Annotated in this window: 107 protein-coding genes, 1 pseudogene and 1 riboswitch (2 of these 109 only partly in view); of the genes and pseudogenes, 70 read left to right on the top strand and 38 right to left on the bottom strand. The window is 72.5% G+C overall.

Annotation, left to right across the window (positions count from 1 at the left end; all coding sequences use genetic code 11):
* Together ACFYU0_RS30100 and ACFYU0_RS30105 are read right to left on the bottom strand one after the other, a co-directional pair.
* Nucleotides 1-1522 carry the 5' portion of a glycoside hydrolase family 15 protein gene (locus ACFYU0_RS30100; protein ID WP_389305230.1) on the bottom strand. The gene continues 317 nt to the left of window position 1, outside the view, so 1522 of the gene's 1839 nt are visible here — the first part of the coding sequence; the start codon lies at nt 1520-1522; its stop codon lies beyond the left edge, outside the window.
* Between the two features lie 113 nt (nt 1523-1635).
* Nucleotides 1636-2160 (bottom strand): gluconokinase, encoded by a 525-nt coding sequence (locus ACFYU0_RS30105; protein ID WP_351667588.1) that lies wholly within the window; start codon nt 2158-2160, stop codon nt 1636-1638.
* 218 nt (nt 2161-2378) lie between these two features.
* Between ACFYU0_RS30105 and ACFYU0_RS30110 the strand changes: the two genes are divergently transcribed.
* Nucleotides 2379-2714 (top strand): hypothetical protein, encoded by a 336-nt coding sequence (locus tag ACFYU0_RS30110; protein WP_351667590.1) that lies wholly within the window; start codon nt 2379-2381, stop codon nt 2712-2714.
* 26 nt (nt 2715-2740) lie between these two features.
* On the opposite strand, the gene ACFYU0_RS30115 is transcribed toward ACFYU0_RS30110, so the two are convergent.
* From ACFYU0_RS30115 to ACFYU0_RS30150, 8 genes are all read right to left on the bottom strand, one after another.
* Nucleotides 2741-3730, bottom strand: coding sequence for a CorA family divalent cation transporter (locus tag ACFYU0_RS30115; RefSeq protein ID WP_351667592.1), 990 nt, complete (start codon nt 3728-3730; stop codon nt 2741-2743).
* Between the two features lie 139 nt (nt 3731-3869).
* A complete protein-coding gene (locus tag ACFYU0_RS30120) occupies nt 3870-4538 on the bottom strand; it encodes a response regulator transcription factor (protein ID WP_351667594.1) in 669 nt (222 codons plus the stop codon).
* Nucleotides 4535-5830 (bottom strand): histidine kinase, encoded by a 1296-nt coding sequence (locus ACFYU0_RS30125; protein ID WP_389305234.1) that lies wholly within the window; start codon nt 5828-5830, stop codon nt 4535-4537. The genes ACFYU0_RS30120 and ACFYU0_RS30125 overlap by 4 nt, the downstream gene beginning before the upstream one ends.
* A 26-nt stretch (nt 5831-5856) precedes the next feature.
* Nucleotides 5857-6726: an ABC transporter permease gene (locus ACFYU0_RS30130; protein ID WP_389305236.1), complete on the bottom strand. Its 870-nt coding sequence runs from the start codon at nt 6724-6726 to the stop codon at nt 5857-5859.
* On the bottom strand, nt 6723-7661 hold the full coding sequence (locus ACFYU0_RS30135; protein WP_389305238.1) for an ATP-binding cassette domain-containing protein: 939 nt from the start codon (nt 7659-7661) through the stop codon (nt 6723-6725). The genes ACFYU0_RS30130 and ACFYU0_RS30135 overlap by 4 nt, the downstream gene beginning before the upstream one ends.
* A 288-nt stretch (nt 7662-7949) precedes the next feature.
* The gene (locus tag ACFYU0_RS30140) at nt 7950-8651 is read right to left on the bottom strand and encodes a phosphatase PAP2 family protein (RefSeq protein ID WP_389305241.1); all 702 of its coding nucleotides are present in this window, start codon (nt 8649-8651) and stop codon (nt 7950-7952) included.
* The gene (locus ACFYU0_RS30145; protein ID WP_351667604.1) at nt 8648-9256 is read right to left on the bottom strand and encodes a phosphatase PAP2 family protein; all 609 of its coding nucleotides are present in this window, start codon (nt 9254-9256) and stop codon (nt 8648-8650) included. The genes ACFYU0_RS30140 and ACFYU0_RS30145 overlap by 4 nt, the downstream gene beginning before the upstream one ends.
* Nucleotides 9253-9924 (bottom strand): DedA family protein, encoded by a 672-nt coding sequence (locus tag ACFYU0_RS30150; RefSeq protein WP_389305244.1) that lies wholly within the window; start codon nt 9922-9924, stop codon nt 9253-9255. Before ACFYU0_RS30150 ends, ACFYU0_RS30145 begins: the two co-directional genes overlap by 4 nt.
* Before the next feature lie 148 nt (nt 9925-10072).
* On the opposite strand from ACFYU0_RS30150, the gene ACFYU0_RS30155 reads away from it, so the two are divergent.
* Together ACFYU0_RS30155 and ACFYU0_RS30160 are read left to right on the top strand one after the other, a co-directional pair.
* Nucleotides 10073-10912, top strand: coding sequence for a hypothetical protein (locus tag ACFYU0_RS30155; RefSeq protein WP_389305246.1), 840 nt, complete (start codon nt 10073-10075; stop codon nt 10910-10912).
* 157 nt (nt 10913-11069) lie between these two features.
* Complete coding sequence (locus tag ACFYU0_RS30160) at nt 11070-11978, top strand: hypothetical protein (protein WP_389305248.1); 909 nt, start codon at nt 11070-11072, stop codon at nt 11976-11978.
* Here the strand turns inward: ACFYU0_RS30160 and ACFYU0_RS30165 are convergent.
* The 3 genes from ACFYU0_RS30165 to ACFYU0_RS30175 all read right to left on the bottom strand — a co-directional run bounded on the left by ACFYU0_RS30165 (nt 11959) and on the right by ACFYU0_RS30175 (nt 14736).
* Nucleotides 11959-13344, bottom strand: a complete 1386-nt coding sequence (locus ACFYU0_RS30165) for a sensor histidine kinase (protein WP_389305251.1) — start codon at nt 13342-13344, stop codon at nt 11959-11961. The two genes, ACFYU0_RS30160 and ACFYU0_RS30165, sit on opposite strands and share 20 nt — an antisense overlap.
* Nucleotides 13341-14003, bottom strand: a complete 663-nt coding sequence (locus tag ACFYU0_RS30170; RefSeq protein ID WP_389305253.1) for a response regulator transcription factor — start codon at nt 14001-14003, stop codon at nt 13341-13343. The genes ACFYU0_RS30165 and ACFYU0_RS30170 overlap by 4 nt, the downstream gene beginning before the upstream one ends.
* A gap of 277 nt (nt 14004-14280) precedes the next feature.
* On the bottom strand, nt 14281-14736 hold the full coding sequence (locus ACFYU0_RS30175) for a MarR family transcriptional regulator (RefSeq protein WP_389305255.1): 456 nt from the start codon (nt 14734-14736) through the stop codon (nt 14281-14283).
* A 61-nt stretch (nt 14737-14797) separates the two neighbouring features.
* Here ACFYU0_RS30175 and ACFYU0_RS30180 point away from each other — a divergent pair, with 61 nt between their 5' ends.
* Nucleotides 14798-15631: an alpha/beta fold hydrolase gene (locus ACFYU0_RS30180; protein ID WP_389305257.1), complete on the top strand. Its 834-nt coding sequence runs from the start codon at nt 14798-14800 to the stop codon at nt 15629-15631.
* A 104-nt stretch (nt 15632-15735) separates the two neighbouring features.
* Here the strand turns inward: ACFYU0_RS30180 and sigJ are convergent, their stop codons facing one another.
* Nucleotides 15736-16686, bottom strand: coding sequence for an RNA polymerase sigma factor SigJ (gene sigJ, locus ACFYU0_RS30185; RefSeq protein WP_389305259.1), 951 nt, complete (start codon nt 16684-16686; stop codon nt 15736-15738).
* 98 nt (nt 16687-16784) lie between these two features.
* Here sigJ and ACFYU0_RS30190 point away from each other — a divergent pair, with 98 nt between their 5' ends.
* Nucleotides 16785-17153, top strand: coding sequence for a hypothetical protein (locus tag ACFYU0_RS30190; RefSeq protein WP_389305261.1), 369 nt, complete (start codon nt 16785-16787; stop codon nt 17151-17153).
* Between the two features lie 91 nt (nt 17154-17244).
* On the opposite strand, the pseudogene ACFYU0_RS30195 reads toward ACFYU0_RS30190, so the two are convergent.
* Both ACFYU0_RS30195 and ACFYU0_RS30200 read right to left on the bottom strand, forming a co-directional pair.
* A pseudogene (locus tag ACFYU0_RS30195) lies at nt 17245-17626 on the bottom strand (nucleotide disphospho-sugar-binding domain-containing protein); the annotation flags it as partial.
* 43 nt (nt 17627-17669) lie between these two features.
* The gene (locus tag ACFYU0_RS30200; RefSeq protein WP_351667622.1) at nt 17670-18311 is read right to left on the bottom strand and encodes a hypothetical protein; all 642 of its coding nucleotides are present in this window, start codon (nt 18309-18311) and stop codon (nt 17670-17672) included.
* Nucleotides 18312-18611: 300 nt separating this feature from the next.
* On the opposite strand from ACFYU0_RS30200, the gene hemL reads away from it, so the two are divergent.
* The 9 genes from hemL (at nt 18612) to ACFYU0_RS30245 (ending at nt 27897) form a co-directional block, all read left to right on the top strand.
* Nucleotides 18612-19931, top strand: coding sequence for a glutamate-1-semialdehyde 2,1-aminomutase (gene hemL, locus ACFYU0_RS30205; protein WP_389305408.1), 1320 nt, complete (start codon nt 18612-18614; stop codon nt 19929-19931).
* Nucleotides 19928-20632, top strand: coding sequence for a histidine phosphatase family protein (locus tag ACFYU0_RS30210; RefSeq protein WP_351667624.1), 705 nt, complete (start codon nt 19928-19930; stop codon nt 20630-20632). Before hemL ends, ACFYU0_RS30210 begins: the two co-directional genes overlap by 4 nt.
* Nucleotides 20633-20746: 114 nt before the next feature.
* On the top strand, nt 20747-22060 hold the full coding sequence (locus tag ACFYU0_RS30215; protein WP_389305264.1) for a hypothetical protein: 1314 nt from the start codon (nt 20747-20749) through the stop codon (nt 22058-22060).
* Between the two features lie 103 nt (nt 22061-22163).
* On the top strand, nt 22164-22754 hold the full coding sequence (locus tag ACFYU0_RS30220) for a TlpA disulfide reductase family protein (protein WP_351667628.1): 591 nt from the start codon (nt 22164-22166) through the stop codon (nt 22752-22754).
* Nucleotide 22755: 1 nt separating this feature from the next.
* Entirely contained in the window at nt 22756-23529 is a 774-nt protein-coding gene (locus ACFYU0_RS30225; RefSeq protein ID WP_174266129.1) for a cytochrome c biogenesis CcdA family protein, read from the top strand.
* A gap of 3 nt (nt 23530-23532) precedes the next feature.
* A complete protein-coding gene (locus ACFYU0_RS30230) occupies nt 23533-25230 on the top strand; it encodes a cytochrome c biogenesis protein ResB (protein WP_389305266.1) in 1698 nt (565 codons plus the stop codon).
* Entirely contained in the window at nt 25227-26324 is a 1098-nt protein-coding gene (ccsB, locus tag ACFYU0_RS30235) for a c-type cytochrome biogenesis protein CcsB (protein ID WP_351667633.1), read from the top strand. The genes ACFYU0_RS30230 and ccsB overlap by 4 nt, the downstream gene beginning before the upstream one ends.
* A gap of 25 nt (nt 26325-26349) precedes the next feature.
* Nucleotides 26350-26805 (top strand): hypothetical protein, encoded by a 456-nt coding sequence (locus ACFYU0_RS30240; protein ID WP_389305269.1) that lies wholly within the window; start codon nt 26350-26352, stop codon nt 26803-26805.
* A 144-nt stretch (nt 26806-26949) separates the two neighbouring features.
* Nucleotides 26950-27897 (top strand): DMT family transporter, encoded by a 948-nt coding sequence (locus ACFYU0_RS30245; protein ID WP_389305271.1) that lies wholly within the window; start codon nt 26950-26952, stop codon nt 27895-27897.
* Here the strand turns inward: ACFYU0_RS30245 and ACFYU0_RS30250 are convergent.
* On the bottom strand, nt 27794-28675 hold the full coding sequence (locus ACFYU0_RS30250; protein WP_351667639.1) for a LysR family transcriptional regulator: 882 nt from the start codon (nt 28673-28675) through the stop codon (nt 27794-27796). The genes ACFYU0_RS30245 and ACFYU0_RS30250 overlap by 104 nt on opposite strands.
* Nucleotides 28676-28679: 4 nt before the next feature.
* A complete protein-coding gene (locus ACFYU0_RS30255) occupies nt 28680-28985 on the bottom strand; it encodes a PLD nuclease N-terminal domain-containing protein (RefSeq protein ID WP_351667641.1) in 306 nt (101 codons plus the stop codon).
* A gap of 75 nt (nt 28986-29060) precedes the next feature.
* Here ACFYU0_RS30255 and ACFYU0_RS30260 point away from each other — a divergent pair, with 75 nt between their 5' ends.
* The 9 genes from ACFYU0_RS30260 to ACFYU0_RS30300 all read left to right on the top strand — a co-directional run bounded on the left by ACFYU0_RS30260 (nt 29061) and on the right by ACFYU0_RS30300 (nt 36230).
* The gene (locus ACFYU0_RS30260) at nt 29061-30518 is read left to right on the top strand and encodes a menaquinone biosynthesis decarboxylase (protein WP_389305274.1); all 1458 of its coding nucleotides are present in this window, start codon (nt 29061-29063) and stop codon (nt 30516-30518) included.
* The gene (gene mqnP / locus ACFYU0_RS30265) at nt 30515-31417 is read left to right on the top strand and encodes a menaquinone biosynthesis prenyltransferase MqnP (RefSeq protein ID WP_351667645.1); all 903 of its coding nucleotides are present in this window, start codon (nt 30515-30517) and stop codon (nt 31415-31417) included. The genes ACFYU0_RS30260 and mqnP overlap by 4 nt, the downstream gene beginning before the upstream one ends.
* 68 nt (nt 31418-31485) lie before the next feature.
* The gene (locus ACFYU0_RS30270) at nt 31486-32160 is read left to right on the top strand and encodes a UbiX family flavin prenyltransferase (RefSeq protein WP_351667647.1); all 675 of its coding nucleotides are present in this window, start codon (nt 31486-31488) and stop codon (nt 32158-32160) included.
* A gap of 61 nt (nt 32161-32221) precedes the next feature.
* Entirely contained in the window at nt 32222-32677 is a 456-nt protein-coding gene (locus ACFYU0_RS30275) for an Lrp/AsnC family transcriptional regulator (RefSeq protein WP_250401914.1), read from the top strand.
* A 38-nt stretch (nt 32678-32715) separates the two neighbouring features.
* Complete coding sequence (gene mqnE, locus ACFYU0_RS30280; protein ID WP_351667649.1) at nt 32716-33879, top strand: aminofutalosine synthase MqnE; 1164 nt, start codon at nt 32716-32718, stop codon at nt 33877-33879.
* A gap of 40 nt (nt 33880-33919) precedes the next feature.
* Entirely contained in the window at nt 33920-34579 is a 660-nt protein-coding gene (locus ACFYU0_RS30285; RefSeq protein ID WP_389305278.1) for a UdgX family uracil-DNA binding protein, read from the top strand.
* A 16-nt stretch (nt 34580-34595) separates the two neighbouring features.
* The gene (locus ACFYU0_RS30290; protein WP_351667653.1) at nt 34596-35120 is read left to right on the top strand and encodes a GNAT family N-acetyltransferase; all 525 of its coding nucleotides are present in this window, start codon (nt 34596-34598) and stop codon (nt 35118-35120) included.
* Between the two features lie 99 nt (nt 35121-35219).
* The gene (locus tag ACFYU0_RS30295) at nt 35220-35522 is read left to right on the top strand and encodes a DUF4229 domain-containing protein (RefSeq protein WP_351667655.1); all 303 of its coding nucleotides are present in this window, start codon (nt 35220-35222) and stop codon (nt 35520-35522) included.
* Between the two features lie 57 nt (nt 35523-35579).
* A complete protein-coding gene (locus ACFYU0_RS30300; protein WP_351667657.1) occupies nt 35580-36230 on the top strand; it encodes a TetR/AcrR family transcriptional regulator in 651 nt (216 codons plus the stop codon).
* Nucleotides 36231-36253: 23 nt separating this feature from the next.
* On the opposite strand, the gene ACFYU0_RS30305 is transcribed toward ACFYU0_RS30300, so the two are convergent.
* Together ACFYU0_RS30305 and ACFYU0_RS30310 are read right to left on the bottom strand one after the other, a co-directional pair.
* Nucleotides 36254-37120, bottom strand: coding sequence for a MaoC family dehydratase (locus ACFYU0_RS30305; RefSeq protein WP_389305281.1), 867 nt, complete (start codon nt 37118-37120; stop codon nt 36254-36256).
* A 1-nt stretch (nt 37121) separates the two neighbouring features.
* Nucleotides 37122-38423 (bottom strand): 3-oxoacyl-ACP reductase, encoded by a 1302-nt coding sequence (locus tag ACFYU0_RS30310; protein WP_389305283.1) that lies wholly within the window; start codon nt 38421-38423, stop codon nt 37122-37124.
* Nucleotides 38424-38515: 92 nt separating this feature from the next.
* On the opposite strand from ACFYU0_RS30310, the gene ACFYU0_RS30315 reads away from it, so the two are divergent.
* The 5 genes from ACFYU0_RS30315 to ACFYU0_RS30335 all read left to right on the top strand — a co-directional run bounded on the left by ACFYU0_RS30315 (nt 38516) and on the right by ACFYU0_RS30335 (nt 47190).
* Nucleotides 38516-39814, top strand: a complete 1299-nt coding sequence (locus tag ACFYU0_RS30315; RefSeq protein WP_351667663.1) for an acetyl-CoA C-acetyltransferase — start codon at nt 38516-38518, stop codon at nt 39812-39814.
* A 258-nt stretch (nt 39815-40072) separates the two neighbouring features.
* A complete protein-coding gene (locus ACFYU0_RS30320) occupies nt 40073-42016 on the top strand; it encodes an AMP-dependent synthetase/ligase (RefSeq protein WP_389305285.1) in 1944 nt (647 codons plus the stop codon).
* Nucleotides 42017-42280: 264 nt separating this feature from the next.
* Nucleotides 42281-43117, top strand: coding sequence for a hypothetical protein (locus ACFYU0_RS30325; RefSeq protein WP_389305287.1), 837 nt, complete (start codon nt 42281-42283; stop codon nt 43115-43117).
* Between the two features lie 87 nt (nt 43118-43204).
* Complete coding sequence (locus tag ACFYU0_RS30330; protein ID WP_351667669.1) at nt 43205-43999, top strand: AfsR/SARP family transcriptional regulator; 795 nt, start codon at nt 43205-43207, stop codon at nt 43997-43999.
* A 143-nt stretch (nt 44000-44142) separates the two neighbouring features.
* Nucleotides 44143-47190 carry a BTAD domain-containing putative transcriptional regulator gene (locus ACFYU0_RS30335; RefSeq protein ID WP_389305289.1) on the top strand — a complete coding sequence of 1016 codons (3048 nt, stop codon included), beginning with the start codon at nt 44143-44145 and terminating at the stop codon, nt 47188-47190.
* Nucleotides 47191-47490: 300 nt separating this feature from the next.
* On the opposite strand, the gene ACFYU0_RS30340 is transcribed toward ACFYU0_RS30335, so the two are convergent.
* Both ACFYU0_RS30340 and ACFYU0_RS30345 read right to left on the bottom strand, forming a co-directional pair.
* The gene (locus tag ACFYU0_RS30340) at nt 47491-47691 is read right to left on the bottom strand and encodes a hypothetical protein (protein WP_351667673.1); all 201 of its coding nucleotides are present in this window, start codon (nt 47689-47691) and stop codon (nt 47491-47493) included.
* Between the two features lie 554 nt (nt 47692-48245).
* Entirely contained in the window at nt 48246-48449 is a 204-nt protein-coding gene (locus tag ACFYU0_RS30345; RefSeq protein ID WP_003974443.1) for a cold-shock protein, read from the bottom strand.
* Nucleotides 48450-48736: 287 nt separating this feature from the next.
* Between ACFYU0_RS30345 and ACFYU0_RS30350 the strand changes: the two genes are divergently transcribed.
* From ACFYU0_RS30350 to ACFYU0_RS30380, 7 genes are all read left to right on the top strand, one after another.
* The gene (locus ACFYU0_RS30350) at nt 48737-49585 is read left to right on the top strand and encodes a menaquinone biosynthesis protein (protein ID WP_351667675.1); all 849 of its coding nucleotides are present in this window, start codon (nt 48737-48739) and stop codon (nt 49583-49585) included.
* A 55-nt stretch (nt 49586-49640) separates the two neighbouring features.
* Nucleotides 49641-51392, top strand: coding sequence for a serine/threonine-protein kinase (locus ACFYU0_RS30355; RefSeq protein ID WP_389305292.1), 1752 nt, complete (start codon nt 49641-49643; stop codon nt 51390-51392).
* A 33-nt stretch (nt 51393-51425) separates the two neighbouring features.
* Nucleotides 51426-52277: a prepilin peptidase gene (locus ACFYU0_RS30360; RefSeq protein ID WP_389305294.1), complete on the top strand. Its 852-nt coding sequence runs from the start codon at nt 51426-51428 to the stop codon at nt 52275-52277.
* 71 nt (nt 52278-52348) lie between these two features.
* The gene (gene mqnC, locus ACFYU0_RS30365) at nt 52349-53548 is read left to right on the top strand and encodes a cyclic dehypoxanthinyl futalosine synthase (RefSeq protein ID WP_389305296.1); all 1200 of its coding nucleotides are present in this window, start codon (nt 52349-52351) and stop codon (nt 53546-53548) included.
* Between the two features lie 7 nt (nt 53549-53555).
* On the top strand, nt 53556-54155 hold the full coding sequence (locus ACFYU0_RS30370; protein WP_389305298.1) for a hypothetical protein: 600 nt from the start codon (nt 53556-53558) through the stop codon (nt 54153-54155).
* A gap of 55 nt (nt 54156-54210) precedes the next feature.
* Entirely contained in the window at nt 54211-54402 is a 192-nt protein-coding gene (locus tag ACFYU0_RS30375; RefSeq protein WP_389305300.1) for a hypothetical protein, read from the top strand.
* Entirely contained in the window at nt 54399-55094 is a 696-nt protein-coding gene (locus ACFYU0_RS30380; protein ID WP_389305302.1) for a demethylmenaquinone methyltransferase, read from the top strand. The genes ACFYU0_RS30375 and ACFYU0_RS30380 overlap by 4 nt, the downstream gene beginning before the upstream one ends.
* Before the next feature lie 27 nt (nt 55095-55121).
* Here ACFYU0_RS30380 and ACFYU0_RS30385 read toward each other — a convergent pair whose 3' ends face one another.
* The gene (locus tag ACFYU0_RS30385) at nt 55122-55457 is read right to left on the bottom strand and encodes a PASTA domain-containing protein (protein WP_351667687.1); all 336 of its coding nucleotides are present in this window, start codon (nt 55455-55457) and stop codon (nt 55122-55124) included.
* Between the two features lie 92 nt (nt 55458-55549).
* Nucleotides 55550-56056, bottom strand: a complete 507-nt coding sequence (locus tag ACFYU0_RS30390) for a GNAT family N-acetyltransferase (RefSeq protein ID WP_351667689.1) — start codon at nt 56054-56056, stop codon at nt 55550-55552.
* A 97-nt stretch (nt 56057-56153) separates the two neighbouring features.
* Between ACFYU0_RS30390 and ACFYU0_RS30395 the strand changes: the two genes are divergently transcribed.
* Nucleotides 56154-57446 (top strand): geranylgeranyl reductase family protein, encoded by a 1293-nt coding sequence (locus ACFYU0_RS30395; protein ID WP_351667691.1) that lies wholly within the window; start codon nt 56154-56156, stop codon nt 57444-57446.
* Nucleotides 57447-57628: 182 nt separating this feature from the next.
* On the opposite strand, the gene ACFYU0_RS30400 is transcribed toward ACFYU0_RS30395, so the two are convergent.
* Nucleotides 57629-58450, bottom strand: coding sequence for a C40 family peptidase (locus ACFYU0_RS30400; RefSeq protein WP_389305305.1), 822 nt, complete (start codon nt 58448-58450; stop codon nt 57629-57631).
* 777 nt (nt 58451-59227) lie between these two features.
* On the opposite strand from ACFYU0_RS30400, the gene ACFYU0_RS30405 reads away from it, so the two are divergent.
* From ACFYU0_RS30405 to recQ, 15 genes are all read left to right on the top strand, one after another.
* Entirely contained in the window at nt 59228-59587 is a 360-nt protein-coding gene (locus tag ACFYU0_RS30405) for an NADH-quinone oxidoreductase subunit A (protein WP_003992243.1), read from the top strand.
* Nucleotides 59588-59602: 15 nt separating this feature from the next.
* Nucleotides 59603-60157: an NADH-quinone oxidoreductase subunit B family protein gene (locus ACFYU0_RS30410; RefSeq protein ID WP_365665674.1), complete on the top strand. Its 555-nt coding sequence runs from the start codon at nt 59603-59605 to the stop codon at nt 60155-60157.
* The gene (locus ACFYU0_RS30415; RefSeq protein WP_389305307.1) at nt 60154-60918 is read left to right on the top strand and encodes an NADH-quinone oxidoreductase subunit C; all 765 of its coding nucleotides are present in this window, start codon (nt 60154-60156) and stop codon (nt 60916-60918) included. The genes ACFYU0_RS30410 and ACFYU0_RS30415 overlap by 4 nt, the downstream gene beginning before the upstream one ends.
* A 35-nt stretch (nt 60919-60953) precedes the next feature.
* A complete protein-coding gene (locus ACFYU0_RS30420; RefSeq protein ID WP_351667850.1) occupies nt 60954-62264 on the top strand; it encodes an NADH-quinone oxidoreductase subunit D in 1311 nt (436 codons plus the stop codon).
* Complete coding sequence (nuoE, locus tag ACFYU0_RS30425; RefSeq protein ID WP_351667697.1) at nt 62261-63130, top strand: NADH-quinone oxidoreductase subunit NuoE; 870 nt, start codon at nt 62261-62263, stop codon at nt 63128-63130. Before ACFYU0_RS30420 ends, nuoE begins: the two co-directional genes overlap by 4 nt.
* Entirely contained in the window at nt 63130-64476 is a 1347-nt protein-coding gene (gene nuoF, locus ACFYU0_RS30430; protein ID WP_389305310.1) for an NADH-quinone oxidoreductase subunit NuoF, read from the top strand. The genes nuoE and nuoF overlap by 1 nt, the downstream gene beginning before the upstream one ends.
* Complete coding sequence (locus ACFYU0_RS30435; RefSeq protein WP_389305312.1) at nt 64473-66977, top strand: NADH-quinone oxidoreductase subunit G; 2505 nt, start codon at nt 64473-64475, stop codon at nt 66975-66977. Before nuoF ends, ACFYU0_RS30435 begins: the two co-directional genes overlap by 4 nt.
* Nucleotides 66974-68338: an NADH-quinone oxidoreductase subunit NuoH gene (gene nuoH / locus ACFYU0_RS30440; RefSeq protein WP_389305314.1), complete on the top strand. Its 1365-nt coding sequence runs from the start codon at nt 66974-66976 to the stop codon at nt 68336-68338. Before ACFYU0_RS30435 ends, nuoH begins: the two co-directional genes overlap by 4 nt.
* Nucleotides 68331-68981 carry an NADH-quinone oxidoreductase subunit NuoI gene (gene nuoI, locus ACFYU0_RS30445; RefSeq protein ID WP_351667705.1) on the top strand — a complete coding sequence of 217 codons (651 nt, stop codon included), beginning with the start codon at nt 68331-68333 and terminating at the stop codon, nt 68979-68981. Before nuoH ends, nuoI begins: the two co-directional genes overlap by 8 nt.
* On the top strand, nt 68978-69823 hold the full coding sequence (locus ACFYU0_RS30450; RefSeq protein ID WP_351667707.1) for an NADH-quinone oxidoreductase subunit J: 846 nt from the start codon (nt 68978-68980) through the stop codon (nt 69821-69823). The genes nuoI and ACFYU0_RS30450 overlap by 4 nt, the downstream gene beginning before the upstream one ends.
* A complete protein-coding gene (gene nuoK, locus ACFYU0_RS30455) occupies nt 69820-70119 on the top strand; it encodes an NADH-quinone oxidoreductase subunit NuoK (RefSeq protein ID WP_121787439.1) in 300 nt (99 codons plus the stop codon). Before ACFYU0_RS30450 ends, nuoK (ACFYU0_RS30455) begins: the two co-directional genes overlap by 4 nt.
* 15 nt (nt 70120-70134) lie before the next feature.
* Nucleotides 70135-72081, top strand: a complete 1947-nt coding sequence (nuoL, locus tag ACFYU0_RS30460) for an NADH-quinone oxidoreductase subunit L (RefSeq protein WP_389305318.1) — start codon at nt 70135-70137, stop codon at nt 72079-72081.
* Nucleotides 72082-72086: 5 nt separating this feature from the next.
* A complete protein-coding gene (locus ACFYU0_RS30465; RefSeq protein ID WP_351667712.1) occupies nt 72087-73658 on the top strand; it encodes an NADH-quinone oxidoreductase subunit M in 1572 nt (523 codons plus the stop codon).
* Nucleotides 73655-75304, top strand: coding sequence for an NADH-quinone oxidoreductase subunit NuoN (gene nuoN, locus ACFYU0_RS30470; RefSeq protein ID WP_351667714.1), 1650 nt, complete (start codon nt 73655-73657; stop codon nt 75302-75304). The genes ACFYU0_RS30465 and nuoN overlap by 4 nt, the downstream gene beginning before the upstream one ends.
* Nucleotides 75305-75486: 182 nt before the next feature.
* Complete coding sequence (gene recQ, locus ACFYU0_RS30475; protein ID WP_351667716.1) at nt 75487-77511, top strand: DNA helicase RecQ; 2025 nt, start codon at nt 75487-75489, stop codon at nt 77509-77511.
* Between the two features lie 34 nt (nt 77512-77545).
* Here recQ and ACFYU0_RS30480 read toward each other — a convergent pair whose 3' ends face one another.
* Complete coding sequence (locus ACFYU0_RS30480) at nt 77546-78484, bottom strand: M56 family metallopeptidase (RefSeq protein WP_351667718.1); 939 nt, start codon at nt 78482-78484, stop codon at nt 77546-77548.
* A 208-nt stretch (nt 78485-78692) separates the two neighbouring features.
* Complete coding sequence (gene fahA / locus ACFYU0_RS30485; RefSeq protein WP_351667720.1) at nt 78693-79910, bottom strand: fumarylacetoacetase; 1218 nt, start codon at nt 79908-79910, stop codon at nt 78693-78695.
* Between the two features lie 251 nt (nt 79911-80161).
* Between fahA and ACFYU0_RS30490 the strand changes: the two genes are divergently transcribed.
* Entirely contained in the window at nt 80162-80974 is an 813-nt protein-coding gene (locus ACFYU0_RS30490) for a Cof-type HAD-IIB family hydrolase (protein WP_351667722.1), read from the top strand.
* 62 nt (nt 80975-81036) lie between these two features.
* Here ACFYU0_RS30490 and ACFYU0_RS30495 read toward each other — a convergent pair whose 3' ends face one another.
* Complete coding sequence (locus ACFYU0_RS30495; RefSeq protein WP_351667724.1) at nt 81037-81522, bottom strand: transglycosylase SLT domain-containing protein; 486 nt, start codon at nt 81520-81522, stop codon at nt 81037-81039.
* 3 nt (nt 81523-81525) lie between these two features.
* A riboswitch (cyclic di-AMP (ydaO/yuaA leader) is annotated at nt 81526-81710 on the bottom strand.
* Between the two features lie 533 nt (nt 81711-82243).
* Between ACFYU0_RS30495 and ACFYU0_RS30500 the strand changes: the two genes are divergently transcribed.
* The 4 genes from ACFYU0_RS30500 (at nt 82244) to ACFYU0_RS30515 (ending at nt 86598) form a co-directional block, all read left to right on the top strand.
* The gene (locus ACFYU0_RS30500; RefSeq protein WP_389305323.1) at nt 82244-83254 is read left to right on the top strand and encodes a polyprenyl synthetase family protein; all 1011 of its coding nucleotides are present in this window, start codon (nt 82244-82246) and stop codon (nt 83252-83254) included.
* 244 nt (nt 83255-83498) lie between these two features.
* Nucleotides 83499-84704, top strand: coding sequence for an outer membrane lipoprotein carrier protein LolA (locus ACFYU0_RS30505; RefSeq protein ID WP_389305325.1), 1206 nt, complete (start codon nt 83499-83501; stop codon nt 84702-84704).
* Nucleotides 84705-84755: 51 nt separating this feature from the next.
* Nucleotides 84756-85730, top strand: a complete 975-nt coding sequence (locus ACFYU0_RS30510; protein ID WP_389305329.1) for an ABC transporter ATP-binding protein — start codon at nt 84756-84758, stop codon at nt 85728-85730.
* On the top strand, nt 85717-86598 hold the full coding sequence (locus tag ACFYU0_RS30515; protein WP_351667730.1) for an ABC transporter permease: 882 nt from the start codon (nt 85717-85719) through the stop codon (nt 86596-86598). Before ACFYU0_RS30510 ends, ACFYU0_RS30515 begins: the two co-directional genes overlap by 14 nt.
* A 6-nt stretch (nt 86599-86604) precedes the next feature.
* On the opposite strand, the gene ACFYU0_RS30520 is transcribed toward ACFYU0_RS30515, so the two are convergent.
* Nucleotides 86605-87192 carry a flavodoxin family protein gene (locus tag ACFYU0_RS30520; RefSeq protein ID WP_389305332.1) on the bottom strand — a complete coding sequence of 196 codons (588 nt, stop codon included), beginning with the start codon at nt 87190-87192 and terminating at the stop codon, nt 86605-86607.
* A 226-nt stretch (nt 87193-87418) separates the two neighbouring features.
* Between ACFYU0_RS30520 and ACFYU0_RS30525 the strand changes: the two genes are divergently transcribed.
* Nucleotides 87419-88654 carry a hypothetical protein gene (locus tag ACFYU0_RS30525; protein WP_389305334.1) on the top strand — a complete coding sequence of 412 codons (1236 nt, stop codon included), beginning with the start codon at nt 87419-87421 and terminating at the stop codon, nt 88652-88654.
* A 28-nt stretch (nt 88655-88682) separates the two neighbouring features.
* Here ACFYU0_RS30525 and ACFYU0_RS30530 read toward each other — a convergent pair whose 3' ends face one another.
* The 3 genes from ACFYU0_RS30530 to ACFYU0_RS30540 all read right to left on the bottom strand — a co-directional run bounded on the left by ACFYU0_RS30530 (nt 88683) and on the right by ACFYU0_RS30540 (nt 91168).
* Entirely contained in the window at nt 88683-89168 is a 486-nt protein-coding gene (locus tag ACFYU0_RS30530) for a VOC family protein (RefSeq protein WP_351667736.1), read from the bottom strand.
* Between the two features lie 47 nt (nt 89169-89215).
* Nucleotides 89216-90178 (bottom strand): EamA family transporter RarD, encoded by a 963-nt coding sequence (rarD, locus tag ACFYU0_RS30535; protein WP_389305336.1) that lies wholly within the window; start codon nt 90176-90178, stop codon nt 89216-89218.
* Nucleotides 90179-90313: 135 nt separating this feature from the next.
* Nucleotides 90314-91168, bottom strand: a complete 855-nt coding sequence (locus ACFYU0_RS30540; protein WP_389305338.1) for an SDR family oxidoreductase — start codon at nt 91166-91168, stop codon at nt 90314-90316.
* A gap of 111 nt (nt 91169-91279) precedes the next feature.
* Here ACFYU0_RS30540 and ACFYU0_RS30545 point away from each other — a divergent pair, with 111 nt between their 5' ends.
* Nucleotides 91280-91690: a helix-turn-helix domain-containing protein gene (locus tag ACFYU0_RS30545; protein ID WP_351667742.1), complete on the top strand. Its 411-nt coding sequence runs from the start codon at nt 91280-91282 to the stop codon at nt 91688-91690.
* A 14-nt stretch (nt 91691-91704) separates the two neighbouring features.
* Here the strand turns inward: ACFYU0_RS30545 and ACFYU0_RS30550 are convergent, their stop codons facing one another.
* From ACFYU0_RS30550 to ACFYU0_RS30570, 5 genes are all read right to left on the bottom strand, one after another.
* Nucleotides 91705-92766, bottom strand: coding sequence for a 2-oxoacid:ferredoxin oxidoreductase subunit beta (locus tag ACFYU0_RS30550; protein WP_389305341.1), 1062 nt, complete (start codon nt 92764-92766; stop codon nt 91705-91707).
* Nucleotides 92759-94687: a 2-oxoacid:acceptor oxidoreductase subunit alpha gene (locus tag ACFYU0_RS30555; protein WP_351667745.1), complete on the bottom strand. Its 1929-nt coding sequence runs from the start codon at nt 94685-94687 to the stop codon at nt 92759-92761. Before ACFYU0_RS30555 ends, ACFYU0_RS30550 begins: the two co-directional genes overlap by 8 nt.
* Before the next feature lie 293 nt (nt 94688-94980).
* Nucleotides 94981-95640, bottom strand: coding sequence for a response regulator transcription factor (locus ACFYU0_RS30560; protein WP_351667852.1), 660 nt, complete (start codon nt 95638-95640; stop codon nt 94981-94983).
* Between the two features lie 220 nt (nt 95641-95860).
* Nucleotides 95861-97225 carry a sensor domain-containing protein gene (locus ACFYU0_RS30565; RefSeq protein ID WP_351667747.1) on the bottom strand — a complete coding sequence of 455 codons (1365 nt, stop codon included), beginning with the start codon at nt 97223-97225 and terminating at the stop codon, nt 95861-95863.
* Between the two features lie 225 nt (nt 97226-97450).
* The gene (locus tag ACFYU0_RS30570; RefSeq protein WP_389305343.1) at nt 97451-98647 is read right to left on the bottom strand and encodes a sensor histidine kinase; all 1197 of its coding nucleotides are present in this window, start codon (nt 98645-98647) and stop codon (nt 97451-97453) included.
* A 236-nt stretch (nt 98648-98883) separates the two neighbouring features.
* Here ACFYU0_RS30570 and ACFYU0_RS30575 point away from each other — a divergent pair, with 236 nt between their 5' ends.
* The 12 genes from ACFYU0_RS30575 to ACFYU0_RS30630 all read left to right on the top strand — a co-directional run bounded on the left by ACFYU0_RS30575 (nt 98884) and on the right by ACFYU0_RS30630 (nt 110550).
* A complete protein-coding gene (locus ACFYU0_RS30575) occupies nt 98884-99300 on the top strand; it encodes an NADH-quinone oxidoreductase subunit A (RefSeq protein WP_351667751.1) in 417 nt (138 codons plus the stop codon).
* A complete protein-coding gene (locus tag ACFYU0_RS30580) occupies nt 99291-99929 on the top strand; it encodes an NADH-quinone oxidoreductase subunit B (RefSeq protein ID WP_389305345.1) in 639 nt (212 codons plus the stop codon). The genes ACFYU0_RS30575 and ACFYU0_RS30580 overlap by 10 nt, the downstream gene beginning before the upstream one ends.
* Nucleotides 99929-101506: an NADH-quinone oxidoreductase subunit C gene (locus ACFYU0_RS30585; RefSeq protein ID WP_389305347.1), complete on the top strand. Its 1578-nt coding sequence runs from the start codon at nt 99929-99931 to the stop codon at nt 101504-101506. The genes ACFYU0_RS30580 and ACFYU0_RS30585 overlap by 1 nt, the downstream gene beginning before the upstream one ends.
* On the top strand, nt 101503-102471 hold the full coding sequence (locus tag ACFYU0_RS30590; protein ID WP_389305349.1) for an NADH-quinone oxidoreductase subunit H: 969 nt from the start codon (nt 101503-101505) through the stop codon (nt 102469-102471). Before ACFYU0_RS30585 ends, ACFYU0_RS30590 begins: the two co-directional genes overlap by 4 nt.
* Nucleotides 102472-102473: 2 nt before the next feature.
* Complete coding sequence (locus ACFYU0_RS30595) at nt 102474-103028, top strand: NADH-quinone oxidoreductase subunit I (RefSeq protein WP_351667759.1); 555 nt, start codon at nt 102474-102476, stop codon at nt 103026-103028.
* Nucleotides 103025-103627: an NADH-quinone oxidoreductase subunit J gene (locus ACFYU0_RS30600; protein ID WP_389305352.1), complete on the top strand. Its 603-nt coding sequence runs from the start codon at nt 103025-103027 to the stop codon at nt 103625-103627. The genes ACFYU0_RS30595 and ACFYU0_RS30600 overlap by 4 nt, the downstream gene beginning before the upstream one ends.
* Nucleotides 103627-104013, top strand: a complete 387-nt coding sequence (nuoK, locus tag ACFYU0_RS30605) for an NADH-quinone oxidoreductase subunit NuoK (RefSeq protein WP_389305354.1) — start codon at nt 103627-103629, stop codon at nt 104011-104013. The genes ACFYU0_RS30600 and nuoK (ACFYU0_RS30605) overlap by 1 nt, the downstream gene beginning before the upstream one ends.
* Complete coding sequence (locus ACFYU0_RS30610; protein WP_389305356.1) at nt 104010-106004, top strand: NADH-quinone oxidoreductase subunit L; 1995 nt, start codon at nt 104010-104012, stop codon at nt 106002-106004. Before nuoK (ACFYU0_RS30605) ends, ACFYU0_RS30610 begins: the two co-directional genes overlap by 4 nt.
* A gap of 6 nt (nt 106005-106010) precedes the next feature.
* Nucleotides 106011-107588: an NADH-quinone oxidoreductase subunit M gene (locus ACFYU0_RS30615; protein ID WP_389305358.1), complete on the top strand. Its 1578-nt coding sequence runs from the start codon at nt 106011-106013 to the stop codon at nt 107586-107588.
* Complete coding sequence (locus ACFYU0_RS30620; protein ID WP_389305360.1) at nt 107585-109108, top strand: NADH-quinone oxidoreductase subunit N; 1524 nt, start codon at nt 107585-107587, stop codon at nt 109106-109108. Before ACFYU0_RS30615 ends, ACFYU0_RS30620 begins: the two co-directional genes overlap by 4 nt.
* A 189-nt stretch (nt 109109-109297) precedes the next feature.
* Entirely contained in the window at nt 109298-110161 is an 864-nt protein-coding gene (htpX, locus tag ACFYU0_RS30625) for a zinc metalloprotease HtpX (RefSeq protein WP_365129521.1), read from the top strand.
* Nucleotides 110158-110550 (top strand): YccF domain-containing protein, encoded by a 393-nt coding sequence (locus ACFYU0_RS30630; RefSeq protein WP_351667773.1) that lies wholly within the window; start codon nt 110158-110160, stop codon nt 110548-110550. Before htpX ends, ACFYU0_RS30630 begins: the two co-directional genes overlap by 4 nt.
* A 65-nt stretch (nt 110551-110615) precedes the next feature.
* On the opposite strand, the gene ACFYU0_RS30635 is transcribed toward ACFYU0_RS30630, so the two are convergent.
* Nucleotides 110616-111509, bottom strand: the 3' portion of a protein-coding gene (locus ACFYU0_RS30635) for an APC family permease (RefSeq protein WP_389305363.1). It continues 390 nt past the right edge of the window; only the last 894 of its 1284 coding nucleotides appear in the window; its start codon lies beyond the right edge, outside the window; the stop codon is at nt 110616-110618.

Consider the following 111509-nt stretch of genomic DNA (forward strand, 5'->3'; position numbering starts at 1 on the left):
CGTCGAGCGCCGACGTCCACAGCGGGTCCTCGGGGGTGATGAACCCGACCGTGGACATGCGCAGCAGTGAGGAGTCGAGCACGTCGCTGCCGTAGTGCTGCACGAAGGCCCGGCGCTTCCCGCTCCACCCCCGGCTCATGACCTGCTCGTAGATCGCGTCGCGTTCGCTGCTCCAGCGGGCGGTCGGGCCCGGCCGGCCGTGCGACTGGGCGAGCCGCAGCGCGCGGTCGAACGCCACCCACGACATGACCCGGCCGTAGGTGAAGTTCTGGCGTCCGCCCCGGGTCTCCCACAGGCCCTCTCCGGCCTGGTCCCAGTGGTCGACCAGCCACTCGAGGTTGGTCAGCAGCGAGGTCCAGCCCTGGTGCCCCAGCCTGATCCCGTGCCGGTGCGCGAAATAGATGCTGTCCAGCGCCTCGCCGTAGATGTCGAGCTGGAGCTGGGTCGCGGCGCCGTTGCCGATCCGCACCGGGGCGGAGCCGGCGTAGCCCTCCCAGTGCTCCAGCAGTTCCTCCTTCAGGTCGGAGGACCCGTCGACCCGGTACATGATGTTGAGCGGACCCGAGTCCCCGTCGCTGCCCGCCCGTTCCCGCACCCGGTCGCCCAGCCAGTTGATGAACGCCCTCGCCTCCTCGGTGAACCCCAGCCCCAGCAGGGCGTACACGGAGAAGGAGGCGTCACGGATCCAGGTGAACCGGTAGTCCCAGTTGCGCTCGCCGCCCAGTTGCTCGGGGAGCGCCGTGGTCGGGGCGGCCACCAGGGCGCCGCTCGGGGCGTACGTCATGAGCTTCAGGGTGATCGCCGAGCGTTCCACCGTCTCCCGCCAGCGCCCCGAGTACTGGGACTGGCCGAGCCAGGTGCGCCAGTACCTGATGGTCTCGTCGAACAGCTCCTGGTACTGCGCGAGCCGGAGCTGCCGGGGCGGTCCGTCTGCGGCCGACTCCAGCATCAGACCGCGCTGCTGGCCCGCCGCCAGGCTGAGCGTGAAGTGCAGGTCGTTCCCCCGGTCCGTGAGGACGTCCACGAGCCGCTCGTCCTCCGGCTCGCGGATGGGGTGCACGGTGAGCACCGCGCCGTTCTCCGCCGCGAACAGGGCGCCGTGCTCGGTGATGTGCAGCCGGTGCGCCGTCCGGCCGTAGTCGAACCGGGGCGCGATCTCGACGTCGAACGTCATGGCGCCGCGTACGCAGCGCACCAGGCGGACCAGCCGGTGGCAGTCGGTGGCCGCCCTTCCGGTCACCGGCATGAAGTCCAGGACCTCGCCCGCGCCCGCCTCGGTCATGAAGCGGGTCACCAGGACCGCCGTGTCGGGGAGGTAGAGCTGCTTGGTCGCGTACATCGCGTGCGTCGGCCGCACCGTGCAGTGGCCGCCCCTGTCCTTGTCCAGCAGGGCGCCGAAGACGCTGGGCGAGTCGAACCGGGGGAGGCAGAGCCAGTCGACCGTTCCGTCCGTGGTGACCAGGGCCGCCGTCTGCAGATCGCCGAGCAGGCCGTGGTTCTCGATCAGGGGGTAGTCGTCCATCGGGGCACCCCTTCCGGCAAGCGATTCACCCGAACGGCCCCCCTCGGTCAGCCTAGGACGGACCGTCCGCGCCCGCGCTCCGGCCGGCGGGCCGCGCGGTGCGGAGGCGCGCGTCAGCGGTCCGGCCCGCACACGGAACGCAGCGCGGCCCGCACGACCTGGTCCGTGTCCCGGGACGCGTCGATGGTGACGCCCTGCTCGTCGGGGTGCAGCGGATCGAGGGTGGCGTACTGGCTGTCGAGCAGCGCCGGCGGCATGAAGTGCCCCTTGCGGTGCGCGATGCGGTCCGCGGCGACCGCTCGGTCGAGCGCCAGGTACACGAACCACAGGTCCGCTCCGGTGCGGCGGAACTGGTCGCGGTACGCGCGCTTGAGCGCGGAACAGGAGGCGACGCCCCCCTGCCCGCCGGACGCGGCGCGGATCCACTCCGTGAGCGCCGCCAGCCAGGGCCGCCGGTCGGCGTCGTCGAGGGGGTGTCCCGACGCCATCTTGGCGCGGTTGGCGGCCGGGTGGAGGTCGTCGCCCTCCAGGAACGGAACGCCGAGCCGCTGCGCGAGCCGTGCTCCGACGGTGGACTTGCCGGACGCGGACACGCCCATCACGACCACCACCCGCGATCCCCGGTCCGGTCCGGCCAACGGGGCCTCCTCGGGGGCGCGGTGCGGAACTGCCGGTACGTCACCACTATCGCCCGGCGCAGGACGGACTGCCCGCGTGCGGGGCCCTGCACGGCCGCCCAGCGGCCGGGGCCGCCGCACTCGCCAGGCGGGTCCGCCCGCTGCGGCGGATAGTGGTGGGGCGGGACCACCTTCCAGCCGGCTCTCCGTACACGCTCTCCGTACACACAGGAGGACCGATGCGTGTTTCACGTCCGCTGGCCGCGCTCGCCTGCGTCGCGACGGCCGGGGTGGGACTGGCCGCCTGCCAGGACCAGGCGTCCGGCACGATCACCGGGCACAACGGCGTCAGACCGGTGCAGTCCTTCACCAACCCGTCGATCGAGGGGTGCCACCGCTTCAGGGCGGACGTCACCCGCGTCGACAACTTCACCCAGAACAGCATCCTGCTGTTCAAGACGCCCGACTGCACCGCGCCGAAGGGCAAGGAGAGCATCTACCTGAACATGCAGGGCTCGGACGTGGTGGTGAGGGCCACCGGTCCGTGGCGCAGCTTCTCCTTCGCCCCCGAGTGACCCCGGGCGGCCCCGGGGCGCCGCGCTCACACGTCCCGTATCCCCTCGTCGTCCCGGAGCCTGCGCCAGATGTGGGTGCGGTGCAGCACGTACAGGGCGCCGCCCAGGACCGCCGCCTGCAGGGCCACGGCGAGCAGCCAGAACACGGCCCGGCTCTCCATCTCGTCCGTGAGGTAGCTGAAGTTCATCCCGAAGTAGCCGGTCAGGAACGTCAGCGGCAGGAAGATCGTGGAGACGATGGCCAGCCGGTTGATCACCCCGTTCTGCTCGCCCGAGACCAGCGAGGAGTAGCTGGCGAAGGCGCGGCGGGTGGCCTCCTGCAGGGACTGGATGTCGGTGAGCACCAGCCGGCCGGTGTGCTGGAACTCCCGGGCGAGGCGCTGGCGCTCCTCGGGGAAGTCCCGGTTGAGCATCCTGCGCATGATCAGCTCGTCCGTCGCCTGGAGGTAGGGCAGCAGGTAGTGGTGCAGGAGCGCGGCGCGCCGCCGCAGCCGCGCCAGGCGGTAGACCTGGTCGGGACGCCGGCGGTCGAACATCTCGTCCTCGAGGTCCTCCACCACCAGCAGGTCCGCCACCGCGGCCCGCCGGAACGTGTCCAGGGCCTCCTGCAGCAGCAGGAACAGCAGGGCCACGGTGTCGGGCGGGTTCTCCTCGGCGAGCCGGGAGAGGAGGGCCTCCAGCGTCCGGGCAGGCCCCCGGTGCAGGGTGACCAGGTGCCGCTCCGTCGCCATGACGTGGACGTGGATGACCCGGCCGCCCTGGACGACGGGGACCACGAAGCCGGCCCGGTCGCCGAGGAACTGGGCCCGCACCGGCTCCTCCGCCCTGCCGAACCAGGGCGGGCACTCGGACTCCAGGCCGAGCGCGCCGACGATCCCGGCCTCGTCGGGCTCCGGCTCGCCCGCGAGCTGGACGTCGACCAGCAGGAAGGAGGAGGCGGCCAGCAGTTCCCGTGCCTCCGCCGGGCCCGTACGCGTGGTGGCCCCTCCGGGCATCGACACCACCGATACGATCATCTGTCCTCACCGTGATCCCGGTTCCGTAGGTCCCACGGTGCGCACACTCGCCCGCCGCCGGCCGCGGACACACGCGGGTGCGGCGGCGGATACCCCGTACGGATGAGCGGGAAGGGCCCTCCGTCCGGCCGGACCGGGGCTAGCCGGCCTGCGGCCGGGCCAGGCCGTGGTCGTAGGCGAAGATCACCGCCTGGACGCGGTCCCGGGCGCCGATCTTGGACAGGACGCGGCCGACGTGCGTCTTCACTGTGGACTCCGAGAGCACGAACCGCGTGGCGATCTCGCTGTTGGTCCAGCCCTTGCCGATGGCGACCAGGATCTCGCGTTCGCGGTCGGTGAGGGCGCTCAGGCGCGGGTCCCCGCCGGAGCCCTCGCCGCCGGCCGGCACGAGACGGGCGAACTCGTGCAGCAGGCGGCGGGTGAGCGCGGGCGCGATCACCGCGTCTCCGGCGGCCACGGCGCGGATGCCCGAGAGGAGTTCCTCGGGACGGGCGTCCTTGAGCAGGAAGCCGCTGGCCCCGGCGCGCAGGGCCGCGTGGACGTACTCGTCGAGGTCGAAGGTGGTCAGGACGAGGACCCGGGAACGGCCGCCCGCGGCGACGATACGGCGGGTGGCCTCGATGCCGTCCATGCCCGGCATCCGCACGTCCATCAGGACGACGTCGGGGCGCAGTTCGGCGGCCTTGCGCACGGCCTCGGTCCCGTGCGCGGCCTCGCCGACCACCTCCGTCCCGGGCACGGAGTCCAGCAGCATACGGAAGCCGTACCGCTGGAGCGGCTGGTCGTCCACGACGAGCACGGTGGTCACCCGGCGGCACCGCCCTGGGGAGCGAGGTCGAGGGCGGCGCGCACCGTCCACCCCGGGCCGAGGGGGCCGGCGCTGACGTGTCCGCCGTAGAGAGCGGCTCGTTCCCGCATGCCCACCAGTCCGTGTCCCTCCTCGTTCGCCGTGCCGGGACGGCCGGCCGGGACGGGCGGGCCGGAGTCCTGGACGGCGATCGTCAGCCGCGCGTCCTCCACGACGATCGCCAGGTTCGCGCGGGCGCCGGCCCCGGCGTGCTTCAGGGTGTTCGTGAGGGCCTCCTGCACGATGCGGTAGACCGTGAGCTGCACCCCGCTGTCCAGGGCGTCGACGTCACCGGCCGTACGGTAGACGACCTCCAGGCCCGCGGCGCGCACCCCCTCGCACAGCGCGTCGATGTCCGCGAGGCCCGGCTGCGGGCTCAGCTCCAGCCCGGCGCGCGGGCCGTCGCCCTCGCGCAGCACGCCGAGCACCCGGCGCAGCTCGCTCAGGGCCTGCCGGCCGGTGTCACCGATCAGGCGCAGGGCCTCCTCGCCCCGCTCCGGGCAGGCGGCGGTGGCGTAGGCGCCGGCGTCGGCGAGGGTGATGATGACGGACAGGTTGTGGCCGACGATGTCGTGCATCTCGCGGGCCACCCGGGCCCGTTCGGCCGCGACGGCCAGCCTGCCGCGCTGGTCGCGTTCGGTCTCCAGCCGGGCCGCGCGGTCCCGCAGCCCGGCCAGCTGGGCCCGCCGGATGCGGATCATCAGGCCGAGCGCGAGGGCCGCGGTGGCCGTGCTGAGCAGGAAGAAGAGCGCGTCCGAGACCGGCACCGCCGCCGAGACCCGCGCCGCGACCAGGCCCAGCGCACCCGCCAGGACCGCGCAGGCCCAGGGCAGCTGCCGCAGCCGCCCGTGCAGGGCCAGGCTGTACAGGGCCACGAACAGCGCGACGTCCGCGCGGAGCGCGGCGCCGAGCGACCACTGGAGGACGAACACGACCGTGACGGCGCCGAAGGCGACGGCGGGCGCCCGGCGCCGCCACAGCAGCGGCAGCACCAGACCGGCCTGCACGGCCGCCATGCCCGCCAGAGGCAGCCGGGTGAACGCCACGCGGAAACGGCGCGGCCCGTCGCCGTCCCCGCCGATCGCGTGCAGCAGGTCCGGCAGGCAGAACACCGAGAGCACCAGGCACACGACGGCGGCGTCCAGCACCCACGGACGGGCCCGGTCGGCGTGCCGGAGCCGCTGGCCGGCCCGGCCGAGCCGGGCGACCAGCGGACCCATCGCGCCGAGGTCCTCGGCGGTCGCGGAGGTCATCGGCCCATCATGCGGCCGGCCGCCGCTCACACGTCGCTGCGCAACAGCCGGTACGCCGCTCCGGCCAGCGCCAGCACCATCCAGCCGAGGAAGACCAGGAGTCCGGCGCCCGGCGACAGGGTGGCCGAGTCGCGTGTCAGGGCGAAGAGCGACTGGCCCGCGTGGCTCGGCAGGTAGGGGCTGATGTCGCCCTGCCACGAACTCGGCAGCAGGGAGACCAGTCCGGGTACGAGCATGAGGGCGGCCACGAGTACCGAGATGCCGCCCGCCACCGACCGCAGCAGCGCGCCCAGTGCGGTGCCGATCACGCCGACCAGGCCGAGGTAGAGCCCGGCCCCCAGCAGGGCGCGTACGACTCCGGCGTGGCCGAGGCCCATGGCGACGGGCGTCCCGGCGACGATCCGGCTGCCGGCCAGGAAGGCGGCGAACGCGCCGGCGGTCGCGACCACCAGTGCGACCAGCCCGTACACCGCCGCCTTGGACCACAGCACGGGCAGCCGGCGCGGCACCGCGGCCATGGTCGAGCGGATCATCCCGGTGGAGTATTCGCCCGCCGTGACAAGCACGCCGAGCACACCGAGGGCCAGCTGGGCGAAGTTCGTGCCGAACAGCGACAGGCTCACGGCCGTCGCGTTCGCGAAGTCGCGCTCGGGGGGCCGGCCCGAGCCGAGCCCCGACTTGTAGTGGCTCGCGGCGATGACGCCGAAGGCGACGAGGAACAGCAGGCCCAGGCCGAGGGTGATCCAGGTGGAGCGCAGCGACCAGAGCTTGGCCCACTCGGAGGACAGCACGCGCCGGCCGGTCACCCGGTAGGCGGGGCGGCTCTCGGCGGCCGGCGCGGTCCCGGGGGTCTCAGGAGTCTCGGGGGTCTCGGATGTCGCGGTGAGGGTGCTCATGCCACGCTCCCGGAGGTCTCGGCGCCCGTCCTGCCGCCGTGGTACTCCACGGCGTCCCGGGTCAGTTCCATGAACGCCTCCTCCAGCGACACCGCCTTCGAGGTCAGCTCGAACAGGGCGATCCCGTGCTCGGCGGCCTTCAGGCCGATCTCGCGTGCGGACACCCCGGTCACCTGCAGTTCCTCGGAGCCGATGCGGCCGGTGATCTCCACACCGGGACCGGCCAGCACGTCCCGCAGCCGCGCGGGGTCGGCCGTCGCGACCCGCACGCTGTCGCCGCCCGCCGCGCGGACCAGCTCCCGCACGGTGGTGTCGGCCAGCAGCCGGCCCCGGCCGACGACGATCAGATGGTCCGCCACCAGCGACACCTCGCTCATCAGGTGCGAGGAGACGAAGACCGTGCGCCCCTCGGCGGCGAGGGAGGTGAGCAGGTTCCGGATCCACCGCACCCCCTCGGGGTCCAGGCCGTTGACGGGCTCGTCCAGCATCACCGTCTGCGGGTCGCCCAGCAGCGCGGCGGCGATGCCCAGGCGCTGGCCCATGCCGAGGGAGAAGGCGCCGGCGCGCTTCGTCGCGACGCTGCCGATACCGGCCAGTTCGACGACCTCGTCGACCCGGCGGCGCGGGATGCCGTGGGTGAGCGCGAGGGCCCTGAGGTGGCCGCGGGCCGAGCGCCCCGGGTGCACCGACTTCGCCTCCAGCAGCGCGCCGACCTCCTGCAGCGGCGCCCGGTGGCGGGCGTAGCGCCGCCCGTTCACCGTGACGGAGCCGCTGGTCGGCGCGTCGAGCCCGACGACCATGCGCATCGTCGTGGACTTGCCCGCGCCGTTGGGCCCCAGGAAACCGGTCACCGTCCCCGGTCGCACCGTGAAGCCCAGACCGTCGACGGCGGTCTTCTCCCCGTACCTCTTGGTGAGCTGCTCTGCCTCGATCATGCGCGTACTCCCTCGTCCGGGGACCGCGGCGCCGGGCCGGCCCGCGCCTCCTCCGCAACGCTAGGACCGGAATGTCCGGATTCGGTGGTACCGCGGACCGAAGCCCGCGGGGCGGGTGGTACCGCGGTACTACGCCCCGGCGCCGTACGCGCGGCCGTCCGGGGGAGGGCGGGGTGGCATCCGGTCAGGTGGCGGGAGGGGAGCCGGGCGCCGAGCCGGTCCCCGGGCCCGGGGACGAGAACCACTCCGCACGTGCAGTGCCAGTGGTGGACGGGATCCGGGCGGGCCTCAGTGCGGGCGCGCCGGGTCTTCCGCCGGCTCCGCGGGCGGTTCCGCCCGGCGGGTGAGGGACGAGGCCGCCGGCACGTGGGCGGCCACGCACAGGCACGTCCCCAGCCAGCCGGCGGCGAACAGCCAGCCGCCCAGGACGTCGGTGAACCAGTGCACGCCGAGGTAGCAGCGGGTCAGCCCCACCAGCAGACCCCAGCAGGCGAGGGCGATCCGCAGTGCGGTGCCGCCGTGCGGGGCGCGCAGGGTCAGCGCGACGATCAGTATCCCGGCGGTGAGGGCGGCCGTGGTGGTGTGCCCGGAGGGGAACGCCCAGCCGCTCGCGTGCGTCGCCCAGTCCCCGTGCGGCGGGCGCGGCCGGTGGACCAGCTCCATCGCGCCGTACCGCAGCGCCTGCCCCGTACCGAGGCAGGCGAGGCAGAGCGCGGCCGCGAGCAGCCGCTGCCGCGCGGTGCGCCCCGCCACGGCGCCGGCCACGGCCGCCAGGACGTAGGGAACCACCCCCGTACCGGTGCTGGTCACGCCCCGTGCCATCGCCACGGCCACGTCGGGGCGGTGGCCGGCCGCCCAGCCGAGGAAGCCGTCGTCCAGCCAGAGCGGTGAACCGCCCCGGCCGGTGACGACCATGGTCAGCACGGCGAACGCCGCCCACGCGCCGAGACCGGCGCTGCCGGCCAGCTCGGCGGTGTCCTTCCGGTTCACGAGGCCGACAGCAGCGGACGGAGCGGGGCCGCCGAGGTCAGCAGGTGGGCCAGCGCGGCGGACCGGCGCCGGACCAGGGACATCGCGGCGAGCGCGACGAGCCCGCCCACCACCATTCCGGTCACGACGTCATGGGGGTAGTGCACGCCGATCCAGACCCGGGAGGCCGCCATGGCGACCGCCGCACCGCAGGCGACCGCGCCCAGCCGCCGCGAGACGAACAGCAGCGCCACCGCGGCGGCCGCCGCGATCGCCGCGTGGTTGCTGGGGAACGACCAGTCGCCGTGCGCCGGGCACGCCTCCAGGGTCGTCACCCGCAGGCTCTGGCAGGGCCGGTCCTCGCGCACGGCGAGCTTGAGCACGGCGTTGACGCCGTACGCCAGGACCACCACCGCCGGCACGGCCAGCGCGGTCACCGCCGCGGCCGCCCCGGACCCTCGGGCCCGCCACCAGCCGAGGGCCATGAGCAGGGCGAACACCGCGAGCCCGTAGTCCGACCACACCGCCACCGCGGAGTCCAGCCAGGCCGGCGCGTGCTGGGCGAGCACCGTCACGTCCCGGTAGGCGGAGCCGTCGATCGGCGCCCCGTCGAATGCCAGGATCATCCCCGGACCTCCTTCTCCTCGGCGCGCCCGCGGCGGCCCCGGTACAGCTCGGCGGCGAGCGGGAGCAGCGACACCACGACGATCAGCGCGACCAGCGGGAGCAGATAGCGGTCCACGTTCGGGATCGAGGAGCCCAGCGCGTAGCCCGCCAGGGTCAGGCCGAGGCTCCACACCAGGCCGCCGGCCACCTGCCACACGGTGAACGCCCGGACCGGCACCTCCAGCGCCCCGGCCAGCGGGTTCAGCACCGTCCGCACCACCGGCACGAACCTCGCCAGGAAGATCGCCTTGGCGTGGCCGTAGCGCGCGAGCAGGTGCTCCGCTCGCTCCGCGCCCTCGCGCAGCCGCGCCGAGCGGCTGCGCGCCAGCAGGGCGCCGCCGGCCCGGCGTCCGATCAGATAACCGAACTGGGCGCCGGCCAGCGCGCCGATCGCCGCCGCGGCCAGCAGCGGACCGAGCGACAGATGCACGCCGTGCCGGCCGGTGCCGGTGCACAGCAGGCCGGCCGTGAACAGCAGGGAGTCGCCCGGCAGGAAGAACCCGATCAGCAGGCCCGTCTCGGCGAACATCACGACACCCACCCCGAGCACGCCGAAGGCGGCCAGCAGCGACTGGGCGTCGAGCGGGTTCACCGCGAGCTGCGACGACAGAACCACGGACGTGGTCATCGGCATGAGTCCTCTCCGGGCGCACGGCACCCCAGCCGTCTACATTTCCGTAGACCGTCTACGTTACTGTAGACGATGATCGAGGGCGGACCGTTCCCGTACGAGCGGTCAGGATGCGTTCAGGCGTCCGATGGCACGGTCGTCGGCCATGACCCACGAGACGTCCAGGACATCCCCGCCGCCAGCGGCCGCGGGCCCCGCCGCCCCGGCGCGGCACCGGCCGGGCCGGAACAAGGTGCCCGAGGTCACCGCCTACTTCTGGATCATCAAGGTGCTGTGCACGACGGTCGGAGAGACCGCGGCCGACCTGCTGAACGAGAAGGCCGGCCTGGGCCTGACCGGTGTGTCGCTGCTGATGAGCGCACTGCTCGCCGTGGTCCTGGTGGCGCAGTTCCGCACCGCGGCCTACCGGGCCGGCGTGTACTGGCCCGCGGTGGCCCTGATCAGCGTCGTCGGCACGCTGATCAGCGACAACCTCACCGACCACATGGGCGTGCCGCTGGAGACGAGCACGACGGTGTTCGCCGTCGTCCTCGCGATCGTGTTCGCCGTCTGGTACCGGCGTGAGCGGACGCTGTCCATCCACAGCATCGACAGCACCGGCCGCGAGTCCTTCTACTGGCTCGCGGTCCTGTTCACCTTCGCCCTCGGCACCGCGGCGGGGGACCTGGTCTCCGAGCGCATGGACCTCGGGTACTGGCTGTGCGGCGTCCTGTTCGCGGCGGCCATCGCCGCCGTGGCCGTCGCGCGCTTCGCGCTGGGCCTGGACGCGGTGTGGAGCTTCTGGATCGCCTACGTCCTCACCCGCCCCCTCGGCGCCTCGGTCGGCGACTACCTCTCCCAGCCCACCGCGGACGGCGGCCTGGGCGTGGGCACCGTGATCACCAGCGCGCTGTTCCTGGCGGTCATCCTCGGCCTGGTCGGGTACCTGGGCGTGACGCGCAAGGACGTCACCGAGCCCGGCCCGGCCGCCCGGCACACGGCCTGAGCTGCCGCGCGGCACGCGTTCAGGATGCGTTCAGGCACTTCGTGCCACGGTCGGGGAGCACGGTCGCCGCCGGCGGCCGGCTCGATCTCACACAGGGCGCTCGTCCCGTTCCCCGGGGGCGAGCGCCCTGTCGTTTCGACCGGAAGGGAGAACCGCATTGGAGCAACCGGAGGTCCTCACCGACCTCGACGTGGCGAGCGCGTCGAACACGACCAAGTCGGTGATGAAGAAGCTGCCCGAGGTCACCCTGGCGTTCTGGATCATGAAGATCGCCGCGACGACCCTGGGCGAGACGGCGGGCGACCTCTTCGCGCAGACCCTGAAGCTGGGCTACTTCCTCACGACGATCGCGCTGTTCCTGGTCTTCGTGGTGACGCTGGTGGTCCAGCTCCGGTCCAGCCGCTACAACCCGTTCTTCTACTGGACGGTGATCCTGTCGACCAGCATGGCCGGCACCACGATGTCCGACTTCATGAACCGCGACGCCGGCGCCGAGTACCTCTCGGCCGGCACGACCAGGCTCGGCTGGGGCCCTCAGGGGCTCGGTCTGGGCTATCCCGCCGGGGCCGCCGTCCTGATCTCCGTCCTGCTGGCGGTCTTCGCCGTCTGGAAGCTGAGCGGGATGACGTTCCGGATCCGCGACATCGTCACCTTCAGGGGCGAGGCCCTGTTCTGGTCGGCGATCCTGGTGTCGAACACCCTGGGCACCTCCATGGGCGACTTCCTCTCCGACAGCTCCGGCCTCGGCTACGCCGGTGGCGCCCTGCTCGTCACCGGGCTGCTCGGCGTGCTCCTGGCGCTGACGAAGGCGCCCGCGGTGCCGAACGTCCTGCTGTTCTGGATCGCCTTCGTGCTCACCCGCCCACTGGGCGCCACCGCGGGCGACTTCCTCACCAAGCCGGTCGCCAAGGGCGGCCTCGACCTGGGTACGGCGGGCTCCTCCGCCGTCCTCCTCGCCGTGCTGTTCGCCCTGATGGCGTACGCCCAGGTGCGGGAGCGCCGGTCCGCCGCCGGGCCCGAGAAGGAGGAGGGGGAGCGAGAGCCGGTCAGCCGGCGGGCAGGCTGACCGTGAACCTGGCCCCGGGCGCGTGCCCGGGGTCGTGGGACACCTCGCCGCCGACGGCGCGGGCCAGCCGCCGCGCGAGCGGCAGCCCCAGGCCCGCGCCGTCGTGCCCGTCGCCGGGATCGGCGCGCCGGCCGGGCTGGAACAGCTCCTCACCGAACGCCTCCGGCACACCGGGGCCGTCGTCGACGACGTCGATCCGCACGGCGCCGGGGACGCGCCACGCGGACACGGTCACCTGCGAGCGGGCGTAGCGGGCGGCGTTGGCGAGCAGCGGGCTGAGGATGCGTTCGAGGAGGGCGGGGGCGACTCCCGCCTCCGGCACCGGTGTTCGCGTCTCCAGCGCCGTCCTCACCCGGTCCGGTGCGTCCAGGCGCCGCAGCAGCCCGTCCAGGACGGACACCACGTCGGTGGTCCCGGGGGCGGCCGCGGGGCTCAGGGCGTTCTCGCGGGCGTCGTCCAGGAGCGTGTCGCAGATGGTGCGCATGGACCGGGCGGCCTCGGCGATCACCTCCTGGGCGGCGGCGGTCCCGGCGGCCGTGCGGGGGCGGGCCCGCCACCAGTCGAGTTCCATGACGATCCGGGTGAGCGGAGTGCGCAGTTCGTGCGACAGCTCTCCGGTGAGCTGCCGTTCGTGGCGCAGGACGGTGCGTATGCGGTCCAGGAGCGCGTCCAGCGAGGCGCCCAGTCGGGCGAGTTCGGCCGGGTGGTCCGCGGCGCCGAAGCGCTCGTCCGAGCCGACGGCGCTCCACTGCGCGGCCTGGTCGGTCATCGTCCGCACCGGGCGCAGCGCCCGGCCGACGGACAGGCGGGTGAGCACGTAGGTGCAGCCGAGCATCACGACGTCCAGGACGACCGACCCCACCAGCAGGGTGCCGGCCGAACCGCGGTACGGGGCCAGGTCCAGGGCGGTCACGACGGTGGCGGTGACCCGGCGGCCGGGGACGGGCCGGGCGCACAGCCGGGCGGGCCCGCGGCCGGGGACGCGGACGGTCGCGCAGGCGTCCTCCCGCCGCGCCGCCAGCCGGCCGGCGGCCCGCGCCGGCGGACTGCCGGGTGTGGCGGACGGCGGTCCCTCGAGCAGGCGCGTTCCGGCGTAGATCCACACGTTCGCGTCGAGGAGGCGGTCGTCGGCGGTCTCCAGGACCCGCACCCGGGGCCCGTCGGTGTCGACGGTCGTGGCCACCGCCGCCGCCCGGTTGCGCAGTTCGTCGTCCGCCTGGTGCTGCAGGTGCCGGTCCATCACGGCGTTGAACACCACGGTCAGGACGGTCATCAGCAGGGCGGCGGTGGTCAGCGCCACCAGGGAGAGGCGGCCGCGCAGGGTGCGCGGGGCGAGGCGCCGCAGGGCGCGAGGGGCGCCGTTCACGACAGCCGGTGCCCGATCCCGCGCGCCGTGTCGACCGTCAGCCCGCTGCCGGCCTCGCGCAGCTTGCGGCGCAGCCGGCTCAGGTACTGGTCCAGGGTGTTGTCGCTGACCTGCGCGCCCTCGGGCCAGCCGGCCCGCGTCAGGGCGCGGCGCCGGACGAGGGTCCCGTCCGCGGCGACGAGCGTGGCGAGCAGCCGGAACTCGGTGGGGGAGAGCGGGACGCGGGCGCCGTGGACGGTCATGCTGTGGTCCACCGCGTCGAGGACCAGGTCACCGGTCCCGCACACCGGCGTGGCGGCCGTCCGTCTGAGTACGGCTCTCAGCCTCGCGGCGAGTTCGGCTATGTGGAAGGGCTTGGGCAGGTAGTCGTCGCCTCCGGCGGAGAAGCCGGACAGGCGGTCGGTGAGCCGGTGCCGGGCGGTCAGGAAGATCACGGGCGCGAGGAAGCCGTTGGCGCGCATGGCCTGGCAGACGTCCCGGCCGTCCGAGTCGGGCAGGCCGACGTCGAGCACGGCCGCCGAGATGCCGGCCGTGGCCAGCCGCAGGGCGGTGGCGCCGTCGGCCGCCGGAACGGGGTCGAAGTCCTCGTCGTGCAGCCCCCGGCGCAGCACGTCCCGCAGCGCGTGATCGTCCTCGACCACCAGGATCCTGGGGCGCATGGCTCTCCGCCGCCTCTCGAAGACTCACTCGAAGACTCATGGGGAAGGCAGCGGAGCGCACCGGCGCCCGGCGGCGAGCGCCCGGGCCGAGGGTTCCGACTGCCGCCGTGCCGCGCCCGGAGGCCGGGACCGACTGACTACAGGAACGTAGACCATCCATCGGACTGTAGACGAACCAGGCCCGAGAAGTGTTCCCGGGCCGCGGGCGAGGCGAAAAGGTCACCCGTGCTCGCACGGTCGGGCCGGCCCGCCGCCACGTCGTCGCACCGAAGCCCCGTCAGGCCGAACGCGCCTGCCGGGTCGACTCCAGCACCGAGGCCAGAAAGCGGCGCACCGTCTCGAGCTCACCCGGATCGAGGCCGTCCGAGGCCGCCACCACCTCGCCGATCACCGGCCCGAAGAAGGTCCACCCGAGTCGGGTGGCCTTCTCCTCCACCTTCAGCAGCACGCGGCGCCGGTCGGCCGTGTCCCGGGTGCGCCGGACCAGTCCGAGCCGCTCCAGGCGGTCCACCAGGGCGGTGGTCCCGGCCGAGTTCAGGCGCAGTTGCCCGCCGAGCCATCCGGGCGTGGCGCGGGTGCCGGCCCGTGCCGCGTCCAGCAGGTGGATCAGTGCGCGCACGTCGGTGGGGTGCAGTCCGTGGCGCGCGGCGAACTCGGCGCCCAGGAGGTCGAACTCCACGGTCACCGCCCGCAGCAGGTGGACCAGTTCCATCACCGGTTTCCGATCGTCCATGACACTCCCTCACTCCCCGGCGTATTATCTCGCTGACCGAGATTATCGTTGAGCGAGAGGAATGCCCGTGTCTCCGTCGGCTTTCGACCTTGCCTACGACGAACTCCTCGCCCGCTGGCCCGAGTCCACCGAGGAGCGGGACGTCGCCACGCCGTACGGGCGCACCCGGGTCCATGTGTACGGCCCGGTGGACGGCAGCCCGCTGGTGCTGCTGCCGGGCGGCTCCGCCACCGGCCTGGTCTGGTTCGCCAACGCGCCGGTCCTCGGCGAGCGTTACCGGGTCCACGCGGTCGACCTGATGGGCGACGCCGGCCGCACCGAACGCCACGGCACACCGTTGCGTGACGCCGGCGATCTGACGGCCTGGCTGGGCGCGCTGCTCGACGGCCTCGGGCTCGCCCGCACCCATCTGTGCGGTCACTCCTACGGCGCCTGGCAGGCCGTCAGGTACGCACTGCACGCACCGCAGCGGATCGACCGTCTCGCCCTCGTCGACCCCACCCAGGTCTTCGCCGGGTTCCGCCCCGGCTACCTGCTGCGCGCGCTGCCCACCCTGATCCGGCCGAGCGAGGCCCGGGCCCGCGCCTTCCTCGCCTGGGAGACGGCGGGTCTCCACCCGGACGAGACCTGGCAGCGCCTCCACGCGCTGGCCACCACCGTCCCCGGTCGCAAGCTCATCGGCGGCGGCCGTCTCCCGGCCGCCGATCTCGGCATGCCGGTACTGGTCCTGCTCGCGGAGCGCAGCCGCGCCCACCGTGCCGCCGAGGTGGCCGGCAAGGCCCGCCGGGCCCTGGCCCGGGGCGAGGTGGCGCTGCTGCCCGGCGCCACCCACCACTCCCTGCCGCTCACCGAGCCGAAGGAACTGAACGACCGGCTGATGGAGTTCCTGGGCTGACGGCGCCGGAGGTCAGGGCGTCGGGGGCAGGGGGCCGCGCCGGGCGAGGCGTTCCGCGCCGCCTCGACGCGGCCCGGTCGCGGACCCGGCGCCGGTCGCCGGCGTCACCCGCGCGCCTCACACGATGGTGCGGCGCCTTCCGTCACCCCGGCCCACGGCCGCAGCTTCTCCGGGTTGCGGACCGCCCAGATCCGGGTGACGCGCCCGTCGCGGACCTCGAACGAGGCGACGGTCATGACGACGCCGGCGCGCTGGGCCACCAGGCCCGGCACGCCGCTGACCGATCGCTCCAGGAGTTCGAGCCCCGGAGCCCTGTCGGCCATGGCGACCATGTACCGGGCGATGCGCGCGCCGCCCTCGACCGGGCGCAGGGCGGCGCCGGCCACACCGCCGCCGTCGGCGGTCATCACGGCGGCCGGGTCGAGGAGCCCGACGAGGGCAGCGACGTCCTTGGCCCGCCATGCCTCTTTGACGCGCCGCACCACGTCGGCCCGGCCGCTCGCCGTCACCTCGGCGCGTGCGGCCCGCAACCGCCGCCGGGCGGACGCCGCCAGCTGTTTGCAGGCGGCGGGGGACCGGCCGAGCACGTCGGCGATCTCGGCGAACGGGTACCGGAAGACGTCGTGCAGGACGAACGCCACCCGCTCGGCCGGCGTCATCGACTCCAGGACGACGAGGAACGCCGTGGCCACCGACTCGTCCAGGACGATCTGGTCGGCGGGGTCCGCGGGTCCGAAGGCGCCGGCGCCGCCCGCACGGTCCCACTCGGTGCGGTCGGGCAGCGGCTCGGGCAGCCACGCGCCGACGTAGCGTTCACGGCGGGCCCGCGCCGAGCCGAGCAGGTCCAGGCAGATGCGGCCGGTCACCGTCGTCAGCCAGGCGCCGGGGGACAGGATCTCCTCCCGCCGGCTCGGCGGCAGCTGGAACCAGCGCGCGTAGGCGTCCTGCACGGCGTCCTCGGCCTCGGTCACCGACCCGAGCAACCGGTAGGCCACGTTGATCAGTTGGCCGCGCTCGGCGGCTATGCCGGCCGTGCCGTTCTCGGCAGTTCCCATGTATCGGCTCCCCCGCCTTACCTTTCGCAGGCCCGCGTCGTCGGACCGGTGAGATCATTGTCGATTCGCTGCCCGCGGGCGGAAAAGGGGACTGTGACATGGCCACTCAGGTGACGGCGGACGTAGCGCGCGGCTCCTCGTTCCTGCGGATCGCGATCGCCCTGCAGACCCTGACCATCTTCCTCCAGGCGGTCTCCGCCGGACTGCTGCTGACCGCCTCCTACGGAGAGACGCTGCACAGCGTCGGAGCCCGTGTGATGTACGCGGCGTCGATGCTGTACGTGCTCGCGGCGGTGCTGGCGTGGAAGCCGGGCGGCGGCTCGCCCCGGCCGGTCTGGCACGCGTCGGGTTTCCTCGTACTCGCCTCGGTCCAGGTCGTGCTGGGCATAGCGCACGTGCCGTCCGTCCACCTCCCCCTGGGCGTCCTGATGTTCGGTCTGAGCGTGCTGGCGCTGGCCCGGCGCTGAGGCCGGGTGCGGAACCCGCGGGACCGGCCGGGGCGCGTACGCGTACCGGAGGCGAGCCGGGCCCTCGGCCGGGCGCCGGACCCGCGGGACGTCAGCCGTCGGTCAACCGCCGGACGGCCCTGGGCGTCTCGCCCGCTCCGTCCTCGGCGGCCAGGCGCCGCGCCGCTTCCGCTGCGGCCCGGCTGTACGTCTGCCGCCTCACCACTCGGCCGAGTGACTCGGCGAGCCGTTCGGCGGTGAGGGACCGGAAGGGGATCGGCTCGGTGGCCGCGCCGAGGGCGGCGGGCCGCGCCGCCCAGAACGGCTGGTCCGCCGTCACCGGCACCGGTGACCGCGGGCACTCCGGCGCGCAACGCGGCGGCCGAGGCGCCCGCCCCGCCGTGGTGCACCACCGCGGCCAGCCGCGGGAACAGCAGGGCGTGCGGTACGTCCCCGACGGTGAGCACGTCGTCCCCGTCGGCGGCGAATGACGAAGGCGGGGCCCGAGAGCCCCGCCCGGGCGGAAGGGAACGAGGGTCAGGGCCAGACCAGGCAGTACGGCTGGTGCCCCGCCTCGTGCAGCCGGTGCGAGAAGTCCTGCCACTCGTGCAGCAGCTGGTAGACGTTGAACGCGTCCCGGGGGCCGCCGCGGTCCGGGACCGTCGACCAGATGAACGCCGCCGCGCCCACCGCCTCCTCGCCGATGCCGCGGAGCGGGTCGACGACCGTCATGGGGAGCTTGACGACGGCGTAGTCGGGGTGCAGGACGACCAGCTCGAGCGGCGGCACCTTGTGCAGGGGGACGCCCTCGATGCCGGTCAGCACCATGGCGGCCATCGTCTCCGGCTTGATCTTGGTGAACATGCCGTTCATGCCCAGCTCGTCGCCGCCGAGTTCCTCGGGACGCATCGAGATGGGGACGCGGGCCGCGGTCGCGCCGTCCGGCGCGCCGAAGTATTTGTACGTCACCCCCACCCGACCACCATTTCTGCTTCCCGCCCGCGACCGGTCGATCCGCCGGTCGTTCAGCTCGGGCTCACCCGGAACATCCTGTGTCTGACGTGCGTCGGCCTGACGTGCCTCGGTCGTTTCCTCCACCTCGCGCCGGTGCCTTCCCCGCCGGGCGCGCCGAGGACCCAGGTCGTCAGTCCCCTCGCCCAGTCCGCCACCGCGATGCATATCTCCACCCGACTGCTTTTCTAGGACGCGTGGCCCCCGCCGCGCAACCCGATCATCGTGTCAGTGACCTCCCCCACGGCCGCCCGCCGAAACGTGCGGCGAAACACCAGTCCGCGGGTTCAACCCGGTCACTGATCACTACGTGCCGTATGAGCTCTGTGTATCAGCTCTCAGTCTCGCAGATGGCGCGGCCGTGACCCGGAGGTCGGCGGCCCGATCCCCCGGCAGCGGCCTACCCTGAGGTGGTCACCACCCGAACCGGAGTCCGAGAGGCCGGAGAAGCCGCACGTCATGAGTGCCATGAGCGAACTGCCCTATCCCTACGAAGCGCCCGTGTCGCAGGCGCTCTTCGACCGTGCGTCGGCCGTCACGCCGGGCGGCGTGAACTCCCCGGTGCGCGCCTTCCGCGCCGTGGGCGGCACGCCCCGGTTCATGGTCTCCGGCAAGGGGCCGTACCTGACCGACGCCGACGGGCGGGAGTACGTCGACCTGGTGTGCTCCTGGGGGCCGATGATCCTCGGCCACGCGCACCCCGAGGTGATCGCCGCCGTGCAGGAGGCCGTCGCCCGCGGCACGTCCTTCGGCACCCCGGGCGAGGGCGAGGTCGCCCTCGCCGAGGAGATCGTCGCGCGGGTGGAGCCGGTGGAGGAGGTGCGGCTGGTCAGCAGCGGCACCGAGGCGACCATGTCGGCGATCCGGCTCGCCCGGGGCTTCACCCAGCGGTCCAAGGTCATCAAGTTCGCCGGCTGCTACCACGGCCACGTGGACTCCCTGCTGGCCGCCGCCGGGTCCGGCGTCGCCACCTTCGCGCTGCCCGACACGCCCGGTGTCACGGGCGCCCAGGCCGGCGACACGATCGTGCTGCCGTACAACGACCTGGAGGCCGTGCAGGAGGCCTTCCACCGGCACCCGGGCGAGATCGCCTGTGTCATCACCGAGGCCTCGCCGGGCAACATGGGCGTCGTCCCGCCGGCGCCCGGCTTCAACCAGGGCCTCAGGGACGCGTGCCGCAGGCACGGCGCCCTCTACATCTCCGACGAGGTGATGACCGGCTTCCGGACCAGTCGCGCCGGGTGGTACGGCGTCGATGGGGTCAAGCCCGACCTGATGACCTTCGGCAAGGTCATGGGCGGCGGCTTCCCCGCCGCCGCGTTCGGCGGCCGGGCCGACGTCATGGCCCACCTCGCGCCCGCCGGGCCCGTCTACCAGGCCGGCACCCTCTCCGGCAATCCCGTCGCCACCGCCGCCGGTCTCGCCCAGCTCCGGCTGCTCGACGACGCGGCGTACGAGACGGTCGACGCGGTCTCCGCGCAGATCCAGGGCCTGGTCACCGAGGCGCTGAGCAAGGAGGGCGTCGCGCACCGGCTGCAGACCGCCTCCAACATGTTCTCCGTGTTCTTCACCGACCGGCAGGTGCGGGACTACGAGGACGCCAAGCGGCAGGAGTCGTTCCGCTTCACCGCCTTCTTCCACTCGCTGCTGTCGAACGGCGTCTACCTGCCGCCGTCGTCCTTCGAGTCCTGGTTCGTGTCCACGGCCCACGACGAGCGGGCCATCCAGAAGATCGCCGACGCCCTCCCGGCGGCGGCCCGAGCGGCCGCGGAGGCCAGGGCAGCATGAGCAGCAACGGCAGCGAGAAGGACATCACCGTCGTCCACGTCATGCGGCACGGCGAGGTCGAGAACCCGGACGGCATCCTCTACGGACGGCTGCCCGGCTACCACCTGTCCGAGCTGGGCCGGAAGATGGCCGACCGGGTCGCCGAGCACCTCTCCGCCCGGGACGTCACCCACGTCTGCGCCTCACCGCTGGAGCGCGCGCAGGAGACCGCCACCCCGATCGCCAAGGCGCACGGACTCGACCTGGCCACCGACGAGCGGCTCATCGAGGCCGGCAACGTCTTCCAGGGCAAGACCTTCGGGGTCGGGGACGGCGCGCTGCGCAACCCCGACAACTGGAAGCACCTCGTCAACCCGTTCCGGCCGTCCTGGGGCGAGCCGTACATCGACCAGGTCGTGCGCATGATGGGCGCGCTGCAGACGGCCAAGGACCGGGCCCGCGGGCACGAGGCGGTGCTGGTCAGCCACCAGCTCCCGATCTGGATCGTGCGGTCGTACGTGGAGAAGCGGCGGCTGTGGCACGACCCGCGCAAGCGGCAGTGCACGCTGGCGTCGCTGACGAGCTTCACCTTCCAGGGCGACCGGATCGTCTCCGTCGGCTACTCCGAGCCCGCCATCGACCTGGTCCCGGTCCACCTGCGGGCCGGCGCCAAGCCCCAGAAGGGCAAGGGGACGGCGCAGGGCAAGGCCTTCGGAGCCTGATCCGCCCTTTTGCCGGGCCTGTTACGAAAAGCACAAAGAAGTATCGGAACCTCCCCGATCGTCGCGCCCTCTGACTGGGTGACCACCAGCAGGCGTGACGAATCGGGGATCTCCATGCGCACCTTCTCCCGCACCGACCGGAAGCTCTCCCGCAGGGGAGCGCTGGGCCTCGGCGCGGGCGCGGCGGCCGCCGCCTCGCTGGCCGGCTGCGGAACCCTCAGGTCCTCGGACGAGAGCGGGCGCCCGTCCGGTTCCGGCCACGCGGACGGCGGGAAGGGCGGCCCGGGCAAGGGCGGGAGCACGGCGCGTCCGGCCCGGCCCATCGGGGACGGCTCCACCTCGTTCACCGGCCGCCAGCCGCACCAGCCCGCGAAGCCCGAGCCGCTGGAGCCGGGCCAGACCCCTCCGCAGTTCGTGATCTTCTCCTGGGACGGCGCCGGCGAGGTCGGCAACGGCCTCTTCCCGCGCTTCCTCGACCTCGCCAAGGAGCACGGCGCGAGCATGACCTTCTTCCTCTCGGGGCTGTACCTGCTGCCCGAGTCGAAGAAGCGGCTCTACGAGCCCCCGAACAACCCGCGCGGCGCCTCCGACATCGGCTACCTCAGCGACCCCCACGTCAGGTCCACCCTGGCCAACGTGCGCCGGGCCTGGCTCGAGGGGCACGAGATCGGCACCCACTTCAACGGGCACTTCTGCGCCGGCTCCGGCTCGGTGGGCAACTGGACTCCGCAGCAGTGGCACAGCGAGATACGGCAGGCCAAGGCCTTCGTGAAGGAGTGGCGGACCAACACCGGCTGGACCGACCTGCCGCCGCTGCCGTTCGACTACGACAAGGAGCTGGTCGGCGGCCGCACCCCCTGTCTGCTCGGCCAGAACAACCTGCTGCCCGCCGCCCGCGAGCTGGGCTGGCGCTACGACGCCTCCTCGCCGGGCGGCCGCCAGGTGTGGCCGCTGAAGCGCATGGGGATCTGGGACCTGCCGCTCCAGCAGATACCTTTCCCCGGACGTTCCTTCGAGGTGCTGTCCATGGACTACAACATGCTGGCGAACCAGTCCGTCAACTCGACCAACGCGCCCGCCTACCGCCACCCGGCCTGGCGGACCCAGTCCGCCCAGGCCTACATCCAGGGGTTCCGGCGGGCGTACGAGACGAACCGGGCGCCCCTCTTCATCGGCAACCACTTCGAGCAGTGGAACGGCGGCATCTACATGGACGCCGTCGAGCAGGCCTTCAAGCACATCGCCCGCGAGAAGGAGAAGGGCGGGGACGTGCGCCTGGTCTCGTTCCGGCAGTTCGTCGACTGGATGGACGTGCAGAAGCCCGAGGTGCTCGCCCGGCTGCGCACCCTCGAGGTGGGGCAGCGGCCGGCCGGGGGCTGGAGGGGGTTCCTGCGCGACAGCAGGTCGGCGGCGGGGAGCGCCGCGTGAGCAGTTGTCCGTAATGTCCCGTGTAAATAGCCCCTGAAATGGGGTTTTCCGCCCGCCAGGGGGGTGCGCGAGATCCTCGGAACAGGCATGCGAAACTTTTCACATGAGTACCCGTAGCCGCGCCGTCCTGCTCAGCGCCATGGCCGCCGCCGCGGCCCTGACCCTGTCCGCGTGCGGCAACGGCGGCACCTCCGGCGGAGGCGGCAACACCAACTTCGTCACCGGCAACAACGGCATCGACACCGCGGCCCAGGGCGAGCGGGCCGCCGCGCCCGACCTGTCCGGCACGACCATCGACGGCAAGAGCCTCGACATCGCCGACTACAAGGGCAAGGTCGTCGTCGTCAACGTCTGGGGCTCCTGGTGCGGACCGTGCCGGGAGGAGGCCCAGTACTTCGCCAAGGTCTCCAAGGCGTACCAGGACAAGGGCGTGCAGTTCGTCGGCATCAACACCCGGGACACCAGCACCACCCCCGCGCTCGCCTTCGAGCAGGAGCACGGGATCACCTACCCGAGCCTGTACGACCCGACGGGCAAGCTGATGCTCCGCTTCAAGAAGGGCACGCTCAACCCGCAGCTCATCCCGTCCACGCTCGTCATCGACAAGGACGGGAAGGTCGCCGCGCGGGCGCTGGAGGCGCTCGACGACACGGCGCTGCTGAAGATGCTCAAGCCGGTCCTCGCGGAGAAGTGACGTGAGCGACCTCCTGACCCTCGCAGCGGTGACGAGCCGGAACGGGACCGTCCTCAACGGCGCCCTGCTGGTGGCCCTGCCCGTCGCGGTGCTCGGCGGCCTCGTCTCGTTCTTCTCCCCGTGCGTGCTGCCGCTCGTCCCCGGCTACCTGTCCTACGTGACCGGCGTCACCGGCGCCGACCTGCAGGAGGCCCGGCGGGGCCGGATGGCGGCGGGCGCCGCGTTGTTCGTGCTCGGCTTCACGGCCGTGTTCGTCTCCGGAGGGGCGCTGTTCGGCTTCTTCGGGGCCACGCTGCAGGAGTACAAGGGCACGCTGTCCAAGGTGCTCGGCGTGCTCATGATCCTGCTGGGCGTGTTCTTCATGGGGCTGATGCCCTGGCTCACCCAGCGTGAGTTCCGCTTCCACCGGCGGCCCGCCACGGGCCTGGTGGGCGCGCCCGTGCTCGGCGCCCTGTTCGGCATCGGCTGGACGCCCTGCATCGGCCCCACCCTCGCCTCCGTCGTCGCCCTGTCGTCCCAGCAGGCGAGCGCCGGCCGCGGCGCCGTGCTGACCGTCGCCTACTGCCTGGGCCTCGGTGTGCCCTTCGTGCTCACGGCGGTCGCCTTCCGCAAGGCGCTCGGCGCCTTCGGCTGGGTCAAGCGCCACTATGTCTGGGTGATGCGCGCCGGCGGCACGATGATGATCGTGACCGGTGTGCTGCTGCTGACCGGGGCCTGGGACCACCTGGTGAACGAGATGCAGAGCTGGTCCGACGGCTTCACTGTGGGGATCTGATCGATGAGCACAACCGAAACCGACAAGGGCCGCGAGCAGGAGGAGCTGGGAGCGGCCGGCTCGCAGCTCTCCACCGCCCCGCGGGAGGAGCCCGCCGGCCTGCCGGGCCTCGGCGTGATCGGCTGGGTCCGCTGGTTCTGGCGGCAGCTCACCTCCATGCGGGTGGCGCTGCTGCTGCTCCTGCTGCTCTCGCTCGGCGCGATCCCCGGTTCGCTGATCCCGCAGACCGGTGCCGACGCCACCAAGGTCGACGACTTCCGCGCGGCCCACACGACGCTCGCGCCGGTCTACGACAAGCTCGGCCTCTTCCACGTCTACAGCTCGGTGTGGTTCTCCGCGATCTACATCCTGCTGTTCGTCTCCCTCATCGGCTGCATCGTCCCGCGCACCTGGCAGTTCGTCGGCCAGCTCCGCGGCCGTCCGCCGGGTGCCCCGAGGCGTCTGGACCGGCTGCCCGCCTACACCACCTGGCGCACCGACGCGGAGCCCGAGCGGGTCCGCGAGGCCGCGCTCGCGCTCGTGCGCAAGCGCCGCTTCCGGGCCCATGTCGCCGGTGACGCCGTCGCCGCGGAGAAGGGCTACGTGCGCGAGCTGGGCAACCTGGTCTTCCATGTCGCGCTGATCGTGCTGCTGGTCGCCTTCGCGTCCGGCCAGATGTACAAGTCGGACGGCACCAAGCTGATGGTCGAGGGCGACGGCTTCTCCAACGCCCTGCCGATGTACGACGACTTCAAGTCCGGCAGCATGTTCACCACGGACGAGCTGTCGCCGTTCAGCTTCAGCCTGAAGGACTTCAAGGGCACCTACGAGCTGACCGGACCCAACCGCGGCACCCCGCGCACCTTCCAGGCGAAGGTCGCCTACAGCGAGGGCGCGGACGGCGCGGAGCGCTCCACGATCGTCAAGGTCAACGAGCCGCTGAAGATCGGCGAGGCCAAGGTCTACCTGGTCAGTCACGGCTACGCGCCCGTCATCACCGTCCGCGACGGCAAGGGCAAGGTCGTCTACCAGGACGCCGTGCCGCTGCTGCCGCTCGACGGCAACGTCACCTCGCAGGGTGTGATCAAGGTGATGGACGGCTACCGCGACGCCCAGGGCAAGAAGGACCAGCTCGGCGTCCGGGCGTTCTTCCTGCCGACCTACGGCGGCGGCGCCTCGGTGCTCTCGCAGTTCCCGGCGCTGCTGAACCCCGTGCTGAACCTGGAGCCGTACCACGGCGACCTCGGCGTCAACTCGGGCATCCCGCAGAGCGTGTACCAGCTCGACAAGACCCACATGAAGGGCTTCAAGGACGCCAAGGGGCAGCAGCTCAGGGGCAACCTCAAGCCGGGGCAGACCCTGAAGCTCCCGGACGGCGCCGGCTCGATCACGCTCGAGAAGGACCTCAAGGAGTGGGCCGGCTTCGAGATCGTCCAGGAGCCGGGCGGCGGCTGGGCGCTCGTCGGAGCGCTCGGCGCGATCTTCGGCCTGGCCGCCTCCCTGTTCATCCAGCGCCGCCGCGTCTGGGTGCGCGCGGTGCGCGGCGCCGACGGCGTCACCGTGGTGGAGATGGCCGGCCTCGGCCGCAGCGAGTCCGCCAAGGTGCCCGAGGAACTGGGCGACCTCGCCGCGATCCTCTACGACCAGGCGCCGGGGGCACCCGACCCCGACGACGAACCCACCCCATCCCCCGCTGGACCTGCCGAAGGGGCCGAGAAGTGACTCCCGCCGCAACCGAGCTCGCCGCCGCGACCAACGAACACCTGGCGAGCATCAGCAACACGCTGATCTACTCGTCCATGGCCGTCTACACGCTGGCCTTCTTCGCCTACATCGCCGAGTGGCTGTTCGGCAGCCGCAGCAAGGTCGGCCGTACGGCCGCCGCGCTGACCGCCGGCGCCGAGCGCCGGGCGGCCGCGCCCGCCGTCACCGTCAAGGGCGCCGGGGGGACCGCCGTACTGGAGCGGCCGAAGGTCGTCGTGCGCTCCGCCGCGGGCTCGCGGGACGTGCCGGACGGGCCCGGTGCGCACGGCGGCGACGAGCAGGGCGACATGTACGGCCGGATCGCCGTCTCGCTCACCGTGCTCGCCTTCCTCGTGGAGCTCGCCGGCGTCGTCGCCCGCGCGGCCTCCGTGGAGCGGGCGCCGTGGGGCAACATGTACGAGTTCAACATCACCTTCTCCACGGTCGCCGTCGGCGTGTACCTCGCGCTGCTCGCGCTGCGGAAGAACGTGCGCTGGCTCGGCCTGTTCCTGATCACCACGGTCCTGCTCGACCTCGGTCTGGCCGTGACCGTGCTGTACACCGCCAGCGACCAGCTCGTCCCGGCGCTGCACTCGTACTGGCTGTACATCCACGTCTCCACCGCGATCTTCTGCGGCGCGGTGTTCTACGTCGGCGCGGTCGCCACGATCCTCTACCTGTTCAAGGACTCCTACGAGAACAAGCTGGAGTCCGGCGGCAAGCCCGGCGGCTTCGCGCGCTCGGTGCTGGAGCGGCTGCCCGCCTCGGCCTCCCTGGACAAGTTCGCCTACCGCGTCAACGCCGCCGTCTTCCCGCTGTGGACGTTCACGATCATCGCGGGCGCGATCTGGGCGGGCGACGCCTGGGGCCGTTACTGGAACTGGGACCCGAAGGAGACCTGGTCCTTCATCACCTGGATCGCCTACGCCTGCTACCTGCACGCGCGGGCCACGGCCGGTTGGAAGGGCCGCAAGGCCGCCTACCTGGCGCTGATCGCGTTCGGCTGCTGGCTGTTCAACTATTACGGCGTCAACATCTTCGTCACCGGCAAGCACTCGTACGCGGGCGTGTGACCGCCCCTTCGGTGACACTGGTGCCATGACCGGTTCCATCGAACAGGGCACCAGCCAGACGCACGGGAACACGCACATACTCCACTTCCTGGTGCGGCTCCCGAGGACCATGGAAGAGGTCTGGACGGCGGTGGCGACACCCGCGGGACTCGCGGGCTGGTTCACCGCCGTGGACGTCCTCGAGCCCAGACTCGACGGCGAGGTCGCCTTCCGCGACCTGGGCGCCGGGCGGGTCACCGCGTGGGACGTGGACCGGGTCGCCGAGTACGCCGTGGCGGGCGGCCGGATACGGTTCCACCTGGAGCGTGAGCGGCAGGGCGGGTGCGCGCTGCGCTTCACCCACGAGTTCCAGGGCGAGGGCGAGTCGGAGACGGCCTGGCGCACCCGGTTCGAGCGCCTCATCGACAACCTGGGGGCCCCGCCCCCGCCGCCCGGCCCGGAGCAGGAGGCGTCGGAGCCTCTTCCCGGGCAGTTCACCTGATACCGCCGAGCCCTCGGACCGGCGCCCGGCGCTGACCCCCGCACCCCGGTGACCTGCGGCCATCGGCGGCGCCGATGGCCCCATCGGCAGGACGCCCCAGCGGCTCGTGGACCGGGCCCGGCGGCCGTCCGTAGCGTCCTCGCCATGACCTCAGAGCGCATGGGCACGGCCCAGCTGACCACCGCGATGATGCTGTCCGGCACCCTCGGCGTGTTCGTCGTCGAGTCCGGCGCCCCGCCCTTCGACGTCGTCTTCTTCCGCGTCCTGTTCGGCGCCCTGGCCCTCGGCGGCTACGTGGCGGCCCGGGGCTGGCTGCGCGACCACGGCTTCACCCCGCGCACCCTCGGCCTCGCGGTCCTCGGCGGGGTGTTCATCGTCTTCAACTGGGTGCTGCTCTTCCAGTCGTACGAGAACACGTCCATCTCGGTGGCCACCGTGGTCTACCACACGCAGCCGTTCTACGTGGTGCTGCTCGGCGCCCTGCTGTTCCGCGAGCGGCTCACCGCCGCCCGGGTCGGCTGGATCGGCGTCGCCTTCGCCGGCCTCGTCCTCGTCTCCGGGGTGAGCCCCGCCGACTTCACCGGCGGCGGCGCGTACCTCACCGGCGTCGGCCAGGCCCTGCTCGCCGCCCTGCTGTACGGGCTGTCCACCCTGGTCACCAAGCGGATCACCGGCGTGCGCCCGCACCTGATCGCCCTCGTCCAGGTCCTGGTGGGCATCCCCCTGCTGCTTCCCTTCGCGGACTTCGGCGCGATGCGGGGCGCCGGCTGGGACTGGGGCTGGCTGGCCGGCCTCGGGCTGCTGCACACCGGAGTGATGTACGTCCTCATGTACGCCGCCTACGCCAAGCTGCCCACCGCCAAGATCGCGGTGCTCGCCTTCGTCTACCCGGCCGTCGCGATGGTCATGGACTGGGCGGTGTACGGCCACCACATCGGACCGGTCCAGGCTCTCGGCGTCCCGCTCATCGTCATCGCGAGCCTCAAGGTCACCCTTGCTCGGAAACCAGCCGCCGCGCCTGCTCCACGAACAGCCGGGCGTGCGCCGGAAGCCGCTTCCCGGACCGCCACGCCAGCTGCGTGCGAAGCGTGAACGGCGGCTCCCAGGCCAGCCGTACCAGAGCGCCGGCCGCGAGTTCGGCGGCGACCGTCACCTCGGGCAGCAGCGCCGTCCCGAGGCCGGCCGCCGCCGCGCGCTTGGTGGCCTCGATCGTGCCGAACTCCATGAACTCCACCGGCCCCAGCGCCGCCAGCTCCCGCTCGAACAGGTCCCGGTAGGCGCAGCCCGGTTCGGTGGCCAGCAGGGGCAGGCCGGTGAGGTCGGCGGTCGCGACGGGCTTCCCGGCCAGCGCGTGCCCCGGCGCCGCCACCAGCGCCAGCGGCTCCACCGCCAGCACCGTGCTGTCCAGGCCCGGGTGCTCGGTCTCCGCCTCCATCAGGAACCCGACGTCGTACGTGCCCTGGCGCAGCGCCTGCCGGGTCTCGTCGCCGATGGTGGTGCGCAGCGCGAGCCGCACCGCGGGGTGGCGGTGGTGGAAGAACTCCAGCAGCGGGGGCAGCCGGTAGGAGGTCAGGGACTCCATGGTGCCGACGGTGAGGGTGCCGGCCGGCTCCTCGGCGCCGGTGACCGCGGCCCGTGCCTCCTCGGCCAGCTCGATGATCCGCCGGGCATAGGGCAGCAGTCGCTCGCCCGCCTCGGTGAGCCGGATCCGGCCGCCGAGCCGGTCGAACAGCTCGGCGCCCAGCGAGGACTCCAGGGCCCGGATCTGACTGGTCACGCTGGACTGCGCGTACGACAGCTCGGCCGCGGCCCGGGTGAAGCTCAGGACCGTGGCGACCTTCTCGAAGGTGACGAGCAGCCTCAGTTCCACCGGGTCAGTCGTTCCCGGGGTCGTCCCGTTCGAGGGACTTCAGGAACTCGGGGTTGTCGTCCGGGGCGACCCAGCCCGAGTCCGGGCGCCGCTCGGCGGGCGTGCCGCTGTTGGCCGCGGCCGGCTGCCGGACCCTGCCGGTGATCAGCCAGGCCACCGGGCCCACCAGCACCCAGCCGAAGAGCAGGACGATGAGCAGCCACACGCCCTTCGGCAGGTGGCGCACCTCTTCCTCGGGGGTGTTCAGGCAGTCCACGAAGGCGTAGATCCACAGCGCCAGCACCAGCAGGACGGGCAGATACCTGAGCATGACGAGCGATCTCCCGACGGTGTGGGACGGCCCCGGTGACAGGTCCAGGTTATCGGGTGACCGATACTGAGAGGCATGGCTTACGACGATCTTCGCTCCCTGCTCAGGGCGCTGGAGCGCGAGGGAGACCTCAAGCGCATCAAGGCCGAGGTCGACCCGTACCTGGAGGTCGGGGAGATCGTCGACCGGGTCCAGAAGGCGGGCGGCCCCGCGCTGCTGTTCGAGAACGTGAAGGGCTCCGCGATGCCCCTCGCGATGAACGTCTTCGGCACCGACCGGCGGCTGCTGAAGGCGCTGGGCCTGAAGTCGTACGGCGACATCTCCGACAAGATCGGCGGGCTGCTGCGGCCCGAGCTGCCGCACGGGTTCGTCGGCGTGCGCGAGGCGTTCGGCAAGCTCGGCGCGATGGCGCACGTGCCGCCGAAGAAGGTGAAGCCCGACCACGCGCCGGTGCAGGAGGTCGTGCTGCGCGGCGACCAGGTCGACCTCGACCGGCTCCCGGCGCTGTTCACCTGGCCGCAGGACGGCGGGTCCTTCTTCAACCTGGGCCTGACGCACACCAAGGACCCCGAGACCGGCGTCCGCAACCTCGGCCTGTACCGCCTGCAGCGGCACGACAGGCGGACCATCGGCATGCACTGGCAGATCCACAAGGACAGCCGGAACCACTACCAGGTGGCGGCCCGGCGCGGCGAACGGCTCCCCGTCGCCATCGCGTTCGGCTGCCCGCCCGCCGTCACCTACGCCTCCACCGCCCCGCTGCCCGGCGACATCGACGAGTACCTGTTCGCCGGGTTCGTCGCGGGCAAGCGGATCGAGATGGTCGACTGCAAGACGGTCCCGCTCCAGGTCCCCGCCAACGCCGAGGTGGTGCTGGAGGGCTGGCTGGAGCCCGGCGAGATGCTGCCGGAGGGCCCGTTCGGCGACCACACCGGCTTCTACACCCCGCAGGAGCCGTTCCCGGCGCTGACCATCGACTGCGTGACGATGCGCAAGCGGCCGCTGCTGCAGTCGATCGTGGTCGGCAGGCCGCCCACCGAGGACGGCCCCCTCGGCCGCGCCACCGAGCGCTTCTTCCTGCCGCTGCTGAAGATCATCGTCCCCGACATCGTGGACTACCACCTGCCCGAGGCCGGCGGCTTCCACAACTGCGCGATCGTCTCGATCGACAAGAAGTACCCCAAGCACGCGCAGAAGGTGATGCACGCGGTCTGGGGGGCGCACATGATGTCCCTGACCAAGCTGATCGTGGTCGTGGACGCGGACTGCGACGTGCACGACCTGCACGAGGTCGCCTGGCGCGCCCTCGGCAACACGGACTACGCCCGCGACCTCACGGTCGTCGAAGGTCCCGTCGACCACCTGGACCACGCCTCCTACCAGCAGTTCTGGGGCGGCAAGGCGGGCATCGACGCGACGCGGAAGTGGCCCGAGGAGGGCTACACGCGCGACGGCGGATGGCCGGAGATGGTCCTGTCGGACCCGGATACGGCGGCCATGGTGGACCGCCGCTGGAAGGAGTACGGCCTGTGAGCAGCGCCTCCGCGGCACTACCGCGGCCGGGACGCACCAAGGCGTTCCTGCGCCTGGTGATGATCGAGCACTCGGTCTTCGCGCTCCCGTTCGCCTACATCGCCGCCCTCACCGCGATGTTCCAGCTCGACCGGAACGTCCACTGGGTCCGGCTCCTGCTCGTCACGGTCTGCATGGTGGGCCTGCGCACGTTCGCGATGGCGGTCAACCGGATCATCGACCGCGAGATCGACGCCCGCAACCCGCGCACCGCCCAGCGCGAGCTGGTCACCGGCGCGATGTCGGTGCGGCACGCCTGGACCGGCGCCCTGGTGGCGCTCGTGGTCTTCCTGGGCGCCGCGGCCCTGCTGAACCCGCTCTGCCTGGCGCTGGCGCCCATCGCGGTGATCCCGATGGTGGTCTACCCGTACGGCAAGCGGTTCACGAACTTCCCGCAGGCCATCCTGGGCCTGGCCCAGGCGATGGGCCCGGTCGGCGGCTGGCTGGCGATCACCGGCGAGTGGTCCTGGAACGCGGTGATCCTCGGTCTCGCCGTGGGCGTCTGGATCGGCGGCTTCGACCTGATCTACGCCTGCCAGGACGTCGAGACCGACCGCCGGATCGGCGTCAGGTCGGTCCCGGCCCGGTTCGGCGTCCCGGCCGCCGTGTGGGGCGCCCGCGCCTGCCACACCGTCACCACGGCCCTGTTCGTCTGGTACGCCCTCGCCACCCACGCCGGCGCGTTCTTCTGGCTGGGCCTGGTCGTCGTGGCGGGCGCCTTCGGTTACGAGCACACCATCGTCCGCCCGCACGACCTGTCCCGCGTGAACAGGGCGTTCTTCAGCGTCAACGGCTTCATCGGCATCGCCCTCTTCGTGTGCGCGCTGCTGGACCTGGTGGTGCGCGGGCTGACGGTCTGAGCGGGGGCGTCGCCGCGGTCGGGCCGACCCGTCCTGAACACGGTTCGGTCCGCCGGTACGCTCAAGGTGTGAACGCAGGAGAAACGCAGCGCGCGCCTTGGATCGTGGGGGTGTCCGGAGCTTCCGGGACGCCGTATGCGGCAGCCGTGCTGCGGGCGCTGCTGGACGCCGGCGAGGCGGTCGACCTGGTGGTCAGCCGGGCCTCGCGGCTGACGCTGCTGGACGAGACGGGGATCTCGTTCCGGGACGCGCACTGGCGGGAGGACCTGGCGGAATGGCTGGGCCGGGGGGCCGACGGCAAGCCCGGGACGTTCCGGCCGGACATCACCGGGGTGCGGTACTGGGGCGCGGGGGACCTCGCTGCCGGACCGTCCTCGGGGTCGTACCCGGCGCGCGGGATGCTGATCGTCCCGGCGTCCACCGCCTGTGTCGCCGGTGTCGCCCTCGGCCTCTCCAAGGACCTGCTGCAGCGCGCCGCGAGCGTCACACTGAAGGAGCGCCGGCCGCTCGTCGTGGCCGTACGGGAGACCCCCCTGAACGGCCAGACCCTGCGGCACCTGGTCGCGCTGGACGACGCCGGCGCGAGCGTGGTGCCGGCCTCGCCCGCCTTCTACGCGGGCGCCACCCACATCCAGGACCTGGTGGACTTCGTCGCCGGGCGGGTGCTGGACGCGGCGGGCGTCGGGCACGGCCTGTACCGGCGCTGGAAGGGCGAACTGGGCGGCGGCGCAGCGGGCCGCTAGCGGGGCAAGTCGCAGTACCTCTCATCACTTCGGGAACTCTTCAGCGGAAGGCTTCGATCGCATGGACGCGGTGGACAGGCAGCTCATCCAGGCCCTGAGGGAGAACGGCCGGGCCTCCTACGCGGAGCTGGGGCGCCTCGTCGGCCTGTCGGGACCCAGCGTCACCGACCGCATCAACCGGCTGGAGGCGGCCGGTGTCATCACCGGGTACCGCGCCACCGTCGACTCGGCCTCCCTCGGCCTCGGCGTGATCGCCCTGATCGGCATCTCCCTGTCCGACGCCGCCGACCACGAGGACGTGGCACAGCGGCTGCGGGACCTGCCGGAGATCGAGGACTGCTGGTTCATCGCCGGCGACGACTCGTTCATGCTCAAGGTGCGCTCGACGGACGTGGACGGCCTGGAGCGGACGATCCGGCGGCTGAGCGGCACCAAGGGCGTCTCCCGGACCCGTACCACGGTCGTGCTGTCCACGAAGTGGGAGAACCGGGTCGGGGAGCTGCCCGAAGAGGTCTAGGGATACCGTTGGTCGGGCTGTCGGAGAAAGGTGTAGGCATGGACGTCGGGCTCAAGCGCGAGCTGGAGGAGAAGGTGAGGGCGGGCGTCCGCCTGTCCCGCGAGGACGGCATCGCGCTGTACGAGTCGGACGACCTGGCCTGGCTGGGCGGACTCGCGCACGAGGTACGCACCCGCAAGAACGGTGACGTGGTCCACTTCAACGTCAACCGGCACCTCAACATGACCAACGTGTGCACGGCCTCCTGCGCCTACTGCTCCTTCCAGCGCAAGCCGGGGGAGAAGGACGCGTACACGATGCGCATCGAAGAGGCCGTCAAGCTCGCCAAGGCGATGGAGTCGGAGAACCTCACCGAGCTGCACATCGTCAACGGCCTGCACCCGAACCTGCCGTGGCGGTACTACCCGCGTTCGCTGCGCGAGCTGAAGGCCGCGCTGCCGGACGTGTCGCTGAAGGCCTTCACGGCGACGGAGATCCACCACTTCGAGACCATCTCCGGGCTGAGCGCCTCCGAGATCCTCGACGAGCTGATCGACGCGGGCCTTGAGTCCCTCACCGGCGGCGGCGCGGAGATCTTCGACTGGGAGGTCCGGCAGCACATCGTGGACCACCGCACCCACTGGGAGGACTGGTCCCGCATCCACCGGCTGGCGCACGAGAAGGGCCTGAAGACCCCGTGCACCATGCTCTACGGGCACATCGAGGAGCCCCGGCACCGCGTCGACCACGTGCTGCGGCTGCGTGAACTGCAGGACGAGACCGGCGGGTTCCAGGTCTTCATCCCCCTGCGCTACCAGCACGACTTCGTGGACATGAAGGACGGCAAGGTCCGCAACCGGCTCCAGGCGCGCACCCAGATGGCGACCGGCGCCGAGGCGCTGAAGACGTTCGCCGTCTCCCGGCTGCTGTTCGACAACGTCCCGCACGTGAAGGTCTTCTGGGTGATGCACGGCGTGCAGACCGCCCAGCTCGCCCTCCAGCACGGCGCCGACGACATGGACGGCTCGGTGGTCGAGTACAAGATCACCCACGACGCCGACAACTACGGCACCCCGAACAAGCTGACCCGCGAGGACCTGCTGGACCTCATCCGGGACGCCGGCTTCCGTCCGGTGGAGCGCAACACCCGCTACGAGATCATCCGCGAGTACGACGGCCCGGACCCGCTGCGCCGGGAGACCCCGCAGGCGATGCGGGTCTGAGGGTCCGAGCCGCCTGCGGCCACCGGGGTACCCGGGGGTCGTGAGTCCAAGCGGAAACGGCCCCGAGGAGCGGTACACCGCCGCCCCGTTCGTCCCGGAGGGGGCCGGCCTGGACGCGCTGCGCCGGGCCGCGGCCGGCTGCCGGGGCTGCCCCCTGCACCGGGACGCCACCCAGACCGTCTTCGGGGCCGGCCGTGCCGACGCCCGGGTGATGCTCGTCGGCGAGCAGCCGGGCGACCAGGAGGACCGGCAGGGCAGGCCGTTCGTCGGGCCCGCGGGCCGGCTGCTGGACCGGGCGCTGGCGGAGGCCGGCCTCGACCCGGCGGACGCCTACGTCACCAACGCCGTCAAGCACTTCAAGTTCACCCGGGCCGAACCGCGCAAGCGGCGGATCCACAAGGCGCCGACCCTCCGGGAGGCGACGGCGTGCGGGCCCTGGCTCGCGGCCGAGCTGGCCCTCGTGGAGCCGGAGCTGATCGTGGTGCTCGGCGCCACGGCCGGGAAGGCGCTGCTCGGGTCGTCGTTCCGGGTGGGCGAGGTGCGCGGCACCGTGCTGGAGCGGGAGATCCACGGGCGGCCGGAACGGCTGGTGCCGACGGTGCACCCGTCGTCCGTGCTGCGGGCGCGGGACGAGGACCGCGACGCGGCGTACGAGGGCCTGGTGGCGGATCTGAACGTCGCCGCACACGCCCTCGGGTAATGGATACACTCCCCGCATGCCCCTTACCTTCACGCTCGATCCGGCGATCACTCCTGACCTCCACGAGGGCGTCCTCGCGCTGTGGACGGACGTGACCAACGCGGGCGGCGCCGTCGGCTTCGTGGCCCCGGTGACCCGGGAGGACATACGCCCGGCGCTGGTCAAGCAGCTCGCGGCGCTGGCCGGCGGCGGCATGCGGCTGCTCGTCGGGCACGACGAGGCGGGCCGGGTGGCCGCCACCGCCTTCGTCTCCTTCAACACCCACCGGCTGCAGACGCACTGGGTCTGGCTGTACACGGTCATGGTCCATCCCGCTCACCAGGGCAAGGGGTACGGCCGCGAGCTGATGGCGGCCGCCGAGGACGCGGTCCGCGGCTTCGGCGGCATCGACGCGATCCGGCTCGGCTGCCGGGGCGGCCTCGGCCTGGAGCGCTTCTACGCCTCCTGCGGGTACAAGGAGGTGGGCCGGGTGCCCGGCGCCATCCGCGTCGCCCCCGGCGACCACCGCGACGACGTCACCATGCTGCTCCCGCTGACCTGAGGCCCCGGACCCCCCGCGAAGATCGGCCGCCCGGCGTGCTTCACTGGACGATGCCCCTCGTGGGATTTCGGACCGTACGACACGGAAGAGTGGATTGAGATGCTCCGCTACACGCTGATGCGCCTCGGCATCTTCGCCGGCTGCCTCGTGGTCGTCTGGGGAGCCGTCTACTCCGGCATCTTCCCGCGCGGCTTCGGCGACTCCAACTTCCTGTGGGTGCTGCTGCTCGCGCTGGTGCTGTCGGCGCCGATCAGCTGGGTGGTGCTGCGGCGGGAGCGGGAGCGCGCCTCGGTCCGTATCGTGAACCGGGTGGACCGGATGAAGGCCAACCTGGACTCCAACCGCAGCCAGGAGGACGACGCGGTGGACGACGCCGCCCGGGCGCGGAGCCAGGCCTCCTGACATCCCGGCCGTCCGATACGCGCCGTCCGCCCCGGCGGCGCAACTAGGCTTCTCCCCATGGGTGCCGTGAAGACCAAGCGGATGCCGCGTGCGGTGCGGGAGCAGCAGATGCTCGACGCCGCCGTACGGATCTTCGGCCGGCGCGGGTACATGGCCGCGTCGATGGACGAGATCGCCGAACTGGCGGGCGTCTCCAAGCCGTTGGTGTACCTCTACCTGAACTCCAAGGAAGACCTCTTCACGGCGTGCATCCGCCGCGAGGCCCGGGCCCTGTCGGAGGCGGTGCGCACCGGCGTGCGCGGTGACCTGCCCGCCGACCGCCAGCTCTGGGACGGGCTCCGGGCGTTCTTCGCGCACACCGCCGAGCACCCCGACGGCTGGGCCGTGCTGCACCTCCAGGCGCGTACCCACGGCGAGCTGTTCGCCGCCGAGGTCACCGCGATGCGCGAGGAGATCGTCGCGTTCGTGACCCGGCTGATCGCCGTCGCGGCCCGCGAGGCCCACCGTGATCCGGACCTCGCCGAGCGCGAGGTCGCCGGGCTCGCCGAGGCCCTCGTCGGCGCCGCCGAGTCGCTCGCCGCCTGGGCGAACGCCACCCCGGGCACCACGGCACGGCAGGCGGCGGCCACCCTGATGAACTTCGCCTGGGCGGGCCTGGGCAACCTGATGCAGGGCCGGCCCTGGAGCCCGCCCCGCTTCGAGGACTGAGGTCCCCGTCCGGACGGCGGACGCTACGGCGTCAGCGCCCGCACCTCGCCGGTCAGGTGCGGCCGGTCCCCGGCCCCGCGCAGCTCGAAGCGGCCGGCGCCGTCCGTGCCGTAGGCCACCGTTCCCGGCAGCGGCACGGGCGCCCGGAACCGGGCCTCGACACGGGCGGCCTCGGGCGCGCCGTGGACGGCCAGGCAGCGGGCCACCGTCCACATCCCGTGCGCGATGGGGCGCGGGAAGCCGAAGAGGCGGGCGGTCAGCGGGTGCAGATGGATGGGGTTGCGGTCCCCGGAGGCGGCCGCGTACCGGCGGCCGAGGTCGTCGGGGAGCCGCCACTCGGCCGCCACCGGGAGCGGTGGCCGCCGGTCCTCGTCGGGCCCCGGCGCCGCGCCGGACCCGGCGTCCGTCCGGTGCCGGGCGAGATAGGTGCTCCGCGACTCCCACACGGCTTCCCCGCCGGCCCGCAGCTCGGTGACCACCGTGGCCTCGGTGCCGCGCCGGTGCGGGGCGAGACCGGCGACGTGCACGGCGAGTTCGTACTCCCCGGTGGCCGGCAGGCCGGCGCGGCGGACGATCCCGATCGAGGTGTGCACCAGGCCGAGCAGCGGCAGCGGGAAGTCCCGCCCGCTCATCAGGCGCATGGTCAGCGGGAAGCCGAGGACGTGCGGATAGGTGACGGGCAGCGCGTCCGCGTCGTCGGCGCCGGGGGCGAAGCCGCAGACCCGCTCGTAGGCGGCCAGCCGGGCGAGGTCCACGCGCACACCGGGCAGGACCAGCCGGTCGCGCGGGAACTCCGCGTCCGGTGAGGGGCGCTTGAAGGGCGAGCGCAGGGCCCCGCGGGCCAGCAGCGGGGCGAGCGCGGGGGCGGAGGTCAGGGTGACGGCGGTCAACTCAGGCTCCCAGCAGGCTCTGGCCGCACACGCGGACGACCTGGCCGTTGACCGCGCCGGAGGCGGGGTGGGCGAGCCAGGCGGTGGTCTCGGCGACGTCGGCCGGCAGGCCGCCTTGCGCGAGGGAGTTCATCCGGCGGCCGGCCTCCCGGATGAACAGCGGGATCGCGGCCGTCATCCGGGTCTCGACGAACCCGGGCGCGACCGCGTTCACGGTCACCCCGTGCTCCGCGAGTGCGCGCGGCGCGAGGGACCGTACGAGGCCCACGACGCCCGCCTTGCTCGCGCCGTAGTTGGTCTGCCCGGCGTTGCCCGCGAGCCCGGCGATGGAGGCGGTGGCCACGATCCGTCCGCCGGAGCGCAGCGCGCCCTTGGCGAGCAGGGCGTCGGTGGTGCGCAGCACGCTGCCCAGGTTCACCTCCAGCACCGGACTCCAGCGGTCCGCGGGCATGTTGACCAGCCGGCGGTCCCGCGTGATCCCCGCGTTGTGGATCAGGGCGTCCAGTCCGTCGGGCAGGGCGCCGGCGATGCGCTCGCCCGCGTCCTCCGCGGTGATGTCGAGGGCGAGGGCGGTGCCGCCGAGCCGCTCGGCGACCCGGCGGGCGTCCGCCTCGGCGGCGGGCACGTCGAGCACGACGACATGGGCGCCGTCCCGGGCCAGCGTCTCGGCGACGGCCTCGCCGATCCCGCGTGCGGCGCCGGTGACCAGCGCGGTCCGGCCGGCGAGCGGCTTCGCCCAGTCGGCCGGTGCGGCGGCCGGTCCGGCGCCGACCTCGACCACCTGGCCGCTGACGTAGGCCGACTTCGGCGAGAGCAGGAAGCGCAGGGTGGACTCGGCGGCGGCCGCGTCGGTCAGCCGGACCAGGTTGACGGTCCTGCCCCGGCCGATCTCCTTGCCGAGCGAGCGGGTGAATCCCTCCAGGGCCTGCTGGGCGGCGGCCTGGTGGTGGTCGGCGGGGTCGAGCGGGGCGCCGAGCACCAGGAGCCGGCCGCTCGGCGCGACGGACCGCACGACGGGATGCAGGGCCGCGTGCACCTCGGCGAGCGCCCCGACGTCCCGTACGCCGGTGGCGTCCAGGACGACGGCGGCCGGGTCCCGGTCGCCCGGGGCGAGACCGGCGCGGGCCAGCACGGGGGCCAGGTCCAGGGCGGAGGCGCCGGCCGTCAGATGCAGCAACGGGCCTTCCAGCGCCGGGTGTTCGGCCGACCAGCGGCGCAGCTCGGCCGGCTGGGGCAGGCCCAGGCGCCGGGTGAGGAACCGGCCCGGCGCCGTGCCGGTGAAGCTCAGGTAGCGGTCGGCCATGTCCAACTCCCGTGCTGACTCGGTCGCAATTGCTTACTCTGAAGTAAGGTTACCGGAGGTAAGCCTATGTCACGGCTGAGGAGCAGGTCGAGATGAGTCCCCTCGCAACCCCGTCCGAGCGCCCCCGGGTGCGGCGCGTCGCGGTGATCGGCGGCACCCGCCTGCCGTTCGCCCGCTCCGACGGGCCGTACGCCACCGCCTCCAACCAGCACATGCTGACCGCGGCCCTCGACGGGCTGGCCGAGCGCCACGGCCTCGACGGGCCGGGCGCCGTGGGCGAGTTCGTGGCCGGCGCGGTCCTCAAGCACAGCCGGGACTTCAACCTCGCCCGCGAGACCGTGCTCGGCTCCCGGCTCGACTCGCGCACCCCCGCCTACGACATCCAGCAGGCCTGCGGCACCGGGCTGCAGGCCGTCATCGCCGCCGCCAACAAGATCGCCCTCGGCCAGACCGAGTCCGCGGTCGCGGGCGGCGCCGACACCGCGAGCGACGCGCCCCTCGGCGTCAACGACCGGCTGCGCCGCATTCTGCTGGAGGCCCGCCGGGCGCGGACCACGGGCGGCCGGCTGAAGGCCCTCACCGGCATCCGGCCCGGGCACCTGGTCCCGGACATCCCGCGCAACGCCGAGCCGCGCACCGGGCTTTCGATGGGCGAGCACGCGGCGGTGACCGCCCGCGCCTGGGGCATCAGCCGCGAGGCGCAGGACGAACTGGCCGCCACCAGCCACCGGCGGCTGGCGGCGGCGTACGACCGGGGCTTCTTCGACGACCTGGTCGTCCCCTTCCGCGGCCTGGACCGCGACCAGAACCTGCGTCCCGAATCCACCCCGGAGAAACTGGCCGCCCTGAAGCCGGTGTTCGGCCTGAAGGACCCCGGTCCCACCATGACCGCCGGCAACTCGACCCCGCTCACCGACGGCGCGGCTCTCGTCCTGCTGGCGAGCGAGGAGTGGGCCGAGGCGCGCGGCCTGGAGCCCCTCGCCTTCCTCACCGCGTACGAGACGGCCGCCGTCGACTTCGCGCACGGCGACGTGGCGGGCGGCGAGGACGGCCTGCTGATGGCCCCGGCGTACGCGGTGCCGCGCCTGCTGGAGCGCACCGGCCTCGGCCTGGACGACTTCGACCTGATCGAGGTGCACGAGGCCTTCGCCTCCCAGGTGCTGGCCACGCTCGCCGCCTGGGAGAAGCGGGGGCTGCCGGAGGTGGACCGGGCCCGGCTGAACGTGGCCGGGTCGTCGCTGGCCACCGGGCACCCGTTCGCGGCGACCGGGGCGCGGATCGTCGCCACCCTGGCGAAGCTGCTCGCCGAGCGGGACGCGCCCGGCAGGGGCCTGATCTCCGTGTGCGCGGCCGGCGGCCAGGGTGTGACCGCGATCCTGGAACGCCCTTGAAAACACCGGCCGGTGGGCCGGGACGGCGCGTGTGAGCCAACGAACATGAACGACTCTCACATGATCTCCGAGGATGCACACCCCCGTTCCCGGACCATCCCGGAACCCGCACAAGCCCCCCACAGCCGAGTCGTACGATCACCAGCCTGACCGCCGGTAACCCCTTACCGCGGGACAGCGCCGGTGAACGCCTCGCCGCCCGAGGCACGTACGTCAGGCAGCAAGCAGTTCTCCGCTGCACGCCCGAGGAGCCGCCCCGTGTCCACCCCCCACCCGAGCGCCCCGGTCTCCTCCGGCGTCCACGTCCAGGCCACCGACTACGACGGCCTGCCGGTCCTGGTGGAACCCGAGACCCGGCGACTGGACGGCGCGGTACGGGAGGCGTACGTCCCGCCGTTCGCACCGCCGGTGACGCACGGCTCGCTCGCCGACCTGCCGTTCGACAACGCCGAGGCCGACCCCGACGCCGTCGTGCTCAGCCGCAGGGCCGACGACGGCCGCTGGACGGACGTGACGGCGGCGCGCTTCGCCGCACAGGTGCTCGCGGTGGCCAAGGGCATGATCGCGTCGGGCCTCACGCCGGGCGACCGGATCGCCGTGATGGCCCGGACCCGGTACGAGTGGACGCTGCTGGACTTCGCCGCCTGGGCGGCCGGCCTGGTCACGGTCCCCGTCTACCCCACGTCCTCCGTCTTCCAGACCCGGTGGATCCTGCACGACTCCGGCGCGGTCGCCCTGGTCACGGAGACCGGCGCCCAGGCCGCCGCGATGGGCCCCGAACTGGAGCGGCTGCCGGACCTGGGGCACCTGTGGGTGATGGAGCAGGGCCACGTGGACCGGCTGGCGGAGCTGGGCGCCGAGGTGCCGGACGGCGAAGTGGCCGTACGCCGCGGCATGCTGGGCCCCGACACCCTCGCCACGCTCATCTACACCTCCGGCACCACCGGCCGACCCAAGGGCTGCGCCCTCTCGCACGGCAACTTCTTCGCCGAGGTCGACAACGCCGTCCAGCTCCTCCACCCGGTCTTCCGGACGGCGTCGGCCGAGGAGGCGTCGGTGCTGCTGTTCCTGCCGATGTCCCACGTCTTCGGGCGGATGGTGGCGATCGCCTGCGTCCGCGCCCGGGTCCGGCTCGGGCACGCGCCGAGCCTCAAGGCCGAGGACCTGCTGCCCGACCTCGCCGCCTTCCGGCCGACCTGCCTGCTGACCATCCCGTACATGCTGGAGAAGATCTTCAACTCCGCGCGGGCCAAAGCGGAGGAGGGCGGCCGGGCGGGCGCCTTCGACCGGGCGACCACGGTGGCCGTGCGGTACGGCGAGGCGCTCGAGGCCCGGCAGGCCGGAGCGGGAGGCGGCCCCAACCGGGCGCTGCGCACCACCCGTTCCTTCTACGACCCGCTGGTGTACCGGCGCATCCGCAACGCCATGGGCGGCAGGGTCAAGTACGTCATCTGCGGCGGCTCACCGCTCGGCCGGCGCCTGGCCGCGTTCTACGCCGGCGCCGGGATCGAGGTCTTCGAGGGGTACGGCCTGACGGAGACCGCCGGCGCCTCCACGGTCACCCCGCCGCTCAAGCCCCGGCTGGGCACGGTCGGCTGGCCGCTGCCCGGTACCCGGGTGCGGATCGCGGCGGACGGGGAGATCCTGCTCTCCGGCGACCATGTGCTGCGCGGCTACTGGGACCCCCAGGCCGGCGGAGTCGTCCCCGCCACCCGGGACGGCTGGCTGCCCACCGGCGACATCGGCGAGCTGGACGACGAGGGCTACCTGACCATCACCGGCCGCAAGAAGGAACTGCTGATCACGGCAGGCGGCAAGTCGGTGGCCCCGGCGCCGCTGGAGAACTGGCTGCGCCAGCACCCGTTGATCTCGCAGGTCATGCTCGTCGGCGACGGGCGGCCGTACGTCGCCGCCCTCATCACCCTCGACCCCGACGGCATCACCCACTGGCGCCTGATGAACGGCAGACATCCGGTGCCGCCGGAGCTCCTGGTCGGCGACGCGGAGCTGGAGGCCGTCCTGCAGCGGGCCCTGGACGAGGCCAACAAGCTCGTCTCCCGACCCGAGTCGATCCGCCGGTTCGCCGTGCTGCCCGTGGACTTCACCGAGGAGGCGGGACACCTGACGCCCTCGATGAAGCTGCGCAGGGAACGGATCATGCGGGACTTCGCCCAGGAGGTAGAAGGCCTCTACGCACGCTGAGACGCCGGGCGCGAGAGGGCGGAGCAGCCGGGCGGAGGCGCGGGACGGCCGCCCCGGCCTTGCCGTGAAACCGCCCTCGGCGAATGCCCGGGAACCGGTAGCGTACAAGTGGGTCCAGTGGTGTCCACGGTCCGTCACCCCCCTCGCAGGAGCACTCGTTCCGGGCACGCGCACCACCCCGGGAACCAGCCGGGACCGGATCGGTATCGGCCGCTCGTAGCCTGCCTTTCCACCCCCCGCCTACTCCGTCCCCCGAGCAGAGGCATGAAAGAACACAACGACGTCCGCCGGATCTTCCTGCTGAACCCGGACCCGCGCCTCGTCCGCCAGGCCGCGCGCGCGGGAGTCCAAGTGCGCTCCATACGGGCCGACGCCACGGACGAGGCGGCCCTGCGCGCACCCCTGGCCGAAGCCGCCGAGGCGGGGCTGTGCGTCAACCCCGCCCGTGCCCTCGTGGCGCTGTCCGACCCGGCCGCGGTGCAGCGCCTCGTCCGCGACAACCGGCTCTCGCCCGGCGGTACCGAGGTGGCCCCCGGCGACCTGCGGCTGACCGTGGAGACGCTGAGCGTGCACGGCATGCACCAGGCCGTCGCGATCGTCGCCCGCACGCCCTACGGCCTGCTCCACCCCGCGCCGCTCACGGCCGACACCGCCGCCGAGGTGCGCGCGGTGGTGACCGCGCTGCTGGACCTGACCGGATACCAGTTCGGCCCGGCCCACTCCAGCGTCGCCCTCACCCCGCGCGGCCCGGTGATCACCGGCTGCCGGGCGGGCCTCGGCGACGACCCGGTGCCCGAACTGGTCAAGGCGGCCGGCGGGCTGGACCTGGCCGCCGGCGCGGTGGAGGTGCTGGCCGGGCGGCTGATCGACACGGTGCGGCCGAACTGCTTCGCCGCCGCCGCGCTGATCGGCCCGCCGTGGCGGCTGGCGGAGGCGGAGGTGGGCGTACTACCGGACGTCCGCCACGTCTCACCGCCCGAGGCGCCGCACCCCGGCCACCTCGTGGTCGGCGCCGACTCACCCGAGGTGGCGGCGGCGAGGGTGGCCTCCCTGCGGGCGCTGGTCGTCGGTGACGACACCGGGCCGGGAACGGACCGGTAACGATCCGGTAGCCGGGCCGCGCACTGTTGATACGTCGCCGGAAGAAGGACGACGACGCCAGCGACATCAACGGGAGGCGGAGTCAGGATGCTGAAGTTCTCGATCCTCGGGGCCCTGCAGATCCGTACCGTGTCCGGCCCCGCGGAGATCTCCGGCGACCTGCAGCGCACCCTGGTGCAGGCCCTGCTGATCAGCGAGGGCCAGCCGGTTTCCGGGGAGAGCCTGGTCGAGGAGATGTGGGGGGACGCCGTACCGGACAACCAGGCCAACGCCCTGCAGGCGCACATCAGCCGGCTGCGCCGCAAGCTGCGCGGCCTGGAGCCGGGCCGGGCGGGGTCCAGGGTGACCATCCACCCCTCGGGCTACCGGCTCGTCGTGGGGGACGGCGAACTGGACGCCGCCGAGTTCGTCGGCGCAGTACGGCACGCCGAGTCGTCCCGCGGGGGCGACCCGGCGTACATCGCCCGGCTGCTCGGCGACGCGCTCGCGCTCTGGCGCGGCCCGGTGTTCGGCGGGTTCGCCTGCGGGACCCTGTGCCAGCTCGCGGGCGCCCGGTACGAGGAGTACCGGATGCGCGCCATGGAACTGCGCTTCGACGCGGAGCTGCGGCTCGGCCGGCACGCGGCGGTCCTCGCCGAGCTGACCGACGCGCACACCAACCACCCGCTGCGGGAGCGGTTCTGCGAGCAGCTCATGATCGCCCTGTACTGCTCGGGCCGTCAGGCCGACGCCCTCGACGTCTTCCGCCGCATGCGCCGCCACCTCGACCTCGAACTCGGCATCCAGCCGTCGCCCGCCCTGCGCCAGGTCGAGAGCGCCATCCTGTGCCACGACCCGGCGTTGGCCGGCGATACGCGGTCCGTTCTCCCACAGCTTGCCTGAAGATGGTCTTTCTTTTGGCGCAGACCAAGGGTTAACCCTTGTAACGTGAAGTCGTCTTCCGGCGCGACAGGTTCGGGGTACAACCTAGGATTGTCCCGAACATCCGGGGGCTAGCAGGACGACGGGGCGGGGGGACGGGTTACGTGGAGTCGGCGGCTTCCGGTCTGCCTGTCGTGCGCTTCAACATCCTCGGCTCGCTGGAAGGGTGGCACGGGGACCGGCGGCTGAGACTCGGCAGTCCCACCCAGGAACGGGTGCTGGTCACGCTGTTACTGGAGCCGGGGCGCATGGTGCCGATGCCCCGGCTGGTGACCGCCGCCTGGGACGACGAGCCGCCGCAGACCGCCGGTCACCAGATCCGCAAGGCCGTCGCCGCGCTGCGCACCCGCATCCCCGGCGGCTCCTCCCTGATCGTCACCGACGGCGCCGGATACCGGGCCGTGCTCGAGGAGGAGCAGCTCGACCTGCACGAGTTCGGCCGGCGCGCGCGCGAGGCGCGGCAGGCGGTGGCCGCCGGGCGGCCCGCCGAGGCGGTCGGTCATCTGCGGGCCTGCCTGGACCTGTGGCGCGGCCCGGTCATGGCGGGCGCGGGCGGCCCGGTGATCTCCGCGGCCTCCGCCGCCCTGGAGGAGCGGCACATGGCGGTCGCCGAGCAGTACTTCGAGCTGCAGCTCGAACTCGGCGAGTCCGGCGACCTGGTGGGACCGCTGCGCGAGCTGGTCACCGCGCACCCGCTCCGGGAGACCCTGCGCGGCCGGCTGATGCTCGCCCTGTACCGGGCCGGCCGGCAGGCGGAGGCGCTGGAGGAGTTCGGCCGGATGCGCGAACTGCTCGTGGAGGAACTGGGCATCGACCCGGGCGCCGAACTGACCCGGCTGTACGAGGCGATCCTGCGCGACAGCCCCGAAGTGGCGCCCCGGGTGCCCCAGTCGGTGGCCGACCGCGCCGCCCTGCTCGTGCCGGCCCCGCCCGCCCGGCCCTCCGGGTCCGAGCCGGCGCCCTGCACCCTGCCCTACGACCTGCCGGACTTCACCGGCCGGGACGCGGAGCTGGCCCGGCTGCTGAAGGTGGGCCGGGCGTCGGCCGCCGAGCGCGCCCGGATCGTCGGCGTGGACGGCATGGGAGGCAGCGGCAAGACCGCGCTCGCGGTGCACGCCGCCCACCAGCTCGCCGCCGACTACCCCGACGGCCAGCTCTTCGTCGACCTGCGCGGATTCAGCCCCGGCGAGAAGGCCCAGGAGCCGGGCGCCGTGCTGCACTCGCTGCTGCGCAACCTGGGTGTGGCGGACGACCGCATTCCCGACGACCTGGAGAGACGCACCGCCCTGTGGCGAAGCGTTTCCGCGCAGCGCAAGCTGCTCCTCCTGCTGGACAACGCCGCCGACGCCGCACAGATCCGGCCACTGCTGCCCGCCTCCGAGGACTCCCTGGCGATCCTCACCGGCCGGGTGCGCATGCTCGACCTGGACGCCGCCGAATGGCTCTCCCTCGGGCAGCTCTCCGCCGACGACAGCACCACCCTGCTCAACCGGATGCTCGGCGACGACCGCACCGCCGCCGAGCCCGACGCCGTGGCCCTGCTGGCCGACCTGTGCGGCGGCCTGCCCCTCGCCCTGCGCATCACCACCGCCCGGCTGCGCAACCGGCCCCGCTGGACCGTCCGGTACCTGGTCGACCGGCTCGCCGACGAGACCCGGCGGCTGCGCGAGCTGAGCGCCGGGGAGCGCAGCGTCGAGGCCACGCTCCGGTTGTCGTACCAGGCGATGGAGGAGGACCAGCGCGTCGCGTTCCGGCTGCTCGGACTGCATCCGGGCAGCACCATCGACGTCCACTCCGCCGCCGCGCTGCTCGGCACCGGCGTCCACGACGCCGAGGACGCCCTCGAACTGCTCCTCGACGCGCACCTGCTGGAGCAGCACGAGGCGGGTCTCTACGGCTTCCACGACCTGGTGCGCACGTACGCGATGAGCGTGCGGGAGGCCGAGGACGACGAGGAGGCCGCGGTCGAGCGGCTGGTGTCGTACTACACGCTCGCCACCGACGTGGCCTGCGAGACGCTCTTCCCGGGCCGCAGCCGCTACGGCGACCCGCCCGCCTCCGGCGGCCCCGAACTGCCCCGGCTGGACGGTGACGACGGGGCGCTGCGCTGGTTCGACCGCGAGTACGACGCACTGCTCGCGGTCGCGACCCAGGCGGGCACGCGCGGGCTGCACCGCTACGCGGCGCTGCTCGCCCGCAACCTGCTCTTCTACCTCGATCTGCGCGGTGACTACGAGGAGTTCCGGGTGGTCGGCCGCATCGGCGTCGGCGCCTGCCGGCAGCTCGACGATCCGGCGCTGCTCAGCATCAGCCTGGGCAACCTGGCCGTGGGCCACTGGTGGCTCGGCGACTTCCAGGACGGCATCACCACCGCCCAGGAGGCCCTGGAGCTGGCCTCCGCCGACGACCGCCGGGGCGAGGCGATGTGCATCGACGTCCTCGGCCTGCTGCACGGGGCGCTCGGCAACTTCGACGAGGCCCGCACCTGGCTCGTCCAGGGCATCGCCCTGCACCAGGAGCTGGGCTCGGCCCGGATGGAGGCGCAGGCCCTGGACAACCTCAGCACGGTGGAGACCTGGTCGGGCCACTACGCCGAGGGCGCCCGGTACGCGGCCCGGGCCACCGAGCTGAACCGCAGCCTCGGCGACCGCAGCAACGAGATCGCCTCGCTCACCTGGCTGGCCCTGGCCCACCTCGGCACCGACGAGGACGAACGCGCCCGCGCCTGTCTCGCCCAGGCGCTCGAACTGTGCGACGAGTCCCGCAAGCCGGCCAACGTGGCCGTGGTCCTCGCCCACTGGGCGCAGGTCTGCCAGCGGCTCGGCGAGGTGCGCTCGGCCGCCGAACACGCCGAGCGAGCCCTGGAACTGGTCTCCGCCGAGGGCACGGCGCTGCGCCAGGCGTCCGTGGTCAACGTCGTCGCACTCGTTCACCTGCGGCGCGGCGCGCCCGAGCGGGCGATGGAACTGCACCGCCACGCCTACGAACTGGCGTCCCGCCTCGGCTACCGCATCGAGATGGCCCGCGCCCTGCTCGGCCTCGCGGAAGCCGCCCGGGAACTCGGCGACGACTCCACGGCCCACACCCACCGGCAGGCGGCGGAGGCCCTCTTCGACGCGATGGGCGTGACCCGGGAGGGCCGCCGCCTCTAGCCCGGCCCGACCGCCCTGTGCCGCCCCACGGACACGGCGCCCGGCGTCCCGGCCGCCGCCTGACCGCCGACGCGGTGTCCGGCGGCCCCCGCACGGCGGACCGGACCGACCCGGTCGACGAACCTCTGGCCCGGCGGCCGATCAGGCCTACGGCCGGCGAGCGGATCGGAGTGCCGACGGCCGTGCCCGGGGCCGTGCCTGGCCGGATGGTCGGAACCCGGCGTTCATGCGAAACGGCACCGGCGGGGTGGGGCCCGGCCGATGCCGTTGGCGTGGGGGCGCCGGGGAGGCGCGGTGGGGTCAGCCCCGGGTGAAGCCGGGGCCGTGTCCGTTGGCCAGGGCCGGGGCGTCCGCCTGGTGGCCCGCGAAGCCGGCCACGTGCACCAGGGCGTTCTGCACACCGGTCGCCGGAACGGCCGCGGCGGTACCGAGTGCGAGGACACCGGCGCCGGTGAGCGCGGCCAGAACCGTCTTCGTACGAAGTGCGATGGTGGTGCGCATGTCGTGACTCCCCCTGGGTATACGGATCGGGATGCGGCCGCCGTTCTCTCCCTGGCGACGCAACCGATGCTGGGGGGAGCCGATCCCCATGCCGTCCCCAGCGGTTACCGGCACAGGTCGCGCTCCCGGTACTCCCGGTTTCAACCGCTCACGGGGCTCCCAAGTCACCCTTGAACGTGCGTTGTGACCTGCTCGGACTTCCAGGCCGTTCAGCGTCCCGACGGGGGGATCGTCTCGGCCAGGTGGCGAGGAGGGCCGGACCCGGCGGCCGGCCGGCGAGCGAGTCCCTGAAGCGGCCGGCACAGGCGACGGCGAGGGCGTCGGTCGTCATGGCCCGGAATCGTGACCGGTGCCGCCGACGGTCCAGGGGATACCGGTCACACGACCTGTTTCCCGTTCGGTGTCACGCGTCCGTGCACCGCACACGAAGGCCGGCGCAACGGGAATTCACCTGGAATTCACCGCGGCGCCGGCCAGGAAAAGGCAGGAGCCCCGTCGCCATACGGCGTGGGGCTCCTTGGGTACTGCACTCAGGTTCTGCGATCAGGCAGTGATCAGACGGGGGTGACGTTCTCCGCCTGCGGACCCTTCGGGCCCTGCGTCACGTCGAAGGAGACCTGCTGGTTCTCCTCGAGCGAACGGAAGCCCTGGGCGTTGATCGCGGAGTAGTGAACGAAGACGTCGGGGCCGCCGCCCTCCTGGGCGATGAAGCCAAAGCCCTTTTCGGCGTTGAACCACTTAACGGTTCCGGTAGCCATAAGCCCTCCTTGGGCCCAAAAGGGTTGCCCTGCTCCAGAACCTGCACGTGCGAAACGGTGCTGCACAACTGCATTCGTCTGAAAACGACGAGAGCCCGCGGTCACATGCTCCGCAGGCTCTGTACTGCAAGGGAAACCAAACTGCAACTTGCGGCGAGCCTAGCACGCGGGCAGCCGGAAGCAATAGAGGCCAAGATCACTTCACCCGAATGTTTGAACGGCCACTCGGGTGGGTTGACGGTGGGGCCGGTCTCGGCACCGTACCGCAAGGGGTCTAGTCTCGCGATGTGGACAATTCTCGCACCCGGCCGCGCGTCGGCCACATCCAGTTCCTGAACTGCCTGCCCCTGTACTGGGGGCTCGCGAGAACCGGCACGCTCCTCGATTTCCAGCTGACGAAGGACACGCCGGAAAAGCTCAGCGAGCAGCTCGTGCGCGGCGACCTCGACATCGGTCCGGTCACCCTCGTGGAGTTCCTGCGCAACGCCGACGATCTCGTGGCCTTCCCGGACATCGCCGTCGGCTGCGACGGCCCGGTGATGTCCTGCGTGATCGTCTCGCAGGTCCCGCTCGACCGGCTGGACGGCGCCCGGGTCGCCCTCGGTTCGACCTCGCGCACGTCGGTCAGGCTGGCCCAGCTCCTGCTGGCGGAACGCTTCGGCGTCCAGCCGGACTACTACACCTGTCCGCCCGACCTCAGCCTGATGATGCAGGAGGCGGACGCCGCCGTCCTGATCGGCGACGCCGCCCTGCGCGCCAACCTCATCGACGGCCCCCGCTTCGGCCTGGAGGTGCACGACCTGGGCGCGCTGTGGAAGGAGTGGACCGGGCTGCCGTTCGTCTTCGCGGTCTGGGCGGCCCGCCGCGACTACGCCGAGCGCGAGCCGTTCATCACCCGCAAGGTCCACGAGGCCTTCCTCGCCTCCCGCAACCTCTCGCTGGAGGAGGTCGGCAAGGTCGCCGAGCAGGCCGCCCGCTGGGAGTCCTTCGACGAGGCCACCCTCGAGCAGTACTTCACCACCCTCGACTTCAGCTTCGGCGCACCGCAGCTGAAGGCCGTCGCCGAGTTCGCCGGCCGGGTCGGCCCGACGACCGGCTTCCCGGCGGACGTGAAGGTGGATCTGCTTCAGCCGTGATCGCCGCGGCACTACGCTGCCGCAGTAGAGGCGTTACGGGGGAGAGGTGCGCGCCATGCAGCCGCTCGGAGCCGACGAACCGGCCGCCGTCGGGCCCTACCGGCTGCTCGGCCGGCTGGGCTCCGGCGGCATGGGCCGGGTCTACCTGGGCCGCAGCGCGGGCGGCCGCACGGTCGCCGTGAAGATCGTGCATCCGCACTACGCGCTGGACGAGCAGTTCCGCGCCCGCTTCCGGCGGGAGGTCGAGGCCGCCCGCCGGGTCGGCGGCGCCTGGACCGCGCCCGTCCTGGACGCGGACCCGGAGGCAGCCGTGCCCTGGGTCGCCACCGCCTACGCGGCGGGCCCGTCCCTCGCCGCGGCCGTCACGGACGGCGGCCCGCTGCCCGCGCGGACCGTGCGGGCCCTGGGTGCGGGCCTGGCCGAGGCGCTCACCGCCGTGCACGAACTGGGCCTGGTGCACCGGGACGTGAAGCCCTCCAACGTGCTGCTCACCCTGGACGGCCCGCTGCTCATCGACTTCGGCATCGCCCGCGCCACGGACGGCACCGCGTCCCTCACCTCGACCGGAGTCTCCGTCGGCTCGCCCGGCTACATGTCCCCCGAGCAGATCCTCGGCAAGGGCGTCACCGGAGCGGCCGACGTCTTCTCCCTGGGCGCGGTGCTGGCCTACGCGGCGACCGGTGAGCCCCCGTTCCCGGGTGACTCCTCGGCCGCGCTGCTCTACAGGGTCGTCCACGAGGAACCGGAACTCGGCGGTCTCACCGGCGAGTTGCGCGACGCGGCGGCCGCCTGCCTGGCCAAGGACCCGGCGGCCCGCCCGGCCCCGGCGGAGCTGGCCCGCCGGCTCGCCCCCGAGGGCACCGCCCGCCTGGTCGCCGGCGGCTGGCTGCCGGGCACGCTGGTGGAGCAGGTCAGCCGGAGCGCCGTGAGCCTGCTCAACCTGGAGACGGCCGAGACCGCGCCGTCCGGCCCGGTGAACTTCAGCAGCCCCTCGGTGGGCGGCACTTCGGACGCCGTGCCCCGCACCGACGAGCCGGGCCGGACCGGGCGGCCCGAAGAGGCGCCGCCCGCGGGGGTGTTCGGGCCGGCTCCGCCGATGACCCCGCCTCCGCCGACCGGCGCCCCGGACGGCTCCGCCGCGCGGCCGGGCGGCGGGGACGGGGAACCGTCGTCCGCCGGGGCCGGGCCGCAGGACGGGCGGCCGGCGCCCGGCAGGGTCACCGTGAGCGTGGCGGCGACGTCCACGCCGGGCGACAAGGGGCGCGGACGCCGGGTGACCTGCACCGTCGCGCTGGCCGTGGCGGGCGTCGCGGCCGCGGCGGCGGTGGGACTCGGGGCGCTGCTCAAGCCGTGGGCCGGCGGCGGCGAAGACACGGCGGGCAGCGCACCGCGGCCGTCCCGCTCGGCCGGCGCCTCGGCCACCGGGGCGCCCGACGCGAGCGGCGGCACGCCGGGCGCGATCCCGGCCCGCTACCTCGGCACCTGGGAAGGCCAGGCCAGCGGACTCGGCGGCAGCCTGCCCATGGGCACCTTCCGGCTCACCGTGCACAAGGCGGCGTTGGGGGAGGAGCTGGGCCGGCTGCGGCAGACCGACCAGCTCGGCGGAGTCTGCGTCGACATCCTCACCCTGAAGCAGGTGACGCCGTCGCGGATCGTGGCGACCTCGACCGGGGCGAAGTCCAACCACGCCGGCTGCGACCCGGCGCCGCACCCGGTGGAGCTGACGCCGGTCGGCGACGACCTTCGTTACTCCGGGCAGAGCGCGGCCGAGGGCGATCCGGTGGCCCGGTTGTCGAAGGCCGGCTGAGGCGAACGGGACCGCGCGGAAAGGGGAGAGCGGATGGACGCCGCAGGGGTGAGCACGCAGGCGCTGGTCCTCGCCGCCGGGCTGTGGGGCGCGGCGGCCGGATCGCTGCTGCCCAGAGCCGCCTACCGCTTCGCGGTCCCGGCCGGAGAGCCGTGGCGGGAGCGGTGCGGGCGGGGGCACCCGGTCCGCGGCTGGCTCGGGCCGGCGCGGTGCGGGCGGTGCGCGGCCGGAGCGGTGCCGGGACCGGGGGCGACGCGGCCGCCGGTGGAGGTGCCCGCACCGACGGCGGCGGCGCCGGGCGCCGGGGAGCCGACGGAGGCTCAGGAGACGGCGCGGGCACCGTACTCGCCGTCCGCCGCGCTCCTCGCCGTCACCACCGCCCTCGCCTGCGCCGCCCTCGCCGCCGCCACCGGTACCCGGCCCGAGCTGGGCGTCTGGCTGCTGCTCGCGCCGGTGTGGGTGCTGCTGGCCGCCGTGGACGTACGGGTGCGGCGGCTGCCCGACCCGCTGACCCTGCCGCTCGCGGCCGCCGGGCTCGGCCTGCTCGCCCTCGCGGCCCTGCTGCCGGAGCACGCCGGCGACTGGTCCACGGCGCTGTACGGCGCGCTCGCGCTCGGCGGCGGCTACCTCGTGCTGTTCCTGGTCAACCCGTCCGGCATGGGCTTCGGCGACGTGAAGCTCGCGCTCGGCATGGGCGCGGTGCTCGGTTGGTACGGCTGGCCGGCCCTGCTGCTCGGCGCCTTCGCCGGGTTCCTGCTCGGCGCGCTCTACGGCGGCGCGCTCGTCCTCGCCCGGCGGGCGGGCCGCGGGACGGCCATCCCCTTCGGGCCGTTCCTCATCGCCGGCGCCTTCGCCGGGCTGCTGATCGGCGCCTACGCGGCCTGACAGCGGACGGCCGAAGTGCCTGGCGTAGGCTGGTCCGGTCTGTCCACAACCCTTGACGAAAGGGACGCCCGGTGTCCGAGAAGGCCGACCTCCAGCCCGTCCTCGACCGTGCCGCCGCCGGTGGGCGGATCACCCCCGAAGAGGCGCTGGTCCTCTACCGCGACGCTCCGCTGCACGCACTGGGCGCCGCCGCCGACGCCGTGCGCCGCCGCAAGTACGCGGGCATCGAGCACATCGCCACGTACATCATCGAGCGCAACATCAACTACACGAACGTGTGCGTCACGGCGTGCCGGTTCTGCGCCTTCTACGCGGCCCCCAAGGACGCCGACAAGGGCTGGACCCGCGACCTCGACGACATCCTGCGCCGCTGCGCGGAGACCGTGGAGCTGGGCGGCACCCAGATCATGTTCCAGGGCGGCCATCACCCGGACTACGGCGTCGAGTACTACGAGAAGCACTTCAAGGCCATCAAGGACGCCTTTCCCCAGCTCGTGATCCACTCGCTGGGCGCCTCCGAGGTCGAGCACATGGCCCGGATCAGCGGTGTCCCGGTGGAAGAGGCCATCACCCGGATCCACGCGGCGGGCCTGGACTCCTTCGCCGGCGCCGGCGCCGAACTCCTGCCCGAGCGGCCGCGCAAGGCGATCGCCCCGCTGAAGGAGAGCGGCGAGCGCTGGCTGGAGATCATGGAGATCGCGCACGGGCTGGGCGTGGAGTCGACGTCCACCATGCTCATGGGCACCGGCGAGACCAACGCCGAGCGCATCGAGCACCTGCGCATGATCCGTGACGTGCAGGACCGCACGGGCGGCTTCCGGGCCTTCATCCCGTACACCTACCAGCCCGAGAACAACCACCTGAAGGGCCGCACCCAGGCCACCCTCTTCGAGTACCTGCGGATGATCGCCATCGCCCGCCTCTTCCTGGACAACGTCCAGCACATCCAGGGCTCTTGGCTGACCACCGGCAAGGAGGTCGGCCAGCTCTCCCTGCACTACGGCGCGGACGACCTCGGCTCGATCATGCTGGAGGAGAACGTGGTCTCCTCCGCCGGCGCCAAGCACCGCTCGAACCGGCTCGAGATCATCGACCTCATCCGCAAGGCGGGCCGCGTCCCGGCCCAGCGCGCCACGACGTACGAGCACCTCGTGGTGCACGACGACCCGGCGAACGACCCGGTCGACGACCGCGTGGTCTCCCACATCTCCTCCACGGCGATCGACGGCGGCACGGCCCACCCGGAACTGAAGCTGCTGGCGTCCAACTGACGCCGCCGTGCTGACCCTTCACCTCGCCGAGCGGTCCCCGCAGGCCGCGGTCCTGGTCGACGGGGCGTCCGTCGCCGCCGTCGGCCCCTACGAGGAGCTGGCCGCCGCCGAGCCCCGGGCGAGGGTCCGGCGCTGGCCCGGCATCCTCACCCCGGGGCTGCTGAACCCGTACGGCCCGGAGCTGCTGGAGGCGACCTACCACCCCGACCCGCGCGAGGCGGACGAGTTCGGCACCGAGCCCATCGCCGGAGCGCGGGCGCGGGAGATCCTGCGCGCCGACCCCGCGCGCCTGGGCGCGAGCGCGCGGCGCGGGGTGCAGCGGATGCTGGCGCACGGCACCGTCGCGGTGGCCGGGGAGCTGCGGTCGAGGGCCGCGGCCGACGCGGTGCGCCGGGCCGGACTCGCGGTGGGCCGGCGGCCGGACCGCCTCCCGGGCCCGGCGGCGCTGTCCCCGGTCCCGCTGATCCTGCTGCCGGCGCTGGCCCCGGGCGGACCCGCCCGGTTCGCCGTGTTCGACGTCGCGGACCGCGCCGAACTGGTCCGGCGCGGCGCCGGGACCTGCGTGGCGACCGTGATCGGCGGCCGGCTGGTGTACCGCGGCCGCTGACCGGCCTCAGCCGGAGAACCGCTTCCCGAACGCCCCCGGACTCCGGTCCACCCCGGTGCTCGACCGGCTCTGGGAGGTGCCCGCCGTCGAGCGGTACCTGCCGCTCGACGGCCAGTGGTTCGTGTCCGGCGTCGGCTGGGTCCTCATCGCAGTGTTCGTGCTCTCGTGCGGCCGGCTGGAGGACGTGGCCTCGAAGAAGAAGCCGCGACCGGTCCCGGGAGGGCGTGCTGCAACAATGGGCGGGTGACCCGCGCCTCTCTGAACAAGCAGCCGCACGAAGTCGCCTCGATGTTCGACGACGTGGCGGAACGGTACGACCTGACGAACGACGTACTGTCGCTCGGCCAGGACCGGCGCTGGCGCAAGGAGGTGGCGAAGGCGGTCGACGCGCGCCCGGCGCAGAAGGTCCTCGACCTCGCGGCCGGCACGGCGACGTCCTCGCTGCCCTTCGCGCGCACCGGCGCCTACGTCGTCCCGTGCGACTTCTCCCTCGGGATGCTCCAGGTCGGCAAGAAGAAGCACACCTGGCTGCCGTTCACGGCGGGCGACGCGACCAGGCTGCCGTTCAAGGACGACACCTTCGACGCCGTGACGATCTCCTTCGGCCTGCGCAACGTGCAGGACACGGACGCGGCGCTGCGGGAGATGCACCGGGTGACCCGGCCCGGCGGACGCGTGGTGATCTGCGAGTTCTCGCACCCCACCTGGGCGCCCTTCCGGACCGTCTACACCGAGTACCTGATGCGCGCGCTGCCGCCGGTCGCCCGGTCGGTCTCCTCCAACCCGGACGCCTACGTCTACCTCGCCGAGTCCATCCGCGCCTGGCCCGACCAGCGCGGCCTCGCCGAGCGGCTGGGCAAGGCGGGCTGGTCGAGGGTGGCGTGGCGCAACCTCACCGGCGGTGTGGTCGCGCTGCACCGGGGCTTCAAGGAGGGCTGAGCCCGGCCGGCGGGCGGCGGCCGCCGCTCACCGGTCGATCATCGCGAAGGGGTCGCCGGCCTCGCCCAGTTCGCGCCGCATCCCGCCCGTGGGCGGCCGCGGGATGCGTGGCTCGCGCACGCCTCCGCCGCCCTCGCCGTCACCGAAGTCGAACCACACGTACACCACGGAGTCCGGCGGCACCTCGGCGCCGGGCTGCGGATACTGGCGTACGACGTAGTCGACCACCGTGTGCGCGAAGTCCGGGCGGTCCGGCGCGTTGAGGAACAGCCCTCGGGCCCGGGCCGTCTCGCGCGCGTCCATGGCCATCAGGCCGACCAGACGGGGAACGCGCGCTTCGGGTGTTTTGGGTGTTATGAGCACAGATGTCACCCCCAGCGGTACTGGAAGGGTAACGCGGGCTCGGGCCGCCCGGAAGCGACATGTGTCTTTCTGTGACAGTTGGTGACTCTCAGTCACAGATCCAGTCGGTAGCAGTGCCCCTGACGGGCCGAGGCCGGCGTCGTGAACGTCTCCGCGAGCCGCATGCCCAGGCGCCGGGTGACCGCGATGGACCGTTCGTTGCGCGCGTCGACCATCGCCACCACCCCGCCCACCCCGGCCGCCCGCAGCCGGTCCAGCGTCTCCTCGGCGGCGGCCGTGGCGTACCCGCGCCCCCAGTGCGCCCGGCCCAGCCGCCAGCCGATCTCGATCTCGCCCGCCGGCCCCCACGCGTGCGGCCACGGCTGGGCACCGGTGAAGCCCACGACGCCGCCCTCGTCGTCCAGCACCGACCACAGGCAGAACCCCCGCTCCGCGTCGTGCCGGCGCTGGCGCGCGGTCAGCTCCTCGTACACCGACACCTCGGCCGCCCGGCCGCCGTGGAACTCCATGACCTCCGGGTCGTCGAAGACCCGGTGCCAGGAGAACGCGTCCTCGTCGGTGGGCACACGCAGCCGTACAGCGGGGAGAGCTCGGTTCACGGGGCAGCCCTTCAGCCGGGTGATCAGTACTGCTGAATAGACTGCCCATGTCCAGTGCCGGTCGGCACGCAGATTTCGAACTTGGGGAGATCCCGCCGTGACAGTCGTGACTGAGCCCCTCTCCGAGAACACCGCCGATGTGATCGTCGTCGGCGCGGGGCCGGCCGGCTCCACCACCGCGTACCACCTCGCCAAGGCCGGGCTCGACGTCCTCCTGCTGGAGAAGACCGAGTTCCCGCGCGAGAAGGTCTGCGGCGACGGCCTCACCCCGCGCGCGGTCAAGCAGCTCGTGGCGATGGGCATCGACGTCTCCGAGGAGGCCGGCTGGCTGCGCAACAAGGGCCTGCGCATCATCGGCGGCGGCAGCCGTCTCCAGCTCGACTGGCCCGACCTCGCCTCGTTCCCGGACTACGGCCTCGTCCGCAAGCGCGACGACTTCGACGAGCAGCTCGCCCGCAACGCCCAGAAGGCCGGCGCCCGCCTCTTCGAGCGCTGCAACGTCTCCGGGCCGGTCGTCGACGACCGCACCGGCCGCATCACCGGCGTGACCGCCAAGCTCGGCGAGGAGAAGCGCGAGGTCACCTTCCGCGCGCCGCTCGTCGTCGCCGCCGACGGCAACTCCACCCGCCTGTCCCTCGCGATGGGCCTGCACCGCCGCGAGGACCGCCCGATGGGCGTCGCGGTGCGCACCTACTTCACCTCCCCCCGCCACGACGACGACTACCTGGAGTCCTGGCTGGAGCTGTGGGACCGGCGCGGCGCCCAGGAGCGCCTGCTGCCCGGCTACGGCTGGGTCTTCGGCATGGGCGACGGCACCTCCAACGTCGGCCTCGGCGTGCTGAACACCTCCGCCTCCTTCAAGGAGCTGGACTGGCGCGAGGTCCTCAAGGCCTGGTGCGCGTCCATGCCCGAGGACTGGGGCTACACCCCCGAGAACATGACCGGCCCGATCCGCGGCGCCGCGCTGCCCATGGCCTTCAACCGCCAGCCGCACTACACGAAGGGCCTGCTGCTCGTCGGCGACGCGGGCGGCCTGGTGAACCCCTTCAACGGCGAGGGCATCGCCTACGCCATGGAGTCCGGCCAGATCGCCGCCGACGTCGTCGTCCAGGCCCACGCGCGCGCGACGCCCGCCCAGCGCGAGATCGCCCTGCAGCGCTACCCGCGCGTCCTCAAGGACACCTACGGCGGCTACTACAGCCTGGGCCGCGCCTTCGTGAAGCTGATCGGCAATCCGAAGGTCATGCAGATCGCCGCCCAGCGCGGTCTGACCCATCCCGTCCTGATGAAGTTCACCCTGAAGCTGCTGGCGAACCTCACCGACCCGACGGGCGGCGACGCGATGGACCGCATCATCAACGGCCTGAGCAGGGTCGCGCCGAAGGCGTGAGGGACCGCGCCCCGGCCGCGACCGGGGCGCGTGCGCGGGCGCGCAGACAGCGGCGGCCCGGCGGACATGGTCATCGTCCGCCGGGCCGCCGTCCGTCGTGGTGGGCCTTCCTCAGGACGGACGCGAGGGCCGCTGCCCCCGAGCGGCTGCGGCCCTCGCGTCCCTGAAGGCGTGTGAGGCGCTCAGAGCACCCGGACCGCGCCGGTGGGCGGGTCGTACGACAGCGGCTTCTCCTGGACGCCGCTGGAGGGGTTCTGGGCACCGACGAACATACCGTCGCCGACGTACACCGCCACGTGGTACGCGCTGCCCGCGCTGCCCCAGTAGAGGATGTCGCCGGGCTGGAGGTTGCTCAGCGACACCTGGGTGCCGGCCGTCGACTGGTCCTGGGAGACGCGCGGCAGGCTGATGCCGACCTGCTTGAAGGCCGTCTGCACCAGGCCGGAGCAGTCGTACGCGGACGGGCCGGTGGCGCCGGAGACGTAGGCCTTGCCGACCTGGGCCTTCACGAAGGAGACGATCGCCGCCGCCGAACCGGTGGCGGTGGACGTGCTCGTGCTCGTGCCGGCGGAGACGCCGGTGCTCGCCGTGGTGGACAGCGTCGTGCGCTCGGCGCTGCGCGCGGCACGCGCGGCGGCGGCCTTGCGGGCGGCCTCCTGAGCCTTCTTCTTGGCCTCCGCGGCCTTCTGCTTGGCCTCCGCGAGGTCCGACTTGGCCTGCTTCGCGGCGTTCGCGGCGGCCGCGTCGCGCTCGGCCTGCAGTTCGTAGTTGGCCGCGGCCTGCTGGGTGGCGTCCGCGGACTGGGCGACCTGAGCGGCCAGGTCGGCCGTCAGCGTGGGCAGTTCGAGGGTCTGCGTCACCGGCTCGGCAGCGTTCGCCGATCCGGACGCCCCGGCTACTGCCAGGGTGCTGAGGACGCCACCGGCAACTCCGGCCCGCATCGCGAGGGTCGACGCGCTGCGGCGGGGCTTCCGGTGGCTGCGTATGTGAGCGGTGTGGGACATGGGAACAACCGGTACCAGGGGCTCCTTCATATCTACAAGAAACGTGTGGTGCGCCACAGTTGCTCAATGGCGGCCTCAAAAGCCCGTCGCGTCACTCTTTATTGACGCCGTAACGGACATTGCGGACGCCCGTGATCAAGCCCTTGATCACGGTCTTTGATCATTACGTCCGAATTGCCCCGCGCCTACCACTCGTTCGGGTCGTTGGCCAAGCCCCGTTCTCAGACACCTCTCATCAATGTGGCGGAGGTCACGGAACGGTTAACCGGAGGGCGACGTCCCGCGCGTGCGGGAGGTGATGCCGGGGTGAGGGAGAGGCGGACGGCCGTTCGTGAACGCGTGCACGTGCCCGGCCCGCGTCCACACCTCGCCCCGGACCTCCCTCCGACGTGTGAACGCGTTCCTCTATCAGGGGGCCGCGTCCAGAGCCAATTTGCATGCAACGGAACTCTCTTGATATTGAGACGACCCCTCCCACCTGCGGTGACGAGCGAAAATGTCACTTCTGGTGATCAGCTGGACGCTTCGCGTACGAAGATCACTCATCATCCGGCTTCATGATCCTTCGTCAGGTGGTGGAGATCACAAAGGTTGTGGAATACCCCGTGTCGCAGATCACAGAGCGGCAGGCATAAGATGCGAGGCAGTTGGGCTTGTGACCTGCTTCACATGTTCTCGATCTTCGCCGGGACGAGCGGGGTTCGTGGGACCGGTGGGGCGGACGTGAGTCCGGTGCAACCGCCAGCAGTCAGTGCCGACTGAGAGGAGCGAGGAGCGGTGAACGCGTATGCGCCCATCCTCGTACTGGGAGCCCTCGGGGCAGGCTTTGCGATCTTCTCCGTGGTCATGGCCACGCTGATCGGTCCGAAGCGGTACAACCGCGCCAAGCTCGAGGCCTACGAGTGCGGCATCGAGCCGACCCCCACGCCGGCCGGCGGCGGGCGCTTCCCCATCAAGTACTACCTGACGGCGATGCTCTTCATCGTCTTCGACATCGAGATCGTCTTCCTCTACCCCTGGGCCGTCACCTTCGACGCCCTGGGGATCTTCGGGCTCGTGGAGATGCTGCTCTTCGTGCTCACCGTCTTCGTCGCGTACGCGTACGTATGGCGGCGCGGCGGCCTGGAATGGGACTGAGGGGCCTTTAACGACATGGGACTCGAAGAAAAACTGCCGAGCGGCTTCCTGCTGACCACCGTGGAGCAGGCCGCGGGCTGGGTGCGCAAGGCGTCCGTCTTCCCGGCCACCTTCGGCCTCGCCTGCTGCGCCATCGAGATGATGACCACCGGCGCGGGACGCTACGACCTCGCGCGCTTCGGCATGGAGGTCTTCCGCGGCTCGCCGCGCCAGGCGGACCTGATGATCGTCGCCGGCCGGGTCAGCCAGAAGATGGCGCCGGTCCTGAGGCAGGTCTACGACCAGATGCCCAATCCCAAGTGGGTGATCTCCATGGGCGTCTGCGCCTCCTCGGGCGGCATGTTCAACAACTACGCGATCGTCCAGGGCGTCGACCACATCGTCCCGGTCGACATCTACCTCCCCGGCTGCCCGCCGCGGCCCGAGATGCTGATGGACGCGATCCTCAAGCTGCATCAGAAGATCCGGTCCTCCAAGCTCGGCGTGAACGCCGAGGAAGCGGCCCGCGAGGCGGAGGAGGCGGCGCTCAAGGCCCTGCCCACGATCGAGATGAAGGGGCTGCTGCGGTGAGCGACGCGAACGGCACCAACGGCGCGGGCGGGTCCGCGGACGGGGTGAACCCCGAGAAGGACCTCGCCGCCTCCAACCTCCCCGGCCAGCGCGGCCAGGGCGGCGAGGAGATCCGCGTCCAGCGCGGCATGTTCGGCGCCGACAACGGCGGCGACACCTCCGGCTACGGCGGCCTGGTCCGCTCGGTCCGGCTCCCGGGGCCGGCGAACCGGCCCTACGGCGGCTGGTTCGACGAGGTGGCCGACGAGCTCGAGGGCGCCCTCGAGGAGCAGGGGCTCCTCCCGGAGAACGCCATCGAGAAGACGGTCGTGGACCGCGGCGAACTGACCTTCCACATCGAACGCGAGCACCTGGTCCGCGTCGCCCGCACCCTGCGCGACGACCCCGCCCTGCGGTTCGAGCTGTGCACCGGCGTCAGCGGCGTCCACTACCCGCACGACAAGGGCCGCGAGCTGCACGCCGTCTACCACCTGCGCTCGATCACCCACAACCGGCTGATCCGCCTCGAGGTGAGCGCCCCGGACAGCGAGCCGCGCATCCCGTCCCTGGTCTCCGTGTACCCGACCAACGACTGGCACGAGCGCGAGACCTGGGACTTCTTCGGGATCGTCTTCGACGGTCACCCGGCCCTGACCCGGATCATGATGCCGGACGACTGGCAGGGCCACCCGCAGCGCAAGGACTACCCCCTCGGCGGCATCGCCGTCGAGTACAAGGGCGCCCAGATCCCGGCTCCGGACCAGCGGAGGTCGTACTCGTGAGCACTCCCAACCCGTCGCCCGGGACCACCTCCTCGATGGCATCGGCCCGCGAGACCACCGAGGGCGCCGTCTACACGGTCACCGGTGGCGACTGGGACGAGGTCGTCCAGTCCGCGGCCCGCGCCGACGACGAGCGCATCGTCGTCAACATGGGTCCCCAGCACCCGTCCACCCACGGGGTCCTCCGCCTGATCCTGGAGATCGAGGGCGAGACGGTCACCGAGGCCCGCTGCGGCATCGGCTACCTGCACACCGGCATCGAGAAGAACCTCGAGTACCGGACCTGGACGCAGGGCACCACGTTCGTGACGCGCATGGACTACCTGACGTCCTTCTTCAACGAGACCGCCTACTGCCTCGCCGTCGAGAAGCTCCTCGGCATCGAGGACGAGATCACCGAGCGCGCCAAGATCATCCGGGTTCTCCTGATGGAGCTGAACCGGCTCTCCTCCCACCTGGTGTGCATCGCCACCGGCGGCATGGAGCTGGGCGCCACCACGATCATGATCTACGGATTCCGCGATCGTGAAATGATTCTCGACATCTACGAGCTCATCACGGGCCTGCGGATGAACCACGCGTACATCCGCCCCGGCGGACTCGCCCAGGACCTGCCGCCCGGCGCGGTGGACCAGATCCGCGAGTTCGTGAAGAAGATGAAGAAGAACCTCCCGGAGTACGACAAGCTCGCCACCGGGAACCCCATCTTCAAGGCCCGGATGCAGAACGTCGGCTACCTCGACCTGGCCGGCTGCATGGCCCTCGGCGCCACCGGCCCGATCCTGCGCTCCACCGGCCTGCCGCACGACCTGCGCAAGACGCAGCCCTACTGCGACTACGAGACGTACGACTTCGAGGTCCCGACCGCCGACTCCTGTGACTCCTACGGGCGCTTCCTGATCCGCCTGGAGGAGATGCGCCAGTCCCTCGGCATCGTCGAGCAGTGCCTGGACCGGCTCCAGCCCGGCCCGGTGATGGTCGCCGACAAGAAGATCGCCTGGCCCGCCCAGCTCGCCCTGGGACCGGACGGACTCGGCAACTCCCTCGACCACATCAAGAAGATCATGGGCACCTCCATGGAGGCCCTGATCCACCACTTCAAGCTGGTCACCGAGGGCTTCCGGGTACCGCCGGGACAGGCGTACGCGGCGGTCGAGTCGCCCAAGGGCGAACTCGGGGTCCACGCCGTCTCCGACGGCGGCACCCGCCCCTTCCGGGTCCACTTCCGCGACCCGTCCTTCACCAACCTGCAGGCCATGGCGGCGATGTGCGAGGGCGGCCAGGTCGCCGACGTCATCGTCGCCGTCGCGTCCATCGACCCCGTGATGGGAGGCGTCGACCGGTGACCACCAGTTCTTCGGAGCGGGGCGTCAGCCTGGGCATGCCCCAACTGCCCGCCCCCGCGTACCCGGACGACGTCCGGTCCCGGCTGGAGACGGACGCGCGCGAGGTGATCGCGCGCTACCCCGACTCCCGGTCGGCCCTGCTGCCGCTGCTCCACCTCGTGCAGTCGGAGGAGGGGCACGTCACCCGCACCGGCATGCAGTTCTGCGCGGACATGCTGGACCTGACCACGGCCGAGGTCACCGCCGTCGCCACCTTCTACACCATGTACCGGCGGAGGCCCTCCGGCGACTACCAGGTGGGCGTCTGCACCAACACCCTGTGCGCGGTGATGGGCGGCGACGCGATCTTCGAGACCCTCCAGGAGCACCTGGGCGTCGGCAACGGCGAGACCACCGACGACGGCAAGGTCACGCTGGAGCACATCGAGTGCAACGCGGCCTGCGACTTCGCCCCGGTCGTGATGGTCAACTGGGAGTTCTTCGACAACCAGACCCCCGGCAGCGCCAAGCGCCTCGTCGACGACCTGCGCGAGGGACGGCCCGTCCAGCCCACGCGCGGGGCGCGCCTGTGCACCTTCAAGGAGACCGCGCGCATCCTGGCCGGCTTCCCCGACGAGCGGCCCGGGGCCGTCGAGGAGGGCGGAAGTGCGGGACCCGCCTCGCTGGTGGGCCTGCGCCTGGCCAGGGGAGAGACCGCACCCGCGCGCGTGGTCCATCCGCGCGACGGCGGTCCGCACGACGAACCGCAGGACCGGGCGCACCGGCCGTCGACGGCCGAGCACCTCAGTTCGCACGACGCGCCGCAGCAGACGTCGGCCTCCGACCCGGCCCACCCGGCAGGGCCCGCAGCCGAGGAGGGGGAGTGATGACCGTGGTACCCGACCTCAAGGACACGAGTCCGGAGAAGCTGCTCGCACCCGTGCTGTCGGCCTTCTGGGACGAGGACCGGTCCTGGTCGCTGGACGTCTACCGGAGGCACGAGGGGTACGAGGGGCTCCGCAAGGCGCTCGCCATGTCGCCGGACGACCTGATCGCGTACGTCAAGGAGTCCGGCCTGCGCGGCCGCGGCGGCGCGGGATTCCCGACCGGAATGAAGTGGCAGTTCATTCCGCAGGGCGATGGCAAACCGCACTACCTCGTCGTCAACGCCGACGAGTCGGAGCCGGGGACCTGCAAGGACATCCCGCTCCTCTTCGCGAACCCGCACAGCCTCATCGAGGGCATCGTGATCGCGTGCTACGCCATCCGGTCCTCGCACGCCTTCATCTATCTGCGGGGTGAGGTCGTCCCCGTCCTGCGGCGGCTGCACGAGGCCGTGCGCGAGGCCTACGCGGCGGGCTACCTCGGCGAGGACATCCTGGGCAGCGGACTCGACCTCGACCTCACCGTGCACGCCGGCGCCGGCGCGTACATCTGCGGTGAGGAGACCGCGCTGCTCGACTCGCTCGAAGGCCGCCGTGGCCAACCGCGGCTGCGTCCCCCTTTCCCGGCCGTCGAAGGGCTCTACGCCTGCCCGACCGTCGTGAACAACGTCGAGTCGATCGCGTCGGTTCCCGCCATCCTGAAGAACGGCAAGGACTGGTTCAGGTCGATGGGCAGCGAGAAGTCGCCCGGCTTCACGCTCTACTCGCTCAGCGGCCACGTCGCGAGCCCCGGCCAGTACGAGGCGCCGCTCGGCGTCACGCTCCGCCAGCTCCTCGACATGAGCGGCGGGATGCGGCCCGGCCACCGGCTGAAGTTCTGGACCCCGGGCGGCTCCTCGACCCCGATGTTCACCGACGAGCACCTCGACGTCCCGCTCGACTACGAAGGGGTCGGCGCCGCGGGTTCCATGCTCGGCACCAAGGCCCTGCAGTGCTTCGACGAGACGACCTGCGTGGTGCGCGCGGTGACCCGCTGGACCGAGTTCTACGCCCACGAGTCCTGCGGCAAGTGCACCCCCTGCCGTGAAGGAACGTACTGGCTGGTGCAGTTGATGCGGGACATCGAGGCCGGCAAGGGCGCGATGTCCGACCTCGACAAGCTCGCCGACATCGCCGACAACATCAACGGCAAGTCCTTCTGCGCCCTCGGCGACGGCGCCGCATCCCCGATCTTCTCCTCGCTGAAGTACTTCCGCGAGGAGTACGAGCAGCACATCACGGGCCGGGGCTGCCCCTTCGACCCGGCCAAGTCGACTGCCTGGGCGGACCGCCCGGAGGTGAACGCATGACCGTGACCACCAGTGCTCCCTCCGGAGGGGGAGAGGCGGCGGTCCCGCCGGAGGACCTCGTCACGCTGACGATCGACGGCGTCGAGATCAGCGTGCCCAAGGGCACCCTGGTCATCCGGGCCGCCGAGCAGCTCGGCATCGAGATCCCGCGGTTCTGCGACCACCCCCTGCTGGACCCGGCCGGCGCCTGCCGCCAGTGCATCGTCGAGGTCGAGGGCCAGCGCAAGCCCATGGCGTCCTGCACCATCACCTGCACCGACGGCATGGTGGTGAAGACCCAGCTCACCTCGTCGGTCGCCGAGAAGGCCCAGCACGGCGTGATGGAGTTGCTGCTCATCAACCACCCGCTGGACTGCCCGGTCTGCGACAAGGGCGGCGAGTGCCCGCTGCAGAACCAGGCCATGTCGCACGGCAACGCGGAGTCCCGCTTCGAGGGCCGCAAGCGGACCTACGAGAAGCCCGTGCCGATCTCCACGCAGGTGCTCCTCGACCGCGAGCGGTGCGTGCTGTGCGCCCGCTGCACCCGCTTCTCCAACCAGGTCGCGGGCGACCCGATGATCGAGCTGATCGAGCGGGGCGCGCTGCAGCAGGTCGGCACCGGTGAGGGCGACCCGTTCGAGTCGTACTTCTCCGGCAACACCATCCAGATCTGCCCGGTGGGCGCGCTCACCTCGGCCGCCTACCGCTTCCGCTCCCGGCCCTTCGACCTCATCTCCTCGCCGTCGGTGTGCGAGCACTGCTCGGGCGGCTGCGCGACGCGCACCGACCACCGGCGCGGCAAGGTCATGCGGCGGCTCGCCGCCGACGACCCCGAGGTCAACGAGGAGTGGATCTGCGACAAGGGACGCTTCGCGTTCCGGTACGCGCAGACGAAGGACCGCCTCGACGTCCCGCTGGTGCGAAACGCCGAGGGCGTCCTGGAGCCCACCTCCTGGCCGGAGGCGCTGGAGGCGGCGGCGCGCGGGCTGACCGCCGCCCGTTCCCGGGCCGGTGTCCTCACCGGCGGCCGGCTGACCGTCGAGGACGCCTACGCCTACAGCAAGTTCGCACGGGTGGCGCTCGACACGAACGACATCGACTTCCGCGCGCGCGTGCACAGCGGCGAGGAGGCCGACTTCCTCGCCGCCCGGGTGGCGGGCCGCGGCCGCGACCTCGACGGCACCGGCGTCACCTACACCGCGCTGGAGCAGGCGCCCGCCGTCCTGCTCGCCGGGTTCGAGTCGGAGGAGGAGGCGCCCGGCGTCTTCCTGCGGCTGCGCAAGGCCTGGCGCAAGCGCAAGCAGCGGGTGTTCTCGCTCGCCACGCACGCGACGCGCGGCCTGGAGAAGGCGGGCGGCACGCTGCTGCCGGCCGCCCCCGGCACCGAGACCGAGTGGCTGGACGCCCTCGCGAGCGGCGTCGGCCTCGAGGAGCCCGGTACACGGGCCGCCGAGGCGCTGCGCGCCGAGGGCGCGGTGATCGTCGTGGGGGAGAGGCTCGCCTCGGTCGCGGGCGGCCTCACCGCCGCCGTGCGCGCCGCGGCCGCCACCGGCGCCCGGCTCGTGTGGATCCCCCGGCGCGCGGGCGAACGCGGCGCGGTCGAGGCCGGCGCGCTGCCGACGCTGCTGCCGGGCGGCCGCCCGGCGACCGACCCGCGCGCGCGGGACGAGGTCGCCGCCGTCTGGGGGCTGGCCGAACTCCCCGCCCGGCACGGCCGGGACGCCCACCAGATCATCGAGGCGGCCGCCACCGGCGAACTGGCCGCGCTCGTCGTCGCCGGCGTGGAGGTCGCCGACCTGCCCGACCCGGCACGCGCGCGTGAGGCGCTCGGCAACGTCGGCTTCCTGGTGTCGCTGGAACTGCGGCCCAGCGAGGTCACCGGCCTCGCCGACGTGGTCCTGCCGGTCGCGGCGGTCGCCGAGAAGGCGGGCACCTTCCTGAACTGGGAGGGCAGGGTGCGCTTCTTCGAGGCCGCGCTCAAGCCCGACCAGATGACCCGCCGTCTCGCCCCCACCGACGGGCGGGTGCTGCAGATGCTCGCCGACGCCATGGACGTCCACCTGGGCCTGCCGGACCTGCGCACCACCCGTGCGGAGATCGACCGGCTCGGCCCCTGGGACGGCCCGCGGGCCACCGATCCCCTGGAGACCGGGGGCGTCCTGCCCCGGCCGGCCGTCGGCGAGGCCGTGCTCGCCGGGCACCGGCTGCTGCTCGACCAGGGCGTCCTGCAGGAGGGCGACGAGGCGCTCGCCGGAACCCGGCACGCCGCACGCGCGCGCCTGTCGGCGGCGACGGCGGCCGAGGCCGGGGTCGAGGACGGCGGCCTGCTGGCCGTCACCGGCACCGCGGGCACCGTCGAACTCCCGCTCCGCATCACCGAGATGCCCGACCGAGTGGTGTGGCTGCCGCTGAACTCCGCCGGTGCGGGCGTCGCCTCCGACACCGGTGCGCAGCCCGGCTCCCTCGTCCGTATCGGCCCGGCGGCACGCGCCGAACAGGCCCCCAAGGAGGTGGAGGCATGAGCCCGTACCTCGCGGCTGAAGACCTCTCGATGTTCGGCCGGGACCCCTGGTGGCTGGTCGTCGTCAAGGCCGTCTTCTGCTTCGCGTTCCTGATGGTGACCGTGCTGTTCTCCATCGTCTGGGAGCGCAAGGTCGTCGCCTGGATGCAGCTCCGCATCGGCCCGAACCGGCACGGCCCCTGGGGCATGCTCCAGTCGCTCGCCGACGGCATCAAGCTGATGCTCAAGGAAGACGTCATCGTCAAGCGCGCGGACAAGGTGGTGTACGTCCTCGCACCGATCGTCGCGGCCATCCCGGCCTTCATGGCGATCGCGGTGATCCCCTTCGGCCCCGCCGACGACGAGATCTCGATCTTCGGCACGCGGACCGCGATGCAGCTCACCGACCTGCCGATCGCGATGCTCTACATCCTCGCGGTCGCCTCGGTCGGCATCTACGGCATCGTCCTGGCGGGCTGGAGCTCCGGCTCCACCTACCCGCTGCTCGGCGGCCTGCGCTCCTGCGCCCAGATGATCTCCTACGAGATCGCCATGGGCGCCGCGTTCGCCTCCGTGTTCCTCTACTCGGGATCGATGTCGACGTCGACCATCGTCGAGCAGCAGCACGACCGCTGGTACATCCTGCTGCTGCCGGTCTCCTTCATCCTCTACATCGTCACGATGGTCGGCGAGACGAACCGCGCCCCCTTCGACATGCCGGAGTCGGAGGGCGACCTGGTCGGCGGCTTCAACACCGAGTACTCGTCCATCAAGTTCGCGATGTTCATGCTCGCCGAGTACGTGAACATGGTGACGGTGTCGGCCGTCTCGACCACCCTGTTCCTCGGCGGCTGGCGCGCCCCCTGGCCGATCAGCGGCTTCTGGGAGGGCGCGAACCACGGCTGGTGGCCGCTGCTCTGGTTCGTCGTCAAGGTCCAGCTGCTGCTGTTCTTCTTCATCTGGCTGCGCGGCACCCTCCCCCGGGTCCGCTACGACCAGCTCATGAAGCTCGGCTGGAAGGTCCTCATCCCGGTCTCGGTGACCTGGCTGATGCTCGTCGCGACCGTGCGGGCGCTGCGCAACGAGAACTACGACTTCGCCGACATCGCCCTCTACGTCGGCGGCGGCGTCCTCGCCCTGCTGCTGCTCTCCTTCGTCGCGGACATGTTCCGCGAGAAGGCGAGGCCGGACGAGCAGGCCGCCGGCCCGCAGCCCGGATTCGACCCGATGGCGGGCGGATTCCCCGTGCCGCCACTGCCCGGTCAGGAACTGCCGCCGACGCCGAGGCGCCGCCCGCGCCGCGAGCGGGAGCTGATTGTCAGTGGCGGACCGGACACTGTCAGTGATGGAACTTCGGATGGAAAGGAGGCGTCCGATGGCTGAGGAGCCGACGGAGTCCGGGCAGATCAAGCCCGGCTTCCAGAACCCCGTGGCCGGCTTCGGCGTGACCTTCAAGGCCATGTTCAAGAAGCGGCTCACCGAGCAGTACCCCGAGCAGCAGAAGACCACGGCTCCGCGGTTCCACGGACGGCACCAGCTCAACCGCCATCCGGACGGCCTGGAGAAGTGCGTCGGCTGCGAGCTGTGCGCCTGGGCCTGTCCCGCCGACGCCATCTACGTGGAGGGCGCCGACAACACCGACGAGGAGCGCTACTCGCCGGGTGAGCGGTACGGCCGCGTCTACCAGATCAACTACGCCCGCTGCATCCTGTGCGGGCTGTGCATCGAGGCGTGCCCCACGCGCGCGCTGACGATGACCAACGAGTTCGAACTGGCCGACTCCAGCCGCGCCAACCTCATCTACACCAAGGAGCAGCTCCTCGCCGGGCTCGAGGACGGCATGGTCGACACGCCGCACGCGATCTTCCCGGGGACGGACGAACAGGACTACTACCGCGGCCTGGTGACGGAGGCCGCGCCGGGCACGGTGCGGCAGCCCGCCGTCTCCAAGGGCGAGGTGGTGCAGGAGGGCGACAGCACCTTCGGCGAGACCGAACCGGCGTCGGAGAAGGTGATCGGCCGATGAGCGCGCTGCAGCTTGCCGCCTACACCACCTCCACCGGTGAGGCCTTCCAGTTCTGGGTCCTCGGCACGTTCGCGGTGATCGGCGCCCTGTGCACCGTGCTCATGAGGAAGGCCGTGCACAGCGCCCTCTGCCTCGCCGGGACCATGATCATCCTGGCGGTGTTCTACCTCGCCAACGGCGCCTACTTCCTGGGCATCGTGCAGATCGTCGTCTACACCGGCGCGATCATGATGCTGTTCCTGTTCGTGGTGATGCTCGTCGGCGTGACGGCCGCGGACTCGCTGAAGGAGACCATCAAGGGCCAGCGCTGGCTGGCCCTTCTGTGCGGCGTCGGCTTCGGGATCCTGCTGTTCGCCGGCATCGGCAACGCCTCCCTGACGGTGTTCAACGGCACCGGCCGGGCGAACGCGAACGGCAACGTGGAGGGCCTCGCGGCCCTCATCTTCACCAAGTACGTCTTCGCCTTCGAGATCACCGGCGCACTGCTGATCACGGCCGCCGTCGGCGCGATGGTGCTCACCCACCGGGAGCGCACCGAGCGCGCCAGGACCCAGCGCGAGTTGGCCGAGCAGCGCGTCCGGGAAGGCCGGCACGTCCCGCCGCTGCCCGCCCCGGGTGTCTACGCCCGGCACAACGCCGTGGACATCGCGGGTCTGCTGCCCGACGGCACGCCCTCCGAGCTGACCGTCAGCAAGACGCTGCGCGAACGCGGCCAGATCCGGGACGTGTCGGCGGAGGCGCTCAACGACCTGCGCGCCCTGGAGCAGCGCGCCGCGGAGCGACTGGAGCGCACCGGGATCGAGCCGGCGACGTTCAAGCGGCCCGAGGAGGCGTCGAAGTGAACCCCGTCAACTACCTCTACCTCGCGGCGCTGCTGTTCACCATCGGCGCGACCGGGGTGCTGATCCGGCGCAACGCGATCGTCGTGTTCATGTGCGTCGAGCTGATGCTCAACGCCTGCAACCTCGCGTTCGTCGTCTTCTCCCGGATGCACGGCAACCTCGACGGCCAGATCATCGCCTTCTTCACGATGGTCGTCGCCGCCGCGGAGGTCGTGGTGGGCCTCGCGATCATCGTGTCGCTGTTCCGTACCCGCCACTCGGCCTCGGTCGACGACGCCAGCCTGATGAAGCTGTAAGGGGTCGGAAGAATCGTGGACAACCTGATCGCGCTGCTCATCGCGGCGCCCCTGCTCGGAGCGGCCGTGCTCCTGGTCGGCGGCCGGCGGCTGGACGCCGTGGGCCACTGGATCGGCACGCTCCTGTCGGCCACCTCCTTCGTGCTCGGCCTGGTCCTCTTCGCCGGCCTGCTCGGCAAGGGGGCCGAGAACCGCACCCTGACCCAGCACCTGTGGACGTGGATCTCGGTCGGCGACTTCCAGGCGGACGTCACCTTCCGCCTGGACCAGCTGTCGATGACGTTCGTGCTGCTGATCACGGGCGTCGGCTCGCTGATCCACCTCTACTCGGTCGGGTACATGGAGCACGACGAGCGGCGCCGCCGCTTCTTCGGCTACCTGAACCTGTTCCTCGCGGCGATGCTGCTGCTGGTCCTCGCCGACAACTACCTGCTGCTGTACGTCGGCTGGGAGGGCGTCGGCCTCGCCTCGTACCTGCTCATCGGCTTCTGGCAGCACAAGCCCAGCGCCGCGACGGCCGCGAAGAAGGCCTTCCTGGTCAACCGGGTCGGCGACATGGGCCTGTCGATCGCGATCATGCTGATGTTCACCACCTTCGGCAGCTTCGCCTTCGGCCCGGTCCTCAGCCACACCGGCGACACCTCCGAGGGCAGGCTCACCGCGATCGGCCTGATGCTGCTGCTCGCCGCGTGCGGCAAGTCGGCCCAGGTCCCGCTGCAGTCCTGGCTCGGGGACGCGATGGAGGGCCCGACCCCGGTCTCGGCCCTGATCCACGCCGCGACGATGGTGACGGCGGGCGTCTACCTGATCGTCCGGTCCGGCGCCATCTTCAACGCGGCGCCCGACGCCCAGCTCGCCGTCACCGTGGTCGGCGCCGTCACGCTCCTCTTCGGTGCGATCGTCGGTTGCGCCAAGGACGACATCAAGAAGGCGCTGGCCGGCTCGACCATGTCGCAGATCGGCTACATGGTGCTGGCGGCGGGCCTCGGCCCCATCGGCTACGTCTTCGCGATCATGCACCTGGTCACCCACGGCTTCTTCAAGGCCGGGCTGTTCCTGGGCGCCGGTTCGGTCATGCACGGCATGAACGACGAGGTCGACATGCGCAAGTACGGCGGCCTGCGCAAGTACATGCCGGTCACCTTCGTCACCTTCGGCCTCGGCTACCTGGCGATCATCGGCTTCCCGTTCCTGTCCGGCTTCTACTCCAAGGACGCGATCATCGAGGCGGCCTTCGCCAAGGGCGGCACCCAGGGCTGGATCCTCGGCGGCGTGGCCCTGCTCGGCGCGGCGATCACCGCCTTCTACATGACGCGCGTGATGCTGATGACGTTCTTCGGCGAGGAGCGGTGGCGGCACCAGCCCACCCGGTCCCCCGAGGCGCCCAGCGCGGAGCCCGCGGCCGAGCACCACGGCGAGCACGCCGAGCCGCACCCGCACGAGTCCCCGAAGATCATGACGATCCCCATGGTCGTGCTGGCCTTCGGCTCGGTCTTCGCCGGCTTCTTCTTCCACCTCGGCGACCGCTTCCTCAACTGGCTGGAGCCGGTCACCGGCCACAGCGAGGGCCACTCGCCGGTCAGTGCCGCGACGGTCACCGGTGCGACCCTGGTCTGCCTGGTCGTCGGCGTCGGCATCGCCTGGGCGCAGTACGGCCGCAAGCCCGTCCCGGCGGTCGCCCCGCGCGGCTCGCTGCTCACCCGGGCCGCCCGGCGCGACCTGCTGCAGGACGACTTCAACCACGTCGTCCTGGTGCGCGGCGGCGAACACCTCACGCGCTCCCTGGTGTACGTCGACCACACCCTGGTCGACGGCGTCGTCAACGGCACGGCGGCCGGCTTCGGCGGCCTGTCCGCACGGCTGCGCCGGGTCCAGAACGGCTTCGCCCGCTCCTACGCGGTCTCGATGTTCGGCGGCGCGGCACTCCTGGTCGCCGCGACCCTGCTGATGAGGGCGGTCTGATACCGATGTCCTTTCCCCTGCTGACAGCGACGGCGGCGCTCCCGGCCCTCGGGGCGGTCGCCACGGCCGCCGTGCCGGCCGCGAAGCGCACCGCCGCGAAATGGCTGGCGCTGGTCGTCTCGCTCGCCACACTCGCCCTGGCGATCACCGTCCTGGTCCGCTTCGACCCCGGCGGCGACCGCTACCAGCTCACCGAGTCCCACGCCTGGATCGCGGACTTCGGGGTCAGGTACGAGCTGGGCGTGGACGGCATCGCGGTGGCGCTGCTCGCCCTGACCGCCCTGCTGATCCCGTTCATCATCCTGGCCGGCTGGCACGACGCCGATCCGCTGGAGACCGGCAGCCGCCGCTGGCGGCCCACCCAGGGCTTCTTCGCGCTGATCCTCGCCGTCGAGGCGATGGTGGTCATCTCCTTCGAGGCCACCGACGTCTTCCTCTTCTACATCTTCTTCGAAGCCATGCTCATCCCGATGTACTTCCTCATCGGCGGCTTCGGGGACCGTGCCCACGAGCACGGTGAGGAGGCGGCCTCCACCCAGCGTTCGTACGCGGCCGTGAAGTTCCTGCTCTACAACCTGGTCGGCGGTCTGATCATGCTGGCCGCGGTGATCGGCCTCTACGTGGTCGCCGGGAACTTCAGCCTCCAGGAGATCGTGCAGGCCCGGGCCAACGGCTCGCTGCACATGGCGACCAGCACCGAACGCTGGCTGTTCCTCGGCTTCTTCTTCGCCTTCGCGGTGAAGGCGCCGCTGTGGCCGCTGCACACCTGGCTGCCCAACGCCATGCAGGAGTCCACCGCCCCCGTCGCCGTGCTCATCACCGCGGTCGTCGACAAGGTGGGCACCTTCGCGATGCTCCGCTTCTGCCTCCAGCTCTTCCCGGAGGCCAGCAAGTGGGCGACGCCCGTCATCCTCGTACTGGCGCTCATCAGCATCGTCTACGGCGCGCTGCTCGCCGTCGGCCAGCGGGACATCAAGCGCCTGGTGGCCTACGCGTCGATCTCGCACTTCGGCTTCATCGTGATGGGCATCTTCGCGATGACCAGCCAGGGCCAGTCCGGGGCCACGCTCTACATGGTCAACCACGGCATCTCCACGGCCGCACTGATGCTGGTCGCCGGGTTCCTGATCTCCCGGCGCGGCTCCCGGCTCATCGCGGACTACGGGGGTGTGCAGAAGGTCGCCCCGGTGCTCGCCGGCACCTTCCTGATCGGCGGTCTCGCCACCCTCTCGCTGCCCGGCCTCGCGCCGTTCGTGAGCGAGTTCCTGGTCCTGGTCGGCACATTCACGCGCTATCCGGTGATCGGCGTCATCGCCACCTTCGGCATCGTCCTCGCCGCGCTCTACACCCTCGTCCTGTACCAGCGGACGATGACGGGCCCGGTGAAGCCCGCAGTGTCGGCCATGCCCGACCTGCGCGCACGTGAACTGCTGGTCGTCGCCCCGCTGATCGTGCTGCTGATCTTCCTCGGCGTCTACCCGAAGCCCGTCACGGACATCGTCAACCCGGCGGTCAAACAGACCATGTCGGACGTACACAAGACCGACCCCAAGCCCGAGGTGGAGGCGGCCAAGTGAGCGCAACAGCCGTCCACAGCCTGTGGACAACCGCGGCCGACCCGATCTCGAAGATCGACACGCCGAAGATCGAATACGCCCAGCTCTCGCCGACCCTGATCGTGGTCGGTGCGGCCCTGGTCGGGGTGCTCGTCGAGGCGTTCGTCCCGCGCAGGTCCCGTTACTACGCGCAGGTGTTCGTGTCCGTCGTGGCGCTGTGCGCCGCGTTCGCCGCGGTCGTCGCGCTCGCGTCGAACGGGTACGGCACCACGAAGGCGCACATCGCGGCGATGGGGGCGATCGCGGTCGACGGACCGGCCCTGTTCCTGCAGGGCACGATCCTGCTGGCCGGCCTGGTCGGCCTGTTCACCTTCGCCGAGCGGCGCCTGGACCCGGAGGCGCACGGCAACCGGGTGGACTCCTTCGCCGCGCAGGCCGCGTCCGTGCCCGGCAGCGACAGCGAGAAGGCCGCGGTCCGGGCCGGGTTCACCACCACCGAGGTCTTCCCGCTGCTGCTCTTCGCGATCGCGGGCATGCTGGTCTTCCCCTCGGCCAACGACCTGCTGACGCTGTTCGTGGCCCTGGAGGTCTTCTCCCTGCCGCTGTACCTGCTGTGCGCGCTGGCCCGCCGCAAGCGGCTGATGTCGCAGGAGGCCGCGGTCAAGTACTTCCTGCTCGGCGCGTTCGCCTCCGCGTTCACCCTGTTCGGCATCGCCCTGCTGTACGGCTACGCGGGCTCGGTGTCCTACGGGCGCATCGCCCAGGTCGTCGACGGCACGGTCACCGACGTCGACCCGGCGCTGGCCGGCACCATGGGCAACGACGCGCTGCTGCTGATCGGCAGCGCCATGATCGTGATGGGTCTGCTGTTCAAGGTGGGCGCCGTCCCGTTCCACATGTGGACGCCCGACGTCTACCAGGGCGCACCCACCCCGGTGACCGGGTTCATGGCAGCGGCGACGAAGGTCGCGGCGTTCGGCGCGCTGCTGCGCCTGCTGTACGTCGTCCTGCCGGGCCTGCGCTGGGACTGGCGGCCGGTCATGTGGGCGGTGGCCGTCATCACCATGCTGGGCGGCGCGATCGTCGCGATCACGCAGACCGACATCAAGCGGCTGCTGGCGTACTCGTCCATCGCGCACGCCGGATTCATCCTCGCCGGTGTCATCGCGACCTCGAAGGACGGCGTGTCGTCCGTGCTGTTCTACCTGGCCGGGTACTCGTTCGTGACGATCGGCGCCTTCGCGGTGGTGACCCTGGTGCGCGACGCCGGGGGCGAGGCCACCCACCTGTCCAAGTGGGCCGGGCTCGGCCGCCGCTCCCCGCTGGTGGCCGCCGTGTTCGCGGTGTTCCTGCTGGCCTTCGCGGGCATCCCGCTGACCTCCGGTTTCGCCGGTAAGTTCGCCGTGTTCAAGGCGGCGGCGGACGGCGGCGCGGCCCCGCTGGTCGTGATCGGTGTGATCTCCTCGGCGATCGCCGCGTTCTTCTACATCCGGGTGATCGTGCTGATGTTCTTCAGCGAGCCCAGGCCCGAGGGGCCGACCGTGGCCGTTCCGTCGCCGCTGACCATGACGGCGATCGGGGTGGGCGTGGCGGTCACGCTGGTGCTCGGTGTGGCGCCCCAGTACTTCCTGGACCTGGCGAACCAGGCGAGCGTGTTCGTGCGCTGACCCGGCCCGCGGCCGTCGTCCGGGGCCCGGTCCTCCCAAGGAGGGCCGGGCCCCGGTGTGTGCGGCGGCACAGCCGGACGGCGAGGCCGCCTGTGGAAAACTCCGGGGCTGTCGGTGCGGCCGCCTATCGTGGACGCAGTGGTCGAAGGACCGCGCACGGGGGACAGGACACGGACCAGGCGATGGGCGCGACGGGCGGGATCAGGGAGATGCCACACATGACCGAGGGGCCGGGCACGGCCGACAGCGAGGCGCTGGCCACACTGCACCGGGTCTTCGGGTACGAGGCCTTCCGGGGCGAGCAGGAAGCGGTCATCGAGCATGTGGTCGCGGGCGGCGACGCCGTCGTGCTCATGCCGACCGGCGGCGGCAAGTCGCTGTGCTACCAGATCCCGTCCCTGGTCAGACCGGGTACGGGCGTGGTCGTGTCGCCGCTCATCGCGCTGATGCAGGACCAGGTGGACGCCCTGCGCGCGCTCGGCGTGCGCGCGGGCTTCATCAACTCCACCCAGGACTTCGACGAGCGGCGCGTGGTCGAGGCCGAGTTCCTCGCGGGCGAGCTGGACCTGCTGTACCTGGCCCCGGAGCGGCTGCGCGTGGCGGCCACGCTCGACCTGCTCTCCCGCGGCAAGATCTCGGTCTTCGCGATCGACGAGGCGCACTGCGTCTCCCAGTGGGGCCACGACTTCCGCCCCGACTACCTGTCCCTGTCCCTGCTCGGCGAGCGCTGGCCGGACGTCCCGCGGATCGCCCTCACCGCCACGGCCACCCACGCCACGCACCAGGAGATCACCCAGCGGCTGGGCATGCCGGAGGCCCGCCACTTCGTGGCCAGCTTCGACCGGCCCAACATCCAGTACCGGATCGTGTCCAAGGCCGACCCCAGGAAGCAGCTCCTCGCCTTCCTGCGGGAGGAGCACCCCGGCGACGCCGGCATCGTCTACTGCCTCTCCCGCAACTCGGTCGAGCGCACCGCCGAGTTCCTGAGCGCCAACGGCATCGAGGCGGTCCCGTACCACGCGGGCCTGGACGCGGGCACGCGCGCGGCCCACCAGTCCCGGTTCCTGCGTGAGGAGGGCCTGGTCGTGGTCGCCACCATCGCCTTCGGCATGGGCATCGACAAGCCGGACGTGCGCTTCGTCGCCCACCTCGACCTGCCCAAGTCCGTCGAGGGCTACTACCAGGAGACGGGGCGCGCGGGCCGTGACGGACTGCCCTCCACCGCCTGGATGGCCTACGGCCTCAACGACGTCATCCAGCAGCGCAAGCTGATCCAGTCCGGCGAGGGCGACGAGGCGTTCCGCCGCCGGGCCGCCGCCCACCTCGACGCGATGCTCGCCCTGTGCGAGACCGCCCAGTGCCGGCGCGGCCAGCTCCTGGCCTACTTCGGGCAGGAGCCCTCCGAAGCGGGATGCGGGAACTGCGACACCTGCCTCACCCCGCCGGAGACCTGGGACGGCACGGTGGCCGCGCAGAAGGTGCTCTCCACGGTGGTGCGGCTGCAGCGGGAGCGCGGGCAGAAGTTCGGCGCCGTGCAGATCGTGGACATCCTGCTCGGCAAGAGAACCGGCAAGGTCATCCAGTTCGACCACGACCAGCTCTCCGTCTTCGGCATCGGCGAGGACCTCGGCGACGGCGAATGGCGGGGCGTCATCCGGCAGCTCCTCGCCCAGGGACTGCTCGCGGTGGAAGGGGAGTACGGCACGCTCGTGCTCACCGAGGCGAGCGGGTCCGTGCTGCGCCGCGAGCGGGACGTGCCGCTGCGCAAGGAGCCGAAGAGGCCGGCCGCCTCGCGCGCGGGTTCCTCCCGGGGCGAGCGCAAGGCCAAGGCCGCCGCGGCCGAGCTGCCGGACGAACTCGTCCCCGCCTTCGAGGCCCTGCGGGCCTGGCGCGCCGAACAGGCCCGGGAGCAGGGCGTCCCGGCGTACGTCATCTTCCACGACGCCACCCTGCGGGAGATCGTCACCAGCCGGCCCGGCTCGGTGCGGGAGCTGGGCACGGTGGGCGGCGTCGGCGAGAAGAAGCTGGCGACCTACGGCGAGGGCGTGCTGGAGGTGCTGAACTCCCTGGCCGGGTCCGGCCAGGGCGGCGCTCCGGCGGGCGGTGCCCCGGCGACGGGCGGCGCCCGGTCCGCCGCCGCTGAGCCTCCGGAGGAGGACGACTGGGCCGAGCACGCGCAGGAGCCGGAACCCGACGACTGGATGTGAGAGAGCGGCCGCCGGGACCGTCGGGACAGCGCCGTCAGGACAGCGCCGTCAGCCCCGGGGCGAAGGTGATCAGCAGCGGCAGCAGCGGCACCAGCGCGGCCACCGTGGTGGTCAGCGCCCGGTGCCGGCGCAGCAGCCGCGGCGGCGGCTCCAGCAGGCGGTCCACGCGCTCGCCGAGCAGCCGGTGGCTGGAGGCGCAGGACAGGACGCCGCGGTGCTGGTTCAGCTCGATCAGGGCGAGGGCGGTGGTGAGGTGGCCGCAGCGGCGGGAGGCGGTGTCGTCGGCGGCCAGCTCGACCAGGCGGTGCGTCTGGTCGCAGAAGTGGGCGAAGAGCGGGACGCCCGGGAAGCCCGTGGCCAGCGCGGTGGACAGGTGGAGCAGCCAGTCGTGGTGGGCGCGGGCGTGGCCGCGTTCATGGGTCAGGACGGCGTCGAGCTGCCGGCCGGTGAGACGGCGCAGCGCCCCGGTGGTGACGACGAGCTGCGGCGGGTGCCCGGGCATCCACCAGGCGTCCGGGTACTCGTCCTCCAGCACCAGCATCGGCCCGCGTGCCGCCGGCAGCCCCGCGGGCAGATCGGGCGCGCGTTCCCGCAGGTGCGCCCGGGCCTGGCCGCGGCGCCTGCGCACCTCGGCGAGTTCCCGGGCGAGCATCGCCGTCGTCCAGGCGGCCCCGCAGGCCAGCAGCAGGGTGAGGGCCGCGGCCCACACCGGTGCCGCGGACAGGTCGTACGCGGCCGTGACGGCGGGCGGCGCCGGGGCGAACACATGGTCGCGGACGGTGTGGAAGACGGCCGCCGCGCCCAGGACCAGCGCGGTCAGGCAGCACAGCAGGACGGTGGCGACCAGGCACTGCCACACCCACAGGGCGACCACGGGTTCCCGTTCGGTCCAGCCGGCCCGGGTCAGCGCGCGCGGTGCCGGTACGGCGGCCGTCAGGGCGACGACGCTCAGCAGGAGCAGGCAGACCGTCATGCCGGGGCTCCGGTTCGTGGTCGGAGAGATGCGGGTGTCGGGTGGTGCCGGGGACGTGCCGGAGGCGCGTCGGGTGATGCCGTGTCCCCGCCAGTATGACGGGGACACGGGGCCCGAGTCAGGTGTCCGGCGGGGATCGCGCCCGTCAGGGGGACCTCGCCCCGCCTTTCCGGACAGCCGGTCCCGCCGTCACCCGCCGGGCGGCGCCTCAGCCCGACACGATCCGCCCGCCGACCTCCCCCAGTCCGACCCGGCCGCCGTCCGGTCCCGGCGCCCAGGCAGACAGGGTCACCACGTCCCCGTCCTCCAGGAAGGCGCGCTTGCCGTCCGGGAGTTCGAGGGGGTCGCGGCCGTTCCAGGTCAGCTCGAGCAGCGAGCCGCGCTGGCTCTCCGCCTGGCCGCTCACCGTGCCCGAGCCGTACAGGTCGCCGGTGCGCAGCGAAGCGCCGTTCACCGTCATGTGGGCGAGCTGCTGGGCGGCGGTCCAGTACATGGTGGAGAACGGTGGCTCGGACACCGTGTGACCGTTGATCGCGACGGAGATCCGCAGGTCGTAGCCGCCGGGCTCGACGCCGGGAGCGGTGTCGTCCAGGTAGGGCAGCAGGGGGTGGGTGCGCTCGGGAGGCGTCACGCGGGCGTGCTCCAGCGCCTCCAGCGGAGTGATCCACGCCGACACCGAGGTGGCGAAGGACTTGCCGAGGAAGGGGCCGAGCGGGACGTACTCCCAGGCCTGGATGTCCCGCGCCGACCAGTCGTTGAGCAGGCACAGACCGAAGACGTGCTCCTGGAAGTCGCCGAGCGCGACGGGCGTGCCCAGCTCGGAGGGCACGCCGACCACGAAGCCGACCTCGGCCTCGATGTCCAGCCGTACCGAGGGCCCGAAGACCGGTGCCGGGTCGCCGGGGCCCTTACGCTGTCCGGACGGCCGGACGACGTCCGTGCCGGAGACGACCACCGTGCCGGAGCGGCCGTGGTAACCGATCGGCAGGTGCTTCCAGTTGGGGGTCAGGGAGTCCTCCGCGTCCGGGCGGAAGATCTGGCCGACGTTCCGGGCGTGGTTCTCCGAGGCGTAGAAGTCGACGTAGTCCGCGACCTCGAAGGGCAGGTGGAGCGTCACCGACGACAGGGGGTGGAACAGCGGCTCGATCGTCGACCGGTGCGAGGGAACCGTCACCCACGCCGTCAGCGCGCGCCGCACGTCCGACCACGCCGTGCGGCCGGCCGCCAGCAGCGGGTTGAGGGTGGCCTGCGCGAGCAGGGACACGTACGGCGAACCGAGGGCGGCGGCCGCGGCGCCCGCGTCGAGGACGTGGTCACCGAGCCGGACGCCGACCCTGCGCTCCGTGCTGCCGGAGGGTGAGAACACACCGTAGGGAAGGTTGTGCGGGCCGAAGGGGTCGCCCTCGGGGACGTCGAAGGGGGGCATGGGGTGCTGCCTCACTCTCATCCGGGCCATGCATGGCGATGCGTTCCATGTGATCGCGCCACACGTTACGGCCGGGACAGGTGTCTTGGGCAGTGCCACAGGGGGTGTCCGCCCGGCACGGCCGGTATCGGTCCGGCCCGGTGAAGCACCTGGCCGCGGCCCACGGCCGACCCGGGAAACGCCTCCCGCGGGCCCCAAGTCCCGCGGGAACCTGGTGAGTCGGCGGGCCGTGCGGTCCGTATTCTCTGATCATGGCCGCACCTCCCGCATACGCCCTGATCGCCACCGACCTGGACGGCACGCTGCTGCGCGGTGACGACACCGTCTCCGAACGGTCGCTCGCCGCGCTGGAGCGGGTGGCGCGGGCCGGTGCCCGGCACCTGGTGGTGACGGGCCGGCCGGCCCCCCGGGTGCGGCCGCTCCTGGCCGCGCTCGGCTGCACGGGGCTCGCGGTGTGCGGGCAGGGGGCGCAGGTCTACGACGCCGGCACCGAACGCCTGCTGTGGTCGGTGCGGCTGGACCGGGAACTGGCCGAGACCGCGCTCGGCAAGATCGAGGCCGAGGTGGGGCAGGTCTTCGCGGCCGTCGACCAGGACGGCGTGGACGGCCTCACGCTGATCGAACCGGGTTACCTGATGCCCCACCCGACCCTGCCCGCGGTGCGGGTCGACCGGCGCGACGACCTGTGGCGCGAGCCCATCAGCAAGGTGCTGCTGCGCCATCACACGCTGTCGGACGACGAGTTGGCGGCGACCGCGCGGGCGGCGGTGGGGTCGCTGGCCACGGTCACCATGTCCGGGCCGGGCACGGTGGAGCTCCAGCCGTGCGGCGTCACCAAGGCGACCGGACTCGCGCTGGCGGCCGGCCGTCTCGGGGTCCCCGCCGAACGGGCCCTGGCCTTCGGCGACATGCCCAACGACATCCCCATGTTCGCCTGGGCGGGCCGCGGGGTCGCCATGGCGAACGCCCACCCCGAACTCAAGGCGGTCGCGGACGAGGTCACGACGTCGAACGAGGACGACGGCGTCGCCGTCGTCCTCGAAGGACTGTTCCCGGCCGGCTGACCGGGACGCGGGCAGCGGCCCGCGGCGGGCGCCGGTCAGGTGGCGCCACGCCGCGGTGCCGGTCAGTAGGCGCCGTTGACGTTGTCGATCGACCCGTAGCGGGCGGCCGCGTAGTTGCAGGCGGCGGTGATGTTCGCGACCGGGTCGTAGGGGTCGAACGCCGTTCCGGCCACGTGGTAGGTGTTGAAGGTCGGGTCGATCACCTGGAGCAGGCCCTTGGACGGGATGCCCTTGGCCGCGTTGGAGTCCCACAGGTTGATGGCGCGCGGGTTGCCCGAGGACTCGCGCATGATGTTGCGGTGGATGCCGTTGTAGGTGCCCGGGATGTGCTTCTCCGCCATGATCGCGAGGGACTCGCGGATCCAGCCGTCGAGGTTGTTCGGGTACCCGGCGAGGGTGGTGCCGGCCGAGCCGGCGGAGTCGGCCGCGAAGGCGCTGGTGGCGCCGACGACCGGAAGGGCGAGCACGGCGGCGCCGGTGCCGAGGACCGCGAGCTTGCGGGCGAGGCGGTTCGTGCGGACGCGGCGGGGCTGAGCGGCTGCAGGCATGGCCAAGTTCCTCTCCGTCGCCTGCGAGGTGAGCTGTCGGGTTCGGGCGGGGAGGTGCCCGGCCGTGCCGCCCGAGGCGGCACGGCTTCACCCCTTGCCGTTCCGGTGACGACACGTGTCGTCCGGTCCGGCGAACTTACCTGGGTCCCCCGCTCCTGCCGTACGAATGAGTTCGTCGATGGGTGGTGCCGGGCGGCGGCAGGATTCGGCGTTCCGCTCGACTGGCCGGGAACGTATGCGAGAGCACATGTCCGGAACAAGTGTCGGATTCACGTAAAGACCAAGTTGACCTTGTTCTGTTCCGTTTTGGGTACTTGATCCTTTGCGACTGCCAATGCTCAACTCGCTGATGTGGCGCGGAAAAACGGGTGGTGGCCGGGCGTGGCGGGCCGGCCGGGGCGCGTGACCCAATTCACGAAATAGCAAAGTATTCCAAATCAGACATGGGGGATTTGGGCTCGAGGGCAGGCGAGTGGGGAACGCTCCGCGGGATGCCTTGTGGCCGATTTCCTGCGCGTCACGAAAGGCGTATTAATGCGCCTAATGTCCGTATTATCGGGTGGTCGACACTGTGCCGATCATGGTCCGATGCCGTCCGTGCCGGACCGGTGGCCGCCCTCGGTGATCGAAACAGGACCGGATACGCTGACTTGAGTGAGGGCAGCGACCTATCGACAAACCGCGTAATCGCCAGCAGACACCAGCAGACAGGAGACCCCTCGTGACCGTCGTCGGGCCGTTCGGGCTGAGCGTGCGGGACCAGGCTCTGGAAGCCGATGTCCAGGCCGGATTGACGGCTGTCGAGGAAGGCTTGCTCGAGGCCACCAAGAGCGAGGTCCCGTTCATCACGGAGGCCGCGCAGCACCTCGTCCGGGCCGGCGGGAAGCGGTTCCGGCCGCTCCTCGTGATGCTCGCGGCGCAGTTCGGGGACCCGTACGCCCCCGGTGTGGTGCCGTCGGCCGTGGTCGTGGAGCTGACCCACCTGGCCACGCTGTACCACGACGACGTCATGGACGAGGCGTCCGTGCGGCGCGGGGTGGAGAGCGCCAACACGCGCTGGGGCAACTCCGTCGCCGTCCTGACCGGTGACTTCCTCTTCGCCCGCGCCTCCCAGATCCTCGCCGACCTCGGACCCGAGGCGGTCCGGGTCCAGGCCCTCGCGTTCGAGCGGCTGGTCACCGGGCAGATCCTGGAGACCGCGGGCCCCTCGGACGGCCGCGACCCGGTCGACCACTACCTGGACGTGCTGGGCGGCAAGACCGGCTCCCTGGTGGCGGTCTCCTGCCGGTTCGGCGCGATGATGTCCGGCGCCGACGAGACGGTCGTCGACGTGCTCACCCAGTACGGCGAGCGGCTCGGGGTCGCCTTCCAGCTCGCCGACGACGTCCTGGACATCGCCTCCGACTCGCACGAGTCGGGCAAGACCCCGGGGACCGACCTGCGCGAGGGCATCCCGACGCTGCCCGTGCTCCGGCTGCGCGAGCGCGCCGCCCGGCTGGGCCTGCCCGAGGACGTCGCGCTGTGCGAGCTGCTCGACTCCGACCTCGGGGACGACGCCCGGCTCGAGGAGGCGCTGACCGCGCTGCGCGCGCACCCCGCGCTGGAGCAGGCGCGCCGCGACACCGTGCGCTACGCCGAGGAGGCGCGCGCCGCGCTGGCCCCGCTGCCGGAGTGCGACTCCAAGGCGGCGCTGCTCGAACTGTGCGACGCGGTGGTGCACCGGGCCGGCTGAGGCCCCTGACGCCGGCCGAGGGCGGTGTCTCCCGCGTGACCCCTACGGGTCGGGGGAGGCGCCGCCCTCCGGTGTCATACCCCAGGCGTACACGGAGTTGGTGCCACGGTCTGACGCTTCCTCACGGCCGATTTGGTCATATGGAAACCACGGAAATCACCACTCCTCACCGATTCGGGTGAGAATGGCGGCTCAGGTGGACCAGTGTGGGGCAGCCGCCGCCGACGACGGAGGTAAGGCACAGATGGCACCGTACGAATCCGACGACGCAACGGGCGCCGAGCGCGACGAGGACCTGCCCACCGGACGCCGCAAGGCCGCCCGGTACGTGGTCCCGGTCGCGGTGGTGGGGGTCGCGGCGGCCACGATCGGGCTGGTCCCGGCGCTCGCCGACTCCGGTGACCCCGACCTGCCGAAGATCACCGCACAGCAGCTCATCGACAAGATCGCCAAGTCGGACGTGCAGCAGCTCTCCGGCACGGTGAAGGTCAGCACCGACCTCGGCCTGCCTGACCTCGGCGGTCTGGAGAGCGGCCTGATGTCCGGGGCGGCGGGCGGCGGCGACGGCTCCTCCGCGGACCCGCAGTCCAAGCTGACCGAGCTGGTCTCCGGCACCCACACGCTCCGCGTGGCCGCCGACGGGCCGGACCGGCAGAAGCTGTCGCTGCTGGAGAGCGGCTCCGAGTACAGCGTCGTCCACGACGGCAAGGACGTCTGGGGCTACGACAGCAAGAGCAACGAGGTCTACCACTCGGCCGCCGCCGAGTCCGGTGGGCGGCACCGGGCCGAGCAGCCGCCGGCCACGCCGAAGAACTTCGCCGACGAGGCCCTGAAGGCGGTCGACGACACCACGTCCGTGACCGTCGACGGCACCGCGCAGGTCGCCGGACGCGACGCCTACAAGCTGCTGATCAAGCCCAGGCAGTCCGGCACCACGGTCGGCGCCGTCAGCATCGCCGTGGACGCGAAGACCGGCATGCCGCTGAAGTTCACGCTCACCCCGAGGAGCGGCGGCGCCGCCGTGCTCGACGCGGGCTTCACCCAGGTCTCCTTCGGCAAGCCGGCCGCCTCCACCTTCGACTTCACCCCGCCCAAGGGCGCGAAGGTCACCGAGGGGAAGGAAAGCGGCAAGGGCCGGGCGCCGGAGCACGCCCCCCAGGGCGGCGAGCACCTCGCCAAGGGCCTGAACGGCGCCACCGTGCTCGGCAAGGGCTGGACGTCGGTCGCCACCTTCGACACCGGCGGCAAGGGCGGCGCGCCGTCCGGCGACCAGGGCGGTGCGCTCGGCGGCTTCCTCGGCTCGCTCGGCGACCAGGTCTCCGGCGAGTTCGGCAAGGGCACGGTGTTCTCCACCCGCCTGGTCAACGCCCTGATCACCGACGACGGCAAGGTGTACGCCGGTGCGGTGACCAAGGACGCCCTGGTGAAGGCGGCGAACACGGGGAAGTGATCCTTCCCGGGGCACGTGCGGGCAGCGGACAGGGAGACCGAGGGGGAGCCGATGGACGAACCGTCCGCCGCGGGGCGTGACCGGGAGGACGCGACGGAGCACGTCATCGCCACGCGCGGCCTCACCAAGCGCTACCGCGGCGGACAGCTCGCCGTCGACGGTCTCGACCTGACCGTCCCGGCGGGCAGCGTCTTCGGCTTCCTCGGCCCGAACGGCTCCGGCAAGACCACCACCATCCGCATGCTGATGGGCCTGATCGAGCCGACCTCGGGCACGGCCCGCGTCCTGGGCCGGCCCATGCCCCGGTCCGCCCGCGCCGTCCTGCCCCGCGTCGGCGCCTTGATCGAGGGCCCGGCCCTGTACGGCTTCCTCTCCGGCCGGGACAACCTGCTTCGCTACGACGCCGCCGACCCGACCGCCGATCCGCGCACCCGGCGCGCTCGCGTCGCGGCCGCCCTGGACCGGGTGGGCCTGACGGCCGCGGCGGGCAAGAAGGCGAGGGCGTACTCGCTCGGCATGAAGCAGCGCCTGGGCCTGGCCTCCGCCCTGCTCCAGCCGCGCGGACTGCTCGTGCTGGACGAGCCCACCAACGGGCTCGACCCGCAGGGCATGCGGGAGATCCGCGCCCTGGTGAAGGAACTGGCGTCCGACGGCACGACCGTGTTCCTGTCCTCCCACCTCCTCGACGAGATCGAGCAGGTGTGCACGCACGCGGCGGTGATGGCGCGGGGCCGGCTGATCACCCAGGGCGCCGTCGCCGACCTGGCCGCCGGGGCGCGCGGCCGGCTGGCGGTGAGCACCCCGGACCCGGCCGAGGCGGCCCGGGTGCTGAAGGAGCAGGGCGTCGCGGACGTCGTCGCCGACGGTGACCGGGTGACCGGGGAGCCGCCCGAGCGGGACCTCGCGGAGCTGAACGCGGCCCTGGTCGCCGCGGGCGTCCGGGTGCGGGGCTTCACCCTCGAACGGGCCTCCCTGGAGGACGCGTTCGTGGCACTGACCGGGGAGGGCTTCGATGTCGCGGGCTGAGGCGGTCGGGGCGCCGGCCGGGCGCCGGCCGAGCCCGCTGTGGACGTTCGGACTGCTGCGCAGCGAACTGGTCACCACCCTGCGCCGCTGGCGTACGCTCGCGCTGCTCGCGGTGCTGGCGGCGGTGCCGGTGCTGGTCGGGATCGCGGTGCGGATCGAGACGCGGGGCGGCCCGGGGGCGGACGGCGGCAGCGGCGGGCCGGCGTTCATGGCCCAGATCACCAACAACGGCCTGTTCCTGGTGTTCACGGCGCTGGCCGCGACCCTGCCCTTCTTCCTGCCGATGGCGGTCGGCGTGGTCGCGGGCGACTCGATCGCCGGTGAGGCCGGCGCCGGCACCCTGCGCTATCTGCTGGTCGCCCCGGCCGGCCGCACCCGCCTGCTGCTCGTCAAGTACGCGACCGTCATGGCCTTCTGCCTGCTCGCGACCCTGGTCGTGGCCGTGTCCGCGCTGGCCGTCGGCGCGCTGCTGTTCCCGCTCGGCGACCTCACGACCATCTCCGGCACGAGCATCACCTTCACCGAGGGCCTCGGCCGGGCGCTGCTGATCGCGCTGGTCGTCGCCGCCTCACTGGTCGGCGTCGCGGCGCTCGGACTGTTCGTGTCCACCCTGACCAACAGCGGCATCGCGGCGATGGCGACCACCGTGGGCCTGCTCATCACCGTGCAGATCCTCGACCAGATACCCCAGTTGCACGCGCTGCGGCCGTACTTCTTCTCCCACTACTGGCTGTCCTTCGCCGACCTGATGCGCGACCCCGTGTACTGGGACGACCTGGTGCGGAACCTCGGGCTCCAGGCGCTGTACGCGGCCGTGTTCGGCTCGGCGGCCTGGGCGCGGTTCACGACGAAGGACATCAGCGTCTAGGCCGGCTCAGGCCTCCTGGTACGGGAAGCGGGCGAGCGGCGCCTCCCGCGCGAAGAACGACTTCGCGCGCGTGAGCGCGTCGGCGTCCCCCGCCACGTCCCCGGGCGCGCTGCCGCTGCCGAGCAGCACACCGCCGAAGCGCATCCCCAGGTAGGCGGCCGAGTTGCGGAGCGTGCCGACGAGCGGGTCGGCGACCGACGGCTCCCGGTCCGCCCGGGCCGAGACGCCCCACAGGGTGCGTCCGGCCATCGTCGCCTTGAAGTCGATGCCCGGAGTGCGCAGCCAGCCCGACCAGTGGTCCAGGTACCGCTTGGTCTGGCCGGAGACCGAGTACCAGTACAGCGGTGAGGCGATCACCAGGTCCGTGGCCGCGAGCGTGGCGTCCAGCAGCAGACCGGCCGGGCTGTCGGCGGGCGGCCGTACGTGGTCGGTGTCGTGCCGCAGGTCCGTGAAGTCGGGCAGCGGGTGGTCGATGAGGCGGATCCAGTGCTGCTCGACGTCGGCGGGGAGCTGTTCGGCGGCCGCGCGGGCCAGCAGCTCGGTGTTGCCGTCGGGCCGGGCACTGCCCAGGACGAAGAGGAAGCGGCGACTCATGAGTCCCCCGTAGTGGTCGATGTCGGACCGCGAATAAAGGCGTGTGCATTTTATGCACACGCAAGCACTCTCTTTCAAGCCTTGCCGCGACACCGGTCTCCGGCCTCCGGGCTGCGGCTGGTGCGAGGCTGTGACGTCGTGGTGACGCGGGAGGCCGGGCCGACCGGACACACTGGTCGGCAGGACGCGTACGGACCGGATCGGCGCCGGGGGAGTGAGGAAACCGATGTCTCGACTCAGCTTCGAGAAGAAGCGGGCACAGCAGCCCGTGGCACACCCGGCGGCGGTGGCCGTCCGGGTGTCGGGCACGGGCAGTGCCTCGGTGGGCGGGACGGCGGTCGTGGCGGGGCCGGGCGAGGAGATCCAGCAGGCCGTGCTGAACCACCTCCAGCGCCTCGCCATCAGCCTCGGCGCCCCGATACGCGCCACGATCCACGACGACCGCGCCGGCTGCGTGGTCCCCCTGGAGGTCTCGGCGGACGGCTCCAGCAGGGTGGCGGGAGACCCGGTACGGGTCGACCCGGGGGCGGGGACCGACGGACCGGGGGCGGGGTCCGACGGACCGGGTGCGGTGGCGTCCGGTGCGGCGGTGGCGGGCCCCGTCGCGGTGGTCGCCGGTCCGGCGCCGGCGGGGCGGTTCGGGCCGCCGCCGGTCATGGACGCCGTGCCCGGTGCGAGGACCGCCGACGGCGTCCGGACGCAGGGTCCCGTACCCGCGTACGGACCCCGGATCATGCCCCCGGCGCCCGCACAGAGCCCCGAGCCCGTCGCCTCCGCACCCGCGCCGAGCCCCGAGCCGGTCGCCCCGGTGCCCGCATGGCGTCCTCAGGAATCCCCCGTCCGGGTGACCTCCGTGGCCCCCGCGCCCGCCCCCGACGCGCCCCTGCACGACCCCGAGCCCGCCCTGGCCGCGTCCGCGACCCCCACGCCCGCCCGCGGCTTCGACGCCGTGGCGGAAGAGGTGCTCGGGGACACCCCCGTGACGGAGACCGCGGAGGGCGCCGAACTGCTCACCGAGCCGATGGCGCGGATCAACGAGGCCGTCCGGGACGGCCGTATCGAGGCGGCGGCGCAGCTCGCCGACCGCACGGTCGCCGAGGCCTCCGCGGTACTGGGCCCCCGCCACCCCGAGGTGCTGCACCTGGGCGAACTGACCGCTTACATCGCCTACCTGGCGGGCGACCCGGTGCGCTCCTTCCACCTCTCCCTGGACCTCGCCCGGCTGCGCCGGCAGGCGTGCGACGCGGAGGCCGCCTACGGCAACGTGCGCAGCGCGGCCACCGCCTGGCGCGCGGTGCGCGACCCCGAGGAGGGGCTGCGGCTGGGCCGCGACCTCCTCGGCCTGTGGACGGACCTCACCACGGAGCCCGGACCTGCGGCCGGCGACCCGGAGCCGCTGGAGTCGGCGCGCTCGCGCATGGTCCGCCTGACCGCCCGCGCGGCCGGGGCGGCGCGCGCGTAGCCGGCCGGCGTTGCGGGGCCGGCGCCGGCTACGCGACGCAGAACTCGTTGTCCTCCGGGTCGGCCATCAGCGTCCACTCGCCTGCGGGATCCTTCACCTCGCGCAGCACGCGCGCGCCCAGGGTCTCCAGCCGGGCCACCTCCTCCGCGCGGCGCCCGTCACCGGGGTGGACGTCGATGTGCAGGCGGTTCTTGACCGTCTTCGCCTCCGGGACGCGCTGGAAGAGCAGCCGCCGGCCCTGCCCGATGCCGGTGTCCGGGTCGTAGGGGTCCTCGGGGTGCCGTACGGCGATCAGGTCCCGGAAGGCGGGCCGGCCGTGGTACTCGACGGTGGCCTCGCCGGTCAGCGCGCCGTAGGACAGCAGCCGTTCGACGAGCGCGCTGTTGTCCTCGGCCTCGTAGTGCAGCGCGGCGGCCCAGAAGTCGGCCTGCGCGTGCGGGTCCGCCGCGTCGATGACGAGCTTCCAGTGCAGCGGGGCCGGTGCGGATGGGGATGCGGGCGTGTCTGTGGACATGCTCACCACTTATAGCGGCCCGCGGCGCCCCGCACCGGCGATCGGCGTCAGCCGACGCGGCGGACGTCCGCCTGAGCGGGCTCGGCTGCCTCGACGAGCGGCGACACGGCGACCACCCGGGGCTTCCGCACGGCGTGCAGGGCGTCCCAGGTGAGCAGGCCCAGCGCCAGCCACACCAGGGCGAATCCGGCCCAGCGCTCCGGCGGCATCGCCTCGTGGAAGTAGAGGATGCCGAGCAGGAACTGGAAGACCGGGGCCAGGTACTGCAGCAGTCCCAGCGTGGACAGCGGCACCCGGATCGCCGCCGCGCCGAAGCAGACCAGCGGCAGCGCGGTCACGACGCCGGTCGAGGCGAGCAGCAGGGAGTGTCCGGCGCCCTCACCGGCGAAGGTGGAGCCGCCGTGCGCGCCGAGCCAGATCAGGTAGCCGAGCGCGGGCACGAACTGGACCGTGGTCTCGGCGGCCAGCGACTCGACGCCGCCGAGGCCGACCTTCTTCTTCACCAGCCCGTAGGTGGCGAACGAGAACGCCAGGCAGAGGGAGATCCACGGCGGGCGGCCGTAGCCGACGGTCAGCACGACGACGGCGGCGAAGCCGACCCCGACCGCGGCCCACTGCGCGCGCCGCAGCCGCTCCTTGAGGAGCAGCACGCCCATCGCGATGGTCACCAGCGGGTTGATGAAGTAGCCGAGGGACGCCTCGACCACATGGCCGGAGTTCACGGCCCAGATGTAGACGCCCCAGTTGACGGTGATGACGGCCGCCGCCACCACCACGAGCGCCAGCCGCCGCGGCTGGCGCAGCAGTTCGCCGGCCCAGGCCCAGCGCCGTACGAAGAGCAGGGCGGCACCGACGAAGACGAGGGACCACGCCATGCGGTGGGCCAGGATCTCCATGGCTCCGGCGGGCTTCAGCAGCGGCCAGAACAGCGGGACCAGGCCCCACATCCCGTACGCGGCGAAGCCGTTCACCAGGCCTGTCCGGTGCTCGCCTCTGGACGTCCCGGCCATGGGCCCCTCCTTCTCGCCTCAGCCATGTGTGCGAGGAAGAAGGTAGCGCCGACCGGGCCCGTCTGTCATGTCCGTATCGCCATACGGTCATGACAGGCGGGCCGCCGGTTCACGCGGGGGCTCGGTGCGGCCGGCTCAGCCCTTGAGCGCGGCGGCGACGGCGTCGGCCAGCGGGGTGGCCGGGCGGCCCGCCAGGCGGGAGAGGTCGCCGGTGGAGACGACCAGTTCGCCCTTCTCGATCGACGCGTCCACGCCGGCCAGCACCGCGGCCAGCGGCCCGGGCAGCCCGGCGCCGGTCAGGATGGACTCCAGCGTCTCGACCGGGACCGGGGTGTAGGCGATCTCCCGGCCGGTCTGCCGGCTCAGCTCGGCCGCGTACTCGGCGAAGCTCCACGCCTCGTCGCCGCCCAGCTCGTACGTCGAGTTCTCGTGGCCCTCGCCGGTCAGCACCGCGACCGCGGCGGCCGCGTAGTCGGCGCGGGAGGCCGAGGAGACCCGGCCGTCGCCGGCGGCCTGGACGACGGCGCCGTGCTCCAGCACCGGGGCCAGGTTCTCGGTGTAGTTCTCGTGGTACCAGCCGTTGCGCAGCAGGCTGTAGGGCAGGCCGGAGGCGAGCAGTGCCGCCTCGGTGGCGCGGTGGTCGTCGGCGAGCGCGGCCGTGAGGGTGCCCGGGGCGCTGGTGTACGCCAGCAGCGCGACGCCGGCGGCCTTGGCGGCGTCGATGACGACCTGGTGCTGCCCGGCCCGGCCCTTGTCGAACTCGTTGCCGGAGATCAGTAGGACCTTGTCGCCGGCCCGGAACAGGCCGTCGAAGGTCTCGGGTGCGTTGTAGTCGGCCACGGCGAGCCGGACCCCGCGGGCGGCGAGGCCGGCGGCCTTCGCCTCGTCGCGCACGACGGCGGTGATCTCCGCGGCGGGGACCTTGTCCAGCAGCTGCTCCACGACGTGGCGGCCGAGGTGTCCGGTGGCTCCGGTGACGACGATGCTCATGATGTGCGCTCTCCCTGTGGGTGCTTCCGTCGGTGACTCCGTGTCTCTGTCACTAACCCTAGGGGTGGCGCTAACCCAGCGAAAGTACCCACTTTGAAGTAAGGTACTGGCATGGCAGTAAGTGACAAGGCGAGCGCAGCGGCAGCGGAGGCCCAGTGCCCGTACCGCCTCGTGCTGGAGCACCTCACCAGCCGCTGGGGCGTCCTCGTGCTGATCGAGCTGCTGGAGCGGCCGTACCGCTTCAGCGAGCTGCGCCGGGCCGTCGGCAAGTACAGCGGCCCGGGGGTCAGCGAGAAGATGCTGACCCAGACCCTGCAGACCCTGGAGCGCGACGGCCTGGTGCACCGGGACGCCAAACCGGTGATCCCGCCCCGCGTGGACTACTCGCTCACCGACCTCGGACAGGCGGCGGCGCGGCAGGTGCGGTCCCTCGCCGGGTGGACGCACGAGCACATGGACGAGGTGGAGCGGGCCCGGCTGGCATACGACGAGGCCCGGGAAGCCAGGTCCCGGGCCTCGTAAGGGTCTTTCCGCCGTCAGCCGACGACGGTCCAGGTGTCCCCGCCGGCCAGCAGGGCGGCCAGGTCGCCCTTGCCGTGCTGCTCGATCGCCGAGTCGAGCTGGTCGGCCATCTCGGTGTCGTAGACCGGCCGCTCGACCGAGCGGAACACGCCGATCGGGGTGTGGTGCAGGGTGTCCGGGTCGGCGAGCCGGGACAGGGCGAAGGCGGTGGTGGGGGACGCGGAGTGCGCGTCGTGCACCAGGACGTCCGCCTCGTTCTCCGAGGTCACCGTCACCACCTTCAGATCGCCGGTCTCCCGGTCGCGCACGACCCCGCGCGCCCCGTCGGCCCCGAAGCGGATCGGCTGCCCGTGCTCGAGGCGGATCAGCGCCTCCTCGGCCCGCTGCCGGTCCTTCAGGGCGTCGAAGGCGCCGTCGTTGAAGATGTTGCAGTTCTGGTAGATCTCGATCAGCGCCGTGCCCGGGTGGTCGGCGGCCGCGCGCAGCACCTCGGTGAGGTGCTTGCGGTCGGAGTCGATGGTCCGGGCGACGAAGGACGCCTCCGCGCCGATCGCCAGGGAGACCGGGTTGAACGGCGCGTCCAGCGAGCCCATCGGCGTCGACTTGGTGATCTTGCCGATCTCCGAGGTCGGGCTGTACTGCCCCTTGGTCAGGCCGTAGATCCGGTTGTTGAACAGCAGGATCTTCAGGTTGACGTTGCGGCGCAGGGCGTGGATGAGGTGGTTGCCGCCGATGGAGAGGGCGTCGCCGTCACCGGTGACCACCCACACGCTCAGGTCCCGGCGGGAGGCGGCGAGGCCGGTGGCGATCGCGGGGGCGCGGCCGTGGATGGAGTGCATCCCGTAGGTGTTCATGTAGTACGGGAAGCGGGAGGAGCATCCGATGCCGGAGACGAAGACGATGTTCTCCCTGGCCAGCCCCAGCTCGGGCATGAAGCCCTGGACCGCGGCCAGGATCGCGTAGTCACCGCAGCCCGGGCACCAGCGCACCTCCTGGTCGGACTTGAAGTCCTTCATCGACTGCTTCGCCTCGGCCTTGGGCACCAGCTGCAGCAGCCCGTTGGTGGCGTCAGTCATCGATGGCCTCCTTCAGCGCGGCGGCGAGCTGTTCCGCCTTGAACGGCATGCCGTTGACCTGGTTGTACGAACGGGCGTCGACCAGATACCTCGCCCGGATCAGCGTGGCGAGCTGACCGAGGTTCATCTCGGGGATCACCACCTTGTCGTACCGTTCGAGCACCTCGCCCAGGTTGCGCGGGAAGGGGTTGAGGTGGCGCAGGTGGACCTGCGCGACGGCCTCGCCCGCGGCGCGCAGTCTGCGCACCGCGGCCGTGATGGGCCCGTAGGTGGAACCCCAGCCGAGGACCAGGGTGCGCGCGCCGTCCGGGTCGTCGGCCTCGATGTCCGGGACGTCGATGCCGTCGATCTTGGCCTGGCGGGTGCGCACCATGAAGTCGTGGTTGGCCGGGTCGTAGGAGATGTTGCCCGTGCCGTCCTGCTTCTCGATGCCGCCGATGCGGTGCTCGAGACCCGGCGTGCCCGGGATCGCCCACGGCCGGGCGAGGGTCTGCGGGTCGCGCTTGTACGGCCAGAACACCTCGGTGCCGTCGTCCAGGGTGTGGTTCGGGCCGGTGGCGAACCGGACCCGCAGGTCGGGCAGCTCGTCCAGGTCCGGGATGCGCCAGGGCTCGGAGCCGTTGGCGAGGTAGCCGTCGGAGAGCAGGATCACCGGGGTGCGGTAGGTGAGCGCGATCCGGGCCGCCTCCAGAGCCGCGTCGAAGCAGTCCGCGGGGGTCTTCGGGGCGACCACCGGAACCGGGGCCTCGCCGTTGCGGCCGTACATCGCCTGCAGCAGGTCCGCCTGCTCGGTCTTGGTCGGCAGGCCCGTCGACGGGCCGCCGCGCTGGATGTCGATCACCAGCAGCGGCAGTTCCAGCGACACCGCGAGACCGATCGTCTCGCTCTTCAGGGCGACACCGGGACCGGACGTGGTCGTCACCGCCAGCGAGCCGCCGAAGGCCGCCCCCAGCGCCGCGCCGATGCCCGCGATCTCGTCCTCCGCCTGGAACGTCCGGACACCGAAGTTCTTGTGCCTGCTCAGCTCGTGCAGGATGTCCGAGGCCGGGGTGATCGGGTACGAGCCCAGGAACAGCGGCAGATCCGCCTGCTGGGAGGCGGCGACCAGGCCGTACGCCAGGGCCAGGTTCCCGGAGATGTTGCGGTAGGTGCCGACCGGGAAGGCCTTGGCGGCCGGCGCGACCTCGTAGGAGACCGCGAAGTCCTCGGTCGTCTCGCCGAAGTTCCAGCCCGCCCGGAAGGCGGCGATGTTCGCGGCCGCGATGTCCGGCTTCTTGGCGAACTTGCTGTTCAGGAACTTCTCGGTGCCCTCGGTCGGCCGGTGGTACATCCAGGACAGCAGGCCCAGGGCGAACATGTTCTTGCTGCGCTCGGCCTCCTTGCGGGAGAGGTCGAACTCCTTGAGCGCCTCGACCGTGAGGGTCGTCAGCGGCACGGGGTGCAGGTGGTAGCCGTCGAGCGAGCCGTCCTCCAGCGGGGAGGCGGCGTAGCCGACCTTCTGCAGGGCGCGCTTGGTGAACTCGTCCGTGTTGACGATGATCTCGGCGCCGCGCGGCAAATCGCCGATGTTGGCCTTCAGGGCCGCCGGGTTCATCGCGACCAGCACGTTCGGCGCGTCGCCCGGGGTGAGGATGTCGTGGTCGGCGAAGTGGAGCTGGAAGGAGGAGACACCGGGCAGGGTGCCCGCGGGGGCGCGGATCTCGGCGGGGAAGTTGGGGAGGGTGGAGAGGTCGTTGCCGAAGGACGCGGTCTCCGAGGTGAAGCGGTCGCCGGTGAGCTGCATGCCGTCACCCGAGTCCCCCGCGAACCGGATGATCACCCGGTCCAGGCGCCGCACGTCCTTCGCTCCGCCCGGTTTGCGCTGCTCTCCCACGACGGCCGCGTCGGCCTGCTCCGCTGGGCTGCTGACCTGGCTGGTCACTGAACTGGACCTCCTTCGAGGCGGCTGTCCGGGGATGGTCGTCCCACGGACCGTCCCAGAATCAACCCTACGTCGCTCGGGGTCGCCCTCCGGCGGCCATCCGCATGATGGACGGCGCTCCGGGACGGCCCGTCGCACTGGATTCTCATGGTTCCTCGCGCCGCCCAAGCTACGGTCCACCGGCTCGCCGTGCCTGTGCGCCTTTCAGGTTCCTTCCTCCGCCTTCCGCCACCCGGGTACCCGTCCCCACAGAAGCCGTACGGACTGACACCCTGCTGACGAGTGTCGGTCCATCACGAGTTCAGATACGTCAGAACGGCCAGAACACGCCGGTGGTCGCCGTCGCTCGGGGACAGGCCGAGCTTCAGGAAGATGTTGCTGACGTGCTTCTCCACGGCGCCGTCGCTGACCACGAGCTGCCGGGCCACCGCCGAGTTCGTCCTGCCCTCCGCCATCAGCCCCAGCACCTCGCGCTCGCGCGGGGTGAGCCCCGCCAGCACGTCCTGCTTGCGGCTGCGCCCGAGCAGCTGCGCGACCACCTCGGGGTCCAGCGCGGTACCGCCCCCGGCGACCCGCACCACCGCGTCCACGAACTCCCGCACCTCGGCGACCCGGTCCTTGAGCAGATAGCCCACGCCCCGGCTGGACCCGGCGAGCAGTTCGGTGGCGTACCGCTCCTCCACGTACTGCGACAGCACCAGCACGCCGAGCCCCGGGTGCGTCCTGCGCAGCCGCACGGCCGCCCGCACCCCCTCGTCGGTGTGGGTCGGCGGCATCCGCACGTCGGCCACCACCACGTCGGGCAGCTCACCTTGGGCGTCCAGGTCGGCGATGGTCTTGAGCAGCGCCTCCGCGTCCCCGACGCCGGCCACGACGTCGTGCCCGCGGTCGGTCAGCAACCGGGTCAGGCCCTCTCTGAGCAGCACCGAGTCCTCGGCGATGACCACTCGCACCCTGTTCTCCACGATCTCCCGGCCCCCCACAGCCCGACCCTCCGACGGCGTCCCGCGCGTCTCGTACGAAGGTCAAGCATTCCAGCATTCGGGGCGGCGCGCCGGGGACCGGGGGAAACAGTCCTGCGTACGCGCTTCTCGCCGCCCGTCGAGCCCGGGCCGTGTGACCCGGCGCACCGGCGTCCGTCCCAGCGGACCCGGGCCGCGCGGGCGGCGCGTCTCAGCCGCGCCAGGGCAGCTCGGCGATCACCCGGGTGGGGCCGCCCGCCGGCGACTCCACGACCAGGACCCCGTCCACCGCGTCCAGGCGGCCGGCCAGCCCGGCCAGGCCCGAGCCCCCGGCGGCGTCGGCGCCGCCGACCCCGTCGTCCAGCACCTGGATGAGCAGCCGGTCCTCGGACCGCCAGACGTCGACCGAGGCGGACCGGGCCCCGCTGTGCTTGCTGACGTTCTGCAGCAGCTCGGAGACGGTGAAGTAGGCGATGCCCTCGATGGCGGCGGCGGGCCGGGACGGCAGCTCGACCTCCACCCGCACCGGGACCGTGCAGCGCGAGGCGACGGCGGACAGGGCCGCGTCCAGGCCGCGGTCGGTCAGCACCGCGGGGTGGATGCCGCGCGCCAGGTCCCGCAGTTCCTGCAGGGCCGTCTTCACCTCACCGTGCGCGTCCGCCACCATCCGGGCCGCCTCCTGGGGGTCCTCCCGCAGCTTCTCCTTCGCCAGCCCCAGATCCATGGCGAGGCCGACCAGCCGGGCCTGCGCCCCGTCGTGCAGGTCCCGCTCGATGCGGCGCAGGTCGGCGGCCGCCGTGTCGACCACGACCCCGCGGTCCGACTCCAGCTCCACGACCCGCGCCGACAGCCGCGACGGCCCCAGCAGGCCGCGCACCAGCAGCCCGTCCACCGTCACGAGCCCGCGCACGATCCAGGGCGTGGCCAGGGTGAACACCAGACCCACCAGCGACGTCACGGTGATCTCGAACGGGTTGTCGAGGTAGACGCTGTGGTGCGCGTCGCCGTAGAGCTGCAGACCGCCCTGTCCCGCGTACATCGGGAGCACCCAGAACCACAGCGGATACGTCAGCAGCGCCCAGCCGACCGTCCAGAAGTTCACCCCCACGACGAACGAGAACACCGCCCACGGGAACTGCAGCAGCGCGTACAGCAGATGACGCCAGGACGCGCCGCTCCTCAGCACCGCGCCCATCCAGGCGAACACGCCCGGCTTGGCCGTCCGCAGCGGTTCCGGGTCGGCCACCTCCAGGTGCAGCAGGGCACGCGCGCGCGTGCGCTCCAGCACGCCGAAGCCGCGGCAGCCGGCGAGCGCCGCCGCCAGCACCGGGACCCCCAGGAAGGTGACGAGCAGACCAGCGCCGAGCGACACCATGGTGACCGCCCAGCAGAACAGCACGATCGCGATCGGCAGGCTCAGCAGCACATAGCCGAACTCGCGCAGGCTCCGCGCCTCGACGGGCGCCCGCAGGGCGGCGGGCAGCCGGTGGCGCCGCTCCCCGTCGTGGGCGGGGAAGCCGGATCCGGCGGGGTGCCCGTGTCCCCGCCCGTACCCCTGTCCGTACTCCGTGGCCATCGGTGTCGTCCGTTCTCCTCGTCGTGGCGGCGCTGCTGCGACCGTGTGACCAGCGTGGCGGGCCGCGGCCCCCGGAACCATGGAGGCCGTCGGCGTCTCGAACCGGGGGTTTTCCCCACCCCACCCGGACGGACCGGGACCCGGCGGGGGGAGCGGGGGCGGGAGGGTGCGGGTGCGGGGCGCCGGCGGGGTGGCCCCGCCAGGGAGTGGTGCCGGCGAGGCGGGCTATTCCTTGCGGTCCCGCCACGGCAGCTCCGCCGTGACCACCGTCGGGCCGCCGACGGGCGAGTCCACCAGGAACAGGCCGTCCACCGCGCCCAGCCGCTCCGCCAGGCCCCGCATACCGCTGCCGCCCTCCAGCCGGGCGCCGCCGGCCCCGTCGTCGCGGACCTGGACGAGCAGCCGGTCCTCGGACCGCCAGACGTCGACCGAGGCGGAGCGCGCCCGGCTGTGCTTGCTGACGTTCTGCAGCAGCTCGGAGACGGTGAAGTAGGCGATGCCCTCGATGGCGGCGGCGGGCCGGGACGGCAGATCCGCCGTCACCTTCACCGGCACCGTGCAGCGGGAGGCGACGGACGAAAGCGCCGCGTCCAGGCCGCGGTCGGTCAGCACCGCCGGGTGGATGCCCCGGGCCAGGTCGCGCAGCTCCTGAAGCGCGAGCTTCACCTCGCCGTGCGCCTCGTCCACCATCGCGGCGGCCGAGTCGGGATCCTCCAGCAGCTTCTCCTTCGCCAGGCCCAGGCCCATGGCGAGGTTGACCAGCCGGGCCTGCGCCCCGTCGTGCAGGTCCCGCTCGATGCGGCGCAGGTCGGCGGCCGCCGTGTCGACCACGACCCCGCGGTCCGACTCCAGCTCGGCGATCCGCCGCTCCAGCTCGTCGGAGGGCGACAGCAGCCCCCGCACCATCGCCCGGTCCACGTTGGTCAGCCCCCGCGCGATGAACGGCAGCACCGGCCACAGCACGAACAGCGACACCAGCACGGTGCAGAAGGTGAGGACGCCCCAGGGCAGCCGGATGAGGTCGTACAGCAGCGTCCGCCAGCCCACCGGGTCCTTCAGCGCCAGCCACAGCCGCTGGAACATCCCGCCGCCCCGGACGAGCGGCAGCGGTGACGGCTCGTCCACCCGCACCCCGAGCAGCGCCCGGGACCGGCTCCGCTCCAGCTTGCCGAGCTGCCGGGCGCCCAGCAGGCAGACGGCGAGCAGCGGCAGCCCGATCACCGTGAGGGTGAGGATCCCGCTGACGAGCACCACCGTGAACACGTAGGTGAAGCCGAACACCGCCACCGGCAGGTTCAGCAGGAGATGCGCGATCTCCTTCCAGGTGCGCCCGTCGAGGGCCAAACGGGCGGCCGGCGGGCGGTCGGACGCAGGACGGTCGGAGCCCTCGGTCCGGCCGGCGGTGGAGGCGGAAGCGGTCATGCGGGCCAGCCTGCCGTGCCCGGCGCCTCTTGTGCCATGCGGTCCACCGCCCCCGTTCCCTGGGGAAAACCCCACCCCCGGCCCCGCCCCCGGCGTCTCACGCCGTGATGGGCTGCTTACCGTGTCTTTATCAGGGCCTAGACTCCGGTGCGTACAGATCCTCGAATCAGGTCGCAGCACAGGGGTCCACTGCACCGGGTTCACCAAGGTCACGAGGTCAGGGAGCGAGGCGGACGGTGCGGGAGACGTTGGGGGACTCGACGGTCGCCGCGGCGGACGCCGCGGCCGGCTACTTCCGGTCCTACTCGGTCGTGGGACTGCTCGCGCTCATCGGCGTGCTCTTCGTCGCGGTCGCGTTCGGCGCCGGCCGGCTGCTGCGCCCGGTGGTGCCCACCCCGGAGAAACTGCTCACCTACGAGTGCGGCGTCGACCCCGTGGGCGAGGGCTGGGCCCACACCCAGGTCCGCTACTACGTCTACGCGTTCCTCTACGTGATCTTCGCGGTCGACTCGATCTTCCTGTTCCCGTGGGCGACGGTCTTCGCCGCGCCCGGCTACGGCGCGGCCACCCTGGTGGAGATGTTCGTCTTCCTCGGCTTCCTCGCCGTGGGCCTGCTGTACGCCTACAAGAAGGGGGTGCTGGCATGGACGTGAACCCGTCCGCCCCGTCCGCCCCGTCCGTCACGGAGAACCCGTCCGCGGCGGAGCCCGTCCTGCTTCCGGAGCCCAAGCGGCTCGGCGCCCTCGCCCGGCTCGCCCCCGAGCCGATGAAGGTGGTCCTGAACTGGGGCCGCCGCTATTCGCTGTGGGTGTTCAACTTCGGCCTCGCCTGCTGCGCGATCGAGTTCATCGCCGCGTCGATGGCCCGCCACGACTTCATCCGCCTCGGTGTCATCCCCTTCGCGCCGGGCCCCCGCCAGGCCGACCTGATGGTCGTCTCCGGGACGGTGACGGACAAGATGGCGCCGGCCGTGAAGCGCCTGTACGAGCAGATGCCGGAGCCGAAGTACGTCATCTCCTTCGGCGCCTGCTCCAACTGCGGCGGCCCCTACTGGGACTCGTACTCCGTCACCAAGGGCGTCGACCAGATCATCCCGGTCGACGTGTACGTCCCGGGCTGCCCGCCGCGTCCCGAGGCGCTGCTCCAGGGCATCCTCAAGCTCCAGGAGAAGATCGCCCGCGAGTCGCTCGAGCACCGGTACGGAACCGTCCGCCCGTCCGCGGCCGCGCTGAACAGCGACCTGGTGAAGCCCCCGGCGCCCGCCGTGGAAGGGGACGCGTGATGAGCACGGCCGGCTGGCTGCCCGCACCCGCCGGGGAACTCTTCGGCCCCGAGGCCACGGCCGAGGAGTCCTACGAGGTCCTGACGGTGGACGTGCCGCCGTCCTCCTGGCTCACCGCCCTGGAGACGGCCCGCACCACCCTGCGCTGCACCTACTTCGACTGGCTGAGCGCGGTCGACGAACCGGGGACGGGCTTCCGCGTCTCGGCGCACGTCGTGGCCCTCCACCCGGTCCGCCGCCTCCTGGTCCGCACCACCGTGCCGCACGAGGCGCCGGCGCTGCCGTCCGCCGTCGGCGTCTACGCGGGCGCGGCCTGGCACGAGCGCGAGACGCACGAGATGTTCGGGGTCGACTTCGAGGGCCACCCGGGCCTGGAGCACCTGCTCCTCCCGGAGACCTTCGAGGGTCACCCCCTGCGCAAGGACTTCGTCCTCGCCGCCCGTGTGGCCAAGGCCTGGCCGGGCGCCAAGGAGCCCGGGGAGTCCGACCACGGCGGCCCCAAGCGCCGCCAGATGCTGCCGCCGGGCGTCCCCGACCCGAACGAGTGGGGCCCGCTGAAGGGCCAGCTCCCCCCCGCCCCGGCGCGCCCGGCCCGCGGCGCGGGGCGCGCGACGGCCGACCGCCCGGCCCGCGCGGCCGGCGAGCGCCCGGTACGCCGCACCCGCACAGCCTCGGAGGGCTCCGCCAGCCAGACGGGGGCCACGGCTGAGGCCGAGGGGGCCGCTGGTGCTGGGGCTGCTGGGACTTCCGGTGTTACTGGTGCTTCCGGTGCTGCTGGAGTCGGCGGCGGTGCCGCAGGTACTGCCGCCGGCGGCGCCGGGGCGCGGCCGCGCCGGACGAGGAGCGCGAGCGAAGGCTCGGTGAGCCAGTCGGCCGCGCCGGCCGACGACGCGGCGGCCCGCAAGCAGGCCGCAGCCGAGGGCGACGCCGCGCAGCCGACCGCGGAGGGACCGGCCGCGGAGGCCTCGGTGGCGCACGAGCCCGGCCCGGCCCCGGCCCGCCCGCGCCGTGCGCGCACCGCCTCGGGAGGCTCGGCGTCGCAGCGAGCCCAGACCCCGGCCGAACCGGCGGAACCCGACGGCTCGGCCCGCCGGGACACGGCCCCGCGCAGCTCGGACGCCCCGTGGCACCACGCCCGCCCGGCCTTCGAGCACCCCGAGACCACCCAGCCATCGGCCCCGGCCCGGCAACCAGCGGAGGCCGAGGCCGAGCAGGGCCCGCAGGCAGCGCCCGCCCCGGAGGCGGAGCGGGCTTCGGGGGCTGAGCACACCCAGGAGACGCAGGCCTCGCCAAGCCAGGAGGCCGAGCGAGCCCCGGAAACCGAGCCAAGCCAGGAGGCCGGGCGAGCCCCGGAAACCGAGCGAGCCCCGGAAACCGAGCGAGCCCCGGAATCCGAGCGCGCTACGGACGCTGAACGGGCCTCGCGGGCCGAACAGCCCCGGGAGGCCGAGCCGCCCCGGCACCCCCAGGACGCTGCCGAGGCCCACCCGGCCCGGCGACGCCCCCAGGACGCTCACGAGCCCCGGAGTCCCGAAGAACCCCCCACCCCCGACGACCCCACAGGAGGCCCGCGGTGAACGACGCGCTGGATGTCGTCCTGCGACTCCTGGTCGTGTTCGTCGTCTTCCTCACCTTCCCGCTGATCGTGGGCCAGACCGAGCACAAGGTGATGGCCCACATGCAGGGCCGCCTCGGCCCGATGTACGCGGGCGGCTTCCACGGCTGGGCCCAGCTCATCGCCGACGGTGTGAAGTTCGCGCAGAAGGAGGACGTGGTCCCGGCCGGCGCCGACCGCCGCGTCTTCCAGCTCGCCCCGGCCGTGGCCCTGCTGCCGTACCTGCTCGTCCTGCTCGCCATCCCGATCGGGCCGAGCGAGGGGGCCGTCGGGCAGGTGCTGGACGCGGGGATCTTCTTCGTGCTCGCCGTGATGGGCGTCGGCGTCCTCGGCTCGCTGATGGCGGGCTGGGCCAGTGCCAACAAGTTCTCCCTGCTCGGCGGCCTGCGCACGGCTGCCCAGCTGCTCGCCTACGAGCTGCCCATGCTGCTCGCCGCGGCCTCCGTCGCCATGGCGGCCGGCACGGCGTCCCTCCCGGGCATCGTGCACGCCTTCCACTGGTGGTGGCTGCCCTGGCAGATCGTCGGCGCGATCGTGTTCTTCGTGGCCGGCCTCGCCGAACTGCAGCGCCCGCCCTTCGACATGCCCGTCGCCGACTCGGAGATCATCTTCGGGGCGTACACCGAGTACACCGGTCTGCGGTTCGCGCTGTTCCTGCTCGCCGAGTACGCCGGCATCGTCGTCCTGTGCGGTCTGACCACCGTCCTCTTCCTCGGCGGCTGGCACGGCCCGTGGGGCGCCGAGGGTCTGGGCTGGCTGTGGACCCTGCTGAAGACCGCGATCCTCGCCTTCGTCGTCATCTGGCTCCGCGTGACCTACCCCCGCCTGCGCGAGGACCAGCTCCAGAAGCTCTCCTGGACCCTCCTCGTCCCCCTCTCCCTCGCCCAGATCGCCCTCACCGGCGTCGTCAAGGTGGTGATCCAGTAGCCATGGCTCCGATTCCCGGCAGCGGCCTGGCCAAGGGCCTGGCCGTCACCCTGCGCACGATGACGCGGAAGACCGTCACCGAGCAGTACCCGGACGCCCTGCCCGAACTGCCGCCCCGCACCCGCGGTGTCATCGGCCTGTTCGAGGAGAACTGCACGGTCTGCATGCTGTGCGCCCGCGAGTGCCCGGACTGGTGCATCTACATCGACTCGCACAAGGAGACGGTCCCGCCGGCCGCCCCCGGCGGGCGCGAGCGCAGCCGCAACGTCCTCGACCGGTTCGCCATCGACTTCTCCCTGTGCATGTACTGCGGTATCTGCATCGAGGTCTGCCCCTTCGACGCCCTGTTCTGGTCGCCGGAGTTCGAGTACGCCGAGACCGACATCCGCGACCTCACCCACGAGCGCGACAAACTCCGCGAGTGGATGTGGACCGTCCCGGCCCCGCCCGCCCTCGACCCGGGCGCGGAGGAGCCGAAGGAGATCGCCGCCGCCCGCAAGACCGCCGAGAAGCTCGCCGCCCAGCAGGCCGCCGAGCAGGGGGAGGAGCGGTCATGAGCCTCGCCGCGGCCCAGCACGGCTTCCTGTCCCCGACCGGCGTGGAGATCGCCTTCCTCCTCGTCGGCCTGGTCACCCTCGGAGCCGCGCTCGTCACCGTCACCACCCGGCAGCTCGTGCACGCCGCCCTGTGGCTGGTGGTCGCGCTCGGCGGCCTGGCCGTCGAGTACCTCCTGCTCACCGCCGAGTTCATCGCCTGGGTGCAGGTCCTCATCTACGTCGGCTCCGTCGTCGTCCTCCTCCTGTTCGGTCTGATGCTCACCAGGGCGCCCATCGGCCGCTCACCGGACGCCGACTCCGGCAACCGCTGGGCCGCCCTCGCCGTGGCCGTCGCCGCCGCGGCGGCCCTGGTCTGGGTGGTCGTCGACGCGTTCCGCACCACGTGGATCGACCTGGACGGCCCGGCGGCCGGCACCACCCGCGTCACCGGCCAGAGCCTGTTCCAGAACTGGGTCCTGCCCTTCGAGGCGCTGTCCGTCCTGCTCCTCGCGGCCCTGGTCGGCGCGATCGTCCTGTCCCGCAAGGCGGCAGCGGCGGACCCGCCTCCCGGCGCCGCCCCCGCGGCCGGCGCCCCCGGCGCGAAGGAAGGCACCCGCTGATGCACCTCGCCTATCCCGCCGTGCTCTCCGCCCTCCTGTTCTGCACCGGGCTGTACGGCGTCCTCGCCCGCCGCAACGCGATCCTCGTCCTGATGTCCGTCGAGCTGATGCTCAACGCCGTCAACCTCAACCTGGTCGCCTTCGACGTCTGGCTCAGCCGGGCCGCCGCGGAGGCCCTGCACTCCGGCCAGGCGCTGACCCTGTTCACCATCGCCATCGCCGCCGCCGAGATCGGCATCGGACTGGCGATCGTGCTCGCCGTGTACCGCAACCGCGGCACCTCCGACATCGACAGGCTCCGCGACACCGCCGAGGGCCACGGCGACGACACCGACGGCCCCGGCACCGACGCCTCCGCGGCCGAGAAGGCTGAGGCCACCGCGTGACCACGACCACCCTCGCCGTCCTCGTCCCCCTCCTGCCGTTCCTGGGCGCCGCCGCCGGGCTGCTGCTCGGCCGCACCGCCCCCGGTCTGGTCCGCCCGCTCGCCGTGCTGCCCACGCTGGCCGCGCTCGTGCTGACCGCGCTGGTCGCCGTACGGCAGGGCGGCGGCCGGGCCGTCGAGGCCCACACCGAGCTGACGCCCACCGGCTCGGTCCCGATCGACCTCGCCCTGGACATCGACGGATTCGCCGCGCTGGTCGCCGTCCTGGTCGCCTTCGTCGCGGCCTGCGTGCAGATCTACTCGACCGGCTACCTGCGCGACGACCCGCGCTACCCGTCCTACGCCGCCCTCGTCTCCCTGTTCACCTCCGCGATGCTCCTGGTCGTCTACTCCGGCGACCTGATCGTGCTGCTGGTCGGCTGGGAAGTCATGGGCATCTGCTCCTACTTCCTGGTCGGCCACTACTGGGAGACCCCCGAGGCCCGCGCCGCCTCCCTGAAGGCCTTCCTGGTCACCAAGCTCGGCGACGTGCCCTTCCTCATCGGCCTGTTCGCGCTGGGCACCGACGCGGGGTCGTTCAACATCCCCCGCATCCTCGCCACCGTGGCCAACGGCGGCATCGGCCACCCGACGGTCGTGGCCCTGCTGCTGCTCGCGGGCGTGGCCGGCAAGTCGGCGCAGTTCCCGCTGCACACCTGGCTCCCCGACGCGATGGCGGGCCCCACGCCCGTCTCCGCGCTCATCCACGCCGCCACGATGGTGGCCGCCGGCGTCTACTTCGTCGCCCGCCTCCTCCCGCTCTTCGAGGCCTCACGGGCCGCGATGGTGGTCCTCGCCGTCATGGCCGCCGTCACCATGACCGGCTCCGGTCTCGCCGCCCTCGCCCAGGACGACATCAAACGGGTCCTGGCGTACTCGACGATCGGCCAGCTCGGCTACATGACCGGCGCCCTCGCCGTAGGCGACCGCGGCGCCGCCGTCTTCCACCTCCTGTCGCACGGCGCCTTCAAGGCGCTGCTGTTCCTCGCCGCCGGCGTGATCATCCACGCCGCCGGCACCAACTCGCTGGCCGCCATGTCCCGCATGGGCCACCTGCGCGAACGCGTCCCGGACGCCTACTGGACGATGACCGTGGCCCTGCTCGCGCTCGCTGCGATCCCGCCCTTCAGCGGCTTCTTCTCCAAGGAGTCCGTGCTCGGCGCCGCCGAGCACGTGGCCTCCGGCCACACGGCCCAGGCCCCCGGCGCCGCCGGCTGGCTCGTGCTCGTCGCCGGACTGGTCACCGCCGTGCTCACCGCCGCCTACGCCACCCGGCTGTGGCTGCTGGCCTTCCGCGGCCGGGGCGCCGAGGCCCCCGACCACGGCCGCCAGCCGCTGACCATGACCGTGGTGCTGTGGGTCCTCGCCGTGCCGTCCCTGGCCTTCGGCGGGTTCGCCTACCGCTCGCTGCCCGGCTGGCTCGACGGCCGCGACCTGACCCCCACCCTCCTCACCTCCATCCTCGGCACCGGCCTCGCCGTCGTCGGCGGACTGCTCACCTACGGCGCCTGGCAGCGCACCACCGCGCTCGCCGCCCGCGTCCCGCTGGGCGCCGTCGCCGCCCACCCCGAGGGCGACGCCGGACTGGTCGAGGCCGAGGCCATCGCCAGCCACGAGCCCGCCTACGGCGACATCGCCGAGGCGCCCGACCCGGCGGACCCCGGACGGCTGCTGCTCGGCCCGCTGCACCGGCACGCGGCCGCCGGCTTCCACGTCGACGCCGTGTACTCGGCGCTGTTCGTCCGCCCGGTCCAGGCCGGCGCGAGTCTCGTCCGGTTCCTCGACCGCGAGGTCGTCGACACCTACGTACGCGGCGCGGCCGCCCTGCCCCGGCTGCTCGGGGCCGCCGTACGGCGCGCGCAGACCGGCAATGTGCAGACCTATGTGAGCGCGCTGCTCGCCGGCACCGTCGTCCTGGCGGTCGCCGTCCTCCTCGTCGCCACGGGAGCGTGAGCAGGCGTGATCGATATCAACGAGTCCGTGATGCAGTTCCTTCTGGCGTTCGTCGTCGCCGGCCCGCTCCTCGGCGCCGCCACCGCCCTCCTCCCGGCCCCGCCCGGACTGAAGGGGAAGTCGCCCGAGCAGGCCGTGCTGCGGCACGGGGTCACCGTGACGGCCGTGATCCTCATCGCCGCCGTCGTCCTCGCGCTCGGCTTCGACCACGACCATCCGTCGAAGATGCAGGCCACGACCGACATCAGCTGGATCCCCGCACTCGACGTGCGGATCCACCTCGGCATCGACGGCATCTCCCTCCCCCTTCTGGTCCTGACCGCGCTGCTGGCCTTCCTCTGCGCGCTCTACTCCTACTTCAAGCCGCCGTCGGGCCCGTCCCCGAAGGCGTTCGTCGCGCTGCTGCTCCTGCTCGAGACCGGCACCCTCGCGACCTTCGCCGTCCTCGACCTGCTGCTGTTCTTCCTCGCGTTCGAGACGGTGCTCATCCCGATGTACTTCCTCATCGCCCGCTGGGGCGGCGAGGGCCGTACCCGGGCCGCGTGGAAGTTCATCCTGTTCACACTGCTCGGCTCCGTGGTCATGCTGCTCGGCCTGCTCCTGATCGGAGTCAAGGCGGGCACGTTCGACATGGTGGCACTCGCCACTGACAACGGCCGGTCGCTGACCACGTCCGTGCAGGTCATCGCCGTACTGGCGATCGGGCTCGGGCTCGCGGTCAAGACGCCGATGTGGCCGCTGCACAGCTGGCTGCCCGACGCCCACACCGCCGCCCCGACCGTCGGCTCCGTGCTGCTGGCCGGCGTGCTGCTGAAGATGGGCACGTACGGTTTCGTCCGCATCCTGCTGCCGGTCGCGCCGGACGGGTTCCGCACCTTCGCGCCGTACCTCGCCGCCTTCGCCGTGGTCGGGATCATCTACGGGTCCCTGGCCTGCCTGGCCCTGGCGAAACAGGGGGCGAAGGGCGACCTCAAGCGGCTCATCGCCTACTCCTCCGTCGGCCACATGGGCTTCGTCCTGCTCGGCATCGCCACCATGACCCCGACCGGCGTCAACGGCGCCCTGTTCGCCAACATCGCCCACGGCCTCATCACCGGCCTGCTGTTCTTCCTGGTCGGCGCGCTTAAGGACCGCACCGGCACCACCGACCTCGACACCCTGGCCGAGGACACGGGCGCGGCCCTCTACGCCAAGGCCCCCCGCCTCGGCGGGCTGCTCGCCTTCGGCGCCGTCGCCTCGCTCGGCCTGCCGGGCCTCGCCGGCTTCTGGGGCGAGATGCTGGCCCTGTTCGGCTCGTTCAGCCCCGCCGCCGGCCTCAGCCGCCCCGCGTTCCTCACCTTCATGGCGATCGGCGCGTTCGGCACCCTGCTGACGGCCGCCTACATGCTGATCGTGGTCCGCCGGGTCTGCATGGGCGCCGTGCCGCCGCAGACCCCGACGACCCTCGCCGACGTGCACGGCTACGAGTTCGCGGCCTGGACCCCCCTCGTCACCCTGACCGTCCTCGCCGGACTGTGGCCGCGGGCCCTGCTCGGCCTGACCGACCCGGCCGTGCAGCAGCTCCTCGCAGGAGGCACCCGATGAGCGCCCTGGCCCAGCCCCCGGTCCAGTCGCTGGTCCAGTCCGTCGACTGGCTCGCGATCGCGCCGCCCGTCATCACCGCGGTCGTGGCGCTCGCCGTCCTCGTCGCCGACCTCTTCCTCCCCGAGGCGCGCAAGCCGCTCCTCGGCTGGACCTCCGTGGCCGGCCTGGCGGTGGCCGCGCTGATGCTGCTGCCGCTCCTCGACGGCGACCGCAGCACCTTCTGCCTGCCCGCCCCCGCGCGCGCGTGCAGCTACACCGCCGACCACTTCACCCTCGTCATCCAGTTCCTCGTCCTCGGCGGCGCCCTGCTAGCGGCCCTGCTGTCGGTGACGAACCTCGGCGACGAGGGGCGGCGCGTCCCGGCGGGGGAGTTCTGGTTCCTGCTGCTGTCCTCCGCGGCCGGCGCCGCGCTGCTGCCCGCCTCCCGCGACCTGGCCACCCTCGTCGTCGCCCTGGAGGTCGCCTCCCTGCCGGCCTTCGCGCTCGTCGGCATCCGGCACGGCGACAAGCGGTCCTCCGAGGCGGCCCTGAAGTTCTTCCTGTCCTCGGTCACCGCCACCGCGGTCAGCCTGATGGGCATCAGCTTCGTCTACGCCTCCACCGGCACGCTCTACCTCACCCAGGTCGCCCAGCGCATCCAGCACGTCGACGGGCAGCTGCACACCCTGGCCCAGACCGGTGTCGTCCTCACCCTGGTCGGCTTCGCCTTCAAGACCGCCGCCGTCCCCTTCCACTTCTGGGTGCCCGACACCTACGTGGGCGCTCCGCTGCCCATCGCCGCCTACCTGTCGGTCGTCGGCAAGGCCGTCGGCTTCTCCGGGCTGATCCTCGTCACCGTCGTCGCCTTCCCGTCGTACGCGGACGCCTGGGGGCCCGCGCTCGCCGCCCTGGCCGCCCTCACCATGACCGTCGGCAACGTCGGCGCCCTGCGCCAGCGGGCCACGCGCGCGTACAGCGCCGTACGGCTGCTCGCCTGGTCTTCCGTCGGCCAGGCCGGCTACCTCCTCGTGCCGATCGCCGCCGCCGGCTACTCCAAGGACCCGCAGAAGGCCATCGGCTCCACCGTCGCCTACGCCCTCATGTACGCCGCCGTGAACCTCGGCGCGTTCGCGGTGGCCGCCCTGGTGGGACGCACGAAGCCGCTCAACCGGCTCAGCGACTACCGCGGCCTGTACGCCGCCAACCCGGTCGCCGCCCTGCTGCTGGCCTTCTTCCTGCTGTGCCTGGCCGGGCTGCCGCCGGGCGTCATCGGCCTGTTCGCCAAGGTCACCGTATTCTCCGCGGCCGTCGACGCCGGCCTGGGCTGGCTCGCCGTCGTCATGGCCGTCAACGTGGTGATCGCCCTCTTCTACTACCTCCAGTGGACGGCCCTGCTGTTCCGCACCCCCGAGGGCGCCGCCGCCCGGCACCCGCTCCCGGCCCCCCTCACCGCCGCCCTCGCCCTCACCGGCGTCGTCGGCGTGGCGCTCTCCGGCGCGCCCCAGCTGGTCCTGCGCTTCGCCGCCACCGGCCTGTTCTGAGGACTCGCCACGCGCGCGCGGGGCACTCGTGGCCCCACGCGCGCAAGGCCGTCATCGCACGTCACCCGTACGGCCGACGCGCGCCGCCGCCCGCTCAAGGGAACTCGAGGCGGCCGCCTGGCGTTGACCAGAGCGGGAGGGTCCACTGGACCAAAGCGTTCCCCTGCAGCACGACTTGGAGGGCGTACCGTGCACCGCCGGCACAACGGGCTAAGGACCGCAGTACTCCTCGGGGGACTGTCCGCGCTCATCATCGTCATCGGCAGCTTCTTCGGCCGCACGGGACTGATCGTGGCCGTCCTGATCGCGCTCGGCACGAACGCGTACGCCTACTGGAACAGCGACAAGCTGGCGCTCCGCGCGATGCGGGCCCGCCCGGTCAGCGAGTTCGAGGCCCCCGCGCTGTACCGGATGGTCCGCGACCTGTCCACGCAGGCCCGGCAGCCCATGCCCCGCCTGTACATCTCACCGACGGAGGCGCCCAACGCCTTCGCGACCGGCCGCAACCCGCGCAACGCGGCCGTGTGCTGCACGGAGGGCATCCTGCGCCTGCTGGACGAGCGCGAACTGCGCGGTGTCATCGGCCACGAGCTGAGCCATGTCTACAACCGCGACATCCTCATCTCGTCGGTCGCCGGCGCCCTCGCCTCGGTGATCATGTTCCTGGTCAACTTCGCCTGGCTGATCCCCATCGGCCGCTCCGACGACGACGAGGGCCCCGGCCTGCTCGGCATGCTGCTGATCATGATTCTTGGCCCGCTCGCCGCCTCCCTCATCCAGTTGGCCATCAGCCGGTCCAGGGAGTACGAGGCGGACGCCTCGGGCGCCCAGCTCACCGGCGACCCGCTGGCCCTGGCCAGTGCCCTGCGCAAGCTGGAGCTCGGCACCCAGCAGCTCCCGCTGCCCCCGGAGCCCCGGATCGAGACCGCGAGCCACATGATGATCGCGAACCCCTTCCGGCCGGGCCAGGGGCTGGCCAGGATGTTCTCCACGCACCCGCCCATGGCGGACCGCATCTCCCGGCTCGAGAAGATGGCAGGGCGTCCACAGTGAAGATCATCCTCAACGTCATCTGGCTCATCCTGAGCGGCTTCTGGCTGTTCCTCGGATACCTGCTCGCGGGCGTACTGCTCTGCGTCACGATCATCGGCATCCCCTTCGGCATCGCCGCCTTCCGCATCGGCGTCTACGCGCTGTGGCCCTTCGGGTACACCACGGTCGAGCGGCGCGACGCGGGCGCCCCCTCCTGCGTCGGCAACGTCCTGTGGCTGCTGCTGGCCGGCTGGTGGCTGACGCTGGCCCACATCACGACCGGCATCGCCCTGTGCCTGACGATCATCGGCATCCCGTTCGGCGTCGCCAACTTCAAGCTGATCCCGGTGTCGCTGTTCCCGCTGGGCCGCGAGATCGTGCCCACGGACCAGCCGTTCGCGGCCCGCTGAGGCGCCCGGCGGCGGCCTGAGCACGCGTCAGGCGACGCGCGGCGCACCGGGGATCGCCCGCCGGGTCACGCCCCCTGCCGAGGCTCCGGACGGCCCGCGCGCGGACCCCGGCCCGCCCACCACCGTCGTACGCCGTACGCCACCACGCCCACGGCGAGCACGCCCGCGCCCACGGCCACCGAGACCGCGGGCAGGGCGAATGCCAGCGTGACGCAGCCCAGCAGCCCCACCGCCGGCGTCAGCCGGGCCCGCGGGGCCGGGCTCAGCGTCCAGGCCGAGGCGTTGGCCACGGCGTAATAGGCCAGGACGCCGAACGAGGAGAAGCCGATCGCCCCGCGCACGTCCACCGTGGCCGCCAGTACGGCGACCACCGCGCCCACGGCCAGTTCGGCCCGGTGCGGCACCTGGAACCGCGGATGCACGGCGGCCAGCCCACGGGGGAGATGACCGTCGCGGGCCATGGCGAGCGTCGTCCGGGACACCCCGAGGATCAGCGCGAGCAGCGACCCCAGCGCGGCCACGGCGGCCCCCACCCGGACCACCGGCACGAGCCCCGGCACCCCGGCCGCGCGCACCGCGTCGGCCAGCGGCGCCGTCGCGTGCCCCAGCCGGCCGGCGCCGAGCACGCCGAGCACGGCCACCGCGACCGCCGCGTACACCACCAGGGTGATGCCGAGAGCGATCGGGACGGCGCGCGGAATGGTGCGCGCCGGATCCCGCACCTCCTCGCCGAGCGTGGCGATCCGCGCGTACCCGGCGAACGCGAAGAACAGCAGGCCGGCCGCCTGGAGCACACCGCCGATGCCCGTCGCCGGCCCGGGGCCGAGCCGCGCGGCGTCCATGCGCCCGGAGGCGAGGCACGCGGCCACCACCGCCGCCAGGACGGCCAGCACCACGGCCACGATCACCCGCGTCAGCCACGCCGACTTCTGGATGCCGCCGTAGTTCACGGCGGTCAG

This window comes from Streptomyces sp. NPDC003720 (assembly GCF_042875075.1).
GTDB lineage: Bacteria > Actinomycetota > Actinomycetes > Streptomycetales > Streptomycetaceae > Streptomyces.

What these genes read in the sequence shown, in the direction of transcription:
- ACFYU0_RS30110 (WP_351667590.1), top strand. Translation starts at nt 2,379, where the DNA reads ATGCGTGTTTCACGTCCGCTGGCCGCGCTCGCCTGCGTCGCGACGGCC.
- ACFYU0_RS30115 (WP_351667592.1), bottom strand. Translation starts at nt 3,730, where the DNA reads ATGATCGTATCGGTGGTGTCGATGCCCGGAGGGGCCACCACGCGTACG.
- ACFYU0_RS30125 (WP_389305234.1), bottom strand. Translation starts at nt 5,830, where the DNA reads ATGACCTCCGCGACCGCCGAGGACCTCGGCGCGATGGGTCCGCTGGTC.
- ACFYU0_RS30130 (WP_389305236.1), bottom strand. Translation starts at nt 6,726, where the DNA reads ATGAGCACCCTCACCGCGACATCCGAGACCCCCGAGACTCCTGAGACC.
- ACFYU0_RS30135 (WP_389305238.1), bottom strand. Translation starts at nt 7,661, where the DNA reads ATGATCGAGGCAGAGCAGCTCACCAAGAGGTACGGGGAGAAGACCGCC.
- ACFYU0_RS30145 (WP_351667604.1), bottom strand. Translation starts at nt 9,256, where the DNA reads ATGATCCTGGCATTCGACGGGGCGCCGATCGACGGCTCCGCCTACCGG.
- ACFYU0_RS30150 (WP_389305244.1), bottom strand. Translation starts at nt 9,924, where the DNA reads ATGACCACGTCCGTGGTTCTGTCGTCGCAGCTCGCGGTGAACCCGCTC.
- ACFYU0_RS30155 (WP_389305246.1), top strand. Translation starts at nt 10,073, where the DNA reads ATGACCCACGAGACGTCCAGGACATCCCCGCCGCCAGCGGCCGCGGGC.
- ACFYU0_RS30170 (WP_389305253.1), bottom strand. Translation starts at nt 14,003, where the DNA reads ATGCGCCCCAGGATCCTGGTGGTCGAGGACGATCACGCGCTGCGGGAC.
- ACFYU0_RS30175 (WP_389305255.1), bottom strand. Translation starts at nt 14,736, where the DNA reads ATGGACGATCGGAAACCGGTGATGGAACTGGTCCACCTGCTGCGGGCG.
- ACFYU0_RS30180 (WP_389305257.1), top strand. Translation starts at nt 14,798, where the DNA reads ATGCCCGTGTCTCCGTCGGCTTTCGACCTTGCCTACGACGAACTCCTC.
- sigJ (WP_389305259.1), bottom strand. Translation starts at nt 16,686, where the DNA reads ATGGGAACTGCCGAGAACGGCACGGCCGGCATAGCCGCCGAGCGCGGC.
- ACFYU0_RS30190 (WP_389305261.1), top strand. Translation starts at nt 16,785, where the DNA reads ATGGCCACTCAGGTGACGGCGGACGTAGCGCGCGGCTCCTCGTTCCTG.
- ACFYU0_RS30200 (WP_351667622.1), bottom strand. Translation starts at nt 18,311, where the DNA reads ATGCATCGCGGTGGCGGACTGGGCGAGGGGACTGACGACCTGGGTCCT.
- hemL (WP_389305408.1), top strand. Translation starts at nt 18,612, where the DNA reads ATGAGCGAACTGCCCTATCCCTACGAAGCGCCCGTGTCGCAGGCGCTC.
- ACFYU0_RS30210 (WP_351667624.1), top strand. Translation starts at nt 19,928, where the DNA reads ATGAGCAGCAACGGCAGCGAGAAGGACATCACCGTCGTCCACGTCATG.
- ACFYU0_RS30215 (WP_389305264.1), top strand. Translation starts at nt 20,747, where the DNA reads ATGCGCACCTTCTCCCGCACCGACCGGAAGCTCTCCCGCAGGGGAGCG.
- ACFYU0_RS30220 (WP_351667628.1), top strand. Translation starts at nt 22,164, where the DNA reads ATGAGTACCCGTAGCCGCGCCGTCCTGCTCAGCGCCATGGCCGCCGCC.
- ACFYU0_RS30230 (WP_389305266.1), top strand. Translation starts at nt 23,533, where the DNA reads ATGAGCACAACCGAAACCGACAAGGGCCGCGAGCAGGAGGAGCTGGGA.
- ACFYU0_RS30240 (WP_389305269.1), top strand. Translation starts at nt 26,350, where the DNA reads ATGACCGGTTCCATCGAACAGGGCACCAGCCAGACGCACGGGAACACG.
- ACFYU0_RS30245 (WP_389305271.1), top strand. Translation starts at nt 26,950, where the DNA reads ATGACCTCAGAGCGCATGGGCACGGCCCAGCTGACCACCGCGATGATG.
- ACFYU0_RS30255 (WP_351667641.1), bottom strand. Translation starts at nt 28,985, where the DNA reads ATGCTCAGGTATCTGCCCGTCCTGCTGGTGCTGGCGCTGTGGATCTAC.
- ACFYU0_RS30260 (WP_389305274.1), top strand. Translation starts at nt 29,061, where the DNA reads ATGGCTTACGACGATCTTCGCTCCCTGCTCAGGGCGCTGGAGCGCGAG.
- ACFYU0_RS30275 (WP_250401914.1), top strand. Translation starts at nt 32,222, where the DNA reads ATGGACGCGGTGGACAGGCAGCTCATCCAGGCCCTGAGGGAGAACGGC.
- mqnE (WP_351667649.1), top strand. Translation starts at nt 32,716, where the DNA reads ATGGACGTCGGGCTCAAGCGCGAGCTGGAGGAGAAGGTGAGGGCGGGC.
- ACFYU0_RS30290 (WP_351667653.1), top strand. Translation starts at nt 34,596, where the DNA reads ATGCCCCTTACCTTCACGCTCGATCCGGCGATCACTCCTGACCTCCAC.
- ACFYU0_RS30295 (WP_351667655.1), top strand. Translation starts at nt 35,220, where the DNA reads ATGCTCCGCTACACGCTGATGCGCCTCGGCATCTTCGCCGGCTGCCTC.
- ACFYU0_RS30300 (WP_351667657.1), top strand. Translation starts at nt 35,580, where the DNA reads ATGGGTGCCGTGAAGACCAAGCGGATGCCGCGTGCGGTGCGGGAGCAG.
- ACFYU0_RS30310 (WP_389305283.1), bottom strand. Translation starts at nt 38,423, where the DNA reads ATGGCCGACCGCTACCTGAGCTTCACCGGCACGGCGCCGGGCCGGTTC.
- ACFYU0_RS30315 (WP_351667663.1), top strand. Translation starts at nt 38,516, where the DNA reads ATGAGTCCCCTCGCAACCCCGTCCGAGCGCCCCCGGGTGCGGCGCGTC.
- ACFYU0_RS30325 (WP_389305287.1), top strand. Translation starts at nt 42,281, where the DNA reads ATGAAAGAACACAACGACGTCCGCCGGATCTTCCTGCTGAACCCGGAC.
- ACFYU0_RS30330 (WP_351667669.1), top strand. Translation starts at nt 43,205, where the DNA reads ATGCTGAAGTTCTCGATCCTCGGGGCCCTGCAGATCCGTACCGTGTCC.
- ACFYU0_RS30340 (WP_351667673.1), bottom strand. Translation starts at nt 47,691, where the DNA reads ATGCGCACCACCATCGCACTTCGTACGAAGACGGTTCTGGCCGCGCTC.
- ACFYU0_RS30345 (WP_003974443.1), bottom strand. Translation starts at nt 48,449, where the DNA reads ATGGCTACCGGAACCGTTAAGTGGTTCAACGCCGAAAAGGGCTTTGGC.
- ACFYU0_RS30355 (WP_389305292.1), top strand. Translation starts at nt 49,641, where the DNA reads ATGCAGCCGCTCGGAGCCGACGAACCGGCCGCCGTCGGGCCCTACCGG.
- ACFYU0_RS30360 (WP_389305294.1), top strand. Translation starts at nt 51,426, where the DNA reads ATGGACGCCGCAGGGGTGAGCACGCAGGCGCTGGTCCTCGCCGCCGGG.
- ACFYU0_RS30400 (WP_389305305.1), bottom strand. Translation starts at nt 58,450, where the DNA reads ATGTCCCACACCGCTCACATACGCAGCCACCGGAAGCCCCGCCGCAGC.
- ACFYU0_RS30410 (WP_365665674.1), top strand. Translation starts at nt 59,603, where the DNA reads ATGGGACTCGAAGAAAAACTGCCGAGCGGCTTCCTGCTGACCACCGTG.
- ACFYU0_RS30420 (WP_351667850.1), top strand. Translation starts at nt 60,954, where the DNA reads ATGGCATCGGCCCGCGAGACCACCGAGGGCGCCGTCTACACGGTCACC.
- nuoF (WP_389305310.1), top strand. Translation starts at nt 63,130, where the DNA reads ATGACCGTGGTACCCGACCTCAAGGACACGAGTCCGGAGAAGCTGCTC.
- ACFYU0_RS30435 (WP_389305312.1), top strand. Translation starts at nt 64,473, where the DNA reads ATGACCGTGACCACCAGTGCTCCCTCCGGAGGGGGAGAGGCGGCGGTC.
- nuoH (WP_389305314.1), top strand. Translation starts at nt 66,974, where the DNA reads ATGAGCCCGTACCTCGCGGCTGAAGACCTCTCGATGTTCGGCCGGGAC.
- nuoI (WP_351667705.1), top strand. Translation starts at nt 68,331, where the DNA reads ATGGCTGAGGAGCCGACGGAGTCCGGGCAGATCAAGCCCGGCTTCCAG.
- ACFYU0_RS30450 (WP_351667707.1), top strand. Translation starts at nt 68,978, where the DNA reads ATGAGCGCGCTGCAGCTTGCCGCCTACACCACCTCCACCGGTGAGGCC.
- ACFYU0_RS30465 (WP_351667712.1), top strand. Translation starts at nt 72,087, where the DNA reads ATGTCCTTTCCCCTGCTGACAGCGACGGCGGCGCTCCCGGCCCTCGGG.
- recQ (WP_351667716.1), top strand. Translation starts at nt 75,487, where the DNA reads ATGGGCGCGACGGGCGGGATCAGGGAGATGCCACACATGACCGAGGGG.
- ACFYU0_RS30480 (WP_351667718.1), bottom strand. Translation starts at nt 78,484, where the DNA reads ATGACGGTCTGCCTGCTCCTGCTGAGCGTCGTCGCCCTGACGGCCGCC.
- fahA (WP_351667720.1), bottom strand. Translation starts at nt 79,910, where the DNA reads ATGCCCCCCTTCGACGTCCCCGAGGGCGACCCCTTCGGCCCGCACAAC.
- ACFYU0_RS30490 (WP_351667722.1), top strand. Translation starts at nt 80,162, where the DNA reads ATGGCCGCACCTCCCGCATACGCCCTGATCGCCACCGACCTGGACGGC.
- ACFYU0_RS30495 (WP_351667724.1), bottom strand. Translation starts at nt 81,522, where the DNA reads ATGCCTGCAGCCGCTCAGCCCCGCCGCGTCCGCACGAACCGCCTCGCC.
- ACFYU0_RS30505 (WP_389305325.1), top strand. Translation starts at nt 83,499, where the DNA reads ATGGCACCGTACGAATCCGACGACGCAACGGGCGCCGAGCGCGACGAG.
- ACFYU0_RS30510 (WP_389305329.1), top strand. Translation starts at nt 84,756, where the DNA reads ATGGACGAACCGTCCGCCGCGGGGCGTGACCGGGAGGACGCGACGGAG.
- ACFYU0_RS30515 (WP_351667730.1), top strand. Translation starts at nt 85,717, where the DNA reads ATGTCGCGGGCTGAGGCGGTCGGGGCGCCGGCCGGGCGCCGGCCGAGC.
- ACFYU0_RS30520 (WP_389305332.1), bottom strand. Translation starts at nt 87,192, where the DNA reads ATGAGTCGCCGCTTCCTCTTCGTCCTGGGCAGTGCCCGGCCCGACGGC.
- ACFYU0_RS30525 (WP_389305334.1), top strand. Translation starts at nt 87,419, where the DNA reads ATGTCTCGACTCAGCTTCGAGAAGAAGCGGGCACAGCAGCCCGTGGCA.
- ACFYU0_RS30530 (WP_351667736.1), bottom strand. Translation starts at nt 89,168, where the DNA reads ATGTCCACAGACACGCCCGCATCCCCATCCGCACCGGCCCCGCTGCAC.
- rarD (WP_389305336.1), bottom strand. Translation starts at nt 90,178, where the DNA reads ATGGCCGGGACGTCCAGAGGCGAGCACCGGACAGGCCTGGTGAACGGC.
- ACFYU0_RS30540 (WP_389305338.1), bottom strand. Translation starts at nt 91,168, where the DNA reads ATGAGCATCGTCGTCACCGGAGCCACCGGACACCTCGGCCGCCACGTC.
- ACFYU0_RS30545 (WP_351667742.1), top strand. Translation starts at nt 91,280, where the DNA reads ATGGCAGTAAGTGACAAGGCGAGCGCAGCGGCAGCGGAGGCCCAGTGC.
- ACFYU0_RS30550 (WP_389305341.1), bottom strand. Translation starts at nt 92,766, where the DNA reads ATGACTGACGCCACCAACGGGCTGCTGCAGCTGGTGCCCAAGGCCGAG.
- ACFYU0_RS30565 (WP_351667747.1), bottom strand. Translation starts at nt 97,225, where the DNA reads ATGGCCACGGAGTACGGACAGGGGTACGGGCGGGGACACGGGCACCCC.
- ACFYU0_RS30570 (WP_389305343.1), bottom strand. Translation starts at nt 98,647, where the DNA reads ATGACCGCTTCCGCCTCCACCGCCGGCCGGACCGAGGGCTCCGACCGT.
- ACFYU0_RS30580 (WP_389305345.1), top strand. Translation starts at nt 99,291, where the DNA reads ATGGACGTGAACCCGTCCGCCCCGTCCGCCCCGTCCGTCACGGAGAAC.
- ACFYU0_RS30585 (WP_389305347.1), top strand. Translation starts at nt 99,929, where the DNA reads ATGAGCACGGCCGGCTGGCTGCCCGCACCCGCCGGGGAACTCTTCGGC.
- ACFYU0_RS30595 (WP_351667759.1), top strand. Translation starts at nt 102,474, where the DNA reads ATGGCTCCGATTCCCGGCAGCGGCCTGGCCAAGGGCCTGGCCGTCACC.
- ACFYU0_RS30600 (WP_389305352.1), top strand. Translation starts at nt 103,025, where the DNA reads ATGAGCCTCGCCGCGGCCCAGCACGGCTTCCTGTCCCCGACCGGCGTG.
- nuoK (WP_389305354.1), top strand. Translation starts at nt 103,627, where the DNA reads ATGCACCTCGCCTATCCCGCCGTGCTCTCCGCCCTCCTGTTCTGCACC.
- ACFYU0_RS30620 (WP_389305360.1), top strand. Translation starts at nt 107,585, where the DNA reads ATGAGCGCCCTGGCCCAGCCCCCGGTCCAGTCGCTGGTCCAGTCCGTC.